The organism is Senegalia massiliensis (assembly GCF_900626135.1).
GTDB classification, from domain to species: Bacteria; Bacillota; Clostridia; order Tissierellales; family SIT17; genus Anaeromonas; species Anaeromonas massiliensis.
In genome coordinates, this window is sequence record NZ_LR130786.1 from 697,767 (window position 1) to 813,109 (window position 115,343).

Genomic DNA, 115,343 nt, shown 5'->3' on the forward strand with positions numbered 1-115,343 from the left:
GGGTAACCAGCATCTTCACTGGTACTACAATTTCACCGAGTCCATTGTTGAGACAGTGCCCAAATCGTTACACCTTTCGTGCGGGTCGGAACTTACCCGACAAGGAATTTCGCTACCTTAGGACCGTTATAGTTACGGCCGCCGTTCACTGGGGCTTAAGTTCATGCCTTCGGATTACTCCTAAGCAGTCCCATTAACCTTCCAGCACCGGGCAGGTGTCAGCCCCTATACTTCGTCTTTCAACTTAGCAGAGACCTGTGTTTTTGCTAAACAGTCGCTTGGGCCTATTCTCTGCGGCCGGATTAAGCTTTAAGAGTAAATCTTATCACCTTATCCGGCACCCCTTCTCCCGAAGTTACGGGGTCATTTTGCCGAGTTCCTTAACAATGGTTATCTCGCTCATCTTAGAATTTTCATCTCGCCTACCTGTGTCGGTTTACGGTACGGGTACCTACTTTACTCGATAGAGGCTTTTCTTGACAGTGTGGAATCAGTTAGTTCGCTACTTAAATTTCGCTCCCATTCGTATCTCAGAATTGTTTTAGCGGATTTGCCTACTAAAACTCCCTACTTACTTAGACACACCAAACCAACGGTGTGATAACATATCCTACTGTGTCACCCCATCTCTCAAACGCAAAGAGGTAGTACAGGAATCTCAACCTGTTATCCATCGCCTACGCATATCGCCTCGGCTTAGGCCCCGACTAACCCTGAGAGGACGAGCCTTCCTCAGGAAACCTTGGGCTTTCGATGGGAAGGATTCTCACCTTCCTTTCGCTACTCATGCCAACATTCTCTCTTGTATATAGTCCACTACTCCTTCCGGTGTAACTTCAATCCATATACAATGCTCCTCTACCAACGCATAAAGCGTTCCGTAGCTTCGGTGGTAAGTTTGAGCCCCGGACATTTTCGGCGCAAAACCACTTGACCAGTGAGCTATTACGCACTCTTTAAATGAATGGCTGCTTCTAAGCCAACATCCTGGTTGTCTGTGTAGTCTTACATCCTTTTCCACTTAACTTACACTTTGGGACCTTAGCTGACGGTCTGGGCTGTTTCCCTTTCGACTACGAATCTTATCACCCGCAGTCTGACTCCTAAGAATATGACTATGGCATTCGGAGTTTGATAGGCTTTAGTAACACAAAGTGCCCCTTAGCCATTCAGTGCTCTACCTCCACGTCACTAATCTTAAGGCTAGCCCTAAAGCTATTTCGAGGAGAACCAGCTATCTCCGGGTTCGATTGGAATTTCACCGCTATCCACAGGTCATCCGATAGCTTTTCAACGCTAAACGGTTCGGACCTCCACGAAATTTTACTTCCGCTTCATCCTGCCCATGGATAGGTCACCCGGTTTCGGGTCTACGACATATAACTTAGTCGCCCTATTAAGACTTGGTTTCCCTACGGCTTCAGACCTTAAGTCCTTAACCTTGCTATATATCGTAACTCGTTGGCCCGTTCTACAAAAAGTACGCGGTCGCTCGTAAAAAGAGCTTCCACTGCTTGTAAACATAGGGTTTCAGGTTCTATTTCACTCCCCTTCCGGGGTTCTTTTCACCATTCCCTCACGGTACTATACGCTATCGGTCACTAGAAAGTATTTAGCCTTGGAGGGTGGTCCCTCCTGCTTCCCACAGAGTTTCTCGTGTTCCGTGGTACTCTGGATCAAAACCGGAGGTTAATTAGTTTCATCTACAGGACTTTCACCTTCTATGGTGGATCTTTCCAGATCCTTCGATTACTGATTAATTCTCCTTAACGGTAATGTCCACAACCCCAGTAAAGGAAACCCTTACTGGTTTGGGCTTTTCCCATTTCGCTCGCCGCTACTAAGGGAATCGATTTTTCTTTCTCTTCCTTGGGGTACTTAGATGTTTCAGTTCTCCCAGTGTTCCCTCAATTACCTATGTATTCAGTAATTGATACCTAAAGTTTATTTAGGTGGGTTTCCCCATTCGGAAATTCCCGGATCAAAGCCTGCTTGCGGCTCCCCGAGACGTATCGGCGCTTACCCCGTCCTTCATCGGCTTCTAGTGCCAAGGCATTCACCCTATGCTCTTAAAAACTTGACCGGTGAAATGTATAATTAGTCAAATGACTTACATTTCGCTAAAATTGTTTTAATATATTTCTGTGTAATTTTCAAGGTACAAAAGAGTAAACTAAAATTAATTAGTCTCTCAAAAATGAACAGTGTAGAAATTACTCCTTAGAAAGGAGGTGATCCAGCCGCACCTTCCGATACGGCTACCTTGTTACGACTTCACCCCAGTCATTGATCCTACCTTCGACACCTGCATCCCGAGGGTTAGCTCGGTGGCTTCGGGTATTACCAACTCCCATGGTGTGACGGGCGGTGTGTACAAGGCCCGGGAACGCATTCACCGCGACATTCTGATCCGCGATTACTAGCAACTCCAACTTCATGTGGGCGAGTTGCAGCCCACAATCCGAACTGGGATCGGCTTATTGGGATTAGCTCCCCCTTGCGGGTTGGCTACCCGTTGTACCGACCATTGTAGCACGTGTGTAGCCCAGGACATAAGGGGCATGATGATTTGACGTCATCCCCACCTTCCTCCGGTTTGTCACCGGCAGTCCCTCTAGAGTGCCCAGCATAACCTGCTGGCAACTAAAGGCAAGGGTTGCGCTCGTTGCGGGACTTAACCCAACATCTCACGACACGAGCTGACGACAACCATGCACCACCTGTCACCACAGTCCCCGAAGGGAAGGCCTTATCTCTAAGGCTGTCTGTGGGATGTCAAGTCCTGGTAAGGTTCTTCGCGTTGCTTCGAATTAAACCACATGCTCCGCTGCTTGTGCGGGCCCCCGTCAATTCCTTTGAGTTTTAATCTTGCGATCGTACTCCCCAGGCGGAGTGCTTAATGTGTTAACTGCGGCACTGAAACCTGTCGGCCCCAACACCTAGCACTCATCGTTTACGGCGTGGACTACCAGGGTATCTAATCCTGTTTGCTCCCCACGCTTTCGAGCCTCAGCGTCAGTAACAGTCCAGAGAGTCGCCTTCGCCACTGGTGTTCCTCCTAATATCTACGCATTTCACCGCTCCACTAGGAATTCCACTCTCCTCTCCTGTACTCAAGCTTTGTAGTTTCAAATGCTTACATTGGTTAAGCCAATGGCTTTAACATCTGACTTACAAAGCCGCCTACGCTCCCTTTACGCCCAGTGATTCCGGACAACGCTCGCCCCCTACGTATTACCGCGGCTGCTGGCACGTAGTTAGCCGGGGCTTCCTCCTTAGGTACCGTCAAAATTCTTCCCTAAGGACAGAGCTTTACGATCCGAAGACCTTCATCGCTCACGCGGCATCGCTGCATCAGGGTTTCCCCCATTGTGCAATATTCCCCACTGCTGCCTCCCGTAGGAGTCTGGACCGTGTCTCAGTTCCAGTGTGGCCGATCACCCTCTCAGGCCGGCTACCCATCGTTGCCTTGGTAAGCAGTTACCTTACCAACTAGCTAATGGGACGCGGGACCATCCTATACCACCGGAGTTTTGACTCATGCACCATGCGGTGCTAGAGTTTCATGGAGTATTAATCCCGGTTTCCCGAGGCTATCCTCCTGTATAGGGCAGGTTTCCCACGCGTTACTCACCCGTCCGCCGCTAGAAAGATTAAAAAATCATCCGAAGAATCAATTTTAATTTTCTCGCTCGACTTGCATGTGTTAGGCGTGCCGCCAGCGTTCGTCCTGAGCCAGGATCAAACTCTCAATAAAAATTTAAAGTTTGTTTTCCTTTGACCCAAAATTGAATCAAACGTTAGCTTAATTTAGCTTTATAATTTTACAACTTATAAGTTGTTGTTATCTACACTGTTCAATTTTCAAAGACCAATTTGTTGTCGCTATTTGCTAGCGACTCTTAATACTATATCAGGTTTTAAGTAACTTGTCAAGAACTTTTTTTATTTTCTTTTAAGTTCTTTTTTCTCTTTAGAAAGACAAGCTTTCCTGACGACTCTTAGTACTATATCAAAGATATATATACTTGTCAAGAATAATTTTTATTTATCTGCTGTACTTTATTATTTACCCATTCATCATATCTCTAAACATAAAAATACAAAATAAAACTGATATCAGTTTTATTTTGTATTTAAACATTATAATTTAATCTATTCTATTGGTTTCATTGTAGGGAATAGTAGTACATCTCTTATAGAAGACTTGTTAGTTAATATCATAATAAGTCTATCTATACCTATTCCAAGACCACCAGTAGGAGGTAACCCTACTTCTAAGGCATTTATGAAGTCTGTATCCATCATATGAGCTTCTTCGTCTCCAGCTTCTCTTTGTTTTAATTGAGCTTCAAATCTTTCTCTTTGATCTATTGGATCATTAAGTTCAGAGAATGCATTTGCTATCTCCCAAGTATTTATAAAAGCTTCAAATCTATTTGTAATTCTTGGATCTTCAGGATTTCTCTTTGCAAGAGGTGATACTTCTACAGGATGATGAGTTATAAATGTTGGTTGAATCAAATGCTCTTCACAATATTCTTCAAATAACTCATTTATAATATGTCCTCTAGTCATACCTGACTTTATTTCTATTCCTTTTTCTTTACCTATTTTTAATGCTTCTTCATCTGTATTAATTTCATCAAAATCTATACCTGTGTATTCTTTTACTGCATCTTGCATAGATAATCTTTTCCAAGGTGGAGTTAAATCTAATTTTTTACCTTGATATTCTATTTCAGTAGTTCCTAAAGCTTTTTTTGCAGCATAAGCTACAACATTTTCAGTAATTTCCATCATATCATTATAATCTGCATATGCTTCATATAACTCTATAGCAGTATACTCTGGGTTATGTTTCATACTCATTCCTTCATTTCTGAACATTCTTCCCATTTCATATACTTTATCAAATCCGCCTACAATTAACCTTTTAAGATATAACTCATTAGCTATCCTTAAATACATATCAATGTCTAAAGTATTATGATGAGTAATAAAAGGTCTTGCTACTGCACCACCTGCTATAGTATTAAGTATAGGAGTTTCTACTTCTAAATAACCTCTATTGTCTAAGTATTCTTTTACAGCTTTAAGTATTTTTGATCTAAGAACAAATGTCTCTTTTACATCGGGATTAACTATTAAATCAGTATATCTCATTCTATATCTTAAATCTGGGTCTTTAAGACCATGCCACTTATCAGGTAAAATTTGAAGAGACTTAGAAAGCAAATCTACTTTTTTTGCTCTAATAGAAACTTCCCCCATCTTAGTTTTAAATACTTCTCCATCAATACCTATTATATCTCCTATATCATATGTTTTTAATAATTCATATTCTTCTTCTCCTAAGAGATTTTTCTTAGCAAATACCTGTATTCTTCCTTCGCTATCTTGAACATCATAAAACCCTACTTTTCCTTGACCTCTTTTAGCCATTATCCTTCCAGCTATAGTTACAGATTCACCTTCAATATCATCATAATTATCTATGATATCCTTACTATGATGAGTAGGTTCATATTTCTCGATTTTAAATGGATCTTTTCCCATTTCCTTCAGTTTTTCTAATTTCTCTCTTCTTATCTGCAACAATTCATTTAAGTTATTTTCTTCATTACTCATCTTAGGCGATACCTCCATTTTATCTACTTATTTCTAATACCTTATATTTTATAATACCATCCGGAACTTGAACTTCAACTACTTCTCCTACTTCCTTTCCAAGTAATGCATCTCCAACTGGAGATTCATTTGATATTTTTCCATCATAAGGATCTGCTTCAGCTGAACCTACTATGGAATAAACAACCTCTTCATCAAATTCCATATCTAATACCTTAACTTTTGAGCCTACACTTATAACTTCTAAAGATATATCTTCATCATCTATTATCTCTGCATTTCTAACCATATTTTCTAGCTTAAATATTCTTTCTTCAACTTGTGCTTGTTCATTTTTTGCTTCATCATATTCTGAGTTCTCACTTAAATCTCCAAAAGCTATAGCTGTTTTTATTCTTTCTGCTACTTCTTTACGTCTAACTGTTTTTAATTGTTCTAATTCTGCTTCAATTTTTTTAAGTCCCTCTACTGTCAATACTACCTTTTTATTTTGTGCCATTAAATCCCTCTCACTTTCTTTAATTTAAAATTTCCCCTATTAGTTTTACATATATGTTCAATATTATAATTTAGACTAGTAATAATGTCAAGAACAATTAACAAGCTTATAAAATTCCTCTTTATCAACAATATCATTGTTAACTTTTACCTTAACAAAATCTTTCATTCTAAACCCATGATTATATTTATAAATAGAGGATGGAATATTAGATTTAAAATTAAAATTATCACTACTATAAAAAATAAAGTCTTCTACTATAATAGATTTACTTTCATTATAATAAATATTATTATATATATTAAAAATCACACTTTTTTCTTTTACCCAATTTATAAAATTTGTATCATCTTTAAAGTTAATTATTATATCAAACCTATTTACTTTTTTTATATCTTTTATTATTCCTAGTGACAAACCTGTGTCTTTTAATATATCTTCTGAAACTTTAACTGAACTAATTTCATTTTGACTATATATATAAATGTTTTTTATTGTAAATGGTATTTTTCTTATTAAATTTTTCAACTCATCTTCATCTTTATATATGATTAACAATTCTAGATCTTGTTTCAATTGATAAGATTTATTAGCCATATTTTTAATTATATGTGGAATAATTTTTAATTTAACATTTTTGGAACTATTATTACTTATTAAAATGTTCTTTTTAATAAGTTTATCTTCCATAGAACAATTATAACCATTTTCAAATATTATTGTGCTAATAGTATCTTCTATTAAATTTCTTTTTATTAAATTTTCTATCTTTTGTATAGTTTTTTCTTCAGATATGTTTTTTAAGGTAGTTAAACCTATACTATAACCTACTATATTATTATTAAATTTAAATTTTTCTATAATCTTTTCCTTTGAAAAAACATCTATCTTTTTTAATAAGTATTTTGGAACAAACTTATATTTTTTTTGTTCTTTTAATTCTTCCATATATCTATCACTATTTAATATATAAAGAAAAACATCCATACCTTTCACCTCCTATGATAAAGTTATTATTATCTTTAAGGTATTATATGAATGCTTTTATACAACTATTCTATGGAATCTATATATTCATTTAATAGATAAATTATTTTTTCTTTATTATTGAATTGATTTAATTGACCACGTATAGCTGAAGAGTTATGCATCCCTTTTGTATACCAACCTATATGCTTTCTTATGTCTTTCACTGCAATTTGCTCACCTTTATAATGTACTAATAACTCTAAATGTTTTATACACATATTTATTTTTTCTCTATTAGTCGGCTCTAATGGTAATATTCCTTTACTTAATAACTTTACAGTTCTATCAAATATCCAAGGATTTCCCCTTGCACCTCTTCCTATCATAACTCCATCACAATTTGTATATTGCAACATTTTTTGAGCATCCAATGGAGAAAATATATCGCCATTACCTAGTACAGGTATTTCTATAGCTTCCTTTACATTTTTTATAATATCCCAGTCAGCTTTTCCAGAATAAAATTCTTCTCTTGTTCGTCCATGTATAGCAAGTAAACTAGCCCCACTATCTTCTATAACTTTAGCAACTTCTACTGCATTTATATTATTGTCATCCCAACCTTTTCTTATTTTTACAGTAACAGGTTTGTTTGATACCTTTACAACCTCAGAAACTATTTCACCTATAAGTTTTGGGTCTTTCATTAATGCACTACCATCACCATTTTTTACTATTTTAGGTGTAGGACAACCCATATTTATATCTAATATATCAAAATCATCTTTATAATTTAATTTTTCTTTTACTACTTTTGCCATTATATTTGGATCTGAACCAAATATTTGAAGAGATACTGGTCTTTCTTCTCGTTTTATTTTCATAAGTTCTTCTGTTTTTTTATCACTATAATATAAACCTTTAGCACTTACCATTTCAGTATATATAAGTCCTACATTCTGTTCTTTACATATTAAACGAAAAGACAAATCAGTAACTCCTGCCATAGGAGCAAGTGCAACATTATTTTTAATATCTATATTTCCTATTTTCAAATCTTCACCTCAAATCTAAAAATAATAAACTCAGCTTACGCTGAGCTATTATTTTATTTATTTATCTCATGAATCATTCTTAGGCCTTCTAATGTAAGAAGCTTATCAACTTTATCTATGTTTTTAGATTCTTCTGCTATAAGTGTTGATAATCCGCCAGTAGCAATAACTTTAGCACTTTCCAAATTTAGTTCTCTTTTCATTCTATCAACTAAATGATCCACTAAACCTACATAACCAAATATTATACCAGATTGCATACTATTTACTGTGTTTCTACATATTACTTTTTCAGGTTTTGAAAGTTCCACCTTAGGTAGTTTAGCTGCTCTTAAAAATAAAGCTTCCGATGATATTTTTATACCTGGAGAAATAACTCCTCCTAAGTAGTCACCATTTTCTGATACTGCACAAAATGTAGTAGCAGTACCAAAATCAACTATGATAACAGGCCCTCCATATTTTCTGTATGCAGAAACTGCATTTACTATTCTATCTGCTCCTACTTCTCTAGGATTATCATATATAATATTCATACCTGTTTTTATTCCTGGGCCTATTACTAAGGCTTCTTTATTACAATATTTTATGCTCATTGCTTGTAAAGAATACATGAGAGGTGGTACAACGGAAGAAATTATTACTGATTCTACTTCAGTTAACTTATAACCATTATAACTAAAAAGTCTATCTATAAGCATCCCATATTCATCTGAAGTTTTATTCTTATCTGTAGAAATTCTCCAATATTTTAAAAGTTCTTCTCCTTCATATATTCCAAGTACTGTATTTGTATTACCTACGTCTATTACTAAAACCAATATTTCACCTTCTCTTAAGCTTTTTTCTTTAACCCTATTATTACACCACTTACTATTATCATTGCAACTATAACTTCCGGTATTCCATTTGCAACACCAAGTGCTAGTATTGCTTTACCTACATATTCTGTATCGCCACCAGTTAATTTAACAAACCTCTCTCCATAAAGTATATATATCATAAACAGGACACCTAACGTATTCGTAAGTGTTCCTACCGTAGAAGATATTATTATTTCAACTGCATTTTCTTTGAATTTTTTATATAAAAAATATCCTACTAAACCAGTAATTAATATTAAAATAACCTTAAACATTATGGATATAGTAAAAATATTATCTGCATTTATCAAATTATTATATAAATCATATGATAAATATGTGAGTGTTGATATCCACATTATGCCAAGTAATATTCTAGAAGGTTTTTTTCCTAATTTCTTAAATAAAATATAAGAATAATATGCAGTTATACCTATAAGTACACGTGGTAATATAGATACTAAAGGATTATAAAACAATGGTGATAATACTGTAGGAGCTGTTATCGCTCGTATTATGCTAAACATACCAAAAATTAAACCTACCAAAGCTCCCACTATTGGCCCTTCAATTATAGCTCCAATTATAACAGGAATATGCATTATTGTAGCATTTGCTGGTCCTATTGGTATAAAACCTAAGGGTGTTAATCCAAGTATTGCGGAAATTCCACCAAGCATACCAATAATAGTCAATTTTCGAGTAGACATTGACTTTTTTTTCATCTTCTTATTATTCATATTTTCCCCTCCGCTCTAGTTCTTTTAAAGATACTAGTCGTATTATGTGTAGGTTGCTAGCTACAAAACTATTTTAGCAGGTTTTATATTGTTTTTCAAATAAAATTTTCACATTTATATTAGAACATTTATACATAATTCTCTAATCCTCTAACAGAAATTTCACCAGAAATTATAGTTTGTTTATTTCCTAATTTATCTTCTACTATGAGTCTACCTTCTGAATCTAAATCTAAAGCTCTTACTTTAAACCTTTCTTCACCTTTTACTAAATATACCACTTTGCCTAATAAGGCTGATTTTTCACAACATATATCAAGAGTTTTATTTAATGATTTAGTTTCTAAAAAATCTTCATATAAATATTCAAATTTTTCTAATATATCTACAATCAAGTTTTCTCTATTAACAATTGATCCATTTTCAATCTTAATTGAAGTAGCTATCTCTTTTATATTATAAGTCAAATCTTCTTCATCCAGATTAGCATTAATCCCTATTCCTATGATAATATATTTTAATCTTCCAATTTCTCCACTCATTTCAGTTAATATTCCACATACTTTCTTTTTATTGATAACTATATCATTAGGCCATTTGATTTTATTTTTTATATCTATATTATCAAACGCCTTAGAAACTGCAGCTGCTGCTATTTGAGTGATTTTTGGTGCATCTTCAGGTGGAATATCAGGTTTTAATATTATAGACATCCATATTCCTTTATATTTAGGTGATATCCAATCTCTTCCAAGTCTACCTCTACCTTTAGTTTGCTCTTCTGCTATTATAACAGCTCCATTATCTTCATCTAAGGCTACATTCTTAGCCTCTATATTTGTAGAGTCTACAGTATCATAATAATAAATATTTTTACCAATATGATTTGTTGAAAGTTTTTCTTCTAATAATTCAATATCTAATATGTCCGGATAAGATATCAATTTATATCCTTTCCTAGATGCAGAATCTATAACATATCCGTCTTTTCTTAATGAAGATATATACTTCCAAATTGATGTTCTAGTAACATTTAACTCATTACTAATAGTTTCACCAGAAATATACTTATTTTTATTTTGCTTTAATATCTTTACTATTTTTGCTTTCATATTTTCTCCTACTATTTTAATCTAAGTCTATATCATCTATATGTTTTTCATTCACATATAAGTTACCATCTTTTGATATATTTTCATTTTCTACATTAACATAATTTGTATTTTCATCAACTTTAATACTTTCTGCAATATCTTTTAATTTGTCTGATGCTTTAATTAAATTCTTTTTTAATTTATCCCTATTTTCTTTTCCACCTTCAGGTGACAATAATAATGCAGCTCCAGCACCTATAATTAACCCAAGTGTTATACCTTTAAGACCTTTGCTATTTTCTTTACTCATTTTATTCACCTCTCCTTTTATTTATTATATCATTTAATATACCCTAAAATACAAGTATAATATTAAAAAGCGAACTAAAAAATGTTCGCTTTTATATCATACCCTTTTCTCTTAATTCTTCAACTTCTTTTTTACTTAAATTTAAATATTCATTTAAAACTTCTTCATTGTGTTCCCCAAGTAATGGTGCCGGTGTTCTAATTTCACCTTGAGTTTCACTCATTTTAATTGGTACACCCGGAACTTTTGTTTTCCCTGCCTTTTTATGTTCTACTTCTACTATCATATCCCTTGATAACACTTGAGGATCTTTTACCACATCTTCAATCTTATTTATAGGTCCATTAGGTACTCCTGCATTTGTCAAAATATCTTTCCACTCATCAGTAGTTTTTAAAAGAAATTCTTTATGTAATAATGGTCTAAGTTCTTCATAGTTTTTTCCTCTTAAAGGATTTGTTTTAAATCTTTCATCATTTATCATATCTTCTCTACCTAAAACTCTACATAATTTAGCCCATAAGGCATCATTTCCTGCCGCAATCATTATTTCTCCATCTTTAGTATCAAATGGCTCAAATGGTACTATAGAATTGTGTACATTCCCTGCAGGACTAGGAGAAACCCCATTTACAAAATATCTAGCAATAGCATTTTCAAGTATTGCTACTTGACCATCAAGCATTGCTACATCAACTTTTTGTCCTTTACCTGTATTATTTCTATAATTTAATGCTGAAAGTATTCCTATAGTAGTAAATAAACCTGCAGTTATATCTCCTATAGAAGGACCTACCCTTGTAGGTTTTCCACCTTTTTGTCCAGTTATACTCATTATTCCTCCCATAGCTTGAACTATTGCATCATATGCTGGTCTTTTGCTATATGGTCCAGTATGACCAAACCCAGATGCTGCTGCATATATTAATCTAGGATTAATCTCCTTTAATTTCTCATATCCAAGACCTAATTTTTCCATTGTTCCTGGTCTATAATTTTCAACTACAATATCTGCTTGTTTAACCATTTCTATAAACATTTCTTTTGTTTTTTCTTCTTTTAAATTCATTGTAATACTTTTTTTATTTCTATTCAGACTCATAAAATATGCACTTTCTCCATTTTCATAAGGTCCAAAATGCCTAGAGTCATCACCTATATCTGGTCTTTCTATCTTTATGATTTCTGCTCCCATATCTCCAAGTATCATAGTACAATATGGCCCTGCAAGTACTCTGGTTAAATCTAATACTTTAAGTCCTTCTAATGATTGCGGCATAAACTTACCTCCTTATATTTTTATATTAAAACTAGAATACTTTCATGTGAAAGTATTCTAGTTTGATTTTATCATATTTTATACTTATCCTACTATACCTATAAGAATTAATAAAGCTCCAAATAGAACTCCACCAAATCCTAATATAAGTAATTGTCCAAATAATTTTTGTTTATCTTCTTCTTCAGGTGCATTTGCCATTGCAAGTGCTCCAAGTGTTGATAAAGGAGAATTAGTTACAAAATGTGATCCAAGTATTATCGCTGTAATAAGTGTAGGTCCTGATACACCATTCAACCTTTCTACAAGCCCTGGAACTGTTGTTATAAGTGTAGGCATAACTACACCGGAAGCAGATGATACAGCTGACATAAGACCAGCTATTATTGATATTATAGGAGCAGCTGTCGTAGAATTCATAAATGTAGATAACCCATCAGTTAAATAATCTATTCCTCCTGCTATAGTAACTACATTTACAAGCACACCAACTCCTGTTACAAGTAATAATGTTCCCCATGGTATTGCTGCTATAGTTTTCTTCTGATCTGCTGACTTTAAAAGAAGTAATATAACTCCACCTACAAATGCTGAAAAACCTATATGTGCTTTAAAACCTATTATAGCTACTACTACTAAGCCTATTACTACTAATGTATTTATCTGAATTTTATTAAAAGGAGCAGGCTTTACTTTATCTGCTGACATATCCTTTTTTAATTTAAATCCACCTAAAGCAAAGTATAAAACAGCTGCAACTATAACTTGAGCTATTATCATATTAATAAAGACATGCATACTTGTATCATAACCTGCTGCCTGTGCAAGTTGTGTTCCAATTATACCTGTAGGAGCTATTGGCGAAAGACCTCCAGCATTGGCTCCAGATATTACCATAGCAGCCATTAGTAGTGAACTGATTTTCTCTTCATTTCCTACTGCCATAGCAATTGGTAATACTAATGCACAAACTGCGATATTACCAGGTCCTACTGCTGCTAATATAAGTGAAAATAAGAAGAAAAGTATTGGAATAAGTTTTCTATTTCCCTTAGCTAAATGAGATGATTTACGTGCTAATAATTCAAGTGTTCCGTTAACTCTTGCAATACTGAATAAAAATGTCATACCTACTAATATAAGAAATAATTTTGTTGAAAATCCTGCTATAAGTGGTTTACCTTTAGCAGCAGCGGACGACATAGCAACTAAATTTTCTACCCCTGGATCTGTAGATATATTTGTCATTACAAAAAAGCCTAAAATATATGCAAATGCTATACTTACAAGTCCTGTATTAACTCCTCTTTTAAATCCAATAAATATTGCTAATATTAAAACTAACAATGACACTAAACCTAAACTCATAAATTACTTCCCCCTTTTATTTTAAATCACTAAAAATATTTGGAATATTCCAAATATTTTACATCAAGTTTCTTTTAAGGCTAGCCTTAAAAGAAACTTGATGTATTAATTTTTAGATGTTCATCTAACCAAAGAACATTAATAATAATCCTGCTGCTACTGCTGAACCTATTACTCCTGCTACATTAGGTCCCATAGCGTGCATTAGTAAAAAGTTAGAAGGATTTTCTTTTTGTCCAACTTTTTGTGCAACTCTTGCAGCCATTGGTACTGCTGATACTCCAGCAGCTCCAATTATAGGATTTATCTTACCTCCACTTAATTTATACATTACACGTCCAAATAATACTCCAGTTGCTGTTCCTACTGAAAAAGCAACAAGACCTAGTGCAATAATACTTAAAGTTTCAGGTGTTAAGAATAATTCTGCTTTAGCTTTTGCTCCAACTGTAATTCCAAGAAGTATTGTCACTATGTACATAAGTGAGTTTTGAGTTGTTTCTGTTAGTTTTGGAACTACTCCTGATTCTCTTATTAAGTTACCTAACATTAACATACCAATTAAAGCTGCTGCTGATGGTAATAAAAGAATGGTAAATAGTGCTACAACTATAGGAAACAATACCTTTTCAGTTTTTGAAACAGGTCTTAGTTGTTCCATTTTTACTTGTCTTTGCTCTTTTGTTGTAAGTGCTTTCATTATAGGTGGTTGTATTATAGGTACTAATGCCATATATGAATAAGCAGCTATTGCAATAGGACCTAATAAATCTGGTGCAAGTTTTGATGTTAAAAATAAAGCTGTAGGTCCATCTGCTCCTCCTATAATAGCAACTGATGCTGCTTCTGGTCCTGAAAAGCTAACAAATGGTATTATTTTGTTTAAAAATATTGCTCCTAAAAATGTAAAGAATATACCAAATTGTGCTGCTGCTCCAAGTAATAAACTTTTGGGATTAGCAATTAAAGGGCCAAAATCTGTTCCTGCTCCTACGCATAGAAAAATAAGAGGAGGGTAAATTCCAAGTTCTGTTCCTTGGTAAATATAATATAAAAGTCCCCCTTCATCCATAAGCCCTGCAAGTGGCATATTTACAAGTAACATACCGAATGCTATGGGTATTAATAAATAAGGCTCATATCCTTTTTTAATAGCTAGATATAGAAATATTAATGCTATACCTATCATAATAAATTCTCCAAGAGTCATAGCTGCAAAGCCGGTACTCTCCCAAAATTCGAGTAAAATATCCATCTAGAGTTACCTTCCTTTCTATTAGTAATATTATTCTAAGGATATTAATGGGTCTCCTGAATTAACAGATGCTCCCTTAGAAGTATTTACTGCTGCAACTTTTCCACTTCTTGGTGCTACTATTTCATTTTCCATTTTCATAGCTTCAAGTATTAATAAAACATCTCCCTCAGAAACACTATCCCCTTCTGATACTTTTATATCTAATACTGAACCAGGCATAGGTGCGCTAACTGTCTCTGCACCTTGTGGTACAGCTTTTGGTGTAGAAGCTTTTGGTTTTTCTTGTTTTTTAGGTTGTGGTGCTGGAGATGGTTCTGGTCTTTTTACTTGTGTAGTAACTTGACTAGGTCTTGACTCACTTGAACTTGCTCCTACTTCTTCTACTTCAACCTCGTAAGTATTTCCATTTACAGATATATTATATTTTTTCATATTGATATCCTCCTTATTTCATTTTACTTATCTTATTATATACTGCTCTTTCTCGTCCCGCCTTCATCCATATTGGAGAAGTTTGTTGAATTCTTCTTATATTCTTTATATTTATATTCTCTACTCTACTTCCAGTATGTGCTGCTATTGCTGCTGCAATAACTGCAACTATTTCTTCATCATTATCAACTATTTCTTCTGTACCCTCTGCAATTGCATTGTCTCCAATAGGAGGAGTTTCTTTTTTAACAGATGTCTTTTTGGAATCATCTTTATAAAATATTGCTTTAAACCCACCTAATATCAAAGAGATAATGATAAGCGTGAGAAATACTATACCCATACTAAATAGAGTCACTATTAATCCTTCTGAAAGATTAACTCCATCTTGTAAATTCATCTACTCTCACCTCTCTAACTAATAGTATTATAACGGAAGATTACCATGCTTCTTAGCTGGCATTTCTTCTCTTTTACTTGCTAACATATCAAAAGCATTTATTATTCTTGGTCTAGTTAATTGAGGTTCTATTACATCATCAATGTATCCTCTAGATGCTGCCACATAAGGATTTGCTACAGTATCTCTATACTCACCTATTTTTTCACTTCTTGTCTTTATAGCATCTTCTGAATTTTTTATTTCTTTTCTAAAGATTATATTTGCTGCACCTTCTGGCCCCATTACTGCTATTTCTGCACTAGGCCAAGCAAGTACAAAATCTGATTTAAGATGTCTTGAACACATTGCAATATATGCTCCACCATAAGCTTTTCTTAATATTACAGTAACTTTTGGTACCGTAGCTTCAGAGTATGCATATAACATTTTAGCCCCATGTCTTATAATTCCACCATATTCTTGTCCAGTTCCTGGTAAAAATCCTGGAACATCTACGAGAGTTAGAAGTGGGATGTTAAATGCATCACAAGTTCTTATGAATCTTGCTGCCTTGTCTGAAGCATTTATATCTAAACATCCTGCTAAAACTTTTGGTTGATTAGCTATTACACCTACTGATCTACCATTTAGTCTCATAAATCCTGTCATTATATTTTGTGCATAATATGGTTGTACTTCTAAAAACTCACCATTATCTCCTAATATAGATATTATATCTTTCATATCATAAGGCTTATTTGGATTTTCTGGTATTATCTCATTTAATTTTTCTTCTATACGATTTATATCATCTTGTGAATCAAAGCTTGGAGCATCTTCTAAATTATTAGAAGGTAAGAAACTAAGTAATGTCTTGATATTATCTAATGTTTCTTCTTCTGTATTATTTATAAAATGTGCTACACCACTAGTACTGTTATGTGTCATAGCTCCACCTAATTCTTCAGCTGAAACTTCTTCTCCTGTAACTGTCTTTATAACTTGTGGACCAGTTATAAACATTTTACTTGTATTATCTACCATAAATATAAAGTCAGTTAAAGCTGGAGAATATACCGCTCCACCTGCACATGGACCCATTATAACTGATATTTGAGGTATTACACCTGAAGCTTTAGTATTGTTATAGAATATATTTCCATATCCAAAAAGTGCATCTACACCTTCTTGTATTCTTGCTCCACCAGAATCATTTATACCAATTAAAGGAGCACCTACTTTAATTGCCATTTCTTGTACTTTACAAATTTTTGCTGCATGCATTTCACCAAGTGAACCACCTATCACAGTGAAATCTTGAGCAAATACATATATTAATCTTCCATTGATAGTTCCATATCCTGTAACAACACCTTCACCAGGAGCCTTTTTCTTTTCCATGCCAAAATTAGTACATCTATGTTCAATAAATGCATCTATTTCAATAAAACTACCATCATCTAATAAATATTCTATTCTTTCTCTTGCAGTCATTTTACCTTTTGCATGTTGTTTTTCAATACTCTTTTCTCCACCGCCAAGTCTTATATTTTCTTTTCTTTGGCGTAATTCTTCTACTCTTTTATTAGACATTTATAAACCTCCTAGCCACATTAATCTCTTTGGCATAATTCTATTAATACACCATGAGTACTTTTTGGATGTAAAAATGCTATTTTTGCTCCACCAGCACCATATCTTGGTTTTTCATCAATCATTCTTATACCTTTTTCTTTCATTTCTTCTATAGCTTTTTCTATATTATCTACTCTATAAGCTATATGTTGAACACCTTGACCCTTTTTTTCAATATATTTTGCTATAGGACCGTCTTTATCTGTAGATTCCAATAATTCCATTTCTGTATCACCTATAGGTAAAAATGCAACTTTTACCTTTTGCTCCTCTACAGTTTCTGTACCTTGTAAATCCATACCTAAAACATCTGTATAAAATTTTAATGTTTCCTCTAAATCTTTTACAGCTATACCTATATGATCTACTTTACCTACCATTTTACATTCCTCCTTTAAATAATAGCATTAAATAATTCATCCTTAGCACTATAAGGATCTACTTCTTTATTGTACACGTCTTTTAATATGTTGTCTAAAAGATTATATATATCTCTATCATTAAATATTCTAGACTTAATTTCTTGTTCAACTAAATCTATTATCTCAGATCTCAGTCTCTCCGTTCTCTTACCTTCTAATTCCCCAGATGATACTAAGTACTCCTTATGACAGATAATTTCTTTCACTAAATCTTTTATTCCTTCATTTTGACTTGCTATAACATTTAATATAGGTGGCTTTTTATCAGAATTATCCATTTCCACCATCATCTTTATTTCCCCTGTAGTTCTCTCAGCTCCATCTAAATCACTTTTATTTATAGCAAAAATATCTGCAATTTCCATTATACCTGCCTTTATAGCTTGAATATCATCTCCAAGTCCTGGTACCATCACCATAACAACTGTATCCGCTGTTTTAACTATATCAACTTCAGATTGTCCTACGCCTACAGTTTCAATGAAAATATAGTCACATCCAAAAGCATCAAATATTTTTATAGCTGCATATGTTGCTTTTGAAAGCCCACCTAAGTGTCCTCTTGTTCCCATACTCCTTATAAATACATTAGGGTCAGTTGATAGTTTATTCATTCTTATTCTATCTCCTAATATTGAACCACCAGTGAAAGGACTAGTGGGATCTATAGCAATGATTCCCACTTTTTTACCCTTATCACTTAATTCTTTACTCAATCTATAAGTAAGTGTTGATTTTCCTCCACCAGGTGGTCCTGTAATTCCTACAATATGAGCATTTCCTGTGTATTTATATATTTCTTTTAAAATTTCTAAAGCTCCTTTTTCATTATTTTCAGCTTTAGTAATCGCTCTAGCACAGGCTCTTTTATCTCCTTCAAGTAATTTCTTTACTAAATCCAATATTAGCACCACCTAATTTTAGTTACTTCTTTAAGTTGTTTTTTATAAATTCAATAGTAGTAGTAGTAGGTGTTCCAGGTGTAAATACTTCTTCTATACCTGCTTTTTTAAGTTCTGGTATATCATCTTCTGGAATAACTCCTCCTCCAATAATAAGTATATCTTCTGCATCTTCTGCTTTCAATAGTTCAACTACCTTAGGAAACAAATGATTATGTGCACCTGATAATATACTTAAAGCTACAACATCAACATCTTCTTGTATTGCTGATGCCACTATTTGTTCTGGAGTTTGTCTAAGTCCTGTATAAATTACTTCCATCCCTGCATCTCTTAAAGCTCTTGCAATAACTTTTGCTCCTCTATCATGACCATCTAATCCTGGTTTAGCAACTAATACTCTAATAGGTCTATCCATTTAAAATCCTCCTAATCTTTTTCTTATAACATTACTGCTTGTTCATATTCTCCAAATACTTCTCTCATTACTCCACATATTTCTCCTAATGTAGCATATTCTTTTACAGCATCTATTATATATGGCATAACATTTTCATCTGATTCACATGCATTTCTTAAAGCTTTTAATTTAGACTCAACTTCATCATTATTTCTTTCTGATTTAAGTTTATTTATTTTTTCAACTTGCATTTCTCCAACTTTAGGATCTACTTTTAGTAGATCTTTCACTGGTTCTTCTTCTGCTTGGAATTTATTCATTCCTACTACTATTTGTTCTCCTGATTCTATTGATTTTTGATATCTATATGCAGCATCCATTATTTCTTTTTGAATATACCCCATATCAATTGCTTTTGGTGCTCCACCTATTTCATCTATCTTTTCAATATATTCCATAGCTTTCTTTTCAATTTCATCAGTTTTAGCTTCTACAAAGTATGAACCAGCAAGTGGATCTATAGTATCAGTTACTCCACTTTCATGAGCAACTATTTGCTGTGTTCTTAGAGCAGTTCTTACAGATTTTTCTGAAGGAAGTGCCAATGCTTCATCTTTAGAATTTGTATGAAGTGATTGAGTGCCTCCAAGTACAGCTGCAAGTGTTTGAATAGCAACACGAACAATATTGTTTTCAGGCTGTTGAGCTGTAAGAGTTGATCCTCCTGTTTGAGTATGGAATTTAAGCATCATTGATTTAGGATTTTTAGCATTATATCTTTCTTTCATAATTCTTGCCCATAACCTTCTAGCTGCTCTATACTTGGCTACTTCTTCAAGTAAATCATTATGTGCATTAAAGAAAAATGATAATCTTGGTGCAAATGAATCAACATCTAATCCTGCTTTTATAGCAGCATCAACATATGCAATTCCATCAGCTATAGTAAATCCTACTTCTTGAGCTGCAGTAGATCCTGCTTCTCTTATGTGATAACCTGAAATACTTATTGTATTCCATTTAGGCACATTTTTTGAACAATATTCAAAAATATTAGTTATAAGTCTCATAGATGGCTCTGTTGGGAAAATATATGTTCCACGAGCTATATATTCTTTCAATATATCATTTTGTATAGTCCCTCTAAGTTTATCTTCTGATACTCCTTGTTTTTCTGCTACTGCTATATACATAGCAAGTAATACTGCAGCCGGAGCATTTATAGTCATAGATGTACTTACTTTATCTAAAGGTATGCCATCAAATAATAACTCCATATCTTTAAGTGAGTCAATTGCAACTCCAACCTTTCCAACTTCCCCTTGAGATAATGAATGGTCAGAATCATACCCAATTTGAGTTGGTAAATCAAATGCTACAGAAAGTCCAGTAGAACCTTGCTCAACTAAATATTTATATCTTTTATTTGATTCTTCAGCTGTAGCAAATCCTGCATACATTCTCATTGTCCATAATCTTCCTCTATACATTGTAGGTTGAACACCTCTAGTATAAGGAAATTGACCAGGAAAACCTAGATCTTCATTATAGTTTAACTCATCAATATCAAGTGGAGTATAAAGTCTTTCTACTTCAAGACCTGAACCACTTTTAAACTCTTCTTTTCTTTCAGGGAAACGAGATAAAGCTTTATTTAAAGTACTCTCTTCCCACTTTTCTCTTGAATCTTTTACTGCTTTCACATTTTCATCATTCTTCACAATTTTGCCTCCTTTAAATTAAAGGTTATTATATCATTATAATTTATTTCTAGATTTTTTATAACATCCCTTCAACAAATATATATTAATATTAATTAATATATTCTTACTTCATACTACCTTCTTTCAAAAATTTTGCATGCCATGATAACGATTTCTCAATACAATGAGGTGTATGTTTGTGCTTACAAACATCAAATGATTCATTGTAATACTCATAGAGTTTTTCTTTGTAATCTGGATGTGCACAATTTTCAATTATTACCTTAGCTCTTTCTTTAGGGCTTAATCCTCTCAAATCTGCTACACCTTGTTCTGTTACTATTACATGAACATCGTGTTCTGTGTGATCATGATGAGATACCATAGGTACTATTGATGAAATATCTCCATTTTTTGCAATAGATTCAGTTGTAAATATTGATAAATATGCATTTCTTGTAAAATCTCCAGAACCACCTATTCCATTCATCATTCTAGATCCCATTATATTAGTAGAATTTACATTTCCATATATATCAACTTCTATAGCTGTATTCATTGCTATTATTCCAAGTCTTCTTATTACTTCTGGGTTATTACTTATCTCTTGTGGTCTAAGTATTACTTTATCTCTATACTTACTAAAATTTTGATAAAAATTATCTAATCTATCTGGTGATACTGTTAATGAAGTTCCAGATGCAAATACAACTTTACCTGAGTCAAGTAAATCAAGTGCAGAATCTTGGATTACCTCTGAGTAAATCTTAAGATTTTCAAAGTCAGAATCTATAAGACCTCCTAGTACAGCATTTGCTACACTTCCTACCCCAGATTGTAATGGCAATAAATTCTTTGGTAATCTATTTTCTTCAACTTCTTTCTTTAAAAAGTTTATAAGGTTACCTGAAATTTTCTTAGATGTCTCATCAATAGGTGCTACTGGGCGAGTCCTATCTTTTTTATCAGTAATAACAATTGCAACTATTTTTTCTAGATCACATGGTATATAATCTGTACCTATTTTTTGTTCAGTTTTTGTTACAGGAATAGGTTCTCTATTTGGTGGGTTTTTTGGTGAATATATATCATGTATTCCTTCAAGTGATAAAGGTTGACTAGTATTTATTTCTACTATTACTTTATCCGCCTTTTCTACAAATACATTAGAATTACCTACTGATGTAGAAGGTATTATACCGCCATCTTCTCTTATTGCAACAGCTTCTACTAAAGCTATATCTATATTACCAAAAAAACCATATTTAACCCATTGTGGCGTATGGCTTAGATGCATATCAGCATATTCTATTTTATTATCATTTATACCGTTTCTAGAATCTTTATTAGTTTGATAAGGATATCTCCTCTTAAGTACTCCCGAACGGGCAAGGGCTCCATCCAGCTCATCTCCTACAGATGCACCAGTTATTATAGTAAGCTCCAAATCTTCTCCACTTTCTTTTCTTTCAGCTATTGCAAGAGGTACTGCTTTTGGATAACCAGCTGGTGTAAATCCACTAGTTCCCACTGTCATGCCTTTTTCAAAAAGCTTTGCGGCTTCACTTGGTTCCATTATCCTTTTTTTGAGTTCTTCATTTCTCAATCTATTTTCTATCAACTAAATTCCCCCTTGTTTTATACTAATTTACCATTTATTTTACTAAAACTCTTATGACACATCTTTATAGTTGTTAAAATAGCTTTTTTTGCAGAACCAAAATAATGTTTTTTCACCTTAATTTCTAAATGATTTAAATCGCTTATTTTTTCACCTACTAATAATTCTTTTACAAATGTTCTTCCAAGATAAGTAGACAATGTTGGTTCAACATCTAATATTTCTCCTGTAGATTTATCTACTGTCATTGCAAGTGCTACTACTCCATATAATTCTCTTGCAGTAATTCCCTCAGGAAGTTTAGCATAACCTGTTAAAAAGACTTGATTTTTATCCAATTCAATCACTCCAATTAAAAGCTTTTAATTATATTTTAACAGAAAACTTGCTTTCATAGATAATTATATGAAGAATTTTTTCACACCCCCCTTTGTTTAATTATTAACTATTAAAAAAAATATAAAAAAGCACAGTAGAACTAAGGGTTGAACTTAGACTACCGTGCTATAGTTATTTTATTGATAAAAGGTTATTTTATCACCACAACCATATGGTATCTTTATTAAATTTTCTAAATATTTTTCTTTAAATACATTATAATATAATGATAATTATAATACAAGTATAAAATTAATATTTTTTCCTTTTAATATAACTATTATTCATTTGTTTTTGAAATATTCCTTTATTCTTTCGACATTTCAATGTATTCCCCGGGAAATTACGACAGGAAATTTAATAACATAAAAAATATGGCTCAATGAGCCATATTTTTATTCTTCTTTATCAATATCTTTATCTTCTTCAACTATTTTATCTTCTATATTTTCTTCTCCGATATTTTCATTCCTTATATCAGTTTCACTTTCTTCATCGTAAGCTTCTTGTTTTTCAATTTTTTCTTCAAAGATAGCATTAAATTCATCTTTATTTAATGTTTCTTGTTCTAATAATTTTTGAGCCACTTCATGAAGTTTATCTATATTTTCTGTAAGAATATTTACAGCTCTTTCATATGCTTCTTCTACTATTCTTCTCATTTCATGATCAATTTCAGAAGCTACTTCCTCACTGTAATCCTTACTTCTACCTATATCTTGACCAAGGAATACTTGACTATCATCTTTTCCATAAGTCATAGGTCCAAGCTTATCACTCATACCATAATGAGTTACCATATCACGTGCTATTTTAGTTGATCTTTCAAGGTCATTTGAAGCACCCGTACTTATATCATCTAAAACTAATTTTTCTGCTACTCTACCACCTAATAACTCAACAATTTTCTCTTCCATTTCTGTTTTGGACATATAACTTCTATCTTCCGTAGGTAAACTCATAGTAAACCCACCAGCTCTACCTCTAGGCATTATAGTAACCATATGCACTGGATCTGCATTTGGTAGTAATTTTCCTACAACTGCATGACCAGCTTCATGATAAGCTGTAAGTTTATTTTCTTTTTCACTTCTTACTCTACTACGTTTTTCAGGTCCAGCTATAACTTTTGTAATTGCTTCCTCTAAAAGTCTCATTGGTATTTCCTTTAAATCTTCTCTTGCAGAAAGTAATGCAGCTTCATTCATTAAGTTTTCTAAATCTGCTGGAGTAAATCCTATAGTTCTTCTTGCTATTACATTTAAATCTATATCTTCAGCTAATGGCTTGCCTTTAGCATGAATTTTTAATATAGCTTCACGCCCTTTAATATCTGGAACTCCAATTTGTACTTGTCTATCAAATCTACCTGGTCTTAAAAGAGCAGGGTCTAATATATCAGGTCTATTTGTTGCTGCTATAATTATAATACCTTCATTTATTCCGAATCCATCCATTTCAACTAGAAGTTGGTTAAGTGTTTGTTCTCTTTCATCATGACCACCGCCAAGTCCAGCTCCTCTTTTTCTACCTACTGCATCAATTTCATCTATAAATATAATACAAGGTGAACTTTTCTTAGCTTGTTCAAATAAGTCTCTAACTCTCGATGCACCAACACCCACAAACATTTCTACAAAGTCAGAACCACTTATACTAAAAAATGGTACTCCTGCTTCACCAGCAGTTGCTTTAGAAAGATATGTTTTACCTGTTCCTGGAGGTCCTACCATTAAAACCCCTTTAGGAATTCTAGCACCTAAATGTGTGAATTTTTTAGGATTTTTCAGAAAATCAACTACTTCAACTAATTCTTCTTTTTCTTCTTCAAGTCCTGCTACATCCTCAAATGTAATTTTGTTTTTAGGATCTTCTTTATGCATTTTTGCCTTACTCTTACCAAAGGACATTACTCGTCCTCCGCCACCTTGTGACTTTTGCATAAATACAAACCAAAATACTATAAATATAAGTATCATAAATATAGTTGGTAATGCGCTAATATACCAAGGAGTCCCTGGGTCTGGTTCAGCAGTAACTTCTATACCGGTTTCTTCAATTATTTCATCATAATATTCTTTCTCTACTTCTGGTATATATGAAGTAAACTTAGTTTTTGCCTCATCATTTAATGTACCTTGAACTCTATTTTTAACCAATGTTACTGATTCTATATTCCCTTTTGCTGCTTCTTCTTTAAATTTTGAATAACTAAATTGTACAGTTTCAGCTTGACCATCCATAAATAGTCCTACTACTAATACAATAACTACGAATATAAGCAGATAAGCACTTATACCTCTAAAAAACTTCCTCAAAAGTGTTCCTCCTTCCAAATTAAAAAGACTAATATTAAATCATTTTATCACAGATGTATTTAAAATACAATTATAGTTAACGGTATACATTTTCTTTTAATATACCTATATATGGAAGATTTCTATACTTCTCTGCAAAGTCTAATCCATAACCTACTAAAAATGCATCTGGAACAGTAAATCCTACATATTTAACATCCATATCAATTGTTCTCCCTGTAGGTTTATCTAACAAAGTACATATTTCTATGCTTTTTGGTCCTCTAGATTTTAATATTTTCATAAGATAACTAAGTGTTAATCCACTATCTATAATGTCTTCTACTATTAATATATTTTTATCTTCAATACTAGAATCTAAATCTTTAACAATCTTTACTACACCAGAAGATGTTGTTCCTTCACCATAGCTTGATACATCCATAAAATCTATTTCTAAAGGTATATCTATATTTTTTATCAAGTCACTCATAAACATTATTGCACCTTTAAGTATACAAATAACTGTTAATTTTTCACCTCTATAGTGTTCTGATATCATCTTACCTAATTCTCTATTTTTCTTCTGAATCTGTGTTTCATCAATTAAAACTTCTTTAATATCTTGTTTCATCTTTACCCCCTATTTTTTATAGCAATCATTAAAACTTTTTTTGTAGTAGAATTAACTTTATAATTTTCGCTTATTCTATGACCTACTACCCATAAAATTCCTTGTTTATCATAGATAATCGGTATTTTTTCCCTATTTTCTCTTGGAATTTTTTCATCAATAAAAAAATCTTTTAATTTTTTATTTCCTTTCATTCCTAAAGGTTTAAATTTATCTCCTGATTTTCTAAACCTTATAAACAAACCACCTACTATTTTATCATAATCAAAATATTTTATAAACCTGTCTTTTTGATTTATTTTATTTTTATTAAAATCTTCAACTTTTAAAGTTATTTCTAATCCTAATTCATTTATATAATTAATATTTTTTAAATTTAATTGTCTATCTAATATTATTTTCTCTTCTTTAGTTTTCAATCTTATTTCTAAGTATTTATAATTTATAAATGCTTCTATTCCATTAGATATATCTATTCTTTTACCTGTAATATTATTTTCCATTAAATTTATTATTGATTCTATGTGTATTTGTTCTATTTCTTTTAAATGACCTATTAATCTTTCAATTGCTAGTCTTATTATTCTATATTGTATTGCTTTATGTTGATTAATTAAATTATGTTTATCTAATGAAATTTTTTCTTTTGAAATTTGAGTTTTTAAGTTATCAAACTGTGTATTAGCATAATTATTTATAAAGTCAGAATCAACTTTCATTATCTTAGAAGTTCTATAAAGAGTATCAATTATAGATGGATTATATTCTTCTTTAATATCAGGTATTAAATTTAATCTTATCTTATTTCTTCTATAAATGTCCATTTTATTAGTTTCATCTATTCTTACTTCTATATCATTATCAGCTATATATTTTTCTATTTCTTCTCTACTTATATTTAATACAGGCCTAATAATGTCACCATTTTTAAAATCCATTCCTTTTAACCCATCTATACCTGTACCTCTTAAAAATCTCATAATCATAGTTTCTGCTTGGTCATTTTTATTATGAGCTACAGCAACGCTACCCTTATTATTATATTTTTTCAAAATTTTTCTAAAAAAATCATATCTTAATTCTCTTCCTGCTTCTTCTGAAGATATACTTTTTTCCTTAGCATATCCATTCATATCAACTTTTATAGAGTGAAAATCAACTTTCATTTTTTTACATAGTTTTTTTACAAAGATTTCATCTTTGTCTGTCTCAATTCCTCTTGTTCCGTGATTAATATGGCAAACTACTATGTTAAATTTGATTTTTTGTTTAATTTTATCTAATATTGATAATAAAAAAATTGAGTCAGGTCCACCTGATACTCCAACTATAATATTGTCATGTTTTTTTATTAGATTATATTTTTCTATTGTTTTTAATACTTTATTCTCCATCTAATCCCTCATTTAAATTATGTATATTTTAAATAAAAACCCTAAAAAAATCAAAAAAAGACTTAAACTAATCAAAAAAAATCTATCTATAAATTTAATAATATATAAGTTTTCATTACAATTTAATATATTATTTATATCATATATATAATCACTTATATTATATTTACCTTTTAATCCTCTTGTAATCAAAGTCTTAATATCATCATTAATTTCTAGTGGCTTCATACTATATATTATATCTTCAATATTATTTGTCAATGGATTATAACTTTGCTTAGTTAAAGATGAAATTAATAAAAGGTTTACAGAAAACACTAATGCTCTATCATCATAAAAAGGTGTATCAAGAAATGAGTTAATATTATATGAAGGTGTATATTCTTTTATTGAATGATTATTTTTTGTTACTCCTCCAAAATCTATTAATTTTAATTTTTTAGTATTCTTTTCAATTATTATGTTTTCAAATTTTATATCCCAATAAGTATACCCTAATTTATAAATATCATATAATTTTTTTGATAGTTCATATGATATTTCAAGTAGTTCTTCTATATTAGATTTATTTTTTATATGTTCATTTAAACAAATTCCTTCTATGTATTCCATAACAAAAAAATATTTGTAACTATCTTTAATATATGCATCATCCAAATCATAAACCTTAGGTATAAATGATAATGACAATTTTTTTAATACATTAAACTCAGTTGTAAGAGATGCTATATCATCGGAACATTTTAAAGCAATTTTTTTACCTTTATTATTGCTTACTAAATAAACAGTTCCTATATTTCCTCTACCTAACTCTTTTTCTATTATATATATATTCTTATTCCATCTTCCCTTTATAATATCTATAGTCATACTTTAATCTCTTTTCATATACATATATGCACTTTCTAATGCCTCTCCAGTAGGAGTAAGACCTTCTATAACTATGCTTTTTAAACTTTTTTTAAGTGTTCTTATATTATCAGTAAAATCACATATAAGTTTCCAATCTTTATCTTTATAAGGGAAAATCATAACTGCTATATAGTTTTTACCTTTTCTGGATTTTAGTGTGTTTAAAAGATTTATTATTGATTTTTTTGCAGCATTAACTTTTAAATCCATACTTTTACTTGTGTCTAATAATATAATAGTCTTTAAATCAAATGAATCTGATAAATCTTCCATCATCATTATTACTTTTTGTCTACATGTTGGATCTATATTTGAAATATCGCTACCTACTACTTTTTTTAATTCAGTATTTATTACAGATTGCAATGTATTATATATTGATTTTTTTGTTGCATTATATACTGTAGAACTTAAGTTTTCTATATTTGTTAGTTCACATACTCCTTTACCTATATTAGCTATACTTTCTAATTCAAATTTTGCTCTAGTGTTACTTTTTTCATTTAATATACCTATTGTACTGACAGTTATTCCTTCTTTAATTACTTTTTTAGTGATATTAATAGGATCTTTAAAACTGTTTGATTCACCATCTGTGACTAATATTATTTGTTTAAGAAATATTTCTTTTTGCATTATACTACCCCCTATTATCTTTTAAAAATAAGTATTGCCAATAGAGAGATAGATAAACAAAAAAGATAAAGCAAAAGCTTTACCTTTTTTTCCATACTTTAGTTACTAATACTGTCATATCATCTTTACTATTATCACTTGATATATCTATTGAATTTTTTAAAATTTGATCAGCTATTGTTTGTGGATTTTTACTATTTATATTTTCTATTATATCTTTCATCCATTTTTCTTTGTCATAAACCTCTTCATTTGAATCTAACAATCCATCTGACATCATTATTATAAAATCCCCATCTTCAATATTACTCTCATAAATATTAAAATCTACCTCTTTTAATATTCCAACTGGAAGTGTGTTGGAATTTATTATCTCAACTCTATCTCTCCTTTTTATAAAAGTAGGAGCTGAGCCTATTTTTATAAATTGAGCATTTCCTTTATATAAGTCTAAAATAGACATATCAATAGTTGTAAAAACTTCTTCATTAGATTTTAATACTAATATTGAATTTATAGTTCTTAATGCCAATTCTTTATCATATCCTGCTTCCAAGAATTTTTCTAATAAATTTATGGTAATACTACTTTCTGTTTTAGCCTTTTCTCCTCTACCCATACCATCACTAAGTACTGCGTAATAGTTATTTTGTCTTTCACCAAATGTATAACTATCTCCAGAAATATAATTATCATTATCATAACACACCGCAACTCTTGTCACAGAACTATATCTATTGGATTTTATAAGTTTGAATCTTACTCCTTTATCATAGTCTAAATCACTTGTAGAAAATCTATCCCTTATTAATCTATATCCTACTACCTCTGATGCTATATTAATCACCTTAGAAATCATCCTTTCTTTATTACAAGTTATTTTTAAATCTATATATATTTCAAACTTTCCTTCATTTGATTCTGTAACTGTTATTTCTTTTATAGGTATATCTTCTTTTCTTAATTCACTGAATATAGTTCTTTCAACTTCTTCTTTGAATCTTATATCTGTATATATTTCTTTTGCTAAATCTTTTATTATATTGCTTACACCATTTAATTGTTGAGATACCATTTGTCTACTTTCTGTAATTTTTTTCTCCCATTTATAATTTAATCTATAAATATTAAATATATTATTTATTTTTTCAACGAAATTATTTTTATTTTTACACCTATTATGAAACAATTCTGGTAAATCTCTTTCAGAAATTACTCCTTTATTTTCTAATTTTACTATTACTTCAAACATTTTATTATAAGTATTATAAAAATCATTTTTCCAACATATTCTATTCATTGAACATTTACCACATATTTCAGAAGAAATAGAATCCATTAAAGAGGATATATCATTTTCTTCTAATATATTTTCTCTATAAGAAACTTTCTTGAGAATATCTGATAATTCTTTGAATACACTTGAAAATTCATTTAATCTTCTAAAAGTAATATCTTTTATTCTATTACTATATACATCTTCTACTAAATAACCTCTATCTGATCCTATAATTATTTTATTACTAACTCCAGAAATTTTCTTAGAAACTATAAAGAATATAATAGATGCTATTACTATTTCTTTAAATCCTATTATTTCTGTAGAAAAACCATTTATATAAAATGACATTATCAAATTTCCTAAAGTAAAACCTAATATTATTCCAATTTTACCTATATCCTTAAATACACCGGCAAGTAACCCTGATATAGCAAATATTGAGATTATATATGGCATGTCCACCTTAGACATTGAGCTTATAAGTCCTATACTAACACCTATAACAGTAGCCATACTTATACCTCTTGTATATGCAAAAAACAATATAAGAAAAACTCCTAATATATCCATTATAGATAAAGAAAATATTGAAATATCCGATACTCCTGTCACTGCTATGGATAACATAATTACTGATGAAATCATTTCTTCATTAGTGAATAATCTATTCTTAATATTATCTAAAAAATTTATGCTATATGTAAATATAAATGATATTGAGAAAACTATAATTGATTCAAACATAATTATCATTAAATCATATATATAAAAGTCAGTTCCTATCATAATCATACTTCTAAAAATAAAAAGTATAGATGCTGTTAATAGTGAGAAAAATATTTTTTTGTCTTTAAAATCTAATATATTAATTAATAAATATAGCATAACCATGGGAATAATATATTGATAACTATTTAAACCATGTATTGTTATAGTTCCAATAGATACTGCTATTAATATAGAAATCTTAGATTTATACTTAAAAGAGTACGATACTAAAAAAGCTATTCCAAAAGGTGTTAAGTTATTCATTACAGATGCTCTAGATATACATAAAGAAATTAAAAATAATGCTATACTATTCATTGTAATTTCTTTTTTATATATTTCTCTTAACATTTGTATAATCATTTTCTTACTATCTTTCTTAATTTTTAGATTATTTAATTCCGTATTTATCATTAGAACCACCATCCTCTATCGTTACCTACATATATTCTAACAAAGTAAAAGTAAAATATTTGTCAATTATGGTTGTCCAAACTTAAAAACTTTTCGTCATAAAAGTAGATTTTTTTTATTTTTTTAACTAACTATCAGCTTTACCATGTTTTTTTGATTCTACAAATTTTTCAAATATAATAAAAAACGATATATTAAAATGTTAACATTTTAATATATCGTTTAATAAATATTATGATTGCTATAATAAATCAAATATTATTATTTTATTGAATTTAAGATTTAGAATTCATACCTCTTTTTGAATCCCTAGATTTAATTTGATCTTGTCTTTCGTTACTGTCTTTTAGAAATTTTGAAAGTTTGTCTTCAAATGATAAGCCTTTCATCTTTGGATCAGCTTTTTTTGACCAATCAATTTCTTGTGGATTACTTGTTTTTGGTTTAGCTTGTCTTATGGATAAACTAATTTTGCCTTTTTCCATAGATAAAACTTTTACCTTAACTTTTTGTCCTTTTTTCAAATAATTATTAATATCTTTAACATAATCATCTGAAACCTCAGAAATATGAACTAATCCAGTCTCACCTTCTCCTAGCTGAATAAACGCTCCAAAATTAGTTATACCAGTAACTGTTCCTTCAACAATACTACCTACTTTAACGGGCATAAATACAATACTCCTCCTTTTAATATCTATACTAATCTACTAAAGTATATATGAATATTTAATATCTGTCAATATACCTATTTTCTAAGGTGTTTCATCAAATACATTTTTTAACTTATTTTTATCTATGTAAATTATTTCATTAGGTTTTACCATAAACAATTCTTCTCTTGCCACATTCTCTATATGTTCTAAAACTTTCTTATACTCTTCTTTTTGCTTCTCATTATCTAAAGAATTCATATAATTAACTGGATTTTTAGCAGATGATATATTATTTAAATACTCAGCTTTTTTTTCGTTTTCAGAAATATACTCTTTTAATTCTGTTTTTTTCTGTTCTTGATCTTTTATATTAGATTCAAGTTTATTTATCTCAAACTCTTGTCTTATAAATATGCTTGCTAAATAGATAGTAAATATTATTATCAATATATATTTTATTTTAAATTTATTTTTCTTCTTCTTCATATTAGGTCCTCTATTCCTAAATAGTTTTATATATAATTATATTATATGCTATAATTTCCATATTTTAAAGCAATAAATATAGAACATTATTCCTATTTTTTTCCCTTATCACTATCCTTATACCCATTTTTTATCTTTTTTAATATTTTTTTAAGAGGTTTTTTTATTATATTTATTAATATTTTAATAGGAGAGATTACGGTACCAAGTATTGTTTTAAATACCTTTATAATTTTATTCATAATAAAAATTAATATTTTTATTATATATTTACTAAATATTATTTTATAAAGAATACTACCAACTAAAAATCCTAAAAAAACATACCATCTAAGTTCTGCTGAGTTAGTATAAAATAATAAAAGTAATACTATAATAGATATTAATATAAAGAATATAGTGTCTTCTATCATTGTAGCAATTCTTTTTGGCTTCAGATAATATCTAAATACTCTATATAAATCATATATAAAGCCTAAAATAATTCCACCTATAATTAATTTAATTAATATACAAAATTGTTCTAATACTAAATTTGACATATTACTCCTCCAGTTAAAATAGACATTTTAACTATTTAAACATTTTCTTTAAAAAACTTCCTTCTTTTGACCCTGTACTTGTTTTATTGCTATAAGCAAGAGACTCTATCATTCCTTCAATTTTAACATTTCCATCTTCAAGATTTAACTTGCTTATATTTAAAGATTCTCCTTTTATAGTTAAAGATCCTCTTACTGTATAAATCACTATTTGACTTTCATTAAAACTTTCTACTTGTTCTACTCCTGATATATTTAATTTTTCTCTATTTTCTAAAGATAAATTTTGTAATTTCATGTCCTTTTCCACACTATCCCCTCCTTATATCTATAGAATAAGATATGAAACTGCATATTAATTTATTACAAAAAGCACCTGATAAATGAATTCATTTATCAGGTGCTTTTTATTCAACCACTTTATACATTTCTGATGATTTTTCTTTAGGTGCATGTTCTAAAATTTTCAATACTTCTATTTTCATTGTATTATTACCAAAATTGATTTCGATTTTATCACCTACAGATACTTCCGAACCTGCCTTTGCAACATTCTCATTTATTAAAACACGGCCAGTATCACATGCTTCTTTTGCTACCGTTCTTCTTTTTATTATTCTAGAATTCTTTAAGAATTTATCTATTCTCATTTTTTCACCCCTTAAGATATATTATAATTCAATTTTATAATATTAAGCTTTATATTACAATATTCTAAATATACAAATCTCTTTTAGGATAAACTCTAAATGTTCCTATCATACTAATTGCTATTATTATAACTGATATCACAATATAAACTAATTTCAATTCTAAATTCTCTAATATGTATGATGATTTAAAGTATTCAAATGGAGTTATATATTTTAAAAAATCAATTTTATCTGTAAGTCCCATAAGTACAGATATTATATAAGTTACAAATAAAATTGTAAGTGAAATATTTCCCGATTTCTTATATCTTTTTGTTATTGAAGCTATAAGAATACCAATACTTAAAAATATTAATTGAGTTAAAAATATTCCTAGAAATAAAAGTAATAAAAACTTATAAAATTTTTCATCAGGATTATGTTGTAATCCCATTATAACTATAGTTAAAGCTGTTAAAAAATTTAAGCTTATAACTTCTAAAGTAGATGCTATGATTTTATTTACTATTACTTTTTTTCTTGAAACAGGAAGTGTAAATAAAAATTCAGCTGTTTTGTCTCTTTCTTCCTTTGAAATAATTGAACTTCCTAAAAGTGATGCATGAATAGATAAAGGCAAATAGATATATAGTGAGATAAGACTCAAAAAACCAGATAAAGTAGTCATATCAGCATTACCCATCCCAAGTGCACTTAGTACTGAGTCTGGAAAAGCATTAAGTACATCATTTATTTCAGGACTATCTTTAAAAGCACTAAATTCTATAAACACAGCTATAATAAGTAAAATCATACTCACAGACCATATCATTCTAGATTTAAAATTAGATTTTAACTCTCTTCTAATTATGTTCACATTTTTCACCTCTCTTACAATGAATGAATATCACGTTTTAAATATAAGATGTAACTTAATATAAAAGATACAAGCATAACTATTATTCCTATAAATAAAAAAGTTATATTATATTCTCCATTTTTCAAAATATATCCTGGTTCAAAATAATAAAATGGAGTAATATACCCTAATAAATCACTATCTATTATGCCTCTTATTGAATTAACTACATAAAGACCTATAGTAAGGCCAAAGGAATAACTAAGTACTGATCTTACTTTGTTTACAATTACAGATATAAGCATGCCTATTCCAAGAAAAAATAATTGAAATACTGGTACTGTACTAAGCACTATAATTATATTTTGTTTATCATATACCTCTCCATTATTAAATATCTCAAGAGCTATAAAACTTGATATTGATATAGATATTGCAGTTACTAATAATCCTAAAAAAGCTGCAAAAAATTTAGAAAAATATATCTTTTTTCTTGATACAGGTTTAGTCATTAAAAAATCTGCAGTCAATTCTCTTTCCTCTTCCGAAAGAATAGAAAAACCATAATTAGCACTTTGTATTGCAATTACAAGTTGTATAATACTAAATGTAAGAGTAAAATATCCTATCAATGTAGTAAAAGAAAGTCCAGATTGCATTCCAAAAGCTTGTAAAAATTCTTCTGGAAAGTTTTCCATAAGCTGATTAAAGCTTGCAGAGTCTTGAGCTAATCCAGGAAAAAATGCCATATAAAATAACATAAATCCAGATATAGAAAGAGACCAAATAATTATAGATTTTATTTTCATTTTAAATTCATGCTTAAATATATTCATTATCTTCACCTACCTATAATAATGCATAAATATTTCTTCTAAAGTTGGCTCTTGAATCATAACATCCCTTAAATCTATTTTATTTATATTTTCTATCATTATATTTATATCACCTTTATAGAAAAAAGTTATTTCATCTTGATTTTTTTCTAATTTTGTAACTCCATCAAAGTCAAATAAATCCTTGTTTAATTCTTGACCTCTTATAGATATTTTTTTATAATTATTTTCTCGAAGTGTTTTTATATCTTCAACCTCTACAATAGATCCTTTTCTAATAATAGCTACTCTATTACAAAGTTGTTGAACTTCTGATAATATATGAGATGAAAAAAATACAGTAGCACCTTTTTGATTTTCCTCTTTTATTATTTCAAAGAATTTCTGCTGCATTAGAGGATCTAATCCGCTTGTAGGTTCGTCTAATATAATTAATTTTGGTTCATGTAATAATCCTTGAACTATACCTACTTTCTTTTTATTTCCATAGGATAAGTCTTCTATTTTTCTGTCTAAATCTAATTCCATAGCATTTGAAAGCTTTTTTATCCTATTAGAATAATCCCCTTTATAAAAGCTTGCAGAATAATTAAGTAAATCTTTTACTTTCATTTTTTCATAATAAAAAATCTCTGAAGGAAGATACCCTATATTTCCTCTTATTTCAGGACCACAATCTATAACATCTTTCCCAAATATTTTTGCTTTTCCTCCACTAGGATATATAAGATTTAATAATAATCTTATGGTAGTTGATTTACCAGCACCATTTGGTCCTATAAATCCAAATATTTCTCCTTCTTTTATATCTAAATTTACATCTTTTATCCCAAGTGATTTTCCATAATATTTTGTTAAATTTTCAGTTTCAATTATACCCATTAATTCCCCTCCTCAAAAGTTGACTTATATGGTCAATTACAGAATATCATATGTTAAAAATTTAATCAATAAAATAATAAAAAAACTTTGTTGATTGAAATCAACAAAGTTTTTAAGATTACTTATTATTTACTGTTTCTTTTAATGTTTTTCCTGCTTTAAATACAGGTGCTTTTGATGCTGGTATTTGGATTTTTTCTTCAGGATTTCTTGGATTTCTTCCTTCTCTAGCTTTTCTGTGTCTAACTTCGAAAGTTCCAAAACCAACTAATTGAACTTTTTCTTCTTCAACTAAAGCTTCCTCTACACTTTTTATAAATGCATTTAATGCTCCTTCTGCATCCTTTTTAGTCAACCCACTTTTTTCTGAAATACTTGTGATTAATTCTGCTTTGTTCATTAATAATTCCTCCTTAATTTTTCATGTATTAAGTATTGATTTATAAAATCCATTATATCATGGATCGAAAAGCTATAAATAGCTTATTCTAGTTTTTTTATGAAAATCCTTCTTTTTTTAGAAATTTAATCTAAATTTTTTTGCCTCATTCCATAATTTATCCATATCTTCTAAATTGCTTTCTTCTAATGTTTTTCCTTGTTTTAAAATTGTATCTTCTATATATTTAAATCTAGATATGAATTTATGTATGGTTCTATTTAAAGCAGTCTCAGGATTAACATTTAAAAATCTTCCAAAATTTATTATTGCAAATAAAAGATCTCCAAATTCATCTTCTATGTTTTCAATTACTTTTTGATCTATAGCAACTTTTAATTCTATTATTTCTTCTTGAATCTTTTTATATGCATCTTCTTTATAGTCCCAATCAAATCCAACTTTAGATGCTTTTTTTTGAATCTTATATGCTTTTAAAAGTGTTGGAAATTCTTTAGGTATACTCATCATACTTTCAGTAATAGTATTTATGCCTTTATTTTTATTTTTTAATTTGTCCCAATTATCACTTATATCATCTACACTATTTACTAAAGTATCAGAAAACACATGAGGATGTCTATAAATCATCTTATTTGAAATAGAGCTTATAACGTGCCAAATATTAAAATACCCTTCTTCTCTGGCTATTTGACTTAGAAAAACTATTTGTAACAATAAATCTCCTAGTTCTTCTTCTAAAGCATCTATATCATCTCTATCTATTGCATCAACTACTTCATAAGATTCTTCTATTAAATATTCTCTTAAAGATTCAAAAGTTTGTTCATTATCCCACATACAACCATCTTTACTTCTTAATCTTTCCATTATCTCAATAAGATTATTCATGTCATATGAATTTTTATTACTATTTATCTTTGGAATATATATAGTTGAATCATGATTATAGTCATTAAGTCTATCTAATTTATATAATGATATAGAGTACTTTTTTTTCTTTAAGAAACTGCTTATTATTTCAATAGGATGATTATCACTATAAATTTCCTCTAAATGTACTTTTATTTCTGATGCAATAAGATTATCATAAATTCCAAAAATTATCAAATCACTATTTAAATCTAAAGTAGTCGCTTTTATATCTGAAGCATCTATCACTTTAATATTACTTGTCATAGGTTTTTCTAATATATTAAATACATTTTCTATAAAACCACCATTATTATAAATATTAATTTTAATTTGTTTGTCAATTTGATGATTCAATAATATCTGAGTAACCTTATCAAATAACAAAGGACTTTTAGGAACACAATAGTTGATAACAGAATATTTCTTGCTATTTTCTATTAAATCATTGGCGATATTAATATATACATTATCAAAATCTTCTTCAGTCTCATATATATGATCATAAGATGAGTAATCAATATTTTCTTCATTCAAATAATCTATAATTGAGCTTTTATCTGTTCTAAAGAAATTCTTATGTTTTTCTAAAGCCTTTATACTTTTAAAATTCAAATCACTAATGTCACCAAATCCCAAACCAATTATATTTATTATTGACATAAAAACCTCCATAAGCTTTAAAGAGAGTAAGCATCAGTCTCTTTTAAGTATATTGCTAAATTAATATAAAATCAAGTACTATCTTCTAAGTAAACCTATTTTTTTCAATTTTATAGCTAATTTATTTCCTCCAGGTAGCAATTCAAAGTCTTTGCTTGTTATAGTTGATGTTAAAAGTAAAGCAAATCCATAACTAATTCCTCCAAGTCCAATTGCAGTTAATGTAGCTAATCTAGAACCAATAAATCCATCTAATAAATTATAGCTTAATGATACAATTAAAGTCATTATAGCTACTGATAGAATAGGCTTGAAAAATAAATCTATTAAATTAAATCGAATTCTTGCATACTTCTTTACAGCTCTTAAATTTAAAAATGAAGCTATCATATAAGCTGTAATTGTACTTACTGCTGCTCCTTTAACTCCAACTCCAGGTATTCCAGTTAATACATATACTATTACCACTTTTGCTAGTGCTCCAATTATAAGATTCCTCACAGGAATAAAGGCTTTTCCCATACCTTGAAGTATAGCAGTAAGTGATTGAACTAAAGTCAAAAATATTACACTGAAAGATAGTACCCTAAGTATAGAACCTGCACTTTCTTGAACTTCAATTGGATTGCTAAAATAAAGTAATTTTATAATAGGTTCAGCTAATATAAAAAGTCCCATAGCTGCTGGAAGTCCAATGAGCAAAGTAACCCTTATTCCTGAACTGGCAGTTTTTTTAACTTCACTAAATTTTCTTCTAGCAAAAGCTGTTGATATAGCTGGTACAAGACTTGACCCTATTGCAACTGAAAATACTTGAGGAAAGTTTATTAAAGTTTGTGCCATTCCTGTAAGTTGACCATATAATCCTGAAGCTTCTTTTTCAGTATAACCTATGTCTTGGAGCCTTCTCATAACAATTGCAACATCTATTGTTCCAAAAAGTGGTACAACTGAAGCACCTATTGTAATTGGTATAGCTATTACTAATATACTTTTTATTATTTGAGAAGTATCTTGTTTTTTAAATCTTTCTGATCTTCTTATTTCTCTTCTAATTTTATTTTTTCTTTTTAAATAAATATATATAATAGTAATACTTCCTAAAAGGGCCCCTGCTGAAGCACCAAAGGAAGCTCCACCTGCTGCCATAGGAAGCCCTTTATCAAATCTAAGAATTAATGCAACTAATAATAATCCCATTCCTACTCTTGCAAGTTGTTCTATTACTTGTGATAAAGCAGTAGGTGTCATATCCTGCCTACCTTGAAAATACCCTCTAAAAGCTGACATTATAGGTGTAAATAAAAGTGCAGGTGCAAGTGCTATAAGTGCATAATAAGCATTTGAGTTACCTATTTTATCAGCTATAGTTTTTGCTCCTAAGAATACAAATGATGAAGTTAATATCCCACCAATTAAAAGCCCTATAAAAGATATTCTAAATATCCTTTGCGCTCCTCTATAATCACCAATAGAATTTTTTTCTGATACTAATTTGGCTATAGCAACAGGTATTCCTGCTGTTGAAAGTGCAAACATAAGTGTATATATTGGATAAGCAGCTTGATAATAACCCATTCCAGTATCACCTATCATATTTGCTAGAGGTATTCTATATACTGCTCCTAATATTTTAACAAGAAAACCAGCTATACTTAATATAGCAGCCCCTTTTAAAAAATTATCTTTACTCATTTATTTGTTCCTCCTAATATTATCTCTAAAACCAATACTTTGATTATATCAGAAAGTTTATAGGTTGAAAACAAAAAACAATAATAAATACCTACCATAAGGTAGGCACTTATTATTGCTCCATTTGTTTTGATAAAAAGCGAGATGCTGTCTCGCAAAGTTTTACTTCTAATTCGCCCATCTTATTATTAGACTCTTTCGATAATAATATAACTGCTCCAATAGGATCTCCTTGAGTTACTATTGGTGATATGACTTGAGATGTATAATTATCAGGATTATATTCCTCTGCAGTTATACGTATAGGTTTTGTATTACCTTCAGTTAAATATATTTCTTTTCCTTCAATTAACTTTTCAAGTTCAGGACTTAATCTTTTATTTAAATAACCTTTTTTTGTGCCTCCAGATATTGCTATAATATTATCTCTATCTGAAATTAAAGTAGTATAACCTGTAGTTTCATTTAAAGAATCTGCATATTCACTTGCAAACTCATTTAATTCTCCTATTGGAGAATATTTCTTCAAGATTACTTCTCCTTGTCTATCAGTAAATATCTCTAAAGGATCTCCTTCTCTTATTCTAAGTGTTCTTCTAATTTCTTTTGGTATAACTACCCTTCCTAAATCATCTATCCTTCTAACTATTCCTGTAGCTTTCATTTTATTCCTCCTGTAAAATTAATATGTATTCAAGTTAGAATTATTATTTTACTATTTGCCATTTTTTATACATCATAGATAATTTTTTCTATAAAAATAAAACTGCCATATGGCAGTTTTATTTTTATTCGCTTTCTTGTTGTTGATTTTCTTTGTTTTCATCTTGATTTTGACTTTCTTCTGAATTGTTATCATCTTTCTTTTCTTCTTCTGAATTTTCATCAGTATTATTTTCTTTATTTTTTTCTGCTTCTTTTTCAAAATCAATCAATATCTCTGTATCTGCTTCTTCTATTAACTCTTGAGCTCTTTCATTAAATTTCTCGCCTTTTAATTTTTCTTTTATTTCTTCCTCATTTGCTTCTAATCCTTTTTTCTCATCAGTAACTTTTATTATGTGATATCCATATTCACTTTTTATTGGTTCTGATACTTCTCCCTTTTTAAGTTTAAATGCTGCATCTTTAAATTCTGGAACTAAATTTGCATCTTTACCAAAAAATCCTAAGTTCCCTGCATTTTGTTCTGCACTTGGATCAGTAGAATATTTTTTTGCAAGTTCTGCAAAATCTTTCCCTTCTTCTATCTTGCTTTTAACTTCTTCTGCTTCTTCTGTAGTATCTACTAAAATATGACTTGCTTGTATTTTGTCATATGATTCTTTATTAGCTTCATACTCTTCTTTTACAGACTCTTCATCTATTTTAACTAATTTATCCATAAGTTTATTAATTTTCATACCTTGTTTATACATTTCTTCAAAATATTCTTCTGAAATTCCTAGTTGGTCTAAATAATCATTAAAATTCTTTTTTGTTTCTTCTGTATTTCTAAATTCTTCTAATTCTTTATCTAATTCTTTATCTGTTACTTCAATTTCTTCATCATCAGCTTTTTGAAGTAACACTCTTTGATTTATTAAATCTTGTAACGAGCTTTGCTTTAATTGTTGCTCATAAGTGAATTCACTGCCTTCTATAACTTGATCCCACATTTCAGGAGCAATATAACCACTTAACTCTGCTTCTTTCTTTCTATAATCTACATATTTATCAAGTTCATCTTCTGTAATATTTTCATCATTAACTTTTGCAACAGCTTCTTCTGTTTTTTCATCGCTACATGCTGATATAAATACAGATACTGTGATTAGCAATATCAAAGCCCAAATCACTCTTTTATTTTTAATCAAATACATCATCTCCTTAATTTATACTATACTAACTCATTATATATTATTTTTTTAGTTCTTTAAACTCTTTATCTTTTCAAATATCTCTTCTAATGCTGTAAGTATCTTATCTTGTGAAGTATTATTAAGTTTATATTTCACTGCAGGAGTACTAGATAAATCAAATGTCATCCTTCGTCCAAAACTATCATATAATGCATTTATCATTTCAGGATTCATCTTAGAATTTTTATCAAATTCAAGTATAAGAATATCATCCTTTTGTGACAGATTTGTGAACATCAATTTGTTTGCAATAGATTTTATATATCCAATCCTAAGTAAATTATCTACAGGTCTTGGTATATCGCCATATCTATCAATTAACTCTTCTAATAAATCTCTATATTCTTCTTTATCATCAATAGATGTAATTCTCTTATACATCCTTATTTTTTGTTCTGCATTTTGTATATATTTATTAGGAATGTAAGCATCCACATTAACTTCTACTGTAGTTTCTACTCTTTCAGTATCAATATTACCTTTTAATTTATTTACTGTTTCTTCTAAGTATTTAACATATAAATCATATCCTATTAAAGTCATATGTCCATGTTGTTCCGCTCCTAATATGTTTCCAGCACCTCTTATTTCTAAATCTCTCATAGCTATCTTAAAGCCTGATCCAAACTCTGTAAATTCTTTTATAGCTTTTAACCTTTTTTCAGCTACTTCTGTTAACACCTTATCTTTTTCATAAGTAAAATAAGAAAATGCAATTCTATTTGATCTACCAACTCTACCTCTTAATTGATATAATTGAGATAATCCCATTTTATCTGCATCGTATATTATCATAGTATTTACATTTGATATATCAAGTCCAGTTTCAATTATAGTAGTACAAACTAATACATCATATTCACCATTCATGAAATCAAGCATTACTTTTTCAAGTTCTCTTTCACTCATCTGACCATGAGCTACAACTATTCTTATTTCAGGCAATAATTCCTTTAATCTAGCTGCAATTTTTCTGATACCACGAACTCTATTATATACAAAATATACTTGACCTTTTCTATTTACTTCTTTTAATATAGCTTCCTTGATCATATTTTCATTATACTCAACTACATAAGTTTGAACAGGATATCTTTCTTCAGGTGGTTCTTCTATTACAGACATGTCCCTTGCTCCTATTAGTGCCATATGAAGGGTTCTTGGTATAGGAGTAGCAGTAAGTGTTAATACATCTACTGATTCTTTTATTTCTTTTATTGTCTCTTTATGTTTTACACCAAATCTTTGCTCTTCATCTACAATCAAGAGTCCTAAGTCCTTATATTTTACATCTTTCGTAAGTAGTCTATGTGTACCAACTATTACATCTATATTTCCACTTTTTAAATCTTTAATTATCTCTTTTTGTCTTTTAGGTGTTCTAAAGCGACTTAGCATTTCAACATTAATAGGAAAATCACTAAATCTTTCTACCATAGTATTAAAATGCTGTTGTGCAAGTATTGTAGTAGGTACAAGCATGGCTACTTGTTTGCCATCTAAAGTAGCTTTAAATGCAGCTCTCAGAGCTACCTCTGTTTTTCCATATCCTACATCTCCACATAGTAGTCTATCCATAGGAGATGGTTTTTCCATATCACTTTTAATATCTTCTATACATTTAATTTGATCTTCTGTTTCTTCATATGGAAATGTGTCTTCAAATTGATTTTGCCAAGGTTGATCTTTAGAAAAACTAAAGCCTTTTACTGTTCTTCTTTTTGCATAAAGCTCTAATAGGTCTATTGCCATTTCTTTTATAGCTTTTTTAACTTTACTTTTAGTTCTAGCCCATTCTCCACTTCCTAATTTACTTACTTTAGTTTTGCCTACTTCACTTCCAATATATTTTTGAATTAAATCCATTTGATCAACTGGTATATATAGTCTATCTTTTCCTGAATATCTTACAGATAGGTAATCTTTTTTTATTCCATCTACTACTAGTTGTTCCATTCCAATATATTTACCTATACCATGATTTTCATGTACTACATAGTCTCCTACTTTTAAATCTCTAAAGGAGCTTATATTTTTTTGATCTTTTTTATTTTTCTTTCTTCTTTTTCTTTTTATAGTTCCAAAAACTTCTTTATCGCTTATTATCATAAATTTAATATCAGGATACTCAAAACCAGATGCTATAGTTCCGGGAACTATAACTACTTGGCCTGTCTTTATATCTATATCATAAGTATCAGAATAAATATTATCTATACTCTTTTCTTTTAAATTTTTAGATAATCTCTTTCCCCTTTCATCAGTTCCTGATAATATAACTATTTTATATCCTTTATATCTTAAACGATTCAATTCATCTTTTAATATATCCAGTTTACTATGAAATGCTTGAACAGATTTAGTAGATATACTTACTATCTTTTTAGGTTTAAAATCCTTATTATTTTTAAGTAATCCAGTCATAGTAACTACATTTCTAGAATTTAACATTTCAATTATTTGTTCATAATTATAAAAAATATCTTTATGGGAATTTAATACCTCACCTGATTCATAAAGATCTCTATATTTTTCTAAAAAATCATCATTTAATGACTTTATATTTTCACTTATTCTATTTGGTTCATCTACTAAAATTGTACTATTACTTTTAATATAAGTAATTATATTAGATAAATTTTCTATCATATAAGGTAATATAATATCTAAATTTTCTATTGAAAGATTACTATCAATTCGTTCAATATAGTATTTAAATTTTTCTTCTAAATTTTCAGCTTTTTGTTCTTCTTTATTTAATTTAAATTTCTTTAACGTACTATTTAACTCTTTTTTAATTTTTTCTTTTATACTTTCTTTAAACTGTTCTTCTATAAATATTTCTTTAGCTGGAGTAATTTTAGCCACAGTAAAGTTTTCTATTGAACGTTGATCTTTCAAGCTAAATGTTCTTATAGAATCTACCTCATCATCAAATAATTCAACTCTAAAAGGATATTCATTTGTTGTAGGAAAGAAATCTATTATTCCACCTCTTACACTAAACTGCCCATGTCCTTCTATCATATCTACTCTTTCATATCCTTGAACTATAAGTGAATTTATAATTTCATCTAAATTTAAGCTATCACCAAAATTTATTTCTTTCTTATATTTCTTAAATATATCCTTTTTCATAACTCTATTTAAAATAGATTCAATACTCGCAACTACTATGATATTTTCTTCATTAATAAGTCTATCTAATACTTTAAGTCTTTGGTTTGAAATATCATGACTAACTGCATCAAAATCATAAAAAACTAATTGTCTAGCAGGATAAATCTCAGAATTTTGTGCATCAAACAATGCTAAATCTTCTATTATTGATTTAGCTCTTAATTCATCATAAGTTATTATAAGCACTTGTCCTTTTAAATCTTCTTTTACAGCATATGCTATATGTGATATATTTTCTTTAGATAATCCATGAAGAGATATAGGTGACAATTTATTTTTTAAATTTTTTATTAATTCATTGTAAGAAGCAAGATTATTCAATTGCTCTTTAAACACATTCATTTGACACACTCCTTAAAATACCTTTAGCCTAGGATTTAAATCCTAGGCAATTAAGTATTTTATATCTTTAACTATTATACATATTCATTGCTCGTTCTATATCTGAATTCATAATTTCTTCTACTGCTTTAGCAGCATTTAAAATAGCTTCATCAATTAATTCTCTATCTTCTTTGTTAAATCCACCTAAAACATGACTAATTAAATCTTTATCATAATTAGGTTTCCCTATACCAATTCTAATTCTTGGAAATTTATCATCTTTTAAATGATATATTACTGATTTCATTCCATTATGACTTCCTGCACTACCTTTTTTCCTAATCCTAAGATTACCAACAGGTATATCTATATCATCATAAATTACAATAATATTTTCTACAGGAAGCTTATAAAAATCTGAAAATCCTCTAACTGTAATACCACTGTCATTCATATAGGTTTGAGGTTTTATAAGCAATACTTTTTCTCCCTTTATATTAGCTTCTCCATATACAGATTGATGCTTTATCTTATTTACTTTAACTCCTAGTCTTTCAGATAAAATATCTATAGTATCAAAACCTACATTATGCTTAGTATTACTATACTTCTTTCCTGGATTACCCAGGCCTACTACTAAATACAACTTTTTCAACTCCTTAATTTTACTTGAAAAGTTTACTTACTGATTTGTTTGCATATATTCTATTTATAGCATCTGCAAATAAAGGTGCTATTGATACTACTTCAATTTTGTCTATTTGTTTTTCTTCAGGTAAAGGTATAGAATCTGTTACTATTAATTTCTCTATCATTGAATCTTTTAATCTTTCTATAGCAGGACCTGATAATACTGGATGAGTACAAGCTGCATATACTTTTTTAGCTCCAAAATCCTTTAATACTTTAGCTGCTTTTGCCATAGAACCAGCAGTATCAATAATATCATCTACTATTATTACATCTTTATTCTTTACATCTCCAATTATATTCATAACCTCAGCTACATTTGCTTTAGGTCTTCTCTTTTCTATTATAGCTATAGGTAAGTCAACTATACTTGCAAAGTTTCTTGCTCTTCTAACTCCTCCTATATCAGGTGAAACTATAACAGTATCATTGTTAATTCTACCTTTGTCTATACAATCTCTTGCAAGAATTGGAACGCCTAATAAATGATCTACTGGTATATCAAAATACCCTTGTAACTGAGTTGCATGTAAATCAATTGCAACTACTCTATCTGCACCTGCTACAGAAACTAAATCTGCTATTAATTTAGATGTAATTGGATCTCTTGCTTTTACTTTTCTATCTTGTCTAGCATACCCATAATAAGGTATTACTGCATTAATTCTACCTGCTGATGCTCTTTTTAATGCATCAATCATTATTAAAAGCTCCATAAGATTCTCATTTACAGGAGGGTTTGTTGGTTGTATTACAAATACATCTGCACCTCTTACAGTTTCATTTATATTTACTGATATTTCACCGTCGCTAAATCTAGTTACTTCAGAATCACCTAAAGTCACTCCTGCTTCTTCACAAATTTTTTCAGCCAATTTTTTATTTGCATTACCTGAAAAAATCTTAATGTCTCTTCCCATCACTTGCATGTTAATCCTCCTAAAGTTATTATTTATTTTTATCATTTTTAAAAACCCATCCGGGTTTATTTACTTGTCTAGCACGTGCTATAGATAAGTCTCCTTCCATTACTTCTTCTGTAATAGTAGAGCCTGCTGCTATATATCCATTATTTCTAACAGTAACTGGTGCTACTAAATTCGAGTTACTGCCTATAAATGCATTATTACCCACACTAGATCTAAATTTATTTTTGCCATCATAGTTTACGAAGACTACTCCACAACCAATATTTACATTTTCTCCTACATCTGCATCACCAATATATGAAAGATGAGATGCTTTAGAGTTATTACCTATATTAGCATTTTTAACTTCAACAAAGTCACCAATTTTAACATTTTTACCTATATTACTTTTAGGTCTTAAATAAGCATTTGGTCCTATTTTAGTGTCATCACCAACAATACTTTCTATAAGTGTAGATGATTTTACATTTATTCTGTCACCAAGAACTGTATCTGTGATATTTGAACTTCCCTCTATAATACACTCTTTACCTATCTTAGTTTTTCCTCTAATAACTGCTCCAGGATAAACTATAGTATCTGTACCTATCTCTACACCTTTTTCTATATATGTAGCTTTAGGATCTATCAAAGTTACACCATTTAACATATGATACTCATTAATTTTCTTTCTCATAATTTCTTCAGCATCTGATAATTGGACTTTTGAATTCACTCCAAGTATTTCAGTATTGTCTTTTAGTATAAACCCATCTACATTATATCCATTATCTGATAATATTTTTATTGCATCGGTTATATAGTATTCATTCTGAGAGTTATCGTTTGTCAAATTATTTAAGGCATATTTAAGAGCATTACCTTTAAACATAAAAATACCTGAATTAATCTCTTTTATCTCACGTTCCTCTTCTGTTGCATCTTTATGTTCTATTATACCTATTATATTGCCATTTTTTTCTCTTTTTATTCTACCATAGCCTGTTGCATCTTCAAATTCTGCTGTGAGTACTACAGCATCTAAATCATTTTTGAAACTATAATCCACAAGATCTTTTAAAGTATTTCCTTCTATTAATGGAGTATCTCCTGTAAGTATTATTACTCGATCATTATCTGATATATAATTTTGTGATTGCATTACTGCATAACCTGTACCATAAGGTACATCTTTACCTGTAGGTTGAGTTACAAATTCTATATCATTTCCACTTAACACTTCTTTAACTTTCTCTTTACCATGACCTACAATTACTATGTTTTTTTCACAACCAGCGCCTTTAGCTGCTTCAATCACATGACTTGCCATAGGTTTTCCACACACACGATGAGCTACCTTAGGTATATTTGACTTCATTCTTGTACCTTCGCCAGCTGCTAGTATTACAGAAATTATCATCTTAACACCTCTACTTATTAAAATATCATTTTTACACTAAAGTCTTCTGAAATGATTTTCCTCTATATTATAACAGAAAGATACAGTATTTTATAGGGTTTTTAAGGATAATTAAGATGAAATATTTTTTGCATCAAAAAAGATACCTAAATTTATATAAAGGTATCTTTAAAATTGCGTTTGAGATTAGGCTAATTCTTCGCTTTCTACATCTAATTGAGCTTCATACTCTTTGAAAACAGCTTCCTGAATTTTAGCTCTAGTATCTGAATTGATAGGGTGAGAAATATCTCTAAATTCTCCATCAGACATCTTTCTACTTGGCATAGCTACAAAAAGTCCATTTAATCCTTCTATTATTTTGATATCATGGACTACAAATTCTTCATCAAAAGTTACAGAAACTATGGCTTTCATCTTTCCTGTTCTGTTGATTTTTCTGATTCTTACATCTGTTACCTTCACGAACACCCACCTCCTAAACCTTATAGATGATATAAAATTTTTAGCTTATATTTATATTCTCCATATATTTTAAAATTCCTTCTTTTTTTACGAAATTTCATTAACTTTTTTTAATATTTCTAAACATTAAAAAATTGACTTGTTAGGAGTTATTCTAATTTTATTTTCTGAAGTATTTATGGTTTTTAAATTTAATAATGCAATATAATCATCTATTAACTTTTCTTCCGGATCTGGTGTGTTTATAAGTACTCCTGTGCCAACTACCTCTGCATTAAATTCGTTCATCATATCTTTTATTCCTTTAGCAGTACCACCTGCTTTCATGAAGTCATCTATTATTAGTACCTTTGAATTTTCTTTTAAAGCCTTTTTCGTTAAAAACATAGTTTGAATTTTTTTTGTAGAACCTGATATGTAATTTATGCTAACAGTAGCTCCTTCAGTTATTTTTAAATTTTTTCTTATTATAACTAATGGAACATCTAATATTTTAGCAGTCATAGTAGCAAGTGGTATACCTTTAGTCTCCATAGTAACTACATAATCTATATTTTGTTCCCAAAATTTAGTAGCAAATATACGTCCTATTTTATATGATATATCAGGAGAATAAAGTATATCTGACATATATATAAATCCACCTGTTATAATCCTACTTTCATCCATTAACCTACTAGCTAAATCATCCAAAAAAATTTCTGTGTTGTTTTTAGAAATAATTGGTATAAATTTAACCCCACCACTGGCACCAGCTATTGTTACTATTTTACCTAATTCTAGAGTTTCAACTAATTGTTTAATCATCATAATATCTTCACTTATGCTTGATTTTGCAGTTTCAAACATGGTAGTAAAATATTTGTAAGTAAATACGTGATTTGTTTTTTCAGTAAGTATATTCATTATTGCAGCTAATCTATCTTTCCTGTTAAATTTTTTCAAAGAGCTCACTCCTTAACGAATTATATAATTATTTAATTATATTTTATTCGTTTTTATAATAATTATCAATGACAATTACTTTTTATTTTATAAAGTTTTGAATTGTGGTATAATCGTGAAGAGTATATTGCGCATATTTTGGAAATAATATAAGTATTAGAAATTAGGAGGAAATTACATGTTAAATTTTGATATAAATAAGTCTAATTATAAAAGAATACATTTTATAGGTATTGGTGGAATTAGTATGAGTGGCCTTGCTGAAATTTTATTAAATAAAAATTATATTGTAACTGGTTCTGACATGAATAATTCTAAAATAATAGAAAAACTAATAAATGATGGTGCTACCATACATATTGGTCATAATTCTAAAAATATAAAAGATGTTGACTTAATAGTCTATACTTCAGCTATTGGAGAAGACAACTCTGAATACATCTTTGCAAAAGAAAATAAAATACCTATGATGGATAGAGCAACTTTTCTTGGAGAATTAATGAAAAGCTATAAAGATTCTATAGCTGTAGCAGGAACTCACGGAAAGACTACTACTACTGGAATGATAGCATCTATTCTATCTATTTCATTATTAGATTCAACTATACTTTTAGGTGGAGAACTAGATTCTATTGGAGGAAATGTAAAAATTGGAGATAATAAATTACTTCTCACTGAAGCCTGTGAATATAAAGAAAACTTTTTAAAATTTAATCCAACTATAGGAATAATATTAAATATTGATGAAGATCATCTAGATTACTTCACTGGTATGGATCATATAAAAAATACATTTAAAAAGTTTAATAATTTATCCCTTGAAGGTGGATACTCAATTGTAAATGGTGATGATGAAAATATTAAAGCAATAATAAATAAGAATAAAAACATTATTACTTTCGGAATTTCAAAAGAAAATGATTACCATGCAACTAATATAAAATATAACGATAAAGGTTATGGTGAATACGATCTATATATAAATAATAAATTTGTAGATCACATAAAACTAAGTGTTGTAGGTGAACATAATATATATAATTCACTTTCTGCTATTGCAGCTACTTTTATATCAGGAGTAGATATGGAATCAATAAAAGATGGCTTAAAAATATATAAAGGAACCCATAGAAGATTTGAAGATAAAGGGGTAGTTAAAGGAATTCAATTAATAGATGATTATGCTCATCACCCTACTGAAATAAAAGCTACATTAAATTCTATAGGTGACAAATATAATAAAATTTATTGTGTTTTTCAACCACATACTTATACAAGAACTAAATCCCTTTTAAAAGAATTTGGCAAATGCTTTAAAGGAGCAGATAAGATAATTATTACAGATATTTACGCAGCAAGAGAAAAAAATACAGGAATAGTAAATTCTAAACAATTAGTTGATGAAATAAATCATAATGGTCAAGACAGTATTTTTATTGAAACTTTTGATGAAGTGGTTAATTTCTTACAAAAAACTGTGGATAAAGGTGATTTAATTATCACTGTAGGTGCTGGAGATGTGTATAAAGTTGGGGATATGTTTAAAACTAAAATAAATAAATAAAAGTTTTAAATATTTAGGTTTAAAAAAAATCTATTTGGTTATAAATATACTATACCTTAGTCCCCACTCCCCCATTAAAAGGGCTCCCAAGAATTGGGAGCCTTTTTTATTATTCTTCTATTTTTTCGTCCAAATCTGCATCATTTTCTACACCATATATTTCTTTCATCAATTCTCTTGTTTCCTCTTCATCATGTTCAAAAAATGATAATGTCCACCCTTGGAATGTAAGAGGTTTTGTTTCTCCAGGAAGGGTATGAGTATTTACATCATTCATATTCATTCCTATAGCTTTTGTAGCATTGGCTGTTATATCTAATATACTCATATCAGTTTCCACTTCTTTTGCAGCAGTCATTGCTACTTTTGGAAGATTAAATCCTAATGCTTTTTTAAGTGCTGATTTAATGAATTTTTGTTGAGCTTCTACTCTACCAATATCTCCATTTGCATAGCCTTTTCTAAACCTTAAAAAACCTATAGCTTCACTACCATTTAAAACTTGTTTTCCTTCCTCCAAATATCTAACTTCTTTTGTACCATCTGGATAAAAATAATCATATTTCATCCTTTGTGGCACGTCCATCTCAACTCCACCTAAAGATTCTACTATATTTTCTACTCCATCATAAGATATAGTAGCATAATTATCAATAGGTACACCTAGTATTTCTTCTACAGCTTTCATTGTTTTTTCAGCAGCTACTTCATGTCCTTTTTTTAAATTTCTAATATATACCGCATTTAATTTTCTATGGTCTGCAGTATCATATCCTGGTACATGATATTGTGTATCTCTAGGAACCGATATCATGTCTACCTTTTTAGTTTTAGGATCAAAACTTGCAAATACAAGGGTATCACTTCTACCTTCTGCTTCTATTCCAATAAGTAATACATTTATTCTATCACTATTCGCTACTGCTTTTTCAAATGCAGGCAAATTTTCTATTTCCTCTTGAGTATAGTCACGCATTGGATGGTCATTCCTTTTATCATTTGCATTTGCTGTTGAGTCAAAGAAATTAAAATAAGTATAAGCACCTGCTCCCATTACTATTGTAAAACATAATAAAGCAATGGAAAAAACCTTTAGAAAATATTTCACATTTTATCATCCTTTATATTCTAATTGTAAGTTTACATAGTAATTATATCACATGTATGTATATATAGTATTATTTTTTTATTACAAATATATCCTAATATTAAAATTCTTCTCTAATTATATTCATCATATTCTCAAATACAATAGAAATTTTTTCATCACTTAAACAATTTTTTTCTATTTGCAATTTAACTAATTCCATAAATTCTAAAAGATTTTCCTTTATTTTTCCTTGATTAGTCCTAGATTCAATCATACTTTTAAACCACTTTATTTTATTTCTAAATATTGAATATCTTTCTATCTCAATAATTATCTTCAATGCTTCTATAGTATCATTAGCTGCCATATATATAATTTCTTCAGGAGAACTTGAATATTTATTAAAATATATTTTATGTTTAGATTCATGTTGTATATTTTTTATAATTTTCTCTTTATTTTGATCTAAACATTCAATTAACTCTTCTTTATCCATATCATCATCTCCTTTAGACTATCTTATATATATCATATAATATTTTCTATTAAATTAAAACAAAAAAGAGTATATATCTAAATTCTGATATATACTCTAGTTAAGTTTTATTTTTAATTTATCTTTCAACTATAAGTGAAGTACCTTGTCCTCCACCTATACATAGAGTTGCAAGTCCTGTTTTAGAGTTTCTTTTCTCCATTTCATATAATAATGTAATTAAAATTCTAGCTCCACTAGCTCCTACTGGATGTCCAATTGCTATAGAACCTCCATTTACATTTACCTTCTCTGGATCCATTTTTAAATCTTTAACTACTGCAAGTGATTGTGCAGCAAAAGCTTCATTAGCTTCTATTAAATCTATATCTTCAATGCTTAAATTAGCTTTTTCAAGTGCTTTTTTAGTAGCTGGTACTGGACCATAACCCATTATTTTAGGATCTAAGCCTGCTGAACCATATGATTTTATAGTTGCAAGTGGTTTAAGTCCTAATTCTTCACATTTTTCTTTACTCATTAAAATAAGCATTGCTGCTCCATCATTTATTCCTGATGCATTTGCAGCTGTTACTGTACCATCTTTTTTGAATGCTGGACGTAACTTTGAAATCTTTTCTTTAGTTACTCCTTTTTTAATATATTCATCATCTTCTACTACTATAGGTTCTCCTCTTCTTTGTGGTATTTCTACAGGTACAATTTCATCTTTAAATCTTCCTTCAACTTGAGCCTTCTCTGCTCTATTTTGACTTCTTACTGCAAATTCATCTTGCATATCACGAGTTAAATTCCATTGTTCTGCTATATTTTCTGCTGTTATACCCATATGAATATCAAAGAATGCATCAGATAATGCATCATTAATCATGCTATCAACTATCTGTCCATCTCCCATTCTTTGTCCCCATCTTGCCTTAGGAAGTAAGTATGGAGCATTACTCATACTTTCTGTTCCTCCTGCAAGTATAACATCAGCATCTCCAAGCATTATAAACTGAGCTGCCATACTAACAGTTCTAAGTCCTGAACCACAAACTTTATTTATTGTCATTGCTGGAGTTGTTTCTGGTATTCCTGCATTTACAGCAACTTGTCTTGAAGGATTTTGTCCAAGTCCTGCTGACAAAACATTTCCTATTAAAACATTCTCTACTATTTCTGGTTTTATACCTGCTCTTTTCATAGCTTCTTTTGCTGCTACAACACCTAAATCTATTGCTGATAATTTTGATAAAGCACCTCCAAAAGCACCTACTGGTGTTCTTGCTGCTCCTACTATTACTACTTCTCTCATTTATAACTCCTCCTTGTATGGTTAATATATTAACGATGTCTTTACATAACTCGAACCTTGCATTATGCAAGGTTCGTAATATTTTTTATTTATCTATTATAATCATAGAATCCTTTTTTAGTTTTTCTACCTAACATTCCGCCTCTTACCATTTTTCTAAGTAATGGATGTGGTCTATATTTAGAATCACCAAATTCATCATATAAAACTTCCATAATGGCAAGGCATACATCTACACCAATTAAATCCGCAAGTGCTAATGGTCCTATTGGATGATTTGCCCCTAATTTCATAGCTTCATCTATATCTTCTTTAGATGCAACACCTTCTGCAAGTATACCTGCTGCTTCATTAATCATTGGTACAAGTATTCTATTTACTACAAATCCTGGTGCTTCTTCAACTTCTACTGGAGTTTTTCCTAATTCCTTAGACATTTCGATTATTTTCATCTTTGTTTCTTCACTAGTTGCTATACCTTTTATAACTTCTACTAGTTTCATAACTGGTACTGGGTTGAAGAAATGCATTCCAATTACCTTTTCAGGTCTATTTGTAGCTGATGCTATTTCTGTTATAGAAAGAGAAGAAGTATTTGAAGCAAGTATTGCACCTTCCTTACAAACTTCATCTAATTCTTTAAATATTTTTTTCTTTATGTCCATATTTTCTACTGCTGCTTCTATTACTATGTCAGAGTCTTTTATATCATCATTAGAAAGTGTACCTCTAACTCTATCCGTTATTTCATTTTTCTTATCTTCAGTTATTTTTTCTTTTTTTACTAATCTATCTAAATTTTTAGATATGATTTTTATACCTCTATCTATTCCCTCTTGATTTATGTCCTTTATCATTACATCATATCCTGCTCCTGCAAATGCTTGAGCTATTCCTGAACCCATTGTTCCGCCACCAATAATTGTAGCTTTCATATTCAGCCTCCTAACAGTTTATTTATTTTTAAAATTTGGTTTTCTCTTTTCTATAAATGCATTCATTCCTTCTTTTTGATCCTCTGTTGAAAAACATAGTCCAAATAAGTCTTTTTCTATTTCTATTCCTGTTTCAATATCGGTTTCAATACCTCTATTAATTGCAGCCTTTGAATATCTTATAGCAAGCTGAGCTTTAGATGATATTTTTTTAGCCATTTCTAATACAGAGTTCATTAGGTCTTCTTTTGATACAACTTGATTTACAAGTCCAATTTTCTCTGCTGTATTAGCATCTACCATATCGCCTGTAAATATTAATTCTTTAGCTTTAGCAGTTCCTACGAGCCTTGAAAGTCTTTGAGTTCCACTAAAACCTGGAGTTATTCCAAGTCCTACCTCTGGTTGACCAAATTTAGCATTTTCAGATGCTATTCTTATATCACATGCCATAGAAAGTTCGCATCCTCCACCTAATGCAAATCCATTTACAGCTGCAATAACTGGTTTTTCCATTATTTCTATCTTTCTAAAAACATCACTGCCAAGCTTACCAAATTCTCTTCCTTCACTTGCAGTTTTTTCTTTCATTTCTACAATATCAGCACCTGCTACAAATGCCTTACCTTCACCTGATAATACAATAACGTTTACATCTTGATCTTTATCAAGCTCATCAATTGCATTATCTAGTTCCAATAGAGTATCTGTATTTAACGCATTTAAAGCTTTGGGTCTATTAATTTTAAGTATTGCTACATTTTCTTTTTTCTCCAAAGTTAAATTATTAAAATTCACATTATCCCTCCTCTATTTCTATATACTTTTTAATATGCAAATACTATGCCAATTTTAAAAATAATTATTTTTGTTGCAATAACTATATTTAAATAGACATATATTCATATGATTTAAAAAATCTGTACAGAAATCCATACAGATGTATAAAATAATATACACCAATTTTTTTGGCGTATATTATTAATTAGCTTTTCTTGACATGTTGTTATATGCTTTATTAATCTTAAATACTCCTAAATAATTATTTTCATTATCTATTACTGGTAGAATATCATACCCTTCTCTAAATTGAATCTCCAATGCTTCCATTATAGTTTTATCTTGATTTATTGCTGCTATATTCTCTATATTTTCTTTCATAAATACAAAATTCTTTTCTAGAGAATACATACCTATATATTGTCCATTTTTTAATACAGGTAAAATACTTATATCTTCTCCAAATTTTAACTTTGTATTATCCTCTACATTATTTAATTCTATTGTAGGATAATTTTTATATAATGTATTTTTAACATTTGCTACATCTGCATAAGAAGTAAAACTTTTTATGCCAAAAAATTCATTTATATAATTATCTTCTTGATTAAAAAATATATCTTCTCTACTGCCAGATATAACAAGTTCTCCTTCTTTTAATAATACTATTTTATTTCCAAGCTTCATAGCTTCATGTATATCATGAGTTACAAAAATAATAGTCTTATTTACTTTTTTGTGTATATCTATTAATTCATCTTGTAATTTTTTTCTAGTAATTTCATCTATAGCTCCAAAAGGTTCATCCATTAAAATTATAGGAGGATCTGCTGCTAGTGCTCTTGCAACTCCAACTCTTTGTTGCTGTCCTCCACTTAATTCACGAGGATATTTTTTCAAATCATTTTGTGTAAGACCTACAAGTTCTATAAGTTCCCTTGCTCTTTGTTTTCTTTGAGCCTTTTCCACTCCTTTAATCTTTAATACATATGATATATTTTCAGATATATTTAAGTGTGGAAATAACCCTACTTGTTGAATTACATATCCTATTTGACGTCTTAAATCTATTTGATTCCATTTAGATATTTCTTTATTGTTAATATATATATTACCATCAGATGGCTTAATCAAACCATTTATAAGCTTTAAAGCTGTTGTTTTTCCACAGCCAGAAGGACCAATCAATGTTACAAATTCACCTTTATTAATCGATAAATTTAAATTTTTTAAAGCTTTTTTTCCATCACCATAATCCTTTGAAATATCCTCAAACTTTACTACTTCCACTACAATAATCCTTTCTCTTCCAAAAATTCATGCGCTACATCTTCTGGTTCTTCATTTTTACTCTCGACTTTATTATTTAGATTTCTTATTTCCTCTTCACTTATATTGTTAGATAACATATTTAAAACATCTTTAAGTTCTGGATATTCTTTTAATGTCTCATTTTTAACTACTGTTGAAGCATAGTATGATGGGAAGAAATTCTTATCATCTTCAAGTACTTTTAATCCATATTCATCTAATAATCCATCTGTAGAGAAAGCATTTATAACATCTACTTCACCTGACTCTATTGCTTGATATTTAAGTCCTATATCCATTTCTTTTGTGTCTTTAAAATTGAATTCATAAACATCTTTTATAGCATTAAATCCATCATCTCTTTCATAAAAATCATACTCAGCTCCAAATACAAGTTTTTCACTATTTTCTGCTAAATCTGAATATGTTTCTATACCTAATTCTTTTGCTTTTTCAGCATTTACTGCCAGTGTAAAAGTATTATTAAATCCATATTGATCAAGCCATAAAAGATCAAATTCTTCTTGATAAGCTTCTTTTGTTTTTTCGTACATTTCATCAGGATCTTCTATCAAATCATTTTCAAGAACAAACATCCACCCTGTACCTGTATACTCTGGATAAAGATCAATCTCACCAGAAATTATTGCAGGATGTAAGTTACTAGTTCCACCTGCTATACCTGATTTCATATCTACATTTATCTCTGTTTTTTCTTCCACTAAAATCTTTATCATTTCGCCTATTATATATTGCTCTGTCATAGGTTTTGTTCCTATAGTTATTGACTTTTGCTCTCCAGCACCTGATGTTTCTTCTCCATTTTCATCACTGCAAGCTACAACTGTCCCTAAAATTAAAAATAATGCTAAAATTAATATTAAAGTTTTTTTAAGCATTTAAGTTTCCTCCTTTAATCTTTTTTCCTTGCACTTTTCTAATAACTAATTTTTCTATAAACTCCAATATTCTATCAGCAATAATAGCAAGAAGTGCAACTAAAATACTACCTGAAAATAATAATTCTGTATTATATGTGCTTATTCCTCTCCATATAGCTGTTCCTATGCCACCTGCACCAATAAATGCAGCTATTGCAGTCATAGCAATAGTCATAACTATCATTGTTCTAAGTCCTGCTATTATAACTGGAAGAGCTAGAGGAAGCTCTATATTAAACAATAATTGAAACCGAGTACTTCCCATTCCTTTTCCTGCTTCTACTATTGATTTGTCTACTTCTGTAATCCCTACATAAGTATTTCTAACAACAGGAAGAAGACCATATATTATAAGTGCTAATATTGCATTAGTAGTACCTAATCCAATAACAGAAACCATAATTCCGAAAAATGCTATAACAGGTATTGTATATAAGAAGTTAGTAAGACTTATTACAAATGGTGCTAATCTTCTATACCTAGAAATTAATATTCCAAGTGGTACACCTATAAGTGTTATAAAAGTTATAGCAATTAAAGAAATTTTTATATGTTCTAAAGTTATTTCTAAAAAATAATCACTTCTTTCTATATATATCCTAAACAATCCAGATATTGAATTGAAAAAATCCATATTATACCCCCTAGTGTTTCTAGTTATTCACTAAACAATCTATACCCTTTATGTTGTATATATAATCATGATATAATTAATAGTATTCATATTGTTTATATAATATCATTCAGGGTAAATAATTGATTGAAATATTAAAATAATAGGGGAGGTTTTTTAATGGAAAATATTTTGCAGATATTAAAATATGCTATGGAAATGGAAAAGCAAGGACAAAGGTTTTATCAAAAGTATAAAGATGAAATTGAAGACAAAGATGTTAAAAAAGTTTTTGAAAGTTTAGCTGATGTGGAAAACGACCACTATAATATATTAAAAAAACATTATGATGGATTATCAGAAAATAATAATTGGAGTTCTTTCGATATAGAGCTTTCTAGTGGAAGTGAAATATTCGAAAATGTTTTTGAAGAAGAAAAAGATAAAATGACAAAACGAAATTTAGAATCTAGCTTTTCTGATATGACTATTATGAGAATGGCATATTTAATAGAAAATGATTTTGCTAATTATTATAGAGAAGCTATAACAAAAACAGATAATGAGCAAGCTAAAAACTTACTAAAGACATTAGCAGAATGGGAAAATAAGCACAGAGAATATTTTTACAATGAATTCAAAAAATATATGCAAGATAGTTGGTTTGATCAAAGCTTCTATCCATTTTAATAAGGAGTGTTATACTTGACAGAATTAGATTTTATTTATAAAAGAAAAAGCATTAGACAGTTTAAAGAAGAAAATATTAATGATGATGATATAAAAACTATTATAAAAGCAGCTATCCAAGCACCATCAGGCAAAAATGAACAAGGTTGGCATTTTGTTGTTATAAAAAACAAAGAAAAAATAAAAAAATTAGCAAGCATAGTAGAAGAAAAAAATGATGAATTAGCATCATATTTAAATGATGAAAATGATAAAAGAAACCTTACAAAATTCCTTAAATATCATACTATATTTAAAAATGCTCCTATTATAATTCTAGCATATGCTAAAAATTATATTCCAGCTGGATATAAGGCTCTAAAAGCTAAGGGAGCTTCACAAGAAGAAATTCATGACCTTCTTAGACCGTCTCCTGGAATACAAGGAATTTCAGCAGCAATGGAAAATTTACAATTAGCTGCAGCTAGCATGAATTATGGTACATGTTGGATGACAGGTCCATTATATGCAGCAAAAGAAATGTCTGAGTATATTAGTTTCAGTAAAGAGAATTACTTTCTAGCTGCTATAACACCTTTAGGTATCCCAGAAAATGAAAATGTTGTATCACCTCCTAGAAAACCTCTAGAAGAATTGTTAACTATAATAGAATAAAATAAAAATAACCCATATGGGTTATTTTTATTTTATTCTATTCATTAATTCTTTTCTTAATTCTTCATATCCAGGCTTTCCTAAGAGGGCAAACATATTTTTCTTATATTCTTCTACTCCTGGCTGATTAAATGGATTTACTCCTAATAAATACCCACTTAAACCACACGCTTTTTCAAAAAAGTATATTAATTTCCCTAAGTAATATTCATCCATCTTCGGTATATTAATTATTATATTTGGTACTCCACCATCTACATGAGCAATTAATGTTCCTTCAAATGCTTTTTTATTAACAAAATCCATAGTCTTACCTGCTAGATAATTAAGACCATCTAAATCTTTCTCATCTTTTTCTATTTCTATATCTACTTCTGGAGCATTTATATTTAATATAGTTTCAAATATATTTCTTCTTCCTTCTTGAATATATTGACCCATAGAGTGAAGATCAGTTGAAAAGTCTACAGAAGATGGAAAAATCCCTTTACCATCTTTACCTTCACTCTCTCCATATAATTGCTTCCACCATTCAGATATGAAGTGAACATGAGGCTCATAATTTACAAGTATTTCTATTTGTTTACCTCTATTGTATAATATATTTCTCACTGCTGCATATTTATAGGCTTCATTATTTTCTAAACTCTTATTGCTATATTCTTCTCTAGCTTTTTTTGCTCCAAATATTAGTTTATCTATATCAATTCCAGCTACAGCAATAGGTAATAATCCTACTGGAGTTAAAACTGAGTATCTTCCACCTACATTATCTGGAATTATAAATGTTGTATACCCTTCATCTTCAGATAATTTTTTAAGTGCCCCCTTAGAAACATCTGTAGTAGCATATATCCTTTTTTTAGATTCTTCTTTTCCATATTTATCTTCTAAAAGTTTTCTAAATATCCTAAATGCAAGAGCAGGCTCTGTTGTAGTACCTGATTTAGATATCACATTTATACTTATATCTTTATCTTTTATTTTATTTATTATTTTATTTATATATTTTCCACTTATATTATTTCCCACAAAATATACTTCTGTATCTTTTTCATTGTCCTCTAAAGCTTCTATTACTGCTCTAGCACCTAAATATGATCCACCTATTCCTATAACTAAAAGTACATCTGATTTTTCTCTTATATCATTAGCACTTCTTTTAATTTTCTCAAGTTCTTCTTGTTCTAAGTTATCAGGTAAATCAATCCATCCTAAATAATCATTCCCAAGACCTTTTCCTGATTCCAATAAATTATGTGCTTTACTTACAAAAGGTTCTATAGCTTTTAATTCTTCTTTTTTTATCATTGCATTAGAATAATCAATAAAAATATTATTCAAAAAATCTCCTCCTTCATTTCACTTATTATAATTATATCACTTAATATGAACATAAAAAAAGAAAAGTTATTAAGATATAACTTTTCTCTTGATTCCTGGAAATGTTGGTTTGTTAGGATCATTATTAGATATATACTTATATATATAATCTTCTGCTCTTATTCCTTGATGCTTTAATCCTTCATTACCAAATAAAACATTAAATTCTAATATATAAAATTTTCCTTCAACTTCTACTACATCAAATCCTGCATGATTAATGCCTAAAGTTTTTGCAACTCTATCTACTAAATCTACAGCTTGTAAAGGTATGTCTTCAAAAGAATAGCTAGCTCCCTTAGCTATATTGTTATGAAACTTACCTTCTTCTGCTATTCTCCAATATGCACTTATTACTTTATTTCCTATATATACAACTCTTAAATCTCTATCTATTGGTAAATATTCTTGAATATATAAAACTTCATTTTTACTTATATAATTCTTTAATTGATTTCTATTTTCTAGAAGAAATACTCCATTCCCCATTGAATTTTTTATTTCTTTTGCTACTACTGAATATCCAAACTCTTCTTCAATTATATCAATTGCAGAATTAGAACTTCCCATTATTCTAGTATATGGTATGTTTTCAGGAAATGTTGCCATGAAAGCTCTTGTCATTTCAACTTTATTATGTCCTAAGTGAAATGTATCTATATTTGGAAAAATATTTTTCTTCAAACCATACACCAAAGAATTTACTTGCCAGTATTCTGGAAACAATATAAAATCAGCATCTTTAATTTTATCTATTTCTCTAAACATATTTTCAGGTTTTATATATGTGATATTTTTCATGCCTATTGTTCTAAATGGATTAAATGATATTATTTTCATCTTCTAATTCCTTTCTTTTTAACATGTAAATATATTACTTTAACTTGAAGAAGATGTCAATATTTTTATAATAATATTATATTTTTTTTATTACAATCTTCTATCATCCATTTTGGCCATATAGAAGATTGTACTTCACCAATATGTGCTTTTCTCAGAAAGAACATACAAAGTCTTGATTGGCCTATTCCTCCTCCTACAGTAAGAGGTAATTTATCTTGTAGTAATAATTTATGATATTCAAGAGTCTTTCTATCCTCACAATTAGATAATTTCAACTGTTCTTTAAGTGATTCTTTATCAACTCTTATCCCCATAGAAGATATTTCAAATTCACTATTTAGTACTGGATTCCAGAATATTATATCACCATTTAGATCCCAATCATCATAATCAGGAGACCTCATCCCATGTGGTTCACCTGACTCTAAATTTCTACCTATTTCCATTATAAATACAGCCTTTTTTTCCTTTGCTATTTTTCTCTCTCTTGATTCTGGACTTAAATCAGGATACAATCCTTCTAATTCTTTTGAAGAAATAAAATATATTTCTTCAGGTAAAATAGGCTCTATATGATCATATAAATCACATATATATTCTTCTGTATCTTTACATATTCCATATATTAAATTTACTATTTCTTTTAATTTTTCTTGATTTCTTTCTTTTTTATCTATTATTTTTTCCCAATCCCATTGGTCAACATATATTGAATGAGTGTTATCAAACTCTTCATCCCTTCTTATTGCATCCATATCTGTATAAATTCCTTCCCCAATTTTAAAATTATATCTCTTAAGGGCCATTCTTTTCCATTTGGCAAGGGAATGAACTATTTCTATATTAGAATCAGAATCATTTTTCATATCAAATATAACTGGTCTTTCTACACCAGATAAATTATCATTTAACCCAGTATTTGTTCTTACAAATAAAGGTGCTGATACCCTTAATAAATTTAATTTTTTTGCAAGTTTTCTTTCAAAATAATCTTTTATAGTTTTTATAGCTATTTCTGTTTGTTTTAAGTTTAATGTTGGTTGATAGTTATTTGGTACAATCAATTTAGTATCCAAAAAAATCCACTCCTTTAATATTATTTTTAAAATAAAAAAATCTTTTATCTCTATATAGAGACAAAAGATTTATTCTGCACCACCCTAAATGATATTTATCAGTACGGAAACTTTGTTTCGATACTGTCCAATAAATAACGGTTTGGTTCCGACTAAGCCTAATTTTCTAATGAATTTCAGTTAGCTATTTAGAGGCGTTTTTCATTATAAGTTTTGTATCGAACTTTCACCATCGTCGACTCTCTAAAACAAATTCTTACAATTACTCTCCTCATCACAATATTTAAATATATTTAATTTTATATTAGCAATAATTATATTACAAAGATTTAATAAAGTCAATAAAAACCAGCCTATTTTTTAGACTGGTTTTTTAATTTATTCTAACTTTTAATAAAGCTATGTCATCTTGTGGTTCATCATAATGAAAATAATTCATTGATTCTAAAATATATTTTATAAGATTACCTTTTTTATCCTTGATACTATTTTTTAGTCTTTCTATTCCATATTGTTCTCCGAACTTATTTCGAAGTTCTATTATACCATCTGTATAAAATAATATTTTATCATTTTTTTGTACTTTTATAGTCTTTTCATTATAATTTATATCATCAAATAAATAACATATTGGAAATCCCGTATTTTTTAAAACTTCTATACCATTATTTCTCAATAATAAAGGTAAGCTATTATGTCCAGCATTTGCATAGGTAAATGTGCCTTTCTTTTTATCTAATACTCCATAAATTATTGTAAAGTATTTATCATCATCTATATTTAGGTCTAGAAAACTCTGATGTAATTCGTTCAATACGTTGGAAGGTTGTATTGTAGTATCCATTATTGCTCTCATGGTCTGTCTTACAAACATAGTAAGTATAGAAGCTGATACTCCATGACCAACTACATCAGATATATAAATACCCGTATACCTTTCATTAATATTAAATACATCAAACATGTCCCCACTTAACACTTCTGAAGGTTTATATATATAATCAATAGATACAGATCCATAATTGCCTTTTGGAGGTAAAATCCTCTTTTGCAACGCCCTCGAATATTTAATATCTTTGTTCATCTTTCTATTTCTGTCTATTACTTGTTTTTCAAGATGCTTTTCCTTTGTTATATCTCTGAACACTTCTACAACTGCGTATATATTTCCGTCATTATCCTTAACTGGAGAGCTTTTTATAGAAAACACTCTTCCATTTATAATTTGTTCTTTTTCAGATATAGCTTCTGTTTGAAATGTAGTTTGAGTTATACATCTGTTACATTCGCAAGTTCTTCCAAGTGAAAAATAGCATGATTTTCCTAAAGAATCAAATCCAAGCTCTCTTTTCATAGTTTCATTTTCATATATAACTATTCCATTTCTATCTATAACTCTTACCCAGTCAGCCATACTATCTAATATGTTACGAGTTAATTTTTGATTATTAATATGATCTTTATTTAAAAACATTTCAATACTATTATTAATACTCAAATCAAATACCTCCCCAGGTTTGAGAATAATTTTCAAACCAATATATACAATTATATCATAATAAAATTTTTATTTATATAGCAGACATAAAAATAATTAAAAAAAACCCTGAATACTGCAGTATTCAGGGTTTTTTTAATTATTAAAATCTACTTCTTCATATCCATCTTCAATATATCTAGATAAGGAATAAAGTAAATCTGAAAGTCTATTAACATATTTTAATAAATGTTCATTTACATCAACTTCTCTTGCAAGTGTAATTATTCTTCTTTCTGCTCTTCTACATATAGTTCTACTTACATGTAGAAAGCCTGCAGCTTTTCCTGCTCCAGGTATTATAAAATAATCAGGAGTTTCTACCATATCTAAATATTCATCAATTTTATTTTCTAAAAATACTACTTCATCTTCTGTCATTTCAAACTTAAGCTTTGATTTATCTTCTGTAGCAAGTTCTGCTGCTACATCAAATAATTTCCTCTGAATCTTATGTAATAAATCATAGACTTTTTTATCTTCAATAAAATTTTTAGTTAAACCCAAATATGAATTCAACTCATCAATTGTTCCATAAGACTCTACTCTTATACTATCTTTAAAAACTCTCTTACTATCATAAAGACTAGTTTTACCTTTATCACCTGTTTTAGTATATACTCTCATAAAACACACCTCCAAATTCTAAAATAATTATACCCAAAGAAAAATGAATTATTCTATTTATTAATGGATATAAAAAATATATATCCCAAAATAAAATTTCGAGGAGTTTATTATGAAAAATAAATTAAAATTAATTACAATTCTAATAATTATATTATTTATTTATATAACAAATTTACACTATCCTTTAAGAAGTTATCTTATAATGTATCCTTTAAAAATATATTATAAAAATACTGGCTTACATAATGATATAAATATAAATATTCCTACCAGAAAAATAAATAATGAACCCTTTTATCCTTTTATGCTATATTTTAATTCTAAAAATAGTTTTTCAAAATATATAAAAGAAGATGCAGAATTAAGTATTTCATATAATTTTGGTGGATTTAAATTTCTTAATAAATATTCTAACTATTATGATGAAGATTCTGAACTATTCTCCTCATTTTATGGTGCATATATTATTAATTCTAAATCAAATAAACCCTTTGGATTCAAATCAAATGGAGATATAAATATTGATTTGTTAGAAAAAGTTCCAGAATATGACCAAAAATATTTGGTACTACGTTCACTTGGTCTCAATCCTAAAAAATCAACTTTTAAAAATGATATAATAGATATTGAAGAAAATATAGAATATATCGAAAGTGATAATTGGATAAAAGTTGATTCCAAAATTCGTACAAATTCTCCAAATCATAATAAGAAAAATTTCCAAAGAGGTTATATTCAATTTGGCAATCCTAAAAACATTAGCAAAAACTATCCCATTATAAATATGTATGGAAGAATGTATGTCAAATATTTCAAGAATTATGATAAAACAATAGGATTCTATATATTAGGAAAAAATAAAAATATAGTTGATAAAATAGATAATGAAATTATGTCAAAATCATATATTAATTGAAATAAGTCCTCTATAGAGGACTTATTTCAACCATTCAGGTTGTGTTCTTATATATGGTCTTATACCATGTTTTTTATCATGGTCTTTCAATGCTTTATCTATGTCTTCATTGCTTTTTATATTTTCAATATCAATGCCCTGGCTAAAAGGACAACTAGATATACAAATGCCACAATCTGTTCCTAGTATTCTCCACATATTATAGCAATCTTCCTGATTTATTTTCCATCTTTTTATACCATTTATATCTTTTTTATCTTTTGGTATAGCCTTACCTGGACAAGTTCTCAAGCATCTATTACATCTATCACAAAAATTATTCAAGCCAAAGTCTTTATATTCATCTTCTATTAAAGGTATATTTGTAGTAATTAGTCCAAGTCTTATCATTTGACCATATTCTTCTGTGATGATTATTCCATTTCTTCCTATATCTCCAATACCTGCATCTCTTGCTACAAGCGGTAATACAGCTAAATAATTTGCATCCATATGATTTCTAGCTTCATACCCAAGTTCTCTTAAAAAATATGATATCTGCATTCCAATAATACTTGCTTTTACATAGGCATTTGAAGTATCTATGATTTCTGAGACTTGTGGGGATCTATTTAACATTTCCTTATCCATTTTAACAGCAAAAACTATACCATATTTATGATTTAAATTTACTTTATCACCATAAGTTTCACTATCCCTACCTCTATTTGAATACCAATGATAATCTCTCATTTTCGTAATACCTACTTTGACAGCACCAAAGTGTTTTGAAAGGCCTTTTATTCTTCTAGTAATAGTTTCACTATTCACATCCACCTTTTCAAGTGCAGTAATTCCTTCTGATAATTTTTTTATATCATTTAAAAATTTAAAATTTGCTTCAGCTATTTTAGAATTTATTTGGTCATATGTGGCAGTTCCTTCTCCACAAATTTTAGGTTTATTTCTAACTTCATCATCTTTTTCTTTTCGCTCAGGATGATTATTATAATAATTATTATACTCCTTAGAACCTTCTTCTAAATTCATCCGTGAAAACATAGTATCTCTTTCATCTATTTTTTTCATAATTTATTTCCTCTCTAAGCTAAGTTTTCAAGTAAATTTAAATCTTTTATAATTATTTTCTTATTTCCTATTAATTCTATTATATTATCGTCTTGAAGTGAACTTAACTTTCTACTAACTGTTTCTCTGGTTGATCCTATATAATTTGCCATATCTTCTCTACTAAGTGGTATTTCAAGTTCTACTATACTTTCTTTGGGTGTACCAAAATCTTTAATTAAACTTAAAAGTAGTCCTGCAAGTCTAGATTCAATATCTTTTGTTCCTAGCCTTTGTATTTGATTTTCTAAATTTACTACTCTATCATGAATTACACCTAATATTTTTAATGCAATTGTAGGGTTATTTAAAAGTATTTTGTCAAAATCTTTTTTAGTTAGTATTGATATTGTGCTATCTTCCATAGCAATAGCATTAAATTTAAATTCACTTTGTTTTATAAGACTCATATCTCCTATAAAGTCACCTTCTGCCAATATATATATAATTTGTTCTTTTCCATCCCTTGTATATTTAAAAGCTTTTATTTTACCTTTATTTATTAAAAATAATTTATCTGAAATATCTCCTTCAAAAAAGAGCATATCATTTTTTTTATATTTTCTTACTTCTAATTTATTTGTAATTTGTGCAAGCTCTTCTTCTGGAAGTATGGAAAATATAGATACTTTTTTAGCACAGTATTTTCCCTGACATAAATCACAAACTCCATTACAATTGCTCATAGTTTCACCCTATTCTACTATATATTTCTAATTATAATTTAATTATATTATATCATAAAAAAATAGGATGGTTAACCATCCTATTTATGCCCTTTTTCAGGTACTATACATATAAATTTAAACTTACCTTTACCTACATTTTTAAATTGATGCAGTTTATTTTCAGGTACATATGCATATGAACCCTTCTCAACTTCGTGTTCTTTTCCATCTATAAATAGTGTTCCTTTTCCTTCTAACATATAATTAATATGAGGCCATGGATGACTATGCTTTGGAGTATAGCCCTCTTCTTCTACCTCCATCACTCTCATTACGTGACCTTCCCATCCTTCTTTTGGTGATATTATAGCTTTCATTGATGCACCTTTTACTTCAGGATTATCAAATTCTACTTTCTCTACATTCTTTTCATGAGATACTATCATAATAAACACTCCTCATAAATAAATTTAGTATATATTTATTATACCCTATAATATACTATAAATGAAATTTATTTTGATGCTCGAAATAACTTTTGATATACTATAGGTAACTATAATTAAGGGGGACACTATGGACTATACTGAAAAACGAAAATTAATATTAAAAGGAGATATGGCAAAAGTCATATTAACTTTATCTGTTCCGCTTATGATAAATAATTTAATACAGACAATTTATAATTTAACAGATACTTTTTTTGTAAGTAGACTTGGAGATATAGAAGTAAATGCAGTTGGTTTTGTCTGGCCAATTATTTTTTTTATGATGTCAATTGCAGTGGGTCTTTCAATAGCAGGAACAGCACTAATTTCTCAGTATACAGGTGCTAATGATAATGATCAGGCAAAAGTTGTTGCTGGTCAAATTATTTCATTTTCTTTTATTTCTTCTACAGTTTTAGGAATATTAGGTTTTTTTGCTACCCCATTTATTGTTTCAATAATGGGAGCAGAAGGAGAATTGTTTAATTATAGTGTGGATTTTTTAAGAATAATACTTTTGGGACTTCCAACAATGTTTATATTTTTTGCTTTTAAAGCAATAAAGCAAGGTCAAGGAGATACTTATACTCCTATGGTTCTTGTAGGTTTTTCAGTAGCATTAAACATAATTTTAGACCCTATTTTTATTTTTGTATTTAATTTAGGCGTAAGTGGTGCTGCAATTGCTACAGTTTTAGCAAGAGGAATACTTGCAATATATGCCATGTATATTTTATTTACAAAAGATGATGGTATAAGATTAAATAAGTCTCATTTAAAAATTAAAAAATATTGGCTTAAAAAGATTATTTTAGTAGGACTTCCATCTTCAATTGGTCAATCTACTGCCTCTCTTGGATTTGCTGTATTAAATGTATTTGTAAAATCATTTGGAAGTGCTACACTTACAGCATTTATAATTGGTAATAGAATAAATTCACTTATTCTCATGCCTGCTATGGGAATAGGTAGTGCACTTGCTACAATAGTAGGGCAAAATTTAGGTAAGGATAATATTTTAAGAGCAAGAAAAGCTGTAAAAACTAGTGCAGCACTTGCTACAATATTTTTAATTATAGGGGGAACTATTGTATTTATAACAGCACCACAAATCATAAATTTATTTACAAATAGTGAAGATGTAATATTACAAGCTACATTTTACTTAAGAGTTATATCTGCTTCTTTACCTTTAATGGGAATATTTCAAGTGTTCAATGGTACTTTTCAAGGCTCTGGACATACAATCATGGCAATGCTTATTATGGGTTCTAGACTATGGGTATTTAGAATACCTTTGATACTTATATTTAAAAACTTTACCACTTTAGGTGAAAAATCAGTATGGTTTGCAATGATATTAAGTAATGCATCTGTATGTTTAATAGGATTTATTCTTTATTTGTCTAGAAAATGGGAAAATAAAATAATAAAACAAGAATTTAGTTAAATTTAATAAGAGGTGATTATTTTGTTCAACTTGGATACTTGAGTATCTTATATTACAGATAACTCCACTAAAATCATTACTGAAACCTTTGATAAAATTCTTAATCAAAAAGGAGTTACTAGAGTGCAATGGATTGCACTATATTATTTAGGAAAACACAATAATATTAATCAAAGAGATTTAGCAAAACTTATGAATATTAAAGAATCTACTATAGCTAGATTAATAGATAGAATGGAAAGAGAAAAATTAGTTATACGTAAAAAAAATCAATCTGATAAAAGAGTTATAAATATAATATTAACTCAAAAAGGAAAAGAAACAAGAGTACATCTTTTACCAGAGGGAGAAAAATTTAATGAATTAATATCAACAGGTATAAAAGAAGATGAATTGGAAATATTCATGAATGTACTTCATAAAATGGTTTCAAACGCAAGTAAACATAATATTAAATAATATTATGTTTACTTTTTTATTTATTATTGATTGACAATTAACAAATTACTTGCTATACTAAGTATATTAAAATATTAATTTAATTTAGGAGGAGTTAACAATGGCAGATGTAAGAAAAATGTTAAATGATTTCACTGGTGGATTAGAAGAATTAGCAGAATCTAATGAAAAGCATGTAGGGGCTTTTATGGGACTTTTAGAAGCATCATATGAACCTGGAGCATTAGATTTAAAAACTAAAGAGTTAATGAGTATAGCTATAGCTTGCTATAACAGATGTGAATATTGCATTGTCTTCCATACTTATAAAGCACTTGAAGCAGGAGCAACAAGGGAAGAAATAATTGAATCTGCAATGGTTGCTGTAGCTTTTGGTGGTGGCCCTTCAATTGCATATAGTGTAACATTATTAAAAGAGTCATTAAATGAATTTGAAAAAGACTTTAAATAATTTAGATAGGTATATAAGACAGTAGAAATACTGTCTTTCTCTAATATTTATTAGAAAAGGATGAGAAAAATGTTAATTGATATTAAACTTGAAAAATTATCTGGACATTCTAATAGTGGAAAGATAGGAAAAATATATGTAAAAGTTAATGATAATATAAAATCAGGAGATGAAATATTAGATATAGAATCTAATAAAGGTAATAAAACAATAACCTCTACTGCTTCTGGAGTTGTTAAATCAGTTAAGGTTGAAACTGGTGATACAGTCAAAAAAGATGACATACTTATAACAGTTGATGGTGAATTAAAAAACACTTCTACTAAAAAGAAAAGTACATTCAATTATATGGGTGGATTAATGAAACCTAAAAAAGAAGAAATAGATATGGATATCACTGTTATTGGTGCAGGTCCAGGTGGCTATGTAGCTGCTATTTATGCTGCAAAAATGGGAGCTAAAGTGGCTATAATCGAAAAAGAAAAAGTAGGTGGGACTTGTTTAAACTGGGGTTGTATACCTACAAAATCATTTGTAACTTCAGCTAAAATGTATGACAATCTAAAGAATATAAATGAATTTGGATTATGTGCTGAAAATATATCAGCTGATATAAAAAAAGTAGTTTCTAGAAAAAATAATATAGTCAAAGAGTTAACTAATGGTATAGAATATTTATTTGATAATAATAATGTTACTTTATATAAAGGAGATGCTAAAGTTTTAAATAAAAACACTGTATTTGTAAAATCTAATAATACAGAAACAACTATAAATACTAAAAATATAATTTTAGCTACAGGTTCTAAAGTATCTATGATACCAATTAAAGGTATTGAGTCTAAAAATGTTCTAACTAGCAAACAAATACTGGATATAAATAAACTACCTAAAAAACTCACCATCATAGGAGGAGGAGTAATAGGTATGGAGTTTGCTTTTCTTTTCAATAACTTTGGAGTAGATGTAACTGTTATTGAATATATGAATGATATACTCTCTAATATCGATAATGATATAGTTTCAGAAATTACTTCCATAGCAAAAGAAAAAGGAATAAAAATATATACTTCATCAAAAGCTGAAGAAATAATTGATTCTGAAGATAAAGAAAGTATTGTATCCTTCAGCAAAAATGATAAGTTACATTATATTACTAGTGATAAAGTGTTATTATCTGTAGGGAGAGAACCAAATTTAGGTGAAATAGATTTAGAAAAGTTAGGTATTGAAAAAAATGATAATAAAAGAGGAATAAAAGTAAATACTAAAATGCAAACTAATATTTCTAATATATATGCTATAGGTGATGTTACAGATAAAATTCAACTAGCTCATGTAGCGTCTCACCAAGCTGTAGTAGCTGTAGAAAATATTTTAGATAAAGATGTAGATATGGAATATGATGTTATACCTTCTGCCATATTTACAGATCCAGAAATAGCAATAGTTGGATTAAATGAAAAGCAAGCTAAAGAAAAAGGCTTAGACGTTTCTATTGGTCAATTTCCTTTTTCCTCAAATGGAAAAGCATTAACATTAGGAGAATCTAAAGGATTTGTTAAAATAATTAAGGACAAACAAACAGGAGTTATATTAGGTGGTTCTATAATAGGTCCTCATGCTACAGATTTAATTCATGAAATAGCTTTAGCTATAAAAAATAAGTTAAAAGATATAGATTTAATGAATACTATACATGCTCACCCTACAACAGCAGAATCTATATATGAGTCTATATTAGCAAGTACCGAAACTGGTGCTATTCATAATTAACAAAAAAAGAATTGGTTTAAACCAATTCTTTTTTTGTTAACTCATATCTTCTAAATGAGAAGTTTGAAGTAAATAATCTGCATAAAGTTTATTTGTTTTTCCTAATTTATAAGAAAGCTTCTCTACAAATATTTGAAGAAACTTCATTCCCATTTGTGGTTTTGACCTAACTATCTCTTCAATTTGTGATTGCTCTAAAGATAAAACAGTTAAAAATTCCGTTGCTTTACCATTTACATAGTATTTTTCTGTAGCTATTGCAGTTTCTCCTATAAAATTTCCTGTACAAAGTGTTGCTAAAGAAATTTCTTCATTTTTTTCATTACGCTTAAATATATTTATACATCCATCTACTATTATATAAAATTTTGAGTCTTGTTCTCCTTCTTTAAATACCATTTCATTGTCATTAAAAAACTTAATATTTGTAATTTGTGCGATTTCTTTTATTTCTTCTTCTGTAAAAATTCCAAATTCTTTTATACTTTTTATTTTATTTGTCTTATCTTCTAAACTCATATTTTTTTGTTTTTCTTTAGCATCTATATTTTGTTTAGATAAATTATCACTTTCCATTATTTTTCTAATTTGATATCTATTTTGTATAGTAAAATCAATTATTTTTTGCCATTTTTTTTGTATATGTCTATATTGAGTAAAAGGATCTTTTTCTTTTACTGCTTCATATTTACTTATATAAATATTTTTCATAGTCTCCTTTGAAGCTTCCATATCACCTTCTGCTAAATATTCTAAGGATAATAATACATTGGTCTTATATATTTTATCTTCTAAATCATTTTTTAAAAACTCACCAGGATAAGGATCAAAATCCTCTGGTTTTACTATGGTCATATTATTTACAGCATATTGTGAAGATAGCTTTGCTCTTTCATACATAAATCTATAAATATCTTCTCTAAATCTTTGCCATACTGGATGATTTTTTTTAGGAGGAAGATGTTTTACAGAAAGCTTATTATCTAAAAAGAAATTAAATCCAAACATCTTTGAATTAATTAAATAATCAATATCTTCCCCTCTTGTAATATTAGGGTCAAAGGCTATAAGTTGATAAAGATTCTTGTGAATTACCATTGCTCCACCAAAAGCAAAAGGAGTTTGTTTTAATCTTGGTTCACAACCTATAATTTTATCAAATGCTTTAGCTTTACTACCGAACCTATCCCAATATGTCATCCAAGGCTCCATATCTACATCATCATAATATTCATCATGCTTATTTAGATAGTATCCAGCAACTCCATATATAATTTCACCATATATCCTTTTACCTATATACTTCTTAGACATAGATATGAAATTTTTATTTTCAATTATTTCATCATCATCTATTAAAATCACTACATCTGAAGCTAGTATATGGGCTGAAAAAAGACACATATTTCTAACATTAGAATATCCTTTCAAACTCATCATATCTATTATTTCTCTTTTTAAATCAGAAGATTTAAAAATACTTTTTATAGTCCTTAAACTTCTTGGAGTAAAAAGAAAAGTTTCAATTCCCATATCTACACTATTTATTATATCTTTAACCTTTTCTTCAGCTTCTTTCTCTATATCTATTGTTGTAGGACATAAAAGTATAACTAGTTTAAAGTCTTTATCATTTAAATTTTTCAAACTTTCAAGGGTCCTCTTTAATGTTCCTTCCTTATCTACAGGAGTAGGATGATCATATATTGCATCTCCTTTTTTCCATCCTTCAGTTGATTTTCGGGACCAATATGTCGGTATAACTACAGTTTCTCTCATTTCTTAACCCCTCCATAAATTTTTTCTAGATTATCTAAAGTGTTTTTCCATGAGAAGTTTTCCTTAGCATATTTATAGCATCTTTTACTTCTTTCTTCTTTATCATTTCTAGTAAGTTCATTTTTTATAGCAGATGCAAGTTCCATATCATCATCTACATCTATAAGAGTTCCTACATCATCATTTATAAAATCTACAAGTCCCCCTTGGTTTGTAACTACTACAGGAGTTCCACAACCAAGTGCTTCTATTGCAACAAGTCCAAAAGGCTCTACCCTAGAAGGTACTGTACTTACATCTGCAATATTATATAAATCCACTAATTTTTTTTGACTTACATGACCTAAAAAGAAAAGATTTTTAATGCTTAATCTATCTTTTAATTCTACTAGCTCTGAGTAAAGTTCTCCATTTCCTGCAATTAATGTAGCAACAGTTTTACCCTCTATGCTATTATTATAAGTTTTAGCTGCTTTTACTAAAACATCTACTCCTTTAAAATGTGTAAGTTTTCCTGCAAAGGATACTATATAATCAGGACTTGTATTTACTCCAAAATTATTTAAAATTTTCTTTCTATCTAAATTCATTGGTTTAAATAATTCTTCATCATATCCATTCATAACTATTTCAGTATCTTCATCATTTACTCCATATAAAGACTTAACTTCACTATCAACTTGTTTTGATATAGTTATTATTTTAGATGCATTTCTTGCCCCTTCTAAAGCATATTTATGATATCTACTATCTTTTTTAAATCCTTTCAAATCTGTACCATGTGCTGTTACAACATAAGGTACTTTTGTTTTGGAAGCAGCAAAAGGTGCAATCCATAAATGTTGAGCATGAATTATATCAGGATTAAAGTCATCTACTTCTTCTTTTACTCTTTTTAAAAATATATCAATATAATTTTTCATTTGTTCATCATTTAAATCATAATAAGTATTCATACTTCTTGGGTGAGATGTAAAGCATGGAAAATCATAATCTAAATCCCAATCAGTACTATTTAAACCTTTAAAATATATTGGTCTTTGTTCAAATATTTCTTCTCTTGGTTTTTCATTTTCTGGAAATATTACTCTCACTTCATTTCCTCTTTTAGTAAGTTCTATTGCTAAATTTCTTGTATATACACCACTTCCAGAACCTTCAAGGGGAAAGTGATTAATTAATAATATCTTCATATATTCCATCTCCTTTTTTTAGTTTAATCATAGTTTTTTCCCAACTTTTAATAGTTTTCTTGTAATCTTTTATAACATGAGGCAAGTTGTTATAACTATTTTCTAAAGCTTCTGGTAATATTAGAAACCTATCGTCATTTAAATATTCTGATAATTTTAAAGCTCCAAACTTTATATTTTTTAACTGTTCTTCCTCTATATTTGATAAATCTTCGTCTATTAACCAATTTAAAAATGGATTTCTTCCTATCCAACCAAGACATGCATAGTAAAATCTATCTTTAATATTTTTATTATTTTTTATATCTGGCACATTAGGATAATTATTATAAGTATCATGAAATATCTTAACATCTATATCTATAAAATCTTCTTTTATTGTTTTAGATTTTAATCCTAAAATTGTATCTTCGCCTCTAGATAGTACATTATTTTTGCCATCTGGTGAGTAATATGAAGAATAAAATGGTGGCAATTTATCAAATGATTCTAGTTTTATAGCTAAATTTCCACCTAATATTTTGTGAGTAACAAAAGGCTCTTTAATTTCACTATCTAATTTCAGACAATTGTGAACATTGTAACTCTTAATATATTCATATATAATTTCTTTTTGAAGCCCTATGAAAAGTTCCTTCATACCTTCAAACTCCATAGGTGGTATTATATAATAGCCTGAATAATCAGATGTAGTTACTATTATATTTTCTTTCTTCATATAAGTCATATGTGCACCTATAAAGTCTATTTCTTCTTTTATAATTTGTCCCTTTTCTTTTCTCAAAACATAAGGATATACATCAGTATCTATGAAGAATAATATATCAGTGCCTGTAAGCATAGCTTTTAATATAGCATGATTTCTATTTATTCCATATGGAACTATTCCATCAGTTGATAATGTTTTTACCTTTAATAAACGATTTATATATTTAGAAGAAACTCCTTTATAAAGTAGATCTTTATATAAGTCTGATTTATCATTTATTTTTACAGCATGAACCTTTACTTTTTTACTAAAGTATTTAAGTGTAGTTTTATCAATTTTATGAGAATACACCACTATAACAGAGTAGATCTTATGACCAAATTTTTCTGCATTTTTAAGAAAATCATCTAATCCAGTATTAAAGTTAAAATTCTTTGTAATCATTGCTATTGAAATATTCATTTATCAAGATCCCCCTTATTCACTAAAATTTTATAATAAAAATGAACCCTGAGACTTATAAATAGCCTACTGGTCCATTATTTTCTGTATTTATACCCAATTTTCTGAAAATTTAACTTTAATTTTGTATTTTACAGAAATATTTTATATTTACATGGGTAGAATATATAATATTAAATATTAAGGATGATTTTAATGAAAAAATTAATTTTTACTTTATTAATACTTTATACCATATTATTCTTTGTAGGTTGTACAGAAGAAATGAAAAATGAAGCTATAGGTATAAGAGGAGAAATAGAAAAAATAGAAGCTAATAATACTTCTTCCTATACTATTTATGTGGAAGGAAAAAAAGAATCTGACACAGAATATGATAAAGCATCTGTTTATGTAGACAGTAACACAACAATTTATGATGGAACTAAAAAAGTTAATATAGAAGATTTAGAAGAAGGTCTGATGGTTGAGATAATATTTGAAGGTGGAGTAAGAGAGTCATATCCAGTTCAGGCAGATGCTAAAAAAATTTACATATTAGATGAAAAAATATAAGACTAAATTATTATAATTTAGTCTTATATTTTACTCTACAGTGATTTCTACAGTATTTGAATTAAATCCTAATCTTTCTTTTAATTGATCTGTTATTTCTATTTTTATAGTATCTCCAACTTTTAAATCTTTATATATATAATGAAATGCAGTAACTATTGTACCATCTGTCATAGTTTCTTCATTTGGTTTTGGAGTTAAGGATTTTATATGTTCATTATAATGATTTCCACTTATTTTTCCTGATTTTATAATTTCATTTAACTTTTCATTTTGAGTTGTAATATTAGGATATCTCTCACTAAGTATTATTGAAAATTCTTTTTTATCTGTTGTAATTTCACTATTTAAAATTTCTTCATCACCAATACTTAATTCATATCTAAATAATCCTTTTGCTAATTCTTTTTGATTTTTCTCATATTCTTCATTTTTGTTTTCAAGTTCATAAATTCTCTCTTCTAACTCTTCTACTTTTGCATTTTCAACATCTTCATTATCATCAGTACAAGCTGATAACATGACAGATATTACTAAGAAAAAAATTAATACTCCAATTTTCTTTTTCATTTAAGCTACCTCCCTTTAATCTAATTCCAACCCCATTTGTATTGAACTATAGTATTTTCCATTTAAATATAAATCTCTTGTTATTATACCTTCTTTTTTAAATCCTAGTTTTTTATACAATTCTATAGCTTTTGTATTATCTTCTCTAACTCGTAAATTTATTTTTTTAATTATATCCCCATCTTCTGCCCAAGTTATCAAATGCTTTACTAGTTCTTTCCCTATACCTATGCACCAATATTCTTTTAATACACTTACTCCAAATTCTCCAGTATGCTTAATCCTTGGTCTATGCCCACCTCTAAAGGTCAAATTTCCAACTATTTTATTATCTATTATTGCTATTATATTTAGACTATTATTTGAAGCCAAAATATTTTCTAACATTTTTTCTTCTTCTTCAACAGAAATATTAAATTCTCCCCTACCAAATGTAAGAAAGTCAGATTGAGCAGAAATTTCCTGTATATAATTTATTAATTTTTCTGCATCCTCTTTTATAGTCTCTCTAATTAGAAGTTTATTGTTGCTTTTAAGTAATACTTCTCTCATTTACAATCACCTCATTTTTGTCCACTAATAATTATCATGGGAGATATATTAAAATCCCAAAGTCTTTTATTTTCATCTAACATATTTATTCTTTTAACATATCTTTCACTAATTAATCCCATTAATTCATCTTTCTCTTTAACATTTAATATACTTTCTTTTGCACCTATACTCATATTTATAAACTCCAATATACTCTCATGTTCTGATTCTATTATTAGTCTTTTTCTTTTATAAGAATTTCTAGCATCATCCGTACAACTAACATAATTAAGCGTATCTAAATGTATTTCTTTAAACCCAACTTTTTCAAATAATCTTAATATATTTTGAGGGTTATCAAAATATTTTCCTACCTTTAATTCATCTTTTACTTTTTTTGTATATAGACCTATTTTCTTCATGAGAACTTTTTCCCTAGTAGTTAGTGTAATATTATCTTTACTCGTTAAGGCTAACTCTGGTCTAATATTTAATATAGATACATATCCACCTTCTTTACATACTCTATATTGTTCTTCCAAGAATTTCTTGTTTGGTACATGTTCTATTACAGTATGAGATGTACACGCATCAAAAGTATTATTATTAAAAGGTAATGATAATGCATCTCCTTCAATATACTGAATATTACTTAATTTTTCTTTTTCAGCGTTCCTTCTGCAATAATTTATAAAGTTATGATCCATGTCTAAACCAGTTATTTTTATATCTTTAGGTAAATATCTCCTAATCTTTCTAGTAAAAGTACCAGTTCCACATCCAACCTCTAATATATCCTTTGCATTTTTAATTCTAATAAATTCAATTATCTCTTCCATTTTATTTTCTGTAAACCTTAAATCTCTACTAGTATCTAAACTATATATACTTTGTATTTTCTCAGACCAATTCCTATTTTCCATAGGTACCCCCTAAAATATCCTTCTATCTTATTTCTCCTTAATCATTTTCTATACTTTCAAAATAATTTCTACATCTATAATATTTCATCTATAAATAAATTGGTTACTTTTTCTTTATCTGCTCCTTCTACTTCTATATAAATATTCAACTTAGAAACCCTCTGACTAATTATATATAGCTCTCCTGTAGCAATTATATTTTCATTATTATGGATTGCTATAAAAAAATTATTGTTTTTTACAACACTTTTATCCCTACAATATTTATTATATTCACCTATACCCCTTTGAACTTCAATATTATTAATATCTAACATGTTTGTCACCTCTTAAATAACTTCACCTTTAAGTACAGAATAATACTTACAATCTGCAAATTGACCTCTTGAATTTTTAATTATCTTTCTAAGTGTACCTTCATATTTAAACCCACACTTTTCCATAACTTTCCCTGAAGCTGGATTTTCTATATCATGTCTTCCTGTCACACGAATAAATCCTACTTCATTTAAAGCATACTTTAATACTACTTTAGATGCTTCTGTTGTTATGCCTTTATTCCAATAATCTTTCCTTATACAATACCCTATTTCACTATTTTCATTTTTATTGTCTACTCCTAAAAGTCCAATTGTTCCTATTATATTTTTATTAGCTTTAAACTCTATAATCCAATGATAATTTTCTATACTTTTATTTTCTTCCATCCATATTTTTATTAGCTTTTTAGTTTCTTCTATTGATTCATGTGGTGCCCATGTTACATATCTTGTAACATCAGTGTCTGTTGCCCATCCACTATACATTTTTTCCGCATCTTCTTCTTTAAATGGTCTTAATATTAACCTTTCAGTTTCTAAAACTATGGTTCCTTTATGATTTAGCATTTTAATCGTCTCCCTTTAATTTATATATGTAACTTTTTATAATTGGCATAGAAATTAACCTTAATATTATGCTAATTATCACTCCACTTATTAAAACAAAATCAGGTATTCCTATAGTTATTTTAAGCAGTAAGACACCAACTATTAATAAAAAACTCATATTCCTAAATTGTACATTTCCCATTATAAATACCCCCATCAATCATTATTTTAATATTCTATATTTATGTATTAAAAACCTTTATATTTACAAAAAAAGATTAAGAAATTATTTCTTAATCTTTTTTAGGCTTTGGTCCAAAGTATTGATAATAATCTACTTTTATTCTACCATTATATAATTTTCTCTTTTTAGAAGCTTTTTTCCCATAAAGCTTTTCAAAATTTTCATCTGAAGTTATTATATATTTTGACCATGTTCTTAGGTTTTTAAATTCTTTCCCCATATCTTTATATAATTCTTCTACTTCTTTTTTATCACCTAGTCTCTCACCATATGGAGGATTAGTTATGATTACTCCAAATTTATTTTTTATATTTATTGTAGAAAATCTTCTTACTTTAAAATCAATTGAATCATCTACTCCTGCCTTAAAAGCATTATCTTTTGCTATATCTATTGCTTTTTTATCCATATCTGATGCATATATTTTTAAGTCTCTATCGTGTTTTATGGACTTAAATGCTTCTATTCTTTCTTTTTTCCAAGAATCATTAGGAATTATATCCCAGTCTTCTGATGCAAATTTTCTATTTAATCCTGGAGCAATATTTCTTCCTATCATTGCTGCTTCTATTGGGATTGTACCTGAACCACAAAATGGATCTAATAATACTCTATCATGACTCCAGAAACTCAACTGCACAAGTGCTGCTGCAAGTGTTTCTTTAAGTGGTGCTTCCATAGCTTCTTTTCTATATCCTCTTTTATGAAGTCCAACTCCAGAAGTGTCTATTGTAAGTGTTGCTATATCTTTTAGAAGAGCTACTTGAACAGTATATTTAGCACCAGTTTCACTAAACCAATCTGTCCTATACTTTTCTTTCATCTTTTCCACTATTGCCTTTTTTACAATTGATTGACAATCAGGAACACTATACAATTTTGACTTTATTGATTTACCTGTTACCGTAAATTCTCCATCCTTACTTATTAAATCTCCCCATGGAAGTTTTTTAGTGTTTTCAAATAACTCTTCAAATGATAAAGCTTTAAATTCTCCTACTAATAATAAAACTCTATCAGCAGTTCTAAGCCATAAATTAGCTTTTGGAACATCTTCTAGCTTTGCAGAAAATATAACTTTACCATTTTCTACTTCTATATCTTTAAATCCTAAACTTTCTACTTCTCTTTTAACTATAGCTTCAAGCCCAAAAGTAGCTGTTGCTATTAATTTAATATTGTTCATCAAACCTCTCCTTCATATAACTAATTATATTTTATCAGAAAAACTATTTATTATCTATTATATCTAATTTTAAATTTTCTTAGCCAAAGCTAATTTTTTTGTGTTAAATATAATTAAAAGGGTATATTAATTAAGGAATGAAGTTTTTAAAAATTAAGGGAGGATGTTTAAATGAAAAGTTTAGGTAATTTATTACAAACAGGTGACTGGAAAGGTGAAAAACACGTACCAGTAATTCACATTGAAGATACTATTAATGCAGGTGAACTTACAGAGCTGAAAGTTTCTATTGGAGATGAAATTGCTCATCCAAATACTTTGGAACACCATATTAAGTGGTTTAAGATATTCTTCAAGCCAGAAGATGGAAAATTCCCAGTTGAAATTTATACAGCTAATTTTGATGCACATGGTGAATCTGATATATTTGATGAACCTCAAGTTGCAACATACTTTAAAACAAATAAATCAGGTACAATTCATGTAGTAAGTTATTGTAATATACATGGTTTATGGGAAAACAGCAAAGAAGTAAAAGTAAAATAATAAATTTAATTCTAAATGGACTCATATGAGTCCATTTTTTAATGCACAAATTGAATATTAAATAATATTATATATTATTCTTAAATATTTTAATTTTTATATTAATTATTTTAATTTTTATATTAATTATTTTAATTTTTATATTAATTATTTTAATATTAGTGTTGATTTTTTAAAATAATAGGTTATAATATAATTAAAGATAATAATTATTAGATAATTCTAAAATTTATAGTAAAGGAGAATTATATGAAAAAAGAAACTTTAGGTACATGTCCAGTTTGCGATAAAAAATTAAATATCACTCGACTTACATGTAATAGTTGTGGTACTACTATTGAAGGAGAATTTACTCAATGTAAATTTTGTAGATTAACTCCTAAGCAAAAAAACTTTATAGAAGTATTTATTAAAAACAGAGGTAATATTAAAGAAATAGAAAAAGAAATGGGTATATCTTATCCCACTGTAAGAAACAAATTAGAAAATGTCATCAGAGATTTAGGATATAAACCTCAAATAACTGGACAAATTAGTAAAACAGAAATATTAAAAAAATTATCTGATGGTGAAATAACAGCAGAACAAGCATTAAATATGATCAATGAATAATTTATTTTAGGAGGTATTCTTGTGAATGAAGAGAAAATGATGATTCTTAGAATGTTAAAAGAAGGTAAGATTTCTGAAGAAGAAGCTGCTAAACTTTTAGATGCAATTGAAAATAAAAATGAAACTAACAATAATTCAAAATCAAATTTTAAATCTAAACACAATAAAGATTGGGAAAAAGAATTTGAAGAAAAAATAAACAAACTAGAAAGTAGCTTTAATAAATTTGGTGAAAAATTTGAAGAAAAATTTGAGAAATTTGGAAAGGATTTTTCTGAAGGTACAGGGTCCTTTGCTGATAAAATAATGTCAACTTTTAATTCATTTATGGATAAAGATAATCTATATAATATATTAGGACGATATGAAATAAAAGAAGAAAATATACAATTAGAAATTAATGATATAGAAAGTCCAGTATTAGATATTAGAAGTATAAATGGAGATATAAATATAAATCCATGGAGTAAAAATTATATTTATGTAGAAGCTACTTGTTATTTGAAAAAAAATAAAATATCAACAGAAAATAAAATTATGAGTTTAAATAAATCAGATAATAATATAATATTAAAACCTTTATTTGATTCAGATATAGCAGTAAAATTAGATATATCATTACCTCATATGAAATATGAAAATATAAAAATAAACACTACTAATGGTAAAATAGATATATTAGATTTATACTCTAAAAACATTTCTGCATTTACTAAAAATGCTTCTATAAGTTTATCTGACATAAACTGTGATTATTCCGTTGATTTATCAACTAAAAATTCTCCTATTTATTTACACGACACAAAATGTAATAAGGCAACTTTATCTACAAAAAATGCTAAAGTTATAGTAAATGATGGAGAAATTAATACATTGAATATAAATACTTCAAACTCTTATATAAGAATTGAAGATTCTAAACTTATAAATGTAATAAGCAAAACATCTAATGGTAAAATTCATTTAAATAATATAGACACAGATTCCATAAAAACAATTAGATTTATCACTTCAAATGCAGGGATATACATTAATTTAGATAAATTTGAAAATCCCTATAAAATAGATGCAAATACCACTAATTCTAATATAGACTTGAATCTATCTAATATAGTCTATGATTACAATAATAAAAACCAAAATATAAAAGCTCACAAAGAAGGTTCTATTGACAATCAAGTGATATTTGACTTAAATACTACTAATGGTAAAATAAACATAAATTAAAAAATAGATTGATTCATAACTAATTAAATTAGTTATGAATCAGTCTATTTTTTTATTTCCTCTTTACTATTTGAAGTGCAAATAAATCCTGCAATTTATCATTTATATATGTATAACTATCTTCTATAGCTGTATTGTATATATCCGGAGCTAATTCTTCTATAAAAAAATCCAATACTAACTCAGCAGCTAAATCCCCTAAATCATCTCCTCTTTCTTTTAAAAAGTAATCTTTGATTTTTCCTATCATTATTAACTTTTTATCTTTATTAATTTTTATTTTTTTATCCACTTAAAACATCTCCCTTATTAATATTATATTATAAAAATTTGAATATGTATTGACATTTTAGGCTATTATATATATTATATATTAAAATAGAGATATAAGCATTGATGGAAATAGTAGCTTTTTTAAGGGAAATAAGAGACAGATTGGTTGGTGAAAAATCTGCCCAAAAATTAAGTGAATTACGATTCTTAAGCTTCTATAGGAAACTATAGCGACTTCTACATGATACGTAGTATAATGAGGCATCTATAGATGTAAATTAAGGTGGTACCACGAGTTTTCTCGTCCTTTAGGATTTGAGAGGACTTTTTTTATTGCTTAAAATGAATTTTATAAGGAGGTTTTAAAATGAGTAATATATATGATATTTTAGTAGAACGTGGATTTATAGAACAAGCTACACATGAAGATGAAATAAGAGAATTATTAGACAAGGAATCTGTTACTTTTTACGTAGGATTTGATCCTACAGGAGATAGTCTTCATGTAGGTCACTTTGTTCAAGTTATGGTAATGATGCACATGCAAAAAGCAGGACATAAACCTATTGCACTAGTAGGTGGTGGAACTGCAAAAATAGGTGATCCATCAGGAAGATCAGATATAAGAAAGATGCTTACAGAAGAACAACTTGATAAAAACGTACGTGGTCTTACAAACCAATTGTCTAAATACTTAGATTTAGACGGACAAAAGGGATTTGCTGCAAATAATAAAGATTGGTTAGATAATTTAAAATATATTGAATTTATTAGAGATATTGGTAAACATTTTTCAGTAAATAGAATGCTTACAGCTGAATGTTTTAAATCAAGGCTTGAAAAAGGATTATCTTTTTTAGAGTTTAATTACATGCTTATGCAATCTTATGACTTTTTAGAATTAAATAAAAGATATGGTTGTAAACTTGAAATGGGCGGAAATGACCAATGGTCAAATATTATAGCTGGAGTAGATTTAGTAAGAAGAAAAGAACAAAAACAAGTTTATGGACTTACTTTTAAACTTCTCACTACTAGTGAAGGTAAAAAAATGGGTAAAACTGAATCAGGAGCAGTGTGGGTTGATCCTGATAAGACATCACCGTTTGAATTATACCAATATTTAAGAAATATAGATGATGCTGATGTAGAAAACACTTTAGCTATGCTTACATTCTTACCTATGGAAGAAGTAAGAAGACTTGGTAATCTTGAAGGTGCAGAAATAAATAAAGCAAAAGAAATACTAGCTTTTGAATTTACAAAAATAGTTCATGGAGAAGAAGAAGCTATGAAAGCTCAAAAAGCAGCTAAAGCATTATTCTCTGGTGGAAATGATATGGCAAATATTCCATCTACAGAAATGGAAAAGGCTAAGTTTAATGATGGAATAGGACTTCTTGCTCTTATGACAGATTTAGGACTTACCTCTTCAAATGGTGAAGCAAGACGTCTTGTTAAACAAGGTGGAGTTTCTGTTAATGATGAAAAAATAACTGATTTTAAAAAAGAAATTACACTTGATGATTTTGTAGATAATAAATTATTAATTAAAAAAGGTAAGAAAAAATATCATCAAGTTATAGTAAAATAAAGAAAATGTAGGCTTAAGCCTACATTTTTTTTATTTTAGTTTTATATCTACTTTTTTATCGGGAAAATCAATATATTCTTGGCTATGAATCACTAAATACTCGGGAATTATATATTTCTTTTTATATAATTCAGGGATTCCAGCTTCTTCAAAGTCATTTTTTCTTATAATGAATTTTTGTTCTTCTGCGTAGACATATTCCTTATTATTCTCAAATCCTTTTAATTTATCTTCACTTTCATCTGTATTAATATTTTCAACTTCATATTTTGTATATTCACCTCTCAAAAGATAATCACCACTATGCATATAAGGTCTATCATATTCTTCATTCTCTAAATTATTTGATTTTCTAAAAGTTATATTTGATTTTAAATATTTCCTATCCTTACTATTATCTTCTTCTATTATTATTTCTGTTTTTTCTTCTCCTATATCTATACTTTTAACTGTTAATTCACTATTATTATACTCTATTTTTTCAGGTAAATTACCCCAATCTATATCATAATACCTTTCTCCTCTAGTAGAATATCTTTTTGTATCTATATTTAAAGTAACTTCTTTTGGATCTTTTAAATATAAAGGATATAGATGATATTTTCTATTAGTATATCCTTCATCATCTGCTGTGTAATCTGAATATTTATCGTAACTTATAGGTGAATTAGCAAATCTTTCTCCCTTATATTCCATGGAAAAATCAATTGAATCTAAGTTATATCTTACTTTTTCATTTTCTACCTTAAATCTATAATCTATTTGAGTGGTTGTTGGTGCTATAACTACTTTATCAATTATCACTTCATTTCCATCTAAATTTATTTCCTTCCCTACTTCATAAATCTTTGAAGGAATTTTTTCTCCTTCTATTTCTAATGTCCAGTTTCCTTCTACATATTTAATATCTTCTTCACTTTCATTTATCATAGTTTCTAGTGTATCTATATTTAGTGTGAATTTTCCTTTGTCTTTGGTCATAGTATTAGTATTTACTAATATGTTTAGCTTATTTTTATCTTCAGTATAAATATTTGTGATATTCACGAATGGAGATGTATCTTCATAAAAATTTTCTATATCCCCTTCTACTATTACAGGCCAAGGAACGTGAGTAGGATTTTTAAATATAGCATTATATGATGGTGTTAACCTTCTATCTTCATTTAAATTTTCTATTTCTAATAGTACCAAAGTATTTATTTCATCTGCTATTATTCCTTTTGCTGTTATCTTTACACCATTGTCTTCTGTGCTTATATCTAATTTTTGTCCGACACCATTTTCTATTAATTCTTCCCATGCATTAGTTTGTATTTTACTACTATCTTTCCACCAATCTAAGAAACCTAATTTCTCAGCTGCAAATACTGTAGCTACTAAAAATATTGAAAGAAATATTGCTATAAGTCCAGTTCTCCTAACACTTCTTATTTTATTCTTTTTTATATTTTTATTTAAATTTAATTCTTTATTAGTATTTATTTTTTGGCTATTAGTTTTTAAATAACCTATTGTTTCTTTTAAATTTTCATATTCTAACTTACATTCTTCACAAATTTCTAAATGTTTTTTTACTTCCTCATTGTCTTGAGTTTCTCCATGTATATAGTCAACAATATTTTGTTTGCATTTTTCACAATCCATAATTACACCTCCTGCATTAATTTTCTAAGTTCTTTTAACCCTCTATATATTCTAGATTTTACAGTACCTATAGGAACATCTAATATTTCACTTATTTCTTCTTGAGTGTATTCTGAAATATATTTAAGAACTATAACTTCTTTAAATTTATCTTGTAATTTATTAATTTCTTCATAAAGATTATAATTATCTTCATGATATTTCTCATAACTTATTTTTTCCTTTAAGATTTCTTTTTTTCTCTTTCTAAGTTTCATTTTACATTCATTTATAAGGATTCTTATAAACCAAGTTTCAAAGTATTTTTTCTTATGTAACTTTTTTATATTTTCGTATACTTTTATTATTGTATCTTGAAATACATCTTCTACATCTTCATGATTATATAAATAAGACCAAGCAATTTTATATAATTTCTCTTTTCTATTTTCTATCCATTCATTTAAAACTACCAATTTACCTTTTTTTATGTTTTTTATTAACACTTTAATTTCTAACTCATTGATATCAATCACCTCTTTCTGTATCTCTTTTCTTTATAATTAGATGTACTTATAGTCAAAAAAGTTCCGTTAAAATAAATTAACGGAACTTTTTTATTCTTTATCTTTTATAAATATTTCTAATCCTCCAAATTTTGAAGAGAAAGCGTTATATAAAACTCCACCTATAGCCATTGTAACACCATATATTATTACAACTGCTATAGGCATAGCAAGATATAGCATTCCAAAAACAATAGCTGCTCTTTCTCCTGAAATTAAACCTACAATAAAAGCCAATACCCCTACTATAATCATTAAAGCTATTGGTATAATTGAAAAATATAATGTAACTTTAACCAAACTCGAAATCCCTAATTCTCTTATTTCTACCTTTTTCACAGTTTTATCTCCTTATTTAATTTATTTTATATCTTCCCAACTTACATATTTATTTAATATATCTACAAATTCTTCTAAATAATTACCATCTTGTTTATCAAATCTATTAGTTATAGGACTATCTATATCCAATACTCCTATTAACTCTCCTTCATTTATTATAGGTAATACTATTTCTGAACGTGAAGCTGAATCACATGCAATATGCCCCTCAAACTTGTTTACATCTTCTACTATTTGTACTTGTCTTGTTGCTGCTGCTGTACCACAGACCCCTTTACCTATGTCTATATGTGTACATGCAGGCTTTCCCCAAAAAGGTCCTAATACTAATTCACCTTTTTTATATAAATAAAATCCTGCCCAATTTATATCATCCAATAGCAAACCTAAAAGTGCTGAACTATTAGATAAATTAGCAAGCCAATCTGATTCTTCACAAATAAGACCTGTTAATTTTAAGTTTAAATATCCATAAAATTTCTTTTTATCTTTTGTATCTATCTTTTTTATTTTTTGCATATTACCACCCCTTAAATATATTAATATTATTATATAATTTTTTTAACATATTTTTCAATCAATACTTGACTTTTAAAAGAAATGTAGTTAGAATACTAATAGTAAGAAATCTAACTATTAGTATTACTAATTAAATTGAGGTGAAATTTTGAAAGATAAAGAATTAAGTTCTATAAATGAAAATTTATTAGAGTTCACAGCATTATTTCATAGTAAAGTTGGTAAAATATTTAGAACTACTGATTATAAAAACTATCATTGTAATAAAAATCAAAATAGAACTATTATGATTTTAGGTAGACATAAATATCTATCTCCTTCTACATTAGGTAAATACTTAGGTATGAGAAAAGGAAGTTTAACTACTCTTATTGATTCCTTAATAGAAAAAGATTTAGTATCAAGAGAGATAGATTCTAATGATAGAAGAAGATACTTATTATCCTTGACTCAAAAAGGGGAAAATTACATGCAATATCAAAAATCTCTATTTGATGATGCGATGAAAGTATTATTTCAAAATTTAAACGAAGAAGAAACTAAAGAGTTTTCTAAAAGTATAAAGAATATAGTTGAATTAATGACAAAGATGTGAGGTGTAGTATGTGGATAGACAAAAATTATTAGGTAGTGCCCCAATAGGAAAGTTATTACTTAAATTTTCTATACCAGCTATAGTTGGTATGATGGTAAATGCACTATATAATACAATTGATAGAATTTATGTGGGACGTAAAGTTGGTGAATTAGGTATAGCAGGTATAACTATAGGATTCCCTATAATGCTTATAATAATGGCATTTAGTATGCTTATAGGAATTGGTGCTACTTCCCTAATCTCTATAAAGCTTGGTGAAAATAAAAAAGAAGAAGCTGAAAAAATATTAGGTAATGGAATGTTTTTGCTTGTAATAGTAGCTGTTATTATTTCAGCTTTAGGACTTATATTTTTAAATCCACTATTAAAATTGTTTGGTGCAAGTAGCTCAGTACTTCCTTATTCTCGTGATTATCTTCAAATAATATTAGCTGGAGCAATTTTTCAAACTGTAGGATTTGGAATGAATAACTTTATAAGAGCTGAAGGTAATCCTAAAACTGCTATGCTCACTATGTTAATAGGGGCAGCATTAAATATTATTATTGACCCTATATTTATATTCGTATTAGATATGGGAATACGTGGTGCAGCTCTTGCAACAATAATATCTCAAGCTGCTTCTGCTATATGGGTATTATCTTATTTCTTTGGAGGAAAAAGTTCATTAAATATCCATAGAGATAATTTCAAATTACAATTACCTGTAGTAAAAAATATTGTTGCAATAGGTTCTGCACCATTTCTAATGCAAATAGCTTCATCTGCTATAAATGCTATACTAAATAACAACCTTCAAACTTATGGTGGAGATACAGCTATTGCTTCATTTGGTATTATAAATAGTATTACCATGTTTATACTTATGCCTATATTTGGTATAAATCAAGGTGCTCAACCTATTATCGGATATAATTATGGAGCAAAGCAATTTGATAGAGTAAAAAAGACTTTAAAACTTGCAGTAATAGGTGCAACTTTCATTACTGTCACAGGATATGTTATAACTAGAGCATTCCCTAAGGAATTAATTTCTTTCTTTGGTGGAAATAATCAAAACTTAATTGAGATGGCTACAAACGGAATAGAAATATTCCTATTTATGCTACCAATAATAGGTTTCCAAATAGTATGTTCAAACTACTTCCAAGCAGTAGGAAAGCCTAAACATGCAATGTTTCTAAGTTTATCAAGACAGGTGGTTTTCTTAATTCCTGCTATAATATTATTACCAAAAGTATTTGGTTTACAAGGAATTTGGATGGCAGCACCAATATCTGATATACTAGCATCATTAGTTACAGGAATATGGATCACATTAGAAATGAAAAAGCTAAATGAAAATACAAACATATCAAGTTTTAAACCTGTTATAGAAGAAAAATAATATAATTTAAAGCCCATATCTTTTGAATTATCAAGTATGGGCTTATTTTATTTAACTTTTAACTTGATGTCTTCTGAAACTAATATATATAAATATAGTAGATAGTATTCCTAAGATAATCATAATGACTATAGCAGCATAGGGATAGAGTATTGGTCGTTCAAATATGTTTAGGGTATAAAACCCATTAAATAAATCATATGCTTTCGATACACCCACATAACTCAAGTTCTCTAATGTTTCTATCCAATGTTTTGAGCCATAACTAGAATAACCCTTTGGATAAGGAAGATATATCTTTATAAGTACAGGCAATATATACACCATTCCTCCTATAAAAAATGGTATAAGTAAAGATTTACTTATGGATGACAATGCTAAAACTAATAAGCTAAAGGATAATATACCAACAAAATTAAATAATATCTGAATTAATAAGAATTCAATTGTTGTAAAATCATATGGAGAATATGCTATAGGAGAAAAACTCTGTATTGGAATATCCCATACATTATTACCATATAAAATTAAAATAGTTATAAAATTAACTATAAAAACTATTATACAAATACATACTATAAAGATAAATGCAGATATTATTTTTGATGTTATAACCTTGCTTTTTCCATTTTTACTGCTAAGAATTAATCTATCCATCCTTGTACTATATTCTTCAGTAAATACACTAGATAAACCTAATAAAGAAATAGCACCCAAAGCCAAGAACCCTACACCATCAAAATACCCTAAAATTCCACCCCAAAATGACTCATCATATATCTCAGGCTTTGATATATCTTTGAGCATATTATATTCTAATTTAGATTGTTTATGCTTATAGTCATTTAAAACATTGTTTTCTATACTATTATATAATTCATTTATTCGTTCTTCTTTTCTTTTCTGTATCCCTGCAACCATTGAAACATGTTCATACACTCCATCTAACGCGCGATCCCTTGTACTTAACACCTCTAAAAAGGATTTTCCATTTCGAGAACCCTCCATAGCTTTCTTCTCAATTTTTTTATGACCTTCTTGAGCTAATTTTAATTTTTCCTCAGTAAGTTTCCCTTCAAATCTGTTAAATTCTTTTTCTGCAATATTTTTATACTCTTTTTGAGTTTCATAATCATAGAAAGTACCAAATCCATAAATCAAAATAAAAAATAATAATCCAATAAGTAAACTTCTCTTACTAATTATCTTATATAACTCAAATTTAACTAAATTTATCACTCTTCCACCTCCTTATCAAAATAATATAGATACATATCTTCCAATCGTGGTTCTGCTTCTATAGCCTTTAGAAAAGGCTTTTTATCAGATATTATTCTAAGTTGTACACCATTTTTTCTAACTACATTACTTATTTTATAATCATTCTTTATATTTCTAAACCTTTCTTCTGTCGTAGTCCCTTTCCATACTTTTCCTTTCATGTTTTCTAATATATTATCTGGAGAATCTATCCCCAACAATTTTCCTTCTTTTATTAAAATTACTTCTTTAGCTATATATTCTATATCTGAAACTATATGAGTAGACAATAAAACTATCCTATCTTTGGATATTTCTGATATTAAATTTCTGAATCGTATTCTTTCCTTTGGATCAAGACCTGCTGTAGGTTCATCTAATATCAATATTTTAGGATCATTGATCAAGGCTTGAGCTATTCCTATTCTCTGCTTCATTCCACCAGAGAATTTTCCAATTTTTCTTTTAGAATGTTCTTTAAGATTAACTAATTCTAACAATTCATCAACTTTCTTTAATGCTTTATATTGATCTATGCCCTTTAAAGCTGCTATATACATCATAAATTTATGAGCAGTAAAGCTTTTATAAAATCCAAAGCTTTGAGGTAGATATCCTAATATATCTCTATAGTCATCCCCCATTGTAGATATATCTCTATCGTTTAATAAAATTCTACCTTTAGTTGGCCTTAATAGATCTGCCAATACTCTCATTAATGTAGTTTTGCCTGATCCATTAGGTCCTAAAAAGCCATATACTCCTTTATCTAGTTTAACAGTAAACTTTTCTACTGCAATTTTATCTTTATACTTCATTGTTATATTATCAATAATTAATTTCAAATAATCCTCTCTCCTTATTTATTATATTTTTATCTATAAATATTTTTATCTGAATTAAACTTATACTAATTCCAAGTATTGATATACCTACATATGCACTTATATTTACTAAAAGAAGCCTCTCTAAAAGTAATGGAGTATTAATAATCATAATTACTAAACTTATCCATAATGATACTATTATAGTCATAGTATAGCTGCTCTTAATTTTCATAGCTAGCCATAGGGATATTCCAGAGATAAATGTAAAGGGAGTGAACCACATTATAGTTAATCTCAAGAAATTAAAATTACTTATAGAATATAATAACAATGTAAAAATTGTGTTTAGAATAATATTATAAAATCCAATTATAGTTAATTTGGATAGAAGTATTTCTCCATAGGATATTTTACAGCTCATTTCTATTTCCATCATACCTCTATCTCTACCTTTAAATATTTCTACTATTCCAAATGTAAAAGGTAAGGGAGATAATGTTATAGTTATAAGATATGGATTCATATTTCGATTAAAATACATCCAAATAACTCCTATGACAAACAATAAACTACTTATTACCCAAAAGAATTTATTAATAAATGATATTTCTAACATTCCTTTTCTTATTAAATAATAAAATCTATCTATAAAATGATATTCTTTCTTTTTATCCGGTACATATTTTCGTAATTTATTTATAGATTTATCTATCTCTTTCTCACTAGGTAATTCAACAGTATAGCTATTCATCATAGACCACAAATTATCTAATTCTTCTTCTGTTATATCTTTATATGTTTCAAAATCTTCTTTTTCTCTTTTCAATATCTTCACCTCCTAATAGATTTTTCTTTAATTTACATGTACCTTGCCTTAACCTTGATTTAACTGTTGATTCTTTGCTCTCTGTTATATCTGCTATTTCTTTTAACTTCATGTCATGATAATACCTTAATATTAGAACATCTTTTTGATAATCAGGTAGTCTTAAAATTTCTTTTTTAACTAAGTTTCTTTCTATCTTTTTCTTTAATAAATCCCATACTTTATCGTTGTTTTCTGACATCCTATCTTCTAGTTGAGTTTCCCTTGTTCTATTCTTAAATGTTTTACTTTTGTAATAATCATTACAATGATTAACAGCTATCTTTAATATCCAATTATTAAACTTTCCCCTTCCTTCATATTTATTTATTGATTTCATCATCTTTATAAAGACTTCTTGTGTTAAATCATAGGAAATATGATAGTCCCCAATTTTACGATAAATATAAGAAAATATACTTTTATAATATTTCTTTACTAGCACCTCCATTGCAGCTTGAGACCCCTTATTTATTTCCTCAATAAGTTCTTCATCAGTAGGCATGATATCACCCCTTTTCTCTTTAAAAACATTTCCATATATAATAACGATATAACTATAAAAAAAGTTTTAAAATTTAATAATTTTTTATAAAAAAATTCCCAAACTCCTTTAAAAGAAGTCAGGGACTAATATTAAAATTTTATTCTTTTATAATATCTACAAAATTCTTTGTCATTCTTGCTGTCATACCCCAAATAACATAATCTCTATATCTATAAAAAAATACTGGATAAATTCCTGTTCTCCAATCATAGGCTTTTCCATTATTTATTAAATGATAAGGAAAATCATCTCCTATCTGGGGTGAGATACCCATATTATATCTTTCAGGTTCGTTTTCTAGAAAAAACTTCAATGGAACAGTAAAAATACTTTCTACTTCAGATTTACTATAATTTATATCTTCAAAATTTATATCCTCTATAATTCCAACATAGGGATATAATGATATATTAAAAGGCATTACTATATAGTCAATAGAGTTTATAATATTTATATTCTTTCTTTTAATATTTAATTCTTCCATTGTTTCTCTTATTGCTGCATCCTTAAAAGTTTCTCCTTTTTCTACTCTACCACCTGGAAATGATATTTCTCCTGGTTGAGTATTAAGTTTTTTAGACCTAACTTCATATAATATGTGTAATTCATCTTTTACATATATTAGCGGTACTAATATAGCAAAATCTCTATCTATTCCTAAAGGTTTGGGGATTCTATTTGCAACTTTATTTATTATTTGATCTAATTTCATAAATTTATCACCTATTATCTAAACATTGGAAATACATATCTTACTAAAAAGTATAAAAACCCAAAAAATATAATTATATATGCTGCATATTTTATAAAAGTAGATTGAACTTTACTAGAGTCATGCTTTTTTTCAACTTCTTTTTTCTTGACTTCTTCATCAGCCATAGTAATTCCTCCTTATATAAATGCTATGTTTAATATATACCACTTCTGTTTTATATTAAGCACTTAAGATTCAAAATATTGCTAAATTTTTATGTTATTTATTTTATTATAGAAAATATTGGGTATAAAGTATCTAGTCAAATAAATCATGGAGGTGTAAATATTGTCTTTTAGCTTAAAAAACAATTTCATGCAACAAAAAATGATGCGTAAAGTTATTTATTCCTTAATACCAATAATTTTAGCGTCAATCTATTTTTTTGGATGGAGGTCATTATTATTAATGACTTGGATTACAATCTGGGGTTGTGCTACAGAATACATATTTGAAAAGAAATATGGCAAAGGAAAAGTATCTGAAGCTGTAATTGTAACATCTATTCTTTTCACATTAACTCTCCCACCTAGTACTCCTTATTGGGTAGGAACCTTAGGAATTATATTTGGTGTAATTTTTGGTAAAGCTGTATTTGGTGGTTTTGGTAAAAATGTTTTTAATCCTGCATTAGTTGCAAGAGCCTTTGTATATGTATCATTCCCACAACCACTTACTATTGAATGGTCAAATGTATCAAACTCATTTTTAGGTGGCTTTACTCGTTATATGACTAGCTCAGTAGATGCTATAGCTACTGCTACACCTATGCTAAATTTTAGAGAAACTGGAGAACTATCTAACTACATAGATTTATTCCTAGGGAATGTATCTGGCTCTTTAGGAGAAACAAGTGCACTTTTAATAATACTTGCTGGAATTTATCTAATCTATACAAAAACAGCCTCATGGCAAACTATGGCAGCCGTAATTTCAGGTTTTGTAGGTTTAAGTTTGATACTAAGACTTATAGGATTTACATCTGTACCAAATCCACTATTTGGAGTTATGAGCGGTGGGTTATTATTTGGTGCAGTATTTATGGCAACTGATCCTATCTCTTCTGCTAAAACTAAAGAAGGAAAATGGATTTATGGAATTTTAATTGGTGCTATCACAGTAATTATAAGAGGATATGCTTTATTTGCAGGAGGTATAATGTTTGCAATACTTATAGGAAATACTTTTGCCCCTATAATTGATGAAGGAGTAAAATATTATAAAAAGAGTAAAAAAGCTAAGAGAAAGAAGGTTACAGCATGAAAAATATAAAAAAATCATTTAGTTATCCTATTATTTTTATGATATTAGTAACTGCTTTTTTCACACTTGTATTATCATTATTAAACTATACAACTAAAGATGTTATAGCACAAAATGCACAAATAGACGAATGGAAAACGCTTTTATATGTGTTTGATATAGATTATCCAAATGATAATGATAAAAAAATAGAGAAATTATATAGGGAACATTTAAAACCTATTAAGGTTAATGATCTAACTATTTATGAGGCAGAAAAAGATGGTAAGAAATTAGGATATGCCTTTCCTGTAGAAGGTAACGGTCTTTGGGGTACTATTAAGGGATATGCTGCTGTAGATGAGAATATAAATACTCTTTTAGGAGTTGATTTTGTATCACACAGCGAAACTCCTGGTCTTGGCGGCAGAATTGATGAAATGTGGTTTAAAAATCAATTTAGGAATATAGATTTAGATAGAGATAATAAAAATTATCTTGAATATAGACCTGCAGCAGATGGAAATGTAGATGCCATTACAGGAGCAACTCTCACTTCTAAATCAGTAAAAAACTTATTAAATCAGGACATAGAAGAATTTAAAGACCTAATGAAAGGAGAAGATCTAAATGGCAAATAAAAAAGTAAAAAAAATATTTACTTTAGGATTATGGCAAGATAATCCTATATATAGACAAATATTAGGGATTTGTTCTGCACTTGCTGTTACAAACTTAATGCTTAATTCTCTTGTTATGGGAATAGGTTTAATATTTGTTACTTCTTTTTCAGAGCTTACTGTATCAATACTTAGAAATTATACTCCTAAACATATAAGAATGATGGTCCAAGTACTTATTATATCTTCTTTTGTAATAATAGTTGATATTGTTTTGAAAGCCTATTATCCTTCTATGAGTAAAGCTTTAGGTCCTTATGTAGGTCTTATTATAACAAATTGTATTATAATGGGACGTTGTGAATCATATGCTCAAAATAACAAACCACTTTATTCATTTTTAGATGGTATTGCATCTGGTTCAGGTTATGCAATTATACTTTTAATTATAGCTTTTTTCAGAGAGTTATTAGGATTTGGTTCTATATTTGGAATACAAGTATTAGGAGAATGGTTTACTAAATGGACTATTATGGTTATGGCTCCTGGTGCATTCTTTATGCTTGGCATAGTTATATGGATAGCAAGATCACTGCTACCTAGTGAAGAAGAAGATTCATTAAAAGGGGAGGCTGTTAGCTAATGGAAGGTTTAAATCCGTTTGTAGTATTTTTTGCATCAATATTTACTAATAACATGATACTTACCAACTTCTTAGGTATGTGTTCATTTATTGCAGTATCTGGAGAAATTAAAACATCTTTAGGACTTGGTCAAGCAGTTACTTTTGTACTTACTTTTACTACAGTTCTAAATTATATGATTTATCATTATGTACTAGTTCCATTAGGACTAGAATACTTAAGGTTCATAATATTCATTATAAGTATTGCTGCATTTGTACAATTAGTTGAAATGATTGTTGAAAGATACCTTCCAAATTTATATTATGCCCTTGGAATATTCTTACCTTTGATTACAGTTAACTGTGCAATACTTGGTGTTTCACTATTTATGGTTATTAGAGATTATAATTTAATAGTTTCTCTGTTGTTTGGTTTAGGTTCAGGACTAGGTTGGATGCTTGCAATAGTAGCACTGGCTGGAATTAGAAAAAGACTTAAATATGCAAAAGTACCTAAGGGACTAGAAGGACCTGGAATAACTATAATAATAACAGGTTTGATGGCCCTTGCTTTTGTTGGTTTTTCAGGAATAGTACAGATTCAATAAAGGAGTGATTAGATGGGAACGATTGTTATTACAGTTGGTGCTATATCTGGAATTACAGGTGTTTTGGCATTTCTTTTAACGCTTGCTAAAAATACTATAGGTAATTATGGAGAAGTTATTATTAATATAAATGATGATGAAGATTATGTAGTAGATGGTGGAGATACCCTTCTATCATCTCTTATAAGTCAAAAAATATTTATACCTTCTGCCTGTGGTGGTAAAGGTAGTTGCGGTTATTGTAAGGTAAAGATAACAGAAGGAGGAGGACCTGTATTACCTACTGAACTAGGTTATCTAACTCCTGAAGACATGAAAGAAAATGTACGATTATCTTGCCAAGTAAAAGTAAAAGAAAATATAAAAATTGAAATACCTGAAGAATTATTTAATGTAAGAGAATATGAAGGTAAAGTATCACAAATAATAGATTTAACTCCTACAATAAAGCATTTAACCTTCGATATAAAAGAAGGTAGTATTGATTTTAAACCAGGACAATATGTACAGCTAAGAGCTCCACAATATAAAGGAAGTGATGAAGAAGTATATAGAGCTTATTCAATAGCATCATCTCCAATGCTTAAAAATAAATTGGAACTTATAATAGGCTATGTCCCAGAAGGAATTGCTACAACTTATGTCCATCATCATTTAAATGAAAATAATGAAGTATTATTTAATGGTCCATATGGAGATTTTTATTATCAAGATACTGATAGAGAAATGGTAATGGTAGCAATAGGTACAGGTATGGCTCCAATATTATCAATTTTATATCATATGGTTGAAAATAACATAGATAGAAAAGCTACATTCTATTTTGGAGCAAGATATATGGAAGATTTATTTTTTGTTGAAGAGTTAAAAGAAATAGAACAAAAATTGCCTAATTTTAAATTTGTTCCAACACTTTCAAGAGCTAAAAAGAAAGATGGATGGACCGGTGATATAGGTAGAGTAACTGATGCTATAGATAAATATATGGAAAATGGAGAAAATAAAGAAGCTTACCTTTGTGGTAGCCCTAGAATGATAGATTCTACTGTTGAAAAGTTAAAAGAAAAAGGAATTCCTGAAAACTTAATATTCTATGATAAATTTGAATAAATTTTAACCCCCTTAATTATAAAGGGGGTTTCCTTCTTATATATTAAAGTAAGTCTTCTCCTTCTTCCCAATCTATTGGGCATAATCCACCAGTTTTTAGAGCTCTAAGTACACGAAGAGTTTCTTCTACACTACGTCCTACATTTAAATCATGTACAACTGAATATCTTACTATTCCTTCAGGATCTATTATAAATAATCCTCTTAATGCTACACCATCTTCTTCTACTAAAATTCCATAATCTCTTGATACATTCATTGTTTTATCTGCAGCAAGTGGGAAATTTAATTTTCCTAAGTCACCATTTATCCAAGCTTTATGTGAATGTTCACTATCTGTACTTACTCCTAATACTCTAGCGCCTTCTGCTTCAAATTTTGCACATTGTTTACTATATCCTGTTATTTCAGTTGGGCAAACAAATGTAAAATCTAATGGATAAAAGAACATTACTAACCAATCGCCTTTATAATCATCTAATTTTACTTCACCAAATTCTTCTCCATTTCCTTTAACTATTGGCATTTTAAAATCCGGTGCTGGTTTTCCTACTAATCTTTCCATAAATCATTTTCCTCCTTAGAATTATAAATTAAGTCTCACAATACTATATATTCCCCATACCAAATTTTTTAAACATTTAAATGATAATTTTTTTCAATTAGTTTTAATTTCACTTTAATAATTTTCCAATTTCATCATAATCTACTTCAATTAACTCTTCCATTGTACATTCAAGACCAGCACATAATTTTAATATTGTTTCTAAACTAAGTGATTCTAGTTTTCTATCATTATTTAATTTTGTGATAGTAGGATTTGAAATTTGGCATAATTCTGCCACTTCAGTGACATTTTTTATTCTTTTTTTAGCCATTATTATTCTTAAATTAGATCTAATCATAAAACATCCTCCTATCCTATATTATAATTATACACAATTCGACATTAAAAGTACAGTTTAATTATTTATAATTATATTTTTATAAATTAAAACTATAGTTAAAAAAATTTAAATTATAACTTGAAAAATATAAACTATAGTTATATAATAATATTAAGGGATTAGAGATTTCAGTATAAAACAAAGGGGGATATTCATGGATAAAAATTATTTATCAAAATTGAATAATACAAGACAAGATTTAAATAATCTAATAGCAAAAAATTTAAATGAGCTCACTAATTTAGAAATAGTTACATTAAGTCAAGAACTGGACAAGCTTATTGTTGTTTATCAAAAAGAATTAAATAAAAAAAATATGATATTACATTAATCAAAATAAAAAACATCGTCTAAGACGATGTTTTTTATTTATTCAAATGTTCCTTTCACAATTATCTCTTTTTCTTTTATCATTATTTTTCCCATTGCTATAACTGTATCTATTTCTAAAGAATCTTTATCTAATAAAACAATATCAGCATCATTCTTTTCTTTAATATACCCTTTAGATTGTAATTTTAATATATCTGCTGGATTAGATGTAATTGGTCTTAAACTTTCTTCTATAGGTACATCAAAAACCTGTATTGATTCTTTAACTTTTTCATATAGAGATTTAACTTTTCCTACTTGTAACCCTATATATTCTCCTTTTTCATTAAAATCTGGTAAACTTCCTTGTCCATCTGATGTAAATGTTATATTTTTATTTGATACTCCAGCTTCTATCATTGTTTTTAAAGCCTTTCCGCAAGGCACTTCACCTTCTTCTAAAAACTTTTCAGTTGTACTTGTAGTAAAATCAACATATCCACCCTTTTTAGCATATTCTATCGCATCTTCAAATAAATATGGATTTCTATTCATATGAGTAGGTAAAAATTGGGTTATTGGTATATCATAATTTTCTACTACATCCAATAATAATTTTGTAGTATCTTTACTATCTCCCATATGAATATTTACAATACCTGCCTTCCCAGAAAGTATGCCACCAACACGTGTTTCTGCTGTAAGTCGTGCAAGTTCAGCTGAAGTTGGTTGAGAGGATCTATGATCTGCCAAGGAAATTTCTCCTGAACCTATTATTTTATCTATTAATATTATATCATCTTGAATATTACCTGTTATTGTTCTAACTGGAATTTGATATGACCCTGTTTGAATAAAAGAAGTTATTCCTTCTTCTTCAAGCCCACGAGCTTTAGCAAGTAAATTAGTCATAGTTCTAGTAGTACCATCCGTACCAAGTACTCCTATAACAGTAGTTACTCCTCCTGTAGTTATGTCAGTTAAATTTATTTCTGGAGTTCTAGATTTAAAGCTACCCTCTCCTCCTCCTCCACATATGTGAACATGAGAATCAATAAAACCTGGTACTACTAACTTTCCCTTTGCATCTATTATTTGAATATCTAAAACACTATCTGGTAATTCAATATTTTCCTCTATATATCCTATTTTATCTCCAATTATCAATATATCTCTTTTACCTAAGTATTCTGGATTGTACACTTCACCATTTTTTATTAATTTAATCATGAAACCTCTCCTTTCAAATAATAATATACCCAAAATTAATAAAAAATAAAGCTAGATCAATCTAGTTGATCTAGCTTATAAATTAATTTTTTTCTACTTTTATACCTGTGTCATGACCATTTAAATTATGAACTTCTAGATCTTTATCATCCACACTATTTACTTCTACTGCAAGTGTTTCAGACTTTATATAATCACTATATTTATTAATAGCATCATTTATTTCAATATCACCATTAAAATAAATCTTTATATTATCCATCATTTCATAATCATTATTTTTTCTCATTTGTTGTACTTTAGATATAAATTCTCTTGCATATCCTTCATTTAATAACTCATCTGTAAGGGTAGTATCTAATATTACAAATAAATTATTCTCCATAGATACAGTAAATCCTTCTTTTGATTCTATTCTTATATCTACAAGCTCTTTTGAGAAAGTGAAATCTTCCCCATCTAAATCAACAGTTAATTCTTCATTGTTCTCTAGTTTGTTTACTGCTTCTGTAGAATCTAAACTATTAAGTGCTTTAGCAAAAAACTTAATCTTTTTACCAAGTTTAGGTCCTGCAACAGGGAAATTAGGTTTTAAGTTAAATCTCATATATTCTTTTAAATCTTTTGCAAATACTACATTCTTTACATTTAATTCTTCTTTGATTAAAGGAACTAAGTCTGAAATTAAATCTTCATATTTTCCATCAACTATAACCTCTGATATTGGTTGACGTACTTTGATTCTTACTTGTTCTCTTGAAGCTCTTCCTAACTTAACTAAATCTCTTACTAAATCCATTTTTTCTTCCACTGTAGGGTCTATTAAATCAGTATTAGTTTCTGGGTAATAATCTACATGAACAGATAAATTATTCGTTAAATTTCTATAGATTTCTTCAGAAATATATGGTGCAAATGGTGCAACCATCTTTGAAATACCAAGTAATATTTCATATGTTGTATTATATACTGCTTTTTTATCATCAGTTAATTCTGTAGCCCAGAACCTTCTTCTTGAACGTCTTATATACCAGTTACTTAAGTCTTCATTTACAAATTCTTGTATTTCTCTTACTACTTTTGTTAAATCAAATTTATCCATATTTTCTTTTGTAACTTTTATAAGGTTATTATATTTTGAAAGAATCCATCTATCTATTTCTGGTCTATTTTTATAATCAATATTAAATTCTTTTGGATCAATTCCATCAGTATTTGCATATAGTGTAAAGAAATTATATACATTTTTAATAGTTGAGAAGAATTTACTTTGTACTTCTTTTAGACCTTCTTCATCAAACTTAGTAGGTGACCAAGCTGGTGATACATATAATAGATACCATCTAAGTGCATCTGCACCATATTTATCAAACATTTCAAAAGGATCTACTGTATTTCCTTTTGATTTAGACATTTTTTTACCTTCTCTGTCTAATATAAGATCATTAACAAGAACTTTTTTATATGGAGCTTCTCCTTTAACAAAAGTTGATATAGCAAGTAATGAATAGAACCAACCTCTAGTTTGATCTATACCTTCACATATAAAATCTGCTGGAAATAATTCATCAAAATTATCTTTGTTTTCGAATGGATAATGATGTTGCGCAAAAGGCATAGAACCACTATCAAACCAACAGTCAATAACATCTTTTACCCTTGTCATAGTTGAACCACAATGCTCACATTTTATATGAACATCATCTACAAATGGTCTATGAAGTTCAATATTTTCATTTATATCCTCTATAGATTTTTCAACAAGTTCTTTTCTAGATCCTATACTCTCTGTATGATCACAACTATCGCATCTCCAAATATTAAGTGGTGTACCCCAATATCTACTTCGAGAAATAGCCCAATCATTTAAATTTTCTAACCAGTTTCCAAAACGCTTTTCTCCTACATAATCTGGATACCACTCTACATTATTATTGTTTTCTATCAATTGATCCTTAAGTTTAGTCATTTCTATATACCAACTAGGCTTTGCATAGTATAATAATGGAGTCTTACATCTCCAACAATGAGGATAATTATGAGCCATTTTTTGTTTTTTAAATAATTTATCCTTCTCAGCAAGCCATTTTATAATTTCTATATCTGCATCCATTACAAACATGCCTTCCCATGGAGTTGTAGTGTATTTTCCATCTTCATTTACAGGTTGTAATACAGGTAAATCATATCTTCTTCCAGTATTATAGTCATCTTCACCAAATGCAGGTGCTGAATGTACTATACCAGTACCATCAGTTGTAGTTACATAATCTGCAACAGTTACAAAAAATGCTTTTTTATCAGCTTCTACAAAAGGCATTAATTGTTCATATTCCATATACTCTAAATCTTTACCTGTAAGATTTTCTAAAACTTCATATTCCTTATCTCCTAATACATTATCTAATAAATCTTCTGCTAAATAATACACTTCACCTTCAGATTTAACTTTTGTGTATTGTACATCAGGATGTACTGTTAAAGCAACATTTGCAGCAAGTGTCCAGGGAGTAGTAGTCCATACAAGGAAATATTCATCTATATTTTTTCTTTTAAATTTAACTATAACTGTATTTGTTTTAATTTCTTCATAACCTTGTGCAACTTCATGAGATGCAAGTCCAGTACCACATCTAGTACAATATGGCAATATCTTATGTCCTTCATAAATCATATTTTCTTTATTAAATTTATCTAATATCCACCATACTGACTCTATATAGTCATTATCAAGTGTTATATAAGGATTATCTAAATCAATAGCATATCCCATTCTTTTAGTCATTTCTCTCCATAAATTTTCATATTTAAATACTGAATCTCTACATTTTTCATTGAATTTATCAAGGCCATATTCTTCTATTTCTTGCTTGTTATTTAAATTCAATTGTTTTTCAACTTCAATTTCTACAGGTAATCCATGTGTATCCCATCCTGCTTTTCTTTTAACTTGATAACCTTCCATAGTTTTATATCTACATACAGAATCTTTTAATGTTCTTGAAAGCACGTGATGGATTCCTGGCCTTCCATTAGCAGTTGGAGGACCTTCATAAAATACAAAAGGTTTTTTCCCTTCTCTTGTTTCTATGCTTTTTTCTAATATATCTATATCATCCCAAAAATCAGATATATCTTTTTCTTTTACCTTTACATCTTCATTTGATAACTGTTCAAACTTATCCATATTTTCACCCTTTTCTTTAAATAATTTATATAAAAAATAAATCCCTAAGCATATGCTTAGGGACGAATTTATCGCGGTACCACCCAAATTATAGTAAAAATACTATCACTCAAATAAATATAACGCATTTCTGCGAAATGTCTTACTAGTTTCAGACATATTGCTCCAAGGTGATTTTCATATAAATATTAATAATAATCTTTCAGCCTATGGATTATCTCTCTATAAATAATAATTTATACTACTCTCCTCATCATAACAGTTAATTATATAGTTTGATTAATAATATATCAAAATATAAATATTTGTCAAGAATTTTATAAAAAATTATAATAAAGTTTCAACATTTGAATCTACTTTATATATTATGTCCTTTCTTTCAATAATTATTGTAGTATTCTTTGATAAGTCATAATCATTTTTTATAAAATCATATAATTCTCTATTTGGATTCATAGCTATAGGATTTCCAACCATTTTAAACATTGAAATATCTCCAGATGTATCTCCATATGCATAGCTATTCTTTAAATCAATATTAAATTTATCCACAAATTCATCTAAAGCTCTTTGCTTATTAAAAGAATCCCACATTTTAACTATTTCACCAGTGAAATTATCATTCTCATCTAATACATATTTACTACCTCTAAATTGAGTAACATCATATCTTTCTGCCATCTTTTCCACTAAAAACTCTGGACTACCAGATATAAAGAAAACTTTATGTCCTTGATCATGATGCCACTTTATACGATCTCTAGTATATTTATATACTTTTTCTCCATTTAATCTTATTACTTGATGAGCTATAAATGATATATGTGATTTATTTATTCCCTTGAGTTCATTTACATAAATATCAGCTAATTCTTCAAGATAATCTTCAAAATCACCATACCTTCTTTCCCATTTTTCATATGTATGTTTTACATGGCTATGCCATATTGCCTCATCTATAACTTCATATTTGATTAGTTTTTTAAAATGTTCTATCATTAGTGAGTTCCTATAAAGTGTACCGTCAATATCAAAAAATGCTCCTATCATAATTTTCACCCCTCTTTATTATTATACTAATTAAAAACTATAAATTAATTAAAATAAGCGCTACAATAGTCATAAAAATCGCAATGATTTCTTTTCTTTCTAATTTTTCTCCTAGAAACAATGTTCCAACAAGTGTTATAATTATAATGCTACCTGCACTATATATTGGAAATACTACAGAAGTTTTCATATGATTTAATGCGAGTATCAAAAAAAAGGAAGAAAATAAATTTGGTATACCTACTAATATTCCTGTAATCAAATCAACCTTACTAACTTTCTTTTTCCTTCTCAAAGTCATTATTAAGCTAATTATAAAAGCTATAAAAAAAACAAAAAATAAAAATATTGATTTATACTCTGATATTGCATATTTTTGAAATATTTTATTAGAAAACTCTGCAAATCCACCAAATAGGAATAAAAGTATTAAATTTATATGTATGTCTTTTATTTGATTTTTCTTAAATGATATATTAACTATTATTATTGAAATAAGAGATAGAATTATACCTATCCATTGAATATATGTAGGAAACTCTCTCCATAATATTATAGAAAAACTCATAGGTACAAGTATTCCAAGCTTTGCAAAAGTTCCTGCAAGGCCTACATTGTTCTTTTTTACACTTATCTGATAGTATACAAAAGATAAAAAGAAAAATACTCCAGCAAATATGCCAACTATAATGGCCCAAATAAAACTACTACTTGGAGAAAAAAGTCCATTCCCTTTTAAAACTACATCTTTAAACTCATAAAAAAAATTATCATATCCTTGTAAAATTATATTTCCTTCTACTATACTTAAAATAAGACTTACTATAAAGGCTGTAAAATAATTCATTGTAGTTACAGCATAACGATTTAAATTATTTGTTTCACTAAACTTAAATATTATAGCTATAGATGAACTACATATTATTGCAAGTAATAAATAACCCATATTATTCCCCCATATTCTATAGATCAATTATAACATATTTATTCAACTAATTTCCCCTTTATAATTAATCTATGACTAGCTACTTTTATTGGAGTACATGTAACAAGTGTAATTTCTTTATCTTTATTATTGCCTTCTAGAACCCATAGCTCTTCTGGTTCAACAACTAAAGTCTCTTCTACTTTATATTTATAATTTTTATCTTTAGATTCAACAGTTACTATGTCCCCTTTTTCCAATTCGTCTAATCTATTAAAATGTCGTCCATAAGTATAACTTCTATGCCCTGCTACGGCAAAATTTCCTACTTTTCCAGGTTCTGCTGTATGATTCATTTTAGATAAAGAAATATCTAAATTCTCATCTGTTGCTCCATCTAATACAGGCATATATAATTCTATTTTATCTATTTTTAATATATACTTGTTAAGGTTATCTTGTGGACTATCATTTTTTTCAGAACTTTCTATAGTTGAAATATCATTCATGCTTTGTTGCCACTGTTCAAGCACTTTTCCCCTTTTATAATCTTTGTACTCTCTATTTAATGTAGGATATAATAATATTATTATCCCAGCTATTATAAATACAATCGATAATCGCTTCATCTTTTTGCAACCCCTTAATTTTTATATTTATAATATTATATACCCAAAAAAGCTGCCATAAATATTTATGACAGCTTTTAATCATCATATATTATCCATTTACTACTTCTCCACCATTTACATGTATCATTTGGCCTGACATGTATGAAGAATCTTCAGATGCTAAAAATACAAATGCCGGAGCTAATTCTACTGGCTGACCTGGTCTTTTCATAGGTTGGTCATCACCAAAACCTGCTACATGATTAGCTCTAAAAGATGAAGGAATAAGAGGAGTCCAAATAGGACCTGGTGCCACTGCATTTACTCTTATATTTTTATCTATAAGTGAACCTGAAAGCGAACGCGTAAATGTTGTTATTGCTCCTTTAGTAGCTGAATAATCAATGAGTCCAGGACTTCCTGCATAGGCTGTTATACTTGATGTATTTATAATGGAACTACCTTCTTTCAAATATGGAAGTACTGCTTTTGTCATATGAAACATTGAAAATATATTAGTTTTAAATGTCCTTTCTAATTGTTCTGTTGATATATCTAATATACTCTTTTTAGGATGTTGTTCAGCTGCATTGTTTACTAAAACATCAACCTTACCAAACTCATCTATGACCTTCTTTACTGCATCTTTACAAAACTCTTCATCACCTACATCACCTGATATAAGTAAGCATTTTCTACCTATTTCTTCTACTCTTTTTTTAACCCAATTTGCATCCTCATGTTCATCCAGATACATTACTGCTATATCTGCACCTTCTTTAGCATAGTGGATTGCTACAGCTCCACCTATACCACTATCTCCACCAGTAATTATTGCTACTTTATCTTTTAATTTATCTGCTGCTTTATATTTATCATCTTCATAAATAGGCTTTGGATCCATTTTTGAATTTATTCCAGGTTGCTTTTCTTGAACTTGCCCTTTCATATTATTAGGAAAATCCCATCTGTTCATTAATAAATTCTCCTTTCGCTTTTTAAAGTTCTTTGTTACATCTATTTTCTATTTATATTGTTTAAAACATTTTACTGATTACTTTTATTATTATTTCTATGGTATAAAAATAATATACAATTTTTAAATAGCTGAATTTATGTTTGGAGTATTAAGATTCTATTTCCTTTTTTATTAAATCTATCATTTTTTTATTCCCTGCTATTATTGATACATTTTTTCCTCCAGAAATTTCAACTACTTCTCCACCAGCTTCTTTTATAATTAATATTCCTGCTGCTACATCCCACGATTTTAAATTAAATTCCCAATATCCATCTAGTCTACCACATGCTACACAAGCTAAATCATAAGCTGCTGCTCCCATTCTTCTAATACCTCTTACCTTTGGTAAAACCTTAGAAAAATTAGATATATTATTGTTTTCATTTGTATTTCTATCGTAAGCAAAGCCTGTTGCTATTACTGACTTTATTAATTGATCCTTTCCACCTATCTTTATTTGTTTGCCATTCAAATATGCACCCTTTCCCTTTACTGCTGAGAACATTTCATCTAGTATAGGGTTATATACTACCCCTAAAACTATTTCACCTCTAAACTCCAATGCAATAGATACTGCAAATATAGGAAGTCCTTGTGCATAATTAGTTGTACCATCTAAAGGATCTATTATCCACAAATAATCTGAATCAGTCTTTTCAAACTCTGATTCTTCAGATAAAATATCATGATCGGGATACTCTTTTTTTATCCCTTTTATTATTATTTTTTCTGATAAGTCATCAATTTCTGTAACTAAATCTATATCTGATGATTTAGTAGAAATTTGTAAATCTTCTTTCTCATAATTATCCTTTTGAGCCTTTCCAGCTTCATATGCCCACTCTTTAACTAATTCAATAGATTTATTTAAATCTATCATAGATATCCACTTCCTTTAGTTTATATTTTTAAAAATTAATTTTCTTACTATATCAATAGGTATTATAGTAACAGACATAGCTATTAGTATAAGCCACTCATTTATATTTAAACCAGCAGTTCTAAGTATTTGTCCTCCAATATATGTCATTACTATTTGAACTACAAATATTAGAGTAACAATTTTTAAAAATTTATCATTTTTTGTTATGTTCTTAAATAAATTAATTTCTTTAGTTCTAGCATTGAACATATTAAATAAATTAATAAATATAAAAAACACAAAGAAACCTGTTAAATAATATATGTTTTCACTTCCACTAGGTCCTGTTCTAAATAATGATTTTATAAAATCATTTGTCAGATAAAAAATACTAAATCCACTTATTATCAAAGCATCAGTAATAATAGATGTCCACATATATTTATTTATTATTGATTCATCTCTTATTTTAGGTTCTTCTTCCATATATTTATCTAGTGGAGGCTCCCCTCCAAATGCAAGTGCTGCAAATGTATCCATTACAAGATTAACCCAAAGCATTTGCGTCATAGTAAGTGGAAATTCAATACCTATAAAAGGACCTACAAATGCTACTATCATTGCTGATACATTTACTGTTAATTGATATATTATAAATTTTCTAATAGATTTAAATATTGTTCTACCATATAATATAGTCTTTGCTATAGAGTTAAAATTATCATCTAATATTACAATATCCCCTGCTTCCTTTGCAACTTCTGTTCCTGAACCCATTGCAAAACCTATGTCAGCTTTTTTAAGAGCAGGAGCATCATTAACTCCATCTCCAGTCATACCTACAACTTTATTCTTACTTTGAGATATCTCTATAAGTCTACTTTTATCCGTAGGAAGTGCTCTAGCTATAACTTTTATACTTTCTAATTTTTCTTTTAATTCTTTATCACTCATATCCTTTAATTCATCTGAAGTTATTACAATATCATCATCATTTTTTATAATGTTTGATTCTTTTGCTATTGCAAGTGCGGTTTCTTTTTTATCACCTGTTATCATCACTACTTGTATTCCAGCATCTTGTGCTTGTTTAATAGATTTTATAGATTCTTTTCTAACATCGTCCCTTATGCCAAATAAACCAAGAAAGGTTAAATTTTCTAATACATCACTATTCACATCATTTTCTGATGTTGCAATTGCTATAACTCTTATAGCATTATCAGCCATTTGATTCAACTTTTTTTCTATGTTTTTTCGTTTTTCTTCTGTAAATTCTTTTTTATGAGCCTTTTCATCATAATATTTACTTACTTTCTGTAATAATATTTCTGGTGCACCTTTTACAAGTGTAGTGTTATAGTCTCCTTTTATTTGTGCTGCTGAAAACTTATCTTCACTATTAAAAGGTTTTTTATCAACTATTTCTATGTTATAATTTTTTTTAGCTTCTCCCATATATTTTAAAAGTGCTTGTTCTGTAAAATCTCCACCTAAAACTTCTAATTTTTCCTTCTCATCTTCTTCATATACTGCTTCAGTATTTTCTTTTATTGAGATTTCCAATAGTTCTTTTAGGTCTACATCTACATCTGTAAAACTTTTATATTCATTTAAATTTCCATCTATAAAATTTATTACTTCTAATTCACCTTTTGTAATTGTTCCAGTTTTATCACTAAATAATATATTAAGAGATCCTGATGTTTCTATACCTACTAATTTTCTAACTAATATATTATCTTTTAATAATTTTTTCATATTAATAGAAAGAACAAATGCAATCATCATAGGCAACCCTTCTGGAACTACTACAACTATTATAATAATCCCAAGTATAACTGCTGATACTAAATCATTCGTAACTGTAGCTATATTTGAAAAATATTCCCCTAAACTAACTCCTTGAAAATAATTATCAAGGATAACTTTTTTAAACATAAAAGAAAGAGCTATAAGTATAGCGCCTGCATATCCAAATTTACTTATTTTGTCAGCAAGTTTATTTAATTTAACAGTTAAAGGTGAATCTCTATCTTCTGACTCTAATTCTTTTGCAAGTTGTCCAAAAAATGTGTTTCCACCTACTGTTTTCGATTCTATTACAGCTTCTCCTTCCACTACAACTGTACCCCTAAAAACTCTATATTCATCTAAAAAATCATTGTCATTTGAATCAAATTCATAGTCATCTTTAACCTTATTTTTTTCTGCAGCTTCACTTTCGCCATTTAGTACAGACTGATCTACATCTAAATGTCCTTCTAATATGATTCCATCTACAGGTATTTTATCACCTGATTGAACTAATATTTTATCCCCTTTAACTACATCTTCTATAGATATTTTCTCTAATTTTCCATCTCTAAACACTTTACACTCTATTTTTGAAGCTTGTTCTTGAAGCTTTTTAAATGATTTCTCATTACTATATTCTGAATAAGTACTTACAAGTATTGCTATAACTACAGCAATTCCTATTCCAAGAGGTTCATACCATTCTACTTTTCCCCAAAAGAAAAAGCCAACTTCTATTATAAGTGCTACTATTAATATTTTAATTATTGGATCTTTTAAATTATCTATCAATTTATCTAAAAAAGATTCACTTTCACCTTTTTTAATCTTATTATCCCCATTTTCATTTCTAGATTTTTTAACTTCTTCCTGTGCTAATCCTTTAAACTTTGATTTATCCATATATTTAACTCCTTTCTACTGCTTACTTAAATATACCCAAAAAAAAGGGGTATAAAACCCCTAAAATCTCTTAACTACAACATCTTCTCTTATCATATTCCACATTGATTCATCTTCCATTCCTAATCTCCAAAGTGCAATTCCTTTTATACCAAGTTTATTAGCAAGATTTATTTTGGCTTTTATACTCTCAGCATTTTCAAACCAAACTTCATGATTATTTCCTTCTTCATCTACATACTTAAAATACGGAGTTTTAGTTTCTTCATCAAATATTATCTCTTTATTATATTTATCTGCTAAATTCATAGCACTCTCAAAAGTTACATAAGAGTTTTTCCCAGTATCTAAATTAAAGTCAAAACCAAAAACAGATACTGCAGCCATTATTTTTCTTCTTGGCATTTTTGTCATTGTATAATTTAATACTCTTTCCATCCAACCTATTGAAACTACAGGACCTGGTCCACTTCCCGGCCATCCATGTTCGTTATATAACATTACTACAAATTCATCTACTGATTCTCCTATTGCTGTGTAATTAAAAGGGTCAGAGAATGGATTAAATGGTTCGTCACTTACTCTTGATGGTATTGAGGCTGATAAATAATAACCCCTTTTAGATAAAGCTTCTCCTAATTCTTCGAAAAACATAGTTAATTTATCACTATCTTTAATATCTACATCTTCGATATCAATATTAACTCCATCGAAACCATAACCTTCTATAAGTTCAATAGTATTTTCTATAAAAGTAGATCTAGTCTGTTCATTAGCTAACATCTGCGATGTTATTTCTTTTGCTTTTTCTACTCCTCCTGTATAAAGTAAATTATGAATTAAAGCAAGCATCTTGACATTAGATTTATGCCCAATTTCTATGACCTCTTCAACATATTGATTAGTGAAATCTCCAAATTTTTCTATAGTAGTAGGATCATTTTCAGATATTCTAAACAAAAATAGGGGAACTTCAGTTAATTCATTTTTGTTTGCTACGAAAGAATCATAGGAGCTTGGAAGAGCCGCTCCTTCTTCTAATGTATAATATCCTAATATAGCTACTATAGGTTTTTCTCCACCATATACTTTTAAATTTCCAAGTGTATTTTTAATAAATCCTTGTCTTCCATCATAAAGTTCAACTTTTGTCCACCCATCATTTATTTCTATTACAGGCAATTTTGCACCTTTAATCATTTGTGAAATTACATCAAATTCAGTAGAAGGTCCAAGTCTAATATTAGCCATATCTACATTTACTATCATTTCAGTATAATAAGGAATTTTTAATATTTGACCTATGGATAAATTAGTATCTTCTAAATTATTTATTATCATCAAACTTTCTATAGGTACATTCAATCTATTTGCTATAGAATATAAACTATCTCCAGATTTCACTGTATAACTTTCTAGTGGAATTTCTAATATTTGTCCTACATAAATAGTAGAATTTGTCAAATTGTTTATTCTACTTATTTCACTTATATCTACATTAAATTGTCTAGATATTAGATATAAGCTATCACCTGGTCTAACTATATATTTAATTGTATGCATAAAAAAACCATCCTTTCAAACAAAGTAGTATAATTGAACTTACTTTATACTATTCCTTTATCTAAAGAATGGTTTATATTTTTTAACTGAGTATTATTTTATTTCATTTTCAAAAAGATTCTTTAAACCTTCATAAGCTTCTGCTTCATCTGAACCATCTATTTTAATATTCAACTTATCACCTTTTGTAGCTCCCATACTTAATATACCCATGATACTCTTTCCATTATATTCTGTACCATCTTTCACTACTACAATATCAGATGTATATTTTGATGCTTCTCTGATGAAAAGACTTGCCGGTCTAGCATGTAAACCAGTTTCATTAGTTAATTCTATTTCTAAATTTTTCATACATATCCTCCTAAAAATTTTATTTAATCTATTATATAATAAACCGACAATATTATCTTGTCAAATTATAAACTGCAGCTGCATATATCTTTGCTACTTCAATAAGTGTATCTACTTCAATATATTCATTTGCTTGATGTTCTACTTTTTCTTGACCTGGGAATACTGCTCCAAATGCTACACAATTATCCATTGCTCTAGCATAAGTAGCTCCTCCTATAACTAAAGGTGTAGAGTCTTTCCCTGTTTCTTCTTCGTATACCTTTCTAAGTGTTTTAATGAGTTTATGGTCTTTAGGTACATATAGTGAGTTAAGAAAATCAAATTCTTCATATTCAATATTATATTCTTTTACCTTTTGTTTTATATCATCAACTATTTTTTCTTTATCTTTAGTAACAGGTATTCTTATATCAATTGCTATTTCTTCGTTATTTTCATCTATATTAAGTTTACCTATATTAAATGTTATCTTACCTGATGGTTCATCTTCACATTCTCCAAATATATTCTTGGCATTGTAATCTTCACCTATTACTTCAGCTATAAATTTAATTGCATTACTTTCGACGCCAATATTATTAAGTGCAATTGCTATGAGAGCTATAGCATTAATTCCATTATGAGGTTGAGAAGCATGAGCACCTTTTCCTATTACATAAATAGTTTCTTCCTGTACTTCATATTTAAAGCCTAAGTTATCTAATTCTTGTTTTAATCTTTCATTATATTCTCCACTGTAACCAATTCTATCTGGAACTGCATTAAATGCATTACCTCCTGATAATACTAACTTCCCACTTGATTTAGATTTTAATTTTGATTGTAATAAACCTTTTTCTGCATGGATCATAGGAAACTCTGCATCTGGAGTAAATCCTAGTGTAGGAACTTCTTCTTTCTCCATATATTTATTGATTCCACCCCAAAGATTTTCTTCATCTGTTCCAAATATAAATCTTATTCTTTTATCAAACTCT

Annotated in this window: 116 protein-coding genes, 2 rRNA genes and 2 other annotated features (1 of these 120 only partly in view); of the genes, 21 read left to right on the plus strand and 97 right to left on the minus strand. The window is 28.4% G+C overall.

Features of this window, described 5'->3' with window-relative positions:
- The 47 genes from E0D94_RS13485 to purR form a co-directional block, all read right to left on the minus strand.
- A 23S ribosomal RNA gene (locus E0D94_RS13485) occupies positions 1-2,083 on the minus strand.
- A gap of 141 nt (positions 2,084-2,224) precedes the next feature.
- A 16S ribosomal RNA gene (locus E0D94_RS13490) occupies positions 2,225-3,757 on the minus strand.
- Together the 16S and 23S rRNA genes form the textbook arrangement of a ribosomal RNA operon.
- Before the next feature lie 398 nt (positions 3,758-4,155).
- Complete coding sequence (gene lysS, locus E0D94_RS13495; protein WP_130808058.1) at positions 4,156-5,631, minus strand: lysine--tRNA ligase; 1,476 nt, start codon at positions 5,629-5,631, stop codon at positions 4,156-4,158.
- A 19-nt stretch (positions 5,632-5,650) separates the two neighbouring features.
- Positions 5,651-6,130: a transcription elongation factor GreA gene (greA, locus tag E0D94_RS13500; RefSeq protein ID WP_130808059.1), complete on the minus strand. Its 480-nt coding sequence runs from the start codon at positions 6,128-6,130 to the stop codon at positions 5,651-5,653.
- Positions 6,131-6,217: 87 nt separating this feature from the next.
- The gene (locus E0D94_RS13505; protein WP_130808060.1) at positions 6,218-7,117 is read right to left on the minus strand and encodes a hypothetical protein; all 900 of its coding nucleotides are present in this window, start codon (positions 7,115-7,117) and stop codon (positions 6,218-6,220) included.
- 65 nt (positions 7,118-7,182) lie between these two features.
- Entirely contained in the window at positions 7,183-8,154 is a 972-nt protein-coding gene (dusB, locus tag E0D94_RS13510; RefSeq protein WP_130808061.1) for a tRNA dihydrouridine synthase DusB, read from the minus strand.
- Between the two features lie 53 nt (positions 8,155-8,207).
- Positions 8,208-8,975 carry a type III pantothenate kinase gene (locus tag E0D94_RS13515; protein WP_130808062.1) on the minus strand — a complete coding sequence of 256 codons (768 nt, stop codon included), beginning with the start codon at positions 8,973-8,975 and terminating at the stop codon, positions 8,208-8,210.
- Between the two features lie 14 nt (positions 8,976-8,989).
- Positions 8,990-9,757 carry an ECF transporter S component gene (locus E0D94_RS13520; RefSeq protein WP_207289796.1) on the minus strand — a complete coding sequence of 256 codons (768 nt, stop codon included), beginning with the start codon at positions 9,755-9,757 and terminating at the stop codon, positions 8,990-8,992.
- Positions 9,758-9,885: 128 nt separating this feature from the next.
- Complete coding sequence (locus tag E0D94_RS13525) at positions 9,886-10,869, minus strand: biotin--[acetyl-CoA-carboxylase] ligase (protein WP_130808063.1); 984 nt, start codon at positions 10,867-10,869, stop codon at positions 9,886-9,888.
- 16 nt (positions 10,870-10,885) lie between these two features.
- Positions 10,886-11,161: a YtxH domain-containing protein gene (locus E0D94_RS13530; protein WP_130808064.1), complete on the minus strand. Its 276-nt coding sequence runs from the start codon at positions 11,159-11,161 to the stop codon at positions 10,886-10,888.
- A 91-nt stretch (positions 11,162-11,252) separates the two neighbouring features.
- Positions 11,253-12,440, minus strand: a complete 1,188-nt coding sequence (locus tag E0D94_RS13535) for a CaiB/BaiF CoA transferase family protein (RefSeq protein WP_130808065.1) — start codon at positions 12,438-12,440, stop codon at positions 11,253-11,255.
- Positions 12,441-12,524: 84 nt separating this feature from the next.
- Positions 12,525-13,808 carry an ArsB/NhaD family transporter gene (locus E0D94_RS13540; protein WP_130808066.1) on the minus strand — a complete coding sequence of 428 codons (1,284 nt, stop codon included), beginning with the start codon at positions 13,806-13,808 and terminating at the stop codon, positions 12,525-12,527.
- A 124-nt stretch (positions 13,809-13,932) separates the two neighbouring features.
- On the minus strand, positions 13,933-15,063 hold the full coding sequence (locus E0D94_RS13545) for a sodium ion-translocating decarboxylase subunit beta (protein ID WP_130808067.1): 1,131 nt from the start codon (positions 15,061-15,063) through the stop codon (positions 13,933-13,935).
- Between the two features lie 30 nt (positions 15,064-15,093).
- Positions 15,094-15,498 carry a biotin/lipoyl-containing protein gene (locus E0D94_RS13550; protein ID WP_130808068.1) on the minus strand — a complete coding sequence of 135 codons (405 nt, stop codon included), beginning with the start codon at positions 15,496-15,498 and terminating at the stop codon, positions 15,094-15,096.
- Positions 15,499-15,511: 13 nt separating this feature from the next.
- Entirely contained in the window at positions 15,512-15,898 is a 387-nt protein-coding gene (locus E0D94_RS13555; protein ID WP_130808069.1) for an OadG family transporter subunit, read from the minus strand.
- A gap of 27 nt (positions 15,899-15,925) precedes the next feature.
- Positions 15,926-17,473 (minus strand): acyl-CoA carboxylase subunit beta, encoded by a 1,548-nt coding sequence (locus E0D94_RS13560; protein WP_130808070.1) that lies wholly within the window; start codon positions 17,471-17,473, stop codon positions 15,926-15,928.
- A 20-nt stretch (positions 17,474-17,493) separates the two neighbouring features.
- Positions 17,494-17,895 (minus strand): methylmalonyl-CoA epimerase, encoded by a 402-nt coding sequence (gene mce, locus E0D94_RS13565; RefSeq protein WP_130808071.1) that lies wholly within the window; start codon positions 17,893-17,895, stop codon positions 17,494-17,496.
- 14 nt (positions 17,896-17,909) lie between these two features.
- On the minus strand, positions 17,910-18,848 hold the full coding sequence (meaB, locus tag E0D94_RS13570) for a methylmalonyl Co-A mutase-associated GTPase MeaB (RefSeq protein ID WP_278044709.1): 939 nt from the start codon (positions 18,846-18,848) through the stop codon (positions 17,910-17,912).
- Positions 18,849-18,861: 13 nt separating this feature from the next.
- Positions 18,862-19,257: a cobalamin B12-binding domain-containing protein gene (locus E0D94_RS13575; RefSeq protein ID WP_130808072.1), complete on the minus strand. Its 396-nt coding sequence runs from the start codon at positions 19,255-19,257 to the stop codon at positions 18,862-18,864.
- Between the two features lie 23 nt (positions 19,258-19,280).
- The gene (locus E0D94_RS13580; protein WP_130808073.1) at positions 19,281-20,960 is read right to left on the minus strand and encodes an acyl-CoA mutase large subunit family protein; all 1,680 of its coding nucleotides are present in this window, start codon (positions 20,958-20,960) and stop codon (positions 19,281-19,283) included.
- A 106-nt stretch (positions 20,961-21,066) separates the two neighbouring features.
- On the minus strand, positions 21,067-22,563 hold the full coding sequence (locus tag E0D94_RS13585) for an acetyl-CoA hydrolase/transferase family protein (protein WP_207289801.1): 1,497 nt from the start codon (positions 22,561-22,563) through the stop codon (positions 21,067-21,069).
- A 17-nt stretch (positions 22,564-22,580) separates the two neighbouring features.
- A complete protein-coding gene (locus tag E0D94_RS13590) occupies positions 22,581-22,901 on the minus strand; it encodes a DUF3870 domain-containing protein (protein ID WP_165442973.1) in 321 nt (106 codons plus the stop codon).
- Between the two features lie 435 nt (positions 22,902-23,336).
- On the minus strand, positions 23,337-25,259 hold the full coding sequence (gene ftsH / locus E0D94_RS13595) for an ATP-dependent zinc metalloprotease FtsH (RefSeq protein WP_130808075.1): 1,923 nt from the start codon (positions 25,257-25,259) through the stop codon (positions 23,337-23,339).
- A 76-nt stretch (positions 25,260-25,335) separates the two neighbouring features.
- Positions 25,336-25,872, minus strand: coding sequence for a hypoxanthine phosphoribosyltransferase (gene hpt / locus E0D94_RS13600; RefSeq protein ID WP_130808076.1), 537 nt, complete (start codon positions 25,870-25,872; stop codon positions 25,336-25,338).
- 2 nt (positions 25,873-25,874) lie between these two features.
- Entirely contained in the window at positions 25,875-27,266 is a 1,392-nt protein-coding gene (tilS, locus tag E0D94_RS13605) for a tRNA lysidine(34) synthetase TilS (protein ID WP_130808077.1), read from the minus strand.
- 12 nt (positions 27,267-27,278) lie between these two features.
- Positions 27,279-28,136, minus strand: a complete 858-nt coding sequence (locus tag E0D94_RS13610) for a protein kinase domain-containing protein (protein ID WP_130808078.1) — start codon at positions 28,134-28,136, stop codon at positions 27,279-27,281.
- Positions 28,137-28,139: 3 nt separating this feature from the next.
- Complete coding sequence (locus tag E0D94_RS13615) at positions 28,140-28,814, minus strand: vWA domain-containing protein (RefSeq protein ID WP_130808079.1); 675 nt, start codon at positions 28,812-28,814, stop codon at positions 28,140-28,142.
- Between the two features lie 79 nt (positions 28,815-28,893).
- Positions 28,894-31,278 carry a stage II sporulation protein E gene (spoIIE, locus tag E0D94_RS13620; RefSeq protein ID WP_165442974.1) on the minus strand — a complete coding sequence of 795 codons (2,385 nt, stop codon included), beginning with the start codon at positions 31,276-31,278 and terminating at the stop codon, positions 28,894-28,896.
- Positions 31,279-31,553: 275 nt separating this feature from the next.
- Positions 31,554-31,949, minus strand: coding sequence for a S1 RNA-binding domain-containing protein (locus E0D94_RS13625; protein WP_130808081.1), 396 nt, complete (start codon positions 31,947-31,949; stop codon positions 31,554-31,556).
- Positions 31,950-32,033: 84 nt separating this feature from the next.
- Positions 32,034-32,420, minus strand: coding sequence for an FtsB family cell division protein (locus E0D94_RS13630; RefSeq protein ID WP_130808082.1), 387 nt, complete (start codon positions 32,418-32,420; stop codon positions 32,034-32,036).
- A 92-nt stretch (positions 32,421-32,512) separates the two neighbouring features.
- The gene (gene yabQ, locus E0D94_RS13635; protein WP_130808083.1) at positions 32,513-32,962 is read right to left on the minus strand and encodes a spore cortex biosynthesis protein YabQ; all 450 of its coding nucleotides are present in this window, start codon (positions 32,960-32,962) and stop codon (positions 32,513-32,515) included.
- Between the two features lie 31 nt (positions 32,963-32,993).
- Positions 32,994-33,272, minus strand: a complete 279-nt coding sequence (yabP, locus tag E0D94_RS13640) for a sporulation protein YabP (protein WP_242620551.1) — start codon at positions 33,270-33,272, stop codon at positions 32,994-32,996.
- Between the two features lie 97 nt (positions 33,273-33,369).
- Complete coding sequence (locus E0D94_RS13645; protein ID WP_130808084.1) at positions 33,370-33,612, minus strand: RNA-binding S4 domain-containing protein; 243 nt, start codon at positions 33,610-33,612, stop codon at positions 33,370-33,372.
- Between the two features lie 64 nt (positions 33,613-33,676).
- Entirely contained in the window at positions 33,677-34,471 is a 795-nt protein-coding gene (locus E0D94_RS13650; protein WP_130808085.1) for an ABC transporter permease subunit, read from the minus strand.
- Between the two features lie 14 nt (positions 34,472-34,485).
- Entirely contained in the window at positions 34,486-35,289 is an 804-nt protein-coding gene (locus tag E0D94_RS13655; RefSeq protein WP_130808086.1) for an ABC transporter permease subunit, read from the minus strand.
- A gap of 9 nt (positions 35,290-35,298) precedes the next feature.
- The gene (locus E0D94_RS13660) at positions 35,299-36,171 is read right to left on the minus strand and encodes an ABC transporter ATP-binding protein (RefSeq protein WP_130808087.1); all 873 of its coding nucleotides are present in this window, start codon (positions 36,169-36,171) and stop codon (positions 35,299-35,301) included.
- Between the two features lie 118 nt (positions 36,172-36,289).
- Positions 36,290-36,571: an HU family DNA-binding protein gene (locus E0D94_RS13665; RefSeq protein WP_130808088.1), complete on the minus strand. Its 282-nt coding sequence runs from the start codon at positions 36,569-36,571 to the stop codon at positions 36,290-36,292.
- Positions 36,572-36,688: 117 nt separating this feature from the next.
- A complete protein-coding gene (gene yabN / locus E0D94_RS13670; protein ID WP_165442975.1) occupies positions 36,689-38,146 on the minus strand; it encodes a bifunctional methyltransferase/pyrophosphohydrolase YabN in 1,458 nt (485 codons plus the stop codon).
- A gap of 78 nt (positions 38,147-38,224) precedes the next feature.
- Complete coding sequence (locus E0D94_RS13675) at positions 38,225-39,841, minus strand: putative polysaccharide biosynthesis protein (protein ID WP_130808090.1); 1,617 nt, start codon at positions 39,839-39,841, stop codon at positions 38,225-38,227.
- Positions 39,842-39,953: 112 nt separating this feature from the next.
- Positions 39,954-40,505 carry a stage V sporulation protein T gene (spoVT, locus tag E0D94_RS13680; protein WP_130808091.1) on the minus strand — a complete coding sequence of 184 codons (552 nt, stop codon included), beginning with the start codon at positions 40,503-40,505 and terminating at the stop codon, positions 39,954-39,956.
- Between the two features lie 124 nt (positions 40,506-40,629).
- Positions 40,630-41,697 carry a peptidylprolyl isomerase gene (locus tag E0D94_RS13685; protein ID WP_165442976.1) on the minus strand — a complete coding sequence of 356 codons (1,068 nt, stop codon included), beginning with the start codon at positions 41,695-41,697 and terminating at the stop codon, positions 40,630-40,632.
- 51 nt (positions 41,698-41,748) lie between these two features.
- Positions 41,749-45,264: a transcription-repair coupling factor gene (gene mfd, locus E0D94_RS13690; RefSeq protein WP_130808093.1), complete on the minus strand. Its 3,516-nt coding sequence runs from the start codon at positions 45,262-45,264 to the stop codon at positions 41,749-41,751.
- Between the two features lie 67 nt (positions 45,265-45,331).
- On the minus strand, positions 45,332-45,892 hold the full coding sequence (gene pth, locus E0D94_RS13695; RefSeq protein ID WP_165442977.1) for an aminoacyl-tRNA hydrolase: 561 nt from the start codon (positions 45,890-45,892) through the stop codon (positions 45,332-45,334).
- A 19-nt stretch (positions 45,893-45,911) separates the two neighbouring features.
- Positions 45,912-46,865, minus strand: a complete 954-nt coding sequence (locus E0D94_RS13700) for a ribose-phosphate diphosphokinase (protein WP_130808095.1) — start codon at positions 46,863-46,865, stop codon at positions 45,912-45,914.
- Positions 46,866-46,884: 19 nt separating this feature from the next.
- Complete coding sequence (gene glmU, locus E0D94_RS13705) at positions 46,885-48,264, minus strand: bifunctional UDP-N-acetylglucosamine diphosphorylase/glucosamine-1-phosphate N-acetyltransferase GlmU (protein WP_130808096.1); 1,380 nt, start codon at positions 48,262-48,264, stop codon at positions 46,885-46,887.
- Between the two features lie 186 nt (positions 48,265-48,450).
- Positions 48,451-48,729, minus strand: a complete 279-nt coding sequence (gene spoVG / locus E0D94_RS13710; protein ID WP_130808097.1) for a septation regulator SpoVG — start codon at positions 48,727-48,729, stop codon at positions 48,451-48,453.
- A 126-nt stretch (positions 48,730-48,855) separates the two neighbouring features.
- Positions 48,856-49,674 carry a pur operon repressor gene (gene purR / locus E0D94_RS13715; protein ID WP_130808098.1) on the minus strand — a complete coding sequence of 273 codons (819 nt, stop codon included), beginning with the start codon at positions 49,672-49,674 and terminating at the stop codon, positions 48,856-48,858.
- Between the two features lie 178 nt (positions 49,675-49,852).
- On the opposite strand from purR, the gene murC reads away from it, so the two are divergent.
- Entirely contained in the window at positions 49,853-51,238 is a 1,386-nt protein-coding gene (murC, locus tag E0D94_RS13720; protein ID WP_130808099.1) for a UDP-N-acetylmuramate--L-alanine ligase, read from the plus strand.
- Between the two features lie 109 nt (positions 51,239-51,347).
- Here murC and E0D94_RS13725 read toward each other — a convergent pair whose 3' ends face one another.
- The 8 genes from E0D94_RS13725 to E0D94_RS13760 all read right to left on the minus strand — a co-directional run bounded on the left by E0D94_RS13725 (position 51,348) and on the right by E0D94_RS13760 (position 58,722).
- The gene (locus E0D94_RS13725; RefSeq protein ID WP_130808100.1) at positions 51,348-52,346 is read right to left on the minus strand and encodes an LCP family protein; all 999 of its coding nucleotides are present in this window, start codon (positions 52,344-52,346) and stop codon (positions 51,348-51,350) included.
- Positions 52,347-52,446: 100 nt separating this feature from the next.
- Complete coding sequence (locus E0D94_RS13730; RefSeq protein ID WP_130808101.1) at positions 52,447-52,824, minus strand: hypothetical protein; 378 nt, start codon at positions 52,822-52,824, stop codon at positions 52,447-52,449.
- A gap of 118 nt (positions 52,825-52,942) precedes the next feature.
- Positions 52,943-54,121 carry an acetyl-CoA C-acetyltransferase gene (locus E0D94_RS13735; RefSeq protein ID WP_130808102.1) on the minus strand — a complete coding sequence of 393 codons (1,179 nt, stop codon included), beginning with the start codon at positions 54,119-54,121 and terminating at the stop codon, positions 52,943-52,945.
- Positions 54,122-54,210: 89 nt separating this feature from the next.
- Complete coding sequence (locus E0D94_RS13740; RefSeq protein ID WP_130808103.1) at positions 54,211-55,056, minus strand: 3-hydroxybutyryl-CoA dehydrogenase; 846 nt, start codon at positions 55,054-55,056, stop codon at positions 54,211-54,213.
- Positions 55,057-55,074: 18 nt separating this feature from the next.
- Positions 55,075-55,854, minus strand: coding sequence for a short-chain-enoyl-CoA hydratase (locus tag E0D94_RS13745; protein ID WP_130808104.1), 780 nt, complete (start codon positions 55,852-55,854; stop codon positions 55,075-55,077).
- A gap of 183 nt (positions 55,855-56,037) precedes the next feature.
- Entirely contained in the window at positions 56,038-57,126 is a 1,089-nt protein-coding gene (locus E0D94_RS15050) for an ATP-binding cassette domain-containing protein (RefSeq protein WP_130808105.1), read from the minus strand.
- Positions 57,126-58,046, minus strand: coding sequence for a glycine betaine ABC transporter substrate-binding protein (locus E0D94_RS13755; RefSeq protein WP_130808106.1), 921 nt, complete (start codon positions 58,044-58,046; stop codon positions 57,126-57,128). Before E0D94_RS13755 ends, E0D94_RS15050 begins: the two co-directional genes overlap by 1 nt.
- Entirely contained in the window at positions 58,039-58,722 is a 684-nt protein-coding gene (locus E0D94_RS13760; RefSeq protein WP_130808107.1) for an ABC transporter permease, read from the minus strand. Before E0D94_RS13760 ends, E0D94_RS13755 begins: the two co-directional genes overlap by 8 nt.
- A 159-nt stretch (positions 58,723-58,881) precedes the next feature.
- On the opposite strand from E0D94_RS13760, the gene E0D94_RS13765 reads away from it, so the two are divergent.
- Positions 58,882-59,391: a ferritin family protein gene (locus tag E0D94_RS13765; RefSeq protein WP_130808108.1), complete on the plus strand. Its 510-nt coding sequence runs from the start codon at positions 58,882-58,884 to the stop codon at positions 59,389-59,391.
- Positions 59,392-59,406: 15 nt separating this feature from the next.
- Complete coding sequence (locus E0D94_RS13770) at positions 59,407-60,045, plus strand: nitroreductase family protein (RefSeq protein WP_130808109.1); 639 nt, start codon at positions 59,407-59,409, stop codon at positions 60,043-60,045.
- Between the two features lie 27 nt (positions 60,046-60,072).
- On the opposite strand, the gene E0D94_RS13775 is transcribed toward E0D94_RS13770, so the two are convergent.
- The 5 genes from E0D94_RS13775 to E0D94_RS13795 form a co-directional block, all read right to left on the minus strand.
- Positions 60,073-61,389, minus strand: coding sequence for a glucose-6-phosphate isomerase (locus E0D94_RS13775; RefSeq protein ID WP_130808110.1), 1,317 nt, complete (start codon positions 61,387-61,389; stop codon positions 60,073-60,075).
- 69 nt (positions 61,390-61,458) lie between these two features.
- Positions 61,459-62,268 carry an ATP-grasp domain-containing protein gene (locus E0D94_RS13780; protein ID WP_130808111.1) on the minus strand — a complete coding sequence of 270 codons (810 nt, stop codon included), beginning with the start codon at positions 62,266-62,268 and terminating at the stop codon, positions 61,459-61,461.
- 65 nt (positions 62,269-62,333) lie between these two features.
- Complete coding sequence (gene asnA, locus E0D94_RS13785) at positions 62,334-63,347, minus strand: aspartate--ammonia ligase (RefSeq protein WP_130808112.1); 1,014 nt, start codon at positions 63,345-63,347, stop codon at positions 62,334-62,336.
- A gap of 373 nt (positions 63,348-63,720) precedes the next feature.
- The gene (locus E0D94_RS13790; protein WP_242620553.1) at positions 63,721-64,845 is read right to left on the minus strand and encodes a PP2C family protein-serine/threonine phosphatase; all 1,125 of its coding nucleotides are present in this window, start codon (positions 64,843-64,845) and stop codon (positions 63,721-63,723) included.
- A 135-nt stretch (positions 64,846-64,980) separates the two neighbouring features.
- Positions 64,981-65,511 (minus strand): cob(I)yrinic acid a,c-diamide adenosyltransferase, encoded by a 531-nt coding sequence (locus tag E0D94_RS13795; protein WP_130808113.1) that lies wholly within the window; start codon positions 65,509-65,511, stop codon positions 64,981-64,983.
- 112 nt (positions 65,512-65,623) lie between these two features.
- Here E0D94_RS13795 and E0D94_RS13800 point away from each other — a divergent pair, with 112 nt between their 5' ends.
- Positions 65,624-66,430 carry a hypothetical protein gene (locus tag E0D94_RS13800; RefSeq protein WP_130808114.1) on the plus strand — a complete coding sequence of 269 codons (807 nt, stop codon included), beginning with the start codon at positions 65,624-65,626 and terminating at the stop codon, positions 66,428-66,430.
- A gap of 21 nt (positions 66,431-66,451) precedes the next feature.
- On the opposite strand, the gene E0D94_RS13805 is transcribed toward E0D94_RS13800, so the two are convergent.
- From E0D94_RS13805 to E0D94_RS13815, 3 genes are all read right to left on the minus strand, one after another.
- Positions 66,452-67,498 carry a 4Fe-4S dicluster domain-containing protein gene (locus tag E0D94_RS13805; protein WP_165442978.1) on the minus strand — a complete coding sequence of 349 codons (1,047 nt, stop codon included), beginning with the start codon at positions 67,496-67,498 and terminating at the stop codon, positions 66,452-66,454.
- Between the two features lie 14 nt (positions 67,499-67,512).
- Positions 67,513-68,223, minus strand: a complete 711-nt coding sequence (locus E0D94_RS13810; RefSeq protein WP_130808115.1) for a Crp/Fnr family transcriptional regulator — start codon at positions 68,221-68,223, stop codon at positions 67,513-67,515.
- A gap of 80 nt (positions 68,224-68,303) precedes the next feature.
- Positions 68,304-68,651, minus strand: coding sequence for a cupin domain-containing protein (locus tag E0D94_RS13815; RefSeq protein WP_130808116.1), 348 nt, complete (start codon positions 68,649-68,651; stop codon positions 68,304-68,306).
- A 130-nt stretch (positions 68,652-68,781) separates the two neighbouring features.
- Here E0D94_RS13815 and E0D94_RS13820 point away from each other — a divergent pair, with 130 nt between their 5' ends.
- The 4 genes from E0D94_RS13820 (at position 68,782) to lpdA (ending at position 72,829) form a co-directional block, all read left to right on the plus strand.
- A complete protein-coding gene (locus E0D94_RS13820; protein ID WP_130808117.1) occupies positions 68,782-70,143 on the plus strand; it encodes an MATE family efflux transporter in 1,362 nt (453 codons plus the stop codon).
- Positions 70,144-70,239: 96 nt separating this feature from the next.
- Positions 70,240-70,602, plus strand: coding sequence for a MarR family winged helix-turn-helix transcriptional regulator (locus E0D94_RS13825; RefSeq protein WP_130808118.1), 363 nt, complete (start codon positions 70,240-70,242; stop codon positions 70,600-70,602).
- 100 nt (positions 70,603-70,702) lie between these two features.
- Positions 70,703-71,053, plus strand: a complete 351-nt coding sequence (locus E0D94_RS13830; RefSeq protein WP_130808119.1) for a carboxymuconolactone decarboxylase family protein — start codon at positions 70,703-70,705, stop codon at positions 71,051-71,053.
- A 69-nt stretch (positions 71,054-71,122) separates the two neighbouring features.
- A complete protein-coding gene (gene lpdA, locus E0D94_RS13835) occupies positions 71,123-72,829 on the plus strand; it encodes a dihydrolipoyl dehydrogenase (RefSeq protein WP_242620555.1) in 1,707 nt (568 codons plus the stop codon).
- Between the two features lie 36 nt (positions 72,830-72,865).
- Here the strand turns inward: lpdA and E0D94_RS13840 are convergent, their stop codons facing one another.
- The 3 genes from E0D94_RS13840 to E0D94_RS13850 are packed head-to-tail and all read right to left on the minus strand — an operon-like array spanning position 72,866 to position 76,972.
- The gene (locus E0D94_RS13840; RefSeq protein WP_130808120.1) at positions 72,866-74,608 is read right to left on the minus strand and encodes a cyclic nucleotide-binding domain-containing protein; all 1,743 of its coding nucleotides are present in this window, start codon (positions 74,606-74,608) and stop codon (positions 72,866-72,868) included.
- Positions 74,605-75,801 carry a glycosyltransferase family 4 protein gene (locus E0D94_RS13845; protein WP_165442979.1) on the minus strand — a complete coding sequence of 399 codons (1,197 nt, stop codon included), beginning with the start codon at positions 75,799-75,801 and terminating at the stop codon, positions 74,605-74,607. Before E0D94_RS13845 ends, E0D94_RS13840 begins: the two co-directional genes overlap by 4 nt.
- Positions 75,782-76,972 (minus strand): hypothetical protein, encoded by a 1,191-nt coding sequence (locus E0D94_RS13850; protein ID WP_130808122.1) that lies wholly within the window; start codon positions 76,970-76,972, stop codon positions 75,782-75,784. The genes E0D94_RS13845 and E0D94_RS13850 overlap by 20 nt, the downstream gene beginning before the upstream one ends.
- 195 nt (positions 76,973-77,167) lie before the next feature.
- Here E0D94_RS13850 and E0D94_RS13855 point away from each other — a divergent pair, with 195 nt between their 5' ends.
- On the plus strand, positions 77,168-77,527 hold the full coding sequence (locus E0D94_RS13855) for a DUF3221 domain-containing protein (protein ID WP_160197900.1): 360 nt from the start codon (positions 77,168-77,170) through the stop codon (positions 77,525-77,527).
- 30 nt (positions 77,528-77,557) lie between these two features.
- On the opposite strand, the gene E0D94_RS13860 is transcribed toward E0D94_RS13855, so the two are convergent.
- From E0D94_RS13860 to E0D94_RS13890, 7 genes are all read right to left on the minus strand, one after another.
- Positions 77,558-78,097, minus strand: coding sequence for a hypothetical protein (locus E0D94_RS13860; protein WP_130808124.1), 540 nt, complete (start codon positions 78,095-78,097; stop codon positions 77,558-77,560).
- Positions 78,098-78,112: 15 nt separating this feature from the next.
- The gene (locus E0D94_RS13865) at positions 78,113-78,649 is read right to left on the minus strand and encodes a GNAT family N-acetyltransferase (protein WP_130808125.1); all 537 of its coding nucleotides are present in this window, start codon (positions 78,647-78,649) and stop codon (positions 78,113-78,115) included.
- Positions 78,650-78,660: 11 nt separating this feature from the next.
- Positions 78,661-79,554: a class I SAM-dependent methyltransferase gene (locus E0D94_RS13870; RefSeq protein ID WP_130808126.1), complete on the minus strand. Its 894-nt coding sequence runs from the start codon at positions 79,552-79,554 to the stop codon at positions 78,661-78,663.
- A 74-nt stretch (positions 79,555-79,628) separates the two neighbouring features.
- A complete protein-coding gene (locus E0D94_RS13875) occupies positions 79,629-79,871 on the minus strand; it encodes a hypothetical protein (protein ID WP_130808127.1) in 243 nt (80 codons plus the stop codon).
- A 12-nt stretch (positions 79,872-79,883) separates the two neighbouring features.
- The gene (locus E0D94_RS13880) at positions 79,884-80,441 is read right to left on the minus strand and encodes a GNAT family N-acetyltransferase (protein WP_130808128.1); all 558 of its coding nucleotides are present in this window, start codon (positions 80,439-80,441) and stop codon (positions 79,884-79,886) included.
- 1 nt (position 80,442) lies between these two features.
- Positions 80,443-80,625 (minus strand): hypothetical protein, encoded by a 183-nt coding sequence (locus E0D94_RS13885; protein ID WP_130808129.1) that lies wholly within the window; start codon positions 80,623-80,625, stop codon positions 80,443-80,445.
- A 91-nt stretch (positions 80,626-80,716) separates the two neighbouring features.
- Positions 80,717-81,853, minus strand: coding sequence for a THUMP domain-containing class I SAM-dependent RNA methyltransferase (locus tag E0D94_RS13890; RefSeq protein WP_130808130.1), 1,137 nt, complete (start codon positions 81,851-81,853; stop codon positions 80,717-80,719).
- 171 nt (positions 81,854-82,024) lie between these two features.
- On the opposite strand from E0D94_RS13890, the gene E0D94_RS13895 reads away from it, so the two are divergent.
- The 3 genes from E0D94_RS13895 (at position 82,025) to E0D94_RS13905 (ending at position 84,238) form a co-directional block, all read left to right on the plus strand.
- Positions 82,025-82,399, plus strand: coding sequence for a class II SORL domain-containing protein (locus E0D94_RS13895; protein ID WP_130808131.1), 375 nt, complete (start codon positions 82,025-82,027; stop codon positions 82,397-82,399).
- A 249-nt stretch (positions 82,400-82,648) separates the two neighbouring features.
- On the plus strand, positions 82,649-83,011 hold the full coding sequence (locus E0D94_RS13900) for a DUF2089 domain-containing protein (protein WP_130808132.1): 363 nt from the start codon (positions 82,649-82,651) through the stop codon (positions 83,009-83,011).
- Positions 83,012-83,032: 21 nt separating this feature from the next.
- Positions 83,033-84,238, plus strand: coding sequence for an SHOCT-like domain-containing protein (locus E0D94_RS13905; protein ID WP_130808133.1), 1,206 nt, complete (start codon positions 83,033-83,035; stop codon positions 84,236-84,238).
- 52 nt (positions 84,239-84,290) lie between these two features.
- Here the strand turns inward: E0D94_RS13905 and E0D94_RS13910 are convergent, their stop codons facing one another.
- Complete coding sequence (locus E0D94_RS13910; protein ID WP_130808134.1) at positions 84,291-84,530, minus strand: DUF2164 domain-containing protein; 240 nt, start codon at positions 84,528-84,530, stop codon at positions 84,291-84,293.
- A 92-nt stretch (positions 84,531-84,622) separates the two neighbouring features.
- Positions 84,623-84,823: a binding site (T-box leader), on the plus strand.
- A gap of 55 nt (positions 84,824-84,878) precedes the next feature.
- On the opposite strand from E0D94_RS13910, the gene tyrS reads away from it, so the two are divergent.
- The gene (tyrS, locus tag E0D94_RS13915; protein ID WP_130808135.1) at positions 84,879-86,105 is read left to right on the plus strand and encodes a tyrosine--tRNA ligase; all 1,227 of its coding nucleotides are present in this window, start codon (positions 84,879-84,881) and stop codon (positions 86,103-86,105) included.
- A gap of 30 nt (positions 86,106-86,135) precedes the next feature.
- On the opposite strand, the gene E0D94_RS13920 is transcribed toward tyrS, so the two are convergent.
- The 4 genes from E0D94_RS13920 to E0D94_RS13935 form a co-directional block, all read right to left on the minus strand.
- On the minus strand, positions 86,136-87,752 hold the full coding sequence (locus E0D94_RS13920; RefSeq protein ID WP_130808136.1) for a DUF4179 domain-containing protein: 1,617 nt from the start codon (positions 87,750-87,752) through the stop codon (positions 86,136-86,138).
- 2 nt (positions 87,753-87,754) lie between these two features.
- Positions 87,755-88,267 (minus strand): RNA polymerase sigma factor, encoded by a 513-nt coding sequence (locus tag E0D94_RS13925; RefSeq protein WP_165442980.1) that lies wholly within the window; start codon positions 88,265-88,267, stop codon positions 87,755-87,757.
- Between the two features lie 81 nt (positions 88,268-88,348).
- Positions 88,349-88,636 (minus strand): hypothetical protein, encoded by a 288-nt coding sequence (locus E0D94_RS13930; protein ID WP_130808138.1) that lies wholly within the window; start codon positions 88,634-88,636, stop codon positions 88,349-88,351.
- A gap of 21 nt (positions 88,637-88,657) precedes the next feature.
- Positions 88,658-89,158, minus strand: coding sequence for a GAF domain-containing protein (locus E0D94_RS13935; RefSeq protein ID WP_130808139.1), 501 nt, complete (start codon positions 89,156-89,158; stop codon positions 88,658-88,660).
- 148 nt (positions 89,159-89,306) lie between these two features.
- Between E0D94_RS13935 and E0D94_RS13940 the strand changes: the two genes are divergently transcribed.
- Together E0D94_RS13940 and E0D94_RS13945 are read left to right on the plus strand one after the other, a co-directional pair.
- Complete coding sequence (locus E0D94_RS13940) at positions 89,307-89,753, plus strand: MarR family winged helix-turn-helix transcriptional regulator (protein WP_130808140.1); 447 nt, start codon at positions 89,307-89,309, stop codon at positions 89,751-89,753.
- Positions 89,754-89,763: 10 nt separating this feature from the next.
- The gene (locus E0D94_RS13945; protein WP_207289803.1) at positions 89,764-91,143 is read left to right on the plus strand and encodes an MATE family efflux transporter; all 1,380 of its coding nucleotides are present in this window, start codon (positions 89,764-89,766) and stop codon (positions 91,141-91,143) included.
- Positions 91,144-91,194: 51 nt separating this feature from the next.
- Here E0D94_RS13945 and E0D94_RS13950 read toward each other — a convergent pair whose 3' ends face one another.
- From E0D94_RS13950 to E0D94_RS14930, 6 genes are all read right to left on the minus strand, one after another.
- Complete coding sequence (locus E0D94_RS13950) at positions 91,195-92,382, minus strand: ABC transporter permease subunit (protein WP_130808141.1); 1,188 nt, start codon at positions 92,380-92,382, stop codon at positions 91,195-91,197.
- Positions 92,379-93,248 (minus strand): ABC transporter ATP-binding protein, encoded by an 870-nt coding sequence (locus E0D94_RS13955; RefSeq protein ID WP_130808142.1) that lies wholly within the window; start codon positions 93,246-93,248, stop codon positions 92,379-92,381. The genes E0D94_RS13950 and E0D94_RS13955 overlap by 4 nt, the downstream gene beginning before the upstream one ends.
- Complete coding sequence (locus E0D94_RS13960; RefSeq protein ID WP_130808143.1) at positions 93,232-94,056, minus strand: hypothetical protein; 825 nt, start codon at positions 94,054-94,056, stop codon at positions 93,232-93,234. Before E0D94_RS13960 ends, E0D94_RS13955 begins: the two co-directional genes overlap by 17 nt.
- Entirely contained in the window at positions 94,031-94,600 is a 570-nt protein-coding gene (locus E0D94_RS13965) for an RNA polymerase sigma factor (RefSeq protein ID WP_130808144.1), read from the minus strand. Before E0D94_RS13965 ends, E0D94_RS13960 begins: the two co-directional genes overlap by 26 nt.
- A 139-nt stretch (positions 94,601-94,739) precedes the next feature.
- Positions 94,740-95,354: an NUDIX hydrolase gene (locus tag E0D94_RS13970; RefSeq protein ID WP_130808145.1), complete on the minus strand. Its 615-nt coding sequence runs from the start codon at positions 95,352-95,354 to the stop codon at positions 94,740-94,742.
- Between the two features lie 14 nt (positions 95,355-95,368).
- Positions 95,369-95,521 carry a hypothetical protein gene (locus E0D94_RS14930; RefSeq protein ID WP_165442981.1) on the minus strand — a complete coding sequence of 51 codons (153 nt, stop codon included), beginning with the start codon at positions 95,519-95,521 and terminating at the stop codon, positions 95,369-95,371.
- Positions 95,522-95,684: 163 nt separating this feature from the next.
- Here E0D94_RS14930 and E0D94_RS13975 point away from each other — a divergent pair, with 163 nt between their 5' ends.
- From E0D94_RS13975 to E0D94_RS13995, 5 genes are read left to right on the plus strand one after another with little or no spacing between them, the layout of a single operon-like run.
- A complete protein-coding gene (locus E0D94_RS13975; protein ID WP_207289806.1) occupies positions 95,685-96,659 on the plus strand; it encodes an RnfABCDGE type electron transport complex subunit D in 975 nt (324 codons plus the stop codon).
- Complete coding sequence (locus E0D94_RS13980) at positions 96,656-97,279, plus strand: RnfABCDGE type electron transport complex subunit G (RefSeq protein ID WP_130808147.1); 624 nt, start codon at positions 96,656-96,658, stop codon at positions 97,277-97,279. The genes E0D94_RS13975 and E0D94_RS13980 overlap by 4 nt, the downstream gene beginning before the upstream one ends.
- On the plus strand, positions 97,269-97,901 hold the full coding sequence (locus E0D94_RS13985) for an NADH:ubiquinone reductase (Na(+)-transporting) subunit D (RefSeq protein ID WP_130808148.1): 633 nt from the start codon (positions 97,269-97,271) through the stop codon (positions 97,899-97,901). Before E0D94_RS13980 ends, E0D94_RS13985 begins: the two co-directional genes overlap by 11 nt.
- The gene (locus E0D94_RS13990) at positions 97,901-98,491 is read left to right on the plus strand and encodes an Rnf-Nqr domain containing protein (RefSeq protein ID WP_130808149.1); all 591 of its coding nucleotides are present in this window, start codon (positions 97,901-97,903) and stop codon (positions 98,489-98,491) included. Before E0D94_RS13985 ends, E0D94_RS13990 begins: the two co-directional genes overlap by 1 nt.
- A gap of 12 nt (positions 98,492-98,503) precedes the next feature.
- Complete coding sequence (locus E0D94_RS13995; protein WP_130808150.1) at positions 98,504-99,601, plus strand: NADH:ubiquinone reductase (Na(+)-transporting) subunit F; 1,098 nt, start codon at positions 98,504-98,506, stop codon at positions 99,599-99,601.
- A 43-nt stretch (positions 99,602-99,644) separates the two neighbouring features.
- On the opposite strand, the gene E0D94_RS14000 is transcribed toward E0D94_RS13995, so the two are convergent.
- Complete coding sequence (locus E0D94_RS14000; RefSeq protein ID WP_130808151.1) at positions 99,645-100,166, minus strand: peroxiredoxin; 522 nt, start codon at positions 100,164-100,166, stop codon at positions 99,645-99,647.
- 109 nt (positions 100,167-100,275) lie between these two features.
- Positions 100,276-100,506, minus strand: coding sequence for a helix-turn-helix domain-containing protein (locus tag E0D94_RS14005; RefSeq protein ID WP_130808152.1), 231 nt, complete (start codon positions 100,504-100,506; stop codon positions 100,276-100,278).
- 196 nt (positions 100,507-100,702) lie between these two features.
- On the opposite strand from E0D94_RS14005, the gene E0D94_RS14010 reads away from it, so the two are divergent.
- The gene (locus E0D94_RS14010; RefSeq protein WP_130808153.1) at positions 100,703-100,879 is read left to right on the plus strand and encodes an aspartyl-phosphate phosphatase Spo0E family protein; all 177 of its coding nucleotides are present in this window, start codon (positions 100,703-100,705) and stop codon (positions 100,877-100,879) included.
- Positions 100,880-100,917: 38 nt separating this feature from the next.
- On the opposite strand, the gene iadA is transcribed toward E0D94_RS14010, so the two are convergent.
- The 11 genes from iadA to pepV form a co-directional block, all read right to left on the minus strand.
- Positions 100,918-102,090 (minus strand): beta-aspartyl-peptidase, encoded by a 1,173-nt coding sequence (iadA, locus tag E0D94_RS14015; RefSeq protein WP_130808154.1) that lies wholly within the window; start codon positions 102,088-102,090, stop codon positions 100,918-100,920.
- 82 nt (positions 102,091-102,172) lie between these two features.
- Positions 102,173-105,277, minus strand: coding sequence for an isoleucine--tRNA ligase (ileS, locus tag E0D94_RS14020; RefSeq protein ID WP_130808155.1), 3,105 nt, complete (start codon positions 105,275-105,277; stop codon positions 102,173-102,175).
- 55 nt (positions 105,278-105,332) lie between these two features.
- Positions 105,333-105,543, minus strand: a binding site (T-box leader).
- 61 nt (positions 105,544-105,604) lie between these two features.
- On the minus strand, positions 105,605-106,330 hold the full coding sequence (locus E0D94_RS14025; protein ID WP_423213408.1) for an HAD family hydrolase: 726 nt from the start codon (positions 106,328-106,330) through the stop codon (positions 105,605-105,607).
- A gap of 34 nt (positions 106,331-106,364) precedes the next feature.
- The gene (locus tag E0D94_RS14030) at positions 106,365-107,273 is read right to left on the minus strand and encodes an SMR family transporter (protein ID WP_130808157.1); all 909 of its coding nucleotides are present in this window, start codon (positions 107,271-107,273) and stop codon (positions 106,365-106,367) included.
- 38 nt (positions 107,274-107,311) lie between these two features.
- On the minus strand, positions 107,312-107,881 hold the full coding sequence (locus E0D94_RS14035) for a class D sortase (protein ID WP_207289808.1): 570 nt from the start codon (positions 107,879-107,881) through the stop codon (positions 107,312-107,314).
- 91 nt (positions 107,882-107,972) lie between these two features.
- Positions 107,973-108,839: an SDR family oxidoreductase gene (locus E0D94_RS14040; RefSeq protein WP_130808158.1), complete on the minus strand. Its 867-nt coding sequence runs from the start codon at positions 108,837-108,839 to the stop codon at positions 107,973-107,975.
- 151 nt (positions 108,840-108,990) lie between these two features.
- The gene (locus E0D94_RS14045) at positions 108,991-109,764 is read right to left on the minus strand and encodes an inositol monophosphatase family protein (RefSeq protein WP_130808159.1); all 774 of its coding nucleotides are present in this window, start codon (positions 109,762-109,764) and stop codon (positions 108,991-108,993) included.
- A 15-nt stretch (positions 109,765-109,779) separates the two neighbouring features.
- Positions 109,780-112,446, minus strand: a complete 2,667-nt coding sequence (locus E0D94_RS14050; RefSeq protein WP_130808160.1) for a calcium-translocating P-type ATPase, PMCA-type — start codon at positions 112,444-112,446, stop codon at positions 109,780-109,782.
- A gap of 60 nt (positions 112,447-112,506) precedes the next feature.
- A complete protein-coding gene (locus tag E0D94_RS14055) occupies positions 112,507-114,009 on the minus strand; it encodes a glycosyl hydrolase family 18 protein (RefSeq protein WP_130808161.1) in 1,503 nt (500 codons plus the stop codon).
- 93 nt (positions 114,010-114,102) lie between these two features.
- Positions 114,103-114,363: an HPr family phosphocarrier protein gene (locus E0D94_RS14060; RefSeq protein ID WP_130808162.1), complete on the minus strand. Its 261-nt coding sequence runs from the start codon at positions 114,361-114,363 to the stop codon at positions 114,103-114,105.
- Between the two features lie 52 nt (positions 114,364-114,415).
- On the minus strand, positions 114,416-115,343 hold the 3' portion of the coding sequence (gene pepV, locus E0D94_RS14065; protein ID WP_242620556.1) for a dipeptidase PepV. Its footprint extends 410 nt past the window's final position; only the last 928 of its 1,338 coding nucleotides appear in the window; the start codon falls outside the window, past its right edge; the stop codon is at positions 114,416-114,418.

What these genes read in the sequence shown, in the direction of transcription:
- E0D94_RS13980 (WP_130808147.1), top strand. Translation starts at nt 96,656, where the DNA reads ATGAAAAATATAAAAAAATCATTTAGTTATCCTATTATTTTTATGATA.
- E0D94_RS14040 (WP_130808158.1), bottom strand. Translation starts at nt 108,839, where the DNA reads ATGAACAGATGGGATTTTCCTAATAATATGAAAGGGCAAGTTCAAGAA.
- ileS (WP_130808155.1), bottom strand. Translation starts at nt 105,277, where the DNA reads ATGGATAAGTTTGAACAGTTATCAAATGAAGATGTAAAGGTAAAAGAA.
- lpdA (WP_242620555.1), top strand. Translation starts at nt 71,123, where the DNA reads ATGTTAATTGATATTAAACTTGAAAAATTATCTGGACATTCTAATAGT.
- E0D94_RS13530 (WP_130808064.1), bottom strand. Translation starts at nt 11,161, where the DNA reads ATGAGTAAAGAAAATAGCAAAGGTCTTAAAGGTATAACACTTGGGTTA.
- yabQ (WP_130808083.1), bottom strand. Translation starts at nt 32,962, where the DNA reads ATGTCAAATTTAGTATTAGAACAATTTTGTATATTAATTAAATTAATT.
- E0D94_RS13880 (WP_130808128.1), bottom strand. Translation starts at nt 80,441, where the DNA reads ATGCTAAATCATAAAGGAACCATAGTTTTAGAAACTGAAAGGTTAATA.
- greA (WP_130808059.1), bottom strand. Translation starts at nt 6,130, where the DNA reads ATGGCACAAAATAAAAAGGTAGTATTGACAGTAGAGGGACTTAAAAAA.
- E0D94_RS14055 (WP_130808161.1), bottom strand. Translation starts at nt 114,009, where the DNA reads ATGCATACAATTAAATATATAGTTAGACCAGGTGATAGCTTATATCTA.
- E0D94_RS13625 (WP_130808081.1), bottom strand. Translation starts at nt 31,949, where the DNA reads ATGCCCGTTAAAGTAGGTAGTATTGTTGAAGGAACAGTTACTGGTATA.
- E0D94_RS13885 (WP_130808129.1), bottom strand. Translation starts at nt 80,625, where the DNA reads ATGGGAAATGTACAATTTAGGAATATGAGTTTTTTATTAATAGTTGGT.
- E0D94_RS14030 (WP_130808157.1), bottom strand. Translation starts at nt 107,273, where the DNA reads ATGGGTTATTTATTACTTGCAATAATATGTAGTTCATCTATAGCTATA.
- E0D94_RS13860 (WP_130808124.1), bottom strand. Translation starts at nt 78,097, where the DNA reads ATGAAAAAGAAAATTGGAGTATTAATTTTTTTCTTAGTAATATCTGTC.
- E0D94_RS13525 (WP_130808063.1), bottom strand. Translation starts at nt 10,869, where the DNA reads ATGAAAGCAAAAATAGTAAAGATATTAAAGCAAAATAAAAATAAGTAT.
- E0D94_RS14930 (WP_165442981.1), bottom strand. Translation starts at nt 95,521, where the DNA reads ATGGCTGATGAAGAAGTCAAGAAAAAAGAAGTTGAAAAAAAGCATGAC.
- E0D94_RS14060 (WP_130808162.1), bottom strand. Translation starts at nt 114,363, where the DNA reads ATGAAAAATTTAGAAATAGAATTAACTAATGAAACTGGTTTACATGCT.
- E0D94_RS13920 (WP_130808136.1), bottom strand. Translation starts at nt 87,752, where the DNA reads ATGGATTGTGAAAAATGCAAACAAAATATTGTTGACTATATACATGGA.
- E0D94_RS13865 (WP_130808125.1), bottom strand. Translation starts at nt 78,649, where the DNA reads ATGAGAGAAGTATTACTTAAAAGCAACAATAAACTTCTAATTAGAGAG.
- E0D94_RS13550 (WP_130808068.1), bottom strand. Translation starts at nt 15,498, where the DNA reads ATGAAAAAATATAATATATCTGTAAATGGAAATACTTACGAGGTTGAA.
- E0D94_RS13995 (WP_130808150.1), top strand. Translation starts at nt 98,504, where the DNA reads ATGGGAACGATTGTTATTACAGTTGGTGCTATATCTGGAATTACAGGT.
- E0D94_RS14000 (WP_130808151.1), bottom strand. Translation starts at nt 100,166, where the DNA reads ATGGAAAGATTAGTAGGAAAACCAGCACCGGATTTTAAAATGCCAATA.
- yabN (WP_165442975.1), bottom strand. Translation starts at nt 38,146, where the DNA reads ATGTCAATAATAAATATAATTGGTTTGGGATTTGGTGACATTAGTGAT.
- E0D94_RS13840 (WP_130808120.1), bottom strand. Translation starts at nt 74,608, where the DNA reads ATGAGAGAAACTGTAGTTATACCGACATATTGGTCCCGAAAATCAACT.
- E0D94_RS13520 (WP_207289796.1), bottom strand. Translation starts at nt 9,757, where the DNA reads ATGAATAATAAGAAGATGAAAAAAAAGTCAATGTCTACTCGAAAATTG.
- E0D94_RS13615 (WP_130808079.1), bottom strand. Translation starts at nt 28,814, where the DNA reads ATGCAAAAAGAAATATTTCTTAAACAAATAATATTAGTCACAGATGGT.
- E0D94_RS13575 (WP_130808072.1), bottom strand. Translation starts at nt 19,257, where the DNA reads ATGGATAGACCTATTAGAGTATTAGTTGCTAAACCAGGATTAGATGGT.
- E0D94_RS14050 (WP_130808160.1), bottom strand. Translation starts at nt 112,446, where the DNA reads ATGGATAAATCAAAGTTTAAAGGATTAGCACAGGAAGAAGTTAAAAAA.
- E0D94_RS13845 (WP_165442979.1), bottom strand. Translation starts at nt 75,801, where the DNA reads ATGAAGATATTATTAATTAATCACTTTCCCCTTGAAGGTTCTGGAAGT.
- E0D94_RS13760 (WP_130808107.1), bottom strand. Translation starts at nt 58,722, where the DNA reads ATGGATTTTTTCAATTCAATATCTGGATTGTTTAGGATATATATAGAA.
- E0D94_RS13855 (WP_160197900.1), top strand. Translation starts at nt 77,168, where the DNA reads ATGAAAAAATTAATTTTTACTTTATTAATACTTTATACCATATTATTC.
- E0D94_RS13555 (WP_130808069.1), bottom strand. Translation starts at nt 15,898, where the DNA reads ATGAATTTACAAGATGGAGTTAATCTTTCAGAAGGATTAATAGTGACT.
- E0D94_RS13535 (WP_130808065.1), bottom strand. Translation starts at nt 12,440, where the DNA reads ATGCCGCAATCATTAGAAGGACTTAAAGTATTAGATTTAACCAGAGTA.
- E0D94_RS13755 (WP_130808106.1), bottom strand. Translation starts at nt 58,046, where the DNA reads ATGCTTAAAAAAACTTTAATATTAATTTTAGCATTATTTTTAATTTTA.
- E0D94_RS14045 (WP_130808159.1), bottom strand. Translation starts at nt 109,764, where the DNA reads ATGATAGATTTAAATAAATCTATTGAATTAGTTAAAGAGTGGGCATAT.
- E0D94_RS13765 (WP_130808108.1), top strand. Translation starts at nt 58,882, where the DNA reads ATGGAAAATATTTTGCAGATATTAAAATATGCTATGGAAATGGAAAAG.
- E0D94_RS13890 (WP_130808130.1), bottom strand. Translation starts at nt 81,853, where the DNA reads ATGAACAATATTAAATTAATAGCAACAGCTACTTTTGGGCTTGAAGCT.
- E0D94_RS13795 (WP_130808113.1), bottom strand. Translation starts at nt 65,511, where the DNA reads ATGAGAGTATATACTAAAACAGGTGATAAAGGTAAAACTAGTCTTTAT.
- lysS (WP_130808058.1), bottom strand. Translation starts at nt 5,631, where the DNA reads ATGAGTAATGAAGAAAATAACTTAAATGAATTGTTGCAGATAAGAAGA.
- murC (WP_130808099.1), top strand. Translation starts at nt 49,853, where the DNA reads ATGTTAAATTTTGATATAAATAAGTCTAATTATAAAAGAATACATTTT.
- E0D94_RS13990 (WP_130808149.1), top strand. Translation starts at nt 97,901, where the DNA reads ATGGAAGGTTTAAATCCGTTTGTAGTATTTTTTGCATCAATATTTACT.
- E0D94_RS13780 (WP_130808111.1), bottom strand. Translation starts at nt 62,268, where the DNA reads ATGAAAATAATATCATTTAATCCATTTAGAACAATAGGCATGAAAAAT.
- E0D94_RS13805 (WP_165442978.1), bottom strand. Translation starts at nt 67,498, where the DNA reads ATGAAAAAAATAGATGAAAGAGATACTATGTTTTCACGGATGAATTTA.
- E0D94_RS13610 (WP_130808078.1), bottom strand. Translation starts at nt 28,136, where the DNA reads ATGACTATAGATATTATAAAGGGAAGATGGAATAAGAATATATATATA.
- E0D94_RS13800 (WP_130808114.1), top strand. Translation starts at nt 65,624, where the DNA reads ATGAAAAATAAATTAAAATTAATTACAATTCTAATAATTATATTATTT.
- E0D94_RS13985 (WP_130808148.1), top strand. Translation starts at nt 97,269, where the DNA reads ATGGCAAATAAAAAAGTAAAAAAAATATTTACTTTAGGATTATGGCAA.
- E0D94_RS13675 (WP_130808090.1), bottom strand. Translation starts at nt 39,841, where the DNA reads ATGAGTAAAGATAATTTTTTAAAAGGGGCTGCTATATTAAGTATAGCT.
- E0D94_RS14010 (WP_130808153.1), top strand. Translation starts at nt 100,703, where the DNA reads ATGGATAAAAATTATTTATCAAAATTGAATAATACAAGACAAGATTTA.
- E0D94_RS13560 (WP_130808070.1), bottom strand. Translation starts at nt 17,473, where the DNA reads ATGTCTAATAAAAGAGTAGAAGAATTACGCCAAAGAAAAGAAAATATA.
- mce (WP_130808071.1), bottom strand. Translation starts at nt 17,895, where the DNA reads ATGGTAGGTAAAGTAGATCATATAGGTATAGCTGTAAAAGATTTAGAG.
- E0D94_RS13810 (WP_130808115.1), bottom strand. Translation starts at nt 68,223, where the DNA reads ATGAGCAATTGTAATGGAGTTTGTGATTTATGTCAGGGAAAATACTGT.
- E0D94_RS13735 (WP_130808102.1), bottom strand. Translation starts at nt 54,121, where the DNA reads ATGAGAGAAGTAGTAATAGTAGGAGCAGCAAGAACACCAGTAGGTGCT.
- E0D94_RS13740 (WP_130808103.1), bottom strand. Translation starts at nt 55,056, where the DNA reads ATGAAAGCTACAATTATTGGTGGCGGAACAATGGGTTCAGGAATAGCT.
- E0D94_RS13730 (WP_130808101.1), bottom strand. Translation starts at nt 52,824, where the DNA reads ATGGATAAAGAAGAGTTAATTGAATGTTTAGATCAAAATAAAGAGAAA.
- iadA (WP_130808154.1), bottom strand. Translation starts at nt 102,090, where the DNA reads ATGATTAAATTAATAAAAAATGGTGAAGTGTACAATCCAGAATACTTA.
- E0D94_RS13655 (WP_130808086.1), bottom strand. Translation starts at nt 35,289, where the DNA reads ATGAATATATTTAAGCATGAATTTAAAATGAAAATAAAATCTATAATT.
- E0D94_RS13970 (WP_130808145.1), bottom strand. Translation starts at nt 95,354, where the DNA reads ATGAAATTAGATCAAATAATAAATAAAGTTGCAAATAGAATCCCCAAA.
- hpt (WP_130808076.1), bottom strand. Translation starts at nt 25,872, where the DNA reads ATGAAACAAGATATTAAAGAAGTTTTAATTGATGAAACACAGATTCAG.
- E0D94_RS13630 (WP_130808082.1), bottom strand. Translation starts at nt 32,420, where the DNA reads ATGAAGAAGAAGAAAAATAAATTTAAAATAAAATATATATTGATAATA.
- glmU (WP_130808096.1), bottom strand. Translation starts at nt 48,264, where the DNA reads ATGATAATTTCTGTAATACTAGCAGCTGGCGAAGGTACAAGAATGAAG.
- spoIIE (WP_165442974.1), bottom strand. Translation starts at nt 31,278, where the DNA reads ATGATAAATACGGAATTAAATAATCTAAAAATTAAGAAAGATAGTAAG.
- tyrS (WP_130808135.1), top strand. Translation starts at nt 84,879, where the DNA reads ATGAGTAATATATATGATATTTTAGTAGAACGTGGATTTATAGAACAA.
- E0D94_RS13870 (WP_130808126.1), bottom strand. Translation starts at nt 79,554, where the DNA reads ATGGAAAATAGGAATTGGTCTGAGAAAATACAAAGTATATATAGTTTA.
- E0D94_RS13660 (WP_130808087.1), bottom strand. Translation starts at nt 36,171, where the DNA reads ATGGGTATAATTGAAACTGAAAATTTAACAAAATATTATGGAAAATCA.
- E0D94_RS14035 (WP_207289808.1), bottom strand. Translation starts at nt 107,881, where the DNA reads ATGAAGCGATTATCGATTGTATTTATAATAGCTGGGATAATAATATTA.
- E0D94_RS13820 (WP_130808117.1), top strand. Translation starts at nt 68,782, where the DNA reads ATGGACTATACTGAAAAACGAAAATTAATATTAAAAGGAGATATGGCA.
- E0D94_RS13545 (WP_130808067.1), bottom strand. Translation starts at nt 15,063, where the DNA reads ATGGATATTTTACTCGAATTTTGGGAGAGTACCGGCTTTGCAGCTATG.
- spoVT (WP_130808091.1), bottom strand. Translation starts at nt 40,505, where the DNA reads ATGAAAGCTACAGGAATAGTTAGAAGGATAGATGATTTAGGAAGGGTA.
- E0D94_RS13830 (WP_130808119.1), top strand. Translation starts at nt 70,703, where the DNA reads ATGGCAGATGTAAGAAAAATGTTAAATGATTTCACTGGTGGATTAGAA.
- E0D94_RS13700 (WP_130808095.1), bottom strand. Translation starts at nt 46,865, where the DNA reads ATGCAAGTGATGGGAAGAGACATTAAGATTTTTTCAGGTAATGCAAAT.
- E0D94_RS13665 (WP_130808088.1), bottom strand. Translation starts at nt 36,571, where the DNA reads ATGAACAAAGCAGAATTAATCACAAGTATTTCAGAAAAAAGTGGGTTG.
- E0D94_RS13505 (WP_130808060.1), bottom strand. Translation starts at nt 7,117, where the DNA reads ATGGATGTTTTTCTTTATATATTAAATAGTGATAGATATATGGAAGAA.
- E0D94_RS13965 (WP_130808144.1), bottom strand. Translation starts at nt 94,600, where the DNA reads ATGCCTACTGATGAAGAACTTATTGAGGAAATAAATAAGGGGTCTCAA.
- E0D94_RS13935 (WP_130808139.1), bottom strand. Translation starts at nt 89,158, where the DNA reads ATGCAAAAAATAAAAAAGATAGATACAAAAGATAAAAAGAAATTTTAT.
- E0D94_RS13900 (WP_130808132.1), top strand. Translation starts at nt 82,649, where the DNA reads ATGAAAAAAGAAACTTTAGGTACATGTCCAGTTTGCGATAAAAAATTA.
- E0D94_RS13875 (WP_130808127.1), bottom strand. Translation starts at nt 79,871, where the DNA reads ATGTTAGATATTAATAATATTGAAGTTCAAAGGGGTATAGGTGAATAT.
- tilS (WP_130808077.1), bottom strand. Translation starts at nt 27,266, where the DNA reads ATGGAGAATAAAGTATTAAAAACAATAGAAAAATATAATCTAATAAAA.
- E0D94_RS13895 (WP_130808131.1), top strand. Translation starts at nt 82,025, where the DNA reads ATGAAAAGTTTAGGTAATTTATTACAAACAGGTGACTGGAAAGGTGAA.
- E0D94_RS13645 (WP_130808084.1), bottom strand. Translation starts at nt 33,612, where the DNA reads ATGAGAATAGATAAATTCTTAAAGAATTCTAGAATAATAAAAAGAAGA.
- mfd (WP_130808093.1), bottom strand. Translation starts at nt 45,264, where the DNA reads ATGAATGTGTTTAAAGAGCAATTGAATAATCTTGCTTCTTACAATGAA.
- E0D94_RS13815 (WP_130808116.1), bottom strand. Translation starts at nt 68,651, where the DNA reads ATGATAGTATCTCATGAAAAGAATGTAGAGAAAGTAGAATTTGATAAT.
- E0D94_RS14005 (WP_130808152.1), bottom strand. Translation starts at nt 100,506, where the DNA reads ATGATTAGATCTAATTTAAGAATAATAATGGCTAAAAAAAGAATAAAA.
- E0D94_RS13850 (WP_130808122.1), bottom strand. Translation starts at nt 76,972, where the DNA reads ATGAATATTTCAATAGCAATGATTACAAAGAATTTTAACTTTAATACT.
- E0D94_RS13540 (WP_130808066.1), bottom strand. Translation starts at nt 13,808, where the DNA reads ATGAGTTTAGGTTTAGTGTCATTGTTAGTTTTAATATTAGCAATATTT.